This is a genomic window from Streptomyces sp. NPDC033845 (genome assembly GCF_055576225.1).
Genome location: NZ_JBVIRI010000001.1, coordinates 169,552 through 281,495, shown reverse-complemented (window position 1 = coordinate 281,495; position 111,944 = coordinate 169,552). Strand labels below are relative to the sequence as shown.

The 111,944-nt window shown below is 73.6% G+C and carries 106 protein-coding genes and 1 tRNA gene (1 of these 107 running past the window's edge); 66 read left to right on the top strand and 41 right to left on the bottom strand.

Going from position 1 to position 111,944, the window contains the following annotated elements:
* Positions 1–68: 68 nt before the first annotated feature.
* From ACZ50K_RS01310 to ACZ50K_RS01300, 3 genes are all read left to right on the top strand, one after another.
* Complete coding sequence (locus tag ACZ50K_RS01310) at positions 69–1,040, top strand: ABC transporter ATP-binding protein (RefSeq protein ID WP_468897150.1); 972 nt, start codon at positions 69–71, stop codon at positions 1,038–1,040.
* Complete coding sequence (locus ACZ50K_RS01305; protein ID WP_468895897.1) at positions 1,037–1,936, top strand: ABC transporter permease; 900 nt, start codon at positions 1,037–1,039, stop codon at positions 1,934–1,936. The genes ACZ50K_RS01310 and ACZ50K_RS01305 overlap by 4 nt, the downstream gene beginning before the upstream one ends.
* A 100-nt stretch (positions 1,937–2,036) precedes the next feature.
* The gene (locus ACZ50K_RS01300; RefSeq protein WP_468895894.1) at positions 2,037–2,462 is read left to right on the top strand and encodes a hypothetical protein; all 426 of its coding nucleotides are present in this window, start codon (positions 2,037–2,039) and stop codon (positions 2,460–2,462) included.
* Positions 2,463–2,471: 9 nt separating this feature from the next.
* Here ACZ50K_RS01300 and ACZ50K_RS01295 read toward each other — a convergent pair whose 3' ends face one another.
* The 4 genes from ACZ50K_RS01295 to ACZ50K_RS01280 form a co-directional block, all read right to left on the bottom strand.
* Entirely contained in the window at positions 2,472–3,134 is a 663-nt protein-coding gene (locus tag ACZ50K_RS01295; protein WP_468895891.1) for a hypothetical protein, read from the bottom strand.
* A gap of 92 nt (positions 3,135–3,226) precedes the next feature.
* On the bottom strand, positions 3,227–3,724 hold the full coding sequence (gene ybaK, locus ACZ50K_RS01290) for a Cys-tRNA(Pro) deacylase (RefSeq protein WP_468895888.1): 498 nt from the start codon (positions 3,722–3,724) through the stop codon (positions 3,227–3,229).
* Positions 3,725–3,734: 10 nt separating this feature from the next.
* A complete protein-coding gene (locus ACZ50K_RS01285) occupies positions 3,735–4,478 on the bottom strand; it encodes an LON peptidase substrate-binding domain-containing protein (RefSeq protein ID WP_468895886.1) in 744 nt (247 codons plus the stop codon).
* A 34-nt stretch (positions 4,479–4,512) separates the two neighbouring features.
* Entirely contained in the window at positions 4,513–6,099 is a 1,587-nt protein-coding gene (locus ACZ50K_RS01280; RefSeq protein WP_468897148.1) for an oxidoreductase, read from the bottom strand.
* 134 nt (positions 6,100–6,233) lie between these two features.
* Here ACZ50K_RS01280 and hisD point away from each other — a divergent pair, with 134 nt between their 5' ends.
* The 9 genes from hisD to ACZ50K_RS01235 all read left to right on the top strand — a co-directional run bounded on the left by hisD (position 6,234) and on the right by ACZ50K_RS01235 (position 13,305).
* Positions 6,234–7,565, top strand: a complete 1,332-nt coding sequence (gene hisD / locus ACZ50K_RS01275) for a histidinol dehydrogenase (protein ID WP_468895883.1) — start codon at positions 6,234–6,236, stop codon at positions 7,563–7,565.
* Entirely contained in the window at positions 7,562–8,671 is a 1,110-nt protein-coding gene (locus ACZ50K_RS01270; protein ID WP_468895880.1) for a histidinol-phosphate transaminase, read from the top strand. Before hisD ends, ACZ50K_RS01270 begins: the two co-directional genes overlap by 4 nt.
* Entirely contained in the window at positions 8,668–9,261 is a 594-nt protein-coding gene (gene hisB, locus ACZ50K_RS01265) for an imidazoleglycerol-phosphate dehydratase HisB (RefSeq protein ID WP_328298154.1), read from the top strand. Before ACZ50K_RS01270 ends, hisB begins: the two co-directional genes overlap by 4 nt.
* Before the next feature lie 2 nt (positions 9,262–9,263).
* Positions 9,264–9,431: a hypothetical protein gene (locus ACZ50K_RS01260; RefSeq protein ID WP_468895877.1), complete on the top strand. Its 168-nt coding sequence runs from the start codon at positions 9,264–9,266 to the stop codon at positions 9,429–9,431.
* Positions 9,428–10,078 carry an imidazole glycerol phosphate synthase subunit HisH gene (gene hisH / locus ACZ50K_RS01255; RefSeq protein ID WP_468895874.1) on the top strand — a complete coding sequence of 217 codons (651 nt, stop codon included), beginning with the start codon at positions 9,428–9,430 and terminating at the stop codon, positions 10,076–10,078. The genes ACZ50K_RS01260 and hisH overlap by 4 nt, the downstream gene beginning before the upstream one ends.
* Positions 10,075–10,809 (top strand): bifunctional 1-(5-phosphoribosyl)-5-((5-phosphoribosylamino)methylideneamino)imidazole-4-carboxamide isomerase/phosphoribosylanthranilate isomerase PriA, encoded by a 735-nt coding sequence (gene priA, locus ACZ50K_RS01250; protein ID WP_468897147.1) that lies wholly within the window; start codon positions 10,075–10,077, stop codon positions 10,807–10,809. Before hisH ends, priA begins: the two co-directional genes overlap by 4 nt.
* Positions 10,806–11,186 (top strand): RidA family protein, encoded by a 381-nt coding sequence (locus ACZ50K_RS01245; protein WP_468895871.1) that lies wholly within the window; start codon positions 10,806–10,808, stop codon positions 11,184–11,186. Before priA ends, ACZ50K_RS01245 begins: the two co-directional genes overlap by 4 nt.
* A complete protein-coding gene (gene hisF / locus ACZ50K_RS01240; protein WP_468895868.1) occupies positions 11,183–11,938 on the top strand; it encodes an imidazole glycerol phosphate synthase subunit HisF in 756 nt (251 codons plus the stop codon). Before ACZ50K_RS01245 ends, hisF begins: the two co-directional genes overlap by 4 nt.
* Before the next feature lie 104 nt (positions 11,939–12,042).
* Positions 12,043–13,305, top strand: coding sequence for an MFS transporter (locus ACZ50K_RS01235; protein ID WP_468895865.1), 1,263 nt, complete (start codon positions 12,043–12,045; stop codon positions 13,303–13,305).
* An 85-nt stretch (positions 13,306–13,390) separates the two neighbouring features.
* Here ACZ50K_RS01235 and ACZ50K_RS01230 read toward each other — a convergent pair whose 3' ends face one another.
* On the bottom strand, positions 13,391–14,023 hold the full coding sequence (locus ACZ50K_RS01230; RefSeq protein ID WP_468895862.1) for a TIGR03085 family metal-binding protein: 633 nt from the start codon (positions 14,021–14,023) through the stop codon (positions 13,391–13,393).
* A gap of 84 nt (positions 14,024–14,107) precedes the next feature.
* On the opposite strand from ACZ50K_RS01230, the gene hisI reads away from it, so the two are divergent.
* From hisI to lgt, 11 genes are all read left to right on the top strand, one after another.
* Positions 14,108–14,485 (top strand): phosphoribosyl-AMP cyclohydrolase, encoded by a 378-nt coding sequence (hisI, locus tag ACZ50K_RS01225; protein ID WP_468895859.1) that lies wholly within the window; start codon positions 14,108–14,110, stop codon positions 14,483–14,485.
* Positions 14,486–14,496: 11 nt separating this feature from the next.
* Positions 14,497–15,984, top strand: a complete 1,488-nt coding sequence (locus ACZ50K_RS01220; RefSeq protein WP_468895856.1) for an anthranilate synthase component I — start codon at positions 14,497–14,499, stop codon at positions 15,982–15,984.
* A gap of 17 nt (positions 15,985–16,001) precedes the next feature.
* Positions 16,002–16,700, top strand: coding sequence for a TIGR02234 family membrane protein (locus ACZ50K_RS01215; protein WP_468895853.1), 699 nt, complete (start codon positions 16,002–16,004; stop codon positions 16,698–16,700).
* Positions 16,701–16,822: 122 nt separating this feature from the next.
* Entirely contained in the window at positions 16,823–17,062 is a 240-nt protein-coding gene (locus ACZ50K_RS01210; protein ID WP_468895850.1) for an HGxxPAAW family protein, read from the top strand.
* Positions 17,063–17,161: 99 nt separating this feature from the next.
* Positions 17,162–17,593, top strand: coding sequence for a DUF2752 domain-containing protein (locus tag ACZ50K_RS01205; RefSeq protein WP_468895847.1), 432 nt, complete (start codon positions 17,162–17,164; stop codon positions 17,591–17,593).
* A gap of 157 nt (positions 17,594–17,750) precedes the next feature.
* Positions 17,751–18,560 carry an indole-3-glycerol phosphate synthase TrpC gene (trpC, locus tag ACZ50K_RS01200; RefSeq protein WP_468895845.1) on the top strand — a complete coding sequence of 270 codons (810 nt, stop codon included), beginning with the start codon at positions 17,751–17,753 and terminating at the stop codon, positions 18,558–18,560.
* A gap of 7 nt (positions 18,561–18,567) precedes the next feature.
* On the top strand, positions 18,568–18,831 hold the full coding sequence (gene trpM, locus ACZ50K_RS01195; protein ID WP_468895842.1) for a tryptophan biosynthesis modulator TrpM: 264 nt from the start codon (positions 18,568–18,570) through the stop codon (positions 18,829–18,831).
* 188 nt (positions 18,832–19,019) lie between these two features.
* Positions 19,020–20,267, top strand: a complete 1,248-nt coding sequence (gene trpB, locus ACZ50K_RS01190; protein ID WP_468895839.1) for a tryptophan synthase subunit beta — start codon at positions 19,020–19,022, stop codon at positions 20,265–20,267.
* Positions 20,264–21,091, top strand: a complete 828-nt coding sequence (gene trpA, locus ACZ50K_RS01185) for a tryptophan synthase subunit alpha (RefSeq protein WP_468895836.1) — start codon at positions 20,264–20,266, stop codon at positions 21,089–21,091. The genes trpB and trpA overlap by 4 nt, the downstream gene beginning before the upstream one ends.
* 103 nt (positions 21,092–21,194) lie before the next feature.
* Positions 21,195–21,980, top strand: coding sequence for a DsbA family protein (locus ACZ50K_RS01180; RefSeq protein WP_468897145.1), 786 nt, complete (start codon positions 21,195–21,197; stop codon positions 21,978–21,980).
* Between the two features lie 88 nt (positions 21,981–22,068).
* The gene (lgt, locus tag ACZ50K_RS01175) at positions 22,069–23,091 is read left to right on the top strand and encodes a prolipoprotein diacylglyceryl transferase (RefSeq protein WP_468895833.1); all 1,023 of its coding nucleotides are present in this window, start codon (positions 22,069–22,071) and stop codon (positions 23,089–23,091) included.
* Positions 23,092–23,161: 70 nt separating this feature from the next.
* On the opposite strand, the gene ACZ50K_RS01170 is transcribed toward lgt, so the two are convergent.
* From ACZ50K_RS01170 to ACZ50K_RS01140, 7 genes are read right to left on the bottom strand one after another with little or no spacing between them, the layout of a single operon-like run.
* Positions 23,162–23,983 (bottom strand): HpcH/HpaI aldolase/citrate lyase family protein, encoded by an 822-nt coding sequence (locus ACZ50K_RS01170; RefSeq protein ID WP_468895830.1) that lies wholly within the window; start codon positions 23,981–23,983, stop codon positions 23,162–23,164.
* Entirely contained in the window at positions 23,980–25,176 is a 1,197-nt protein-coding gene (locus tag ACZ50K_RS01165) for a CaiB/BaiF CoA transferase family protein (RefSeq protein ID WP_468895827.1), read from the bottom strand. The genes ACZ50K_RS01170 and ACZ50K_RS01165 overlap by 4 nt, the downstream gene beginning before the upstream one ends.
* Positions 25,173–26,135, bottom strand: a complete 963-nt coding sequence (gene rbsK, locus ACZ50K_RS01160; RefSeq protein ID WP_468895824.1) for a ribokinase — start codon at positions 26,133–26,135, stop codon at positions 25,173–25,175. Before rbsK ends, ACZ50K_RS01165 begins: the two co-directional genes overlap by 4 nt.
* Complete coding sequence (locus ACZ50K_RS01155; protein WP_468895821.1) at positions 26,132–27,517, bottom strand: ADP-ribosylglycohydrolase family protein; 1,386 nt, start codon at positions 27,515–27,517, stop codon at positions 26,132–26,134. Before ACZ50K_RS01155 ends, rbsK begins: the two co-directional genes overlap by 4 nt.
* Entirely contained in the window at positions 27,514–28,710 is a 1,197-nt protein-coding gene (locus tag ACZ50K_RS01150; protein WP_468895818.1) for an ADP-ribosylglycohydrolase family protein, read from the bottom strand. Before ACZ50K_RS01150 ends, ACZ50K_RS01155 begins: the two co-directional genes overlap by 4 nt.
* A complete protein-coding gene (locus tag ACZ50K_RS01145; protein ID WP_468895815.1) occupies positions 28,707–30,173 on the bottom strand; it encodes an ADP-ribosylglycohydrolase family protein in 1,467 nt (488 codons plus the stop codon). Before ACZ50K_RS01145 ends, ACZ50K_RS01150 begins: the two co-directional genes overlap by 4 nt.
* Positions 30,170–31,180 (bottom strand): ADP-ribosylglycohydrolase family protein, encoded by a 1,011-nt coding sequence (locus ACZ50K_RS01140; RefSeq protein WP_468897143.1) that lies wholly within the window; start codon positions 31,178–31,180, stop codon positions 30,170–30,172. Before ACZ50K_RS01140 ends, ACZ50K_RS01145 begins: the two co-directional genes overlap by 4 nt.
* Positions 31,181–31,450: 270 nt before the next feature.
* On the opposite strand from ACZ50K_RS01140, the gene ACZ50K_RS01135 reads away from it, so the two are divergent.
* The 3 genes from ACZ50K_RS01135 (at position 31,451) to ACZ50K_RS01125 (ending at position 38,594) form a co-directional block, all read left to right on the top strand.
* The gene (locus ACZ50K_RS01135; RefSeq protein WP_468895813.1) at positions 31,451–32,200 is read left to right on the top strand and encodes a VIT1/CCC1 transporter family protein; all 750 of its coding nucleotides are present in this window, start codon (positions 31,451–31,453) and stop codon (positions 32,198–32,200) included.
* A gap of 402 nt (positions 32,201–32,602) precedes the next feature.
* Positions 32,603–37,141: a glutamate synthase large subunit gene (gene gltB / locus ACZ50K_RS01130; RefSeq protein WP_468897141.1), complete on the top strand. Its 4,539-nt coding sequence runs from the start codon at positions 32,603–32,605 to the stop codon at positions 37,139–37,141.
* Entirely contained in the window at positions 37,134–38,594 is a 1,461-nt protein-coding gene (locus ACZ50K_RS01125) for a glutamate synthase subunit beta (protein ID WP_468895811.1), read from the top strand. Before gltB ends, ACZ50K_RS01125 begins: the two co-directional genes overlap by 8 nt.
* Positions 38,595–38,723: 129 nt before the next feature.
* Here the strand turns inward: ACZ50K_RS01125 and fusA are convergent, their stop codons facing one another.
* Positions 38,724–40,775, bottom strand: coding sequence for an elongation factor G (gene fusA, locus ACZ50K_RS01120; protein ID WP_468895808.1), 2,052 nt, complete (start codon positions 40,773–40,775; stop codon positions 38,724–38,726).
* A 361-nt stretch (positions 40,776–41,136) separates the two neighbouring features.
* Here fusA and ACZ50K_RS01115 point away from each other — a divergent pair, with 361 nt between their 5' ends.
* Both ACZ50K_RS01115 and ACZ50K_RS01110 read left to right on the top strand, forming a co-directional pair.
* A complete protein-coding gene (locus tag ACZ50K_RS01115) occupies positions 41,137–41,853 on the top strand; it encodes a hypothetical protein (RefSeq protein ID WP_468895805.1) in 717 nt (238 codons plus the stop codon).
* Between the two features lie 154 nt (positions 41,854–42,007).
* A complete protein-coding gene (locus tag ACZ50K_RS01110; RefSeq protein WP_468895802.1) occupies positions 42,008–43,333 on the top strand; it encodes a DUF1906 domain-containing protein in 1,326 nt (441 codons plus the stop codon).
* Positions 43,334–43,407: 74 nt separating this feature from the next.
* On the opposite strand, the gene ACZ50K_RS01105 is transcribed toward ACZ50K_RS01110, so the two are convergent.
* From ACZ50K_RS01105 to ACZ50K_RS01095, 3 genes are read right to left on the bottom strand one after another with little or no spacing between them, the layout of a single operon-like run.
* Entirely contained in the window at positions 43,408–43,908 is a 501-nt protein-coding gene (locus ACZ50K_RS01105; RefSeq protein ID WP_468895799.1) for a pyridoxamine 5'-phosphate oxidase family protein, read from the bottom strand.
* Between the two features lie 16 nt (positions 43,909–43,924).
* On the bottom strand, positions 43,925–45,025 hold the full coding sequence (locus ACZ50K_RS01100; RefSeq protein ID WP_468895796.1) for an acyl-CoA dehydrogenase family protein: 1,101 nt from the start codon (positions 45,023–45,025) through the stop codon (positions 43,925–43,927).
* Positions 45,022–46,635 carry a FadD3 family acyl-CoA ligase gene (locus ACZ50K_RS01095; protein ID WP_468895793.1) on the bottom strand — a complete coding sequence of 538 codons (1,614 nt, stop codon included), beginning with the start codon at positions 46,633–46,635 and terminating at the stop codon, positions 45,022–45,024. Before ACZ50K_RS01095 ends, ACZ50K_RS01100 begins: the two co-directional genes overlap by 4 nt.
* 96 nt (positions 46,636–46,731) lie before the next feature.
* On the opposite strand from ACZ50K_RS01095, the gene ACZ50K_RS01090 reads away from it, so the two are divergent.
* Positions 46,732–47,331, top strand: coding sequence for a flavin reductase family protein (locus ACZ50K_RS01090; RefSeq protein ID WP_468895790.1), 600 nt, complete (start codon positions 46,732–46,734; stop codon positions 47,329–47,331).
* Here the strand turns inward: ACZ50K_RS01090 and ACZ50K_RS01085 are convergent.
* Complete coding sequence (locus ACZ50K_RS01085; protein ID WP_468895787.1) at positions 47,262–47,837, bottom strand: PadR family transcriptional regulator; 576 nt, start codon at positions 47,835–47,837, stop codon at positions 47,262–47,264. The genes ACZ50K_RS01090 and ACZ50K_RS01085 overlap by 70 nt on opposite strands.
* 109 nt (positions 47,838–47,946) lie before the next feature.
* Between ACZ50K_RS01085 and ACZ50K_RS01080 the strand changes: the two genes are divergently transcribed.
* The 3 genes from ACZ50K_RS01080 to ACZ50K_RS01070 are packed head-to-tail and all read left to right on the top strand — an operon-like array spanning position 47,947 to position 50,714.
* Entirely contained in the window at positions 47,947–49,077 is a 1,131-nt protein-coding gene (locus ACZ50K_RS01080) for an LLM class flavin-dependent oxidoreductase (RefSeq protein ID WP_468895784.1), read from the top strand.
* 3 nt (positions 49,078–49,080) lie between these two features.
* The gene (locus ACZ50K_RS01075; RefSeq protein ID WP_468895781.1) at positions 49,081–49,821 is read left to right on the top strand and encodes an SDR family NAD(P)-dependent oxidoreductase; all 741 of its coding nucleotides are present in this window, start codon (positions 49,081–49,083) and stop codon (positions 49,819–49,821) included.
* On the top strand, positions 49,818–50,714 hold the full coding sequence (locus tag ACZ50K_RS01070; protein WP_468895778.1) for an alpha/beta hydrolase: 897 nt from the start codon (positions 49,818–49,820) through the stop codon (positions 50,712–50,714). The genes ACZ50K_RS01075 and ACZ50K_RS01070 overlap by 4 nt, the downstream gene beginning before the upstream one ends.
* 148 nt (positions 50,715–50,862) lie before the next feature.
* Here the strand turns inward: ACZ50K_RS01070 and ACZ50K_RS01065 are convergent, their stop codons facing one another.
* The 3 genes from ACZ50K_RS01065 to ACZ50K_RS01055 are packed head-to-tail and all read right to left on the bottom strand — an operon-like array spanning position 50,863 to position 53,857.
* Positions 50,863–51,870, bottom strand: coding sequence for an acyl-CoA dehydrogenase family protein (locus ACZ50K_RS01065; protein ID WP_468895776.1), 1,008 nt, complete (start codon positions 51,868–51,870; stop codon positions 50,863–50,865).
* Positions 51,870–53,015, bottom strand: coding sequence for an acyl-CoA dehydrogenase family protein (locus ACZ50K_RS01060; protein WP_468895773.1), 1,146 nt, complete (start codon positions 53,013–53,015; stop codon positions 51,870–51,872). The genes ACZ50K_RS01065 and ACZ50K_RS01060 overlap by 1 nt, the downstream gene beginning before the upstream one ends.
* Positions 53,015–53,857 carry an enoyl-CoA hydratase gene (locus ACZ50K_RS01055; protein WP_468895770.1) on the bottom strand — a complete coding sequence of 281 codons (843 nt, stop codon included), beginning with the start codon at positions 53,855–53,857 and terminating at the stop codon, positions 53,015–53,017. The genes ACZ50K_RS01060 and ACZ50K_RS01055 overlap by 1 nt, the downstream gene beginning before the upstream one ends.
* A 48-nt stretch (positions 53,858–53,905) precedes the next feature.
* Between ACZ50K_RS01055 and ACZ50K_RS01050 the strand changes: the two genes are divergently transcribed.
* From ACZ50K_RS01050 to ACZ50K_RS01025, 6 genes are all read left to right on the top strand, one after another.
* On the top strand, positions 53,906–55,054 hold the full coding sequence (locus tag ACZ50K_RS01050; RefSeq protein ID WP_468895767.1) for an acyl-CoA dehydrogenase family protein: 1,149 nt from the start codon (positions 53,906–53,908) through the stop codon (positions 55,052–55,054).
* Positions 55,051–55,833, top strand: a complete 783-nt coding sequence (locus ACZ50K_RS01045) for an SDR family oxidoreductase (RefSeq protein ID WP_468895764.1) — start codon at positions 55,051–55,053, stop codon at positions 55,831–55,833. The genes ACZ50K_RS01050 and ACZ50K_RS01045 overlap by 4 nt, the downstream gene beginning before the upstream one ends.
* Before the next feature lie 22 nt (positions 55,834–55,855).
* Entirely contained in the window at positions 55,856–56,470 is a 615-nt protein-coding gene (locus ACZ50K_RS01040) for a TetR/AcrR family transcriptional regulator (RefSeq protein ID WP_468895761.1), read from the top strand.
* Between the two features lie 19 nt (positions 56,471–56,489).
* Positions 56,490–57,647, top strand: a complete 1,158-nt coding sequence (locus tag ACZ50K_RS01035) for an acetyl-CoA C-acetyltransferase (RefSeq protein WP_468895758.1) — start codon at positions 56,490–56,492, stop codon at positions 57,645–57,647.
* A 182-nt stretch (positions 57,648–57,829) separates the two neighbouring features.
* Positions 57,830–58,033 carry a cold-shock protein gene (locus ACZ50K_RS01030; protein WP_150210372.1) on the top strand — a complete coding sequence of 68 codons (204 nt, stop codon included), beginning with the start codon at positions 57,830–57,832 and terminating at the stop codon, positions 58,031–58,033.
* Between the two features lie 101 nt (positions 58,034–58,134).
* A complete protein-coding gene (locus tag ACZ50K_RS01025) occupies positions 58,135–59,808 on the top strand; it encodes a DEAD/DEAH box helicase (RefSeq protein ID WP_468895754.1) in 1,674 nt (557 codons plus the stop codon).
* Between the two features lie 107 nt (positions 59,809–59,915).
* Here the strand turns inward: ACZ50K_RS01025 and ACZ50K_RS01020 are convergent, their stop codons facing one another.
* From ACZ50K_RS01020 to ACZ50K_RS01000, 5 genes are read right to left on the bottom strand one after another with little or no spacing between them, the layout of a single operon-like run.
* Entirely contained in the window at positions 59,916–60,848 is a 933-nt protein-coding gene (locus tag ACZ50K_RS01020) for a tyrosine-protein phosphatase (protein WP_468895751.1), read from the bottom strand.
* 27 nt (positions 60,849–60,875) lie between these two features.
* The gene (locus ACZ50K_RS01015) at positions 60,876–61,934 is read right to left on the bottom strand and encodes an NAD(P)H-dependent flavin oxidoreductase (protein WP_468895748.1); all 1,059 of its coding nucleotides are present in this window, start codon (positions 61,932–61,934) and stop codon (positions 60,876–60,878) included.
* The gene (locus ACZ50K_RS01010; RefSeq protein WP_468895745.1) at positions 61,934–62,677 is read right to left on the bottom strand and encodes a CoA-transferase subunit beta; all 744 of its coding nucleotides are present in this window, start codon (positions 62,675–62,677) and stop codon (positions 61,934–61,936) included. The genes ACZ50K_RS01015 and ACZ50K_RS01010 overlap by 1 nt, the downstream gene beginning before the upstream one ends.
* Positions 62,674–63,537 carry a CoA transferase subunit A gene (locus tag ACZ50K_RS01005; RefSeq protein WP_468895742.1) on the bottom strand — a complete coding sequence of 288 codons (864 nt, stop codon included), beginning with the start codon at positions 63,535–63,537 and terminating at the stop codon, positions 62,674–62,676. Before ACZ50K_RS01005 ends, ACZ50K_RS01010 begins: the two co-directional genes overlap by 4 nt.
* A complete protein-coding gene (locus ACZ50K_RS01000; protein WP_468895739.1) occupies positions 63,534–64,289 on the bottom strand; it encodes an enoyl-CoA hydratase family protein in 756 nt (251 codons plus the stop codon). The genes ACZ50K_RS01005 and ACZ50K_RS01000 overlap by 4 nt, the downstream gene beginning before the upstream one ends.
* Positions 64,290–64,345: 56 nt before the next feature.
* On the opposite strand from ACZ50K_RS01000, the gene ACZ50K_RS00995 reads away from it, so the two are divergent.
* Both ACZ50K_RS00995 and ACZ50K_RS00990 read left to right on the top strand, forming a co-directional pair.
* Positions 64,346–65,137: an SDR family oxidoreductase gene (locus ACZ50K_RS00995; protein WP_468895737.1), complete on the top strand. Its 792-nt coding sequence runs from the start codon at positions 64,346–64,348 to the stop codon at positions 65,135–65,137.
* 1 nt (position 65,138) lies between these two features.
* Positions 65,139–66,068 carry an SDR family oxidoreductase gene (locus ACZ50K_RS00990; RefSeq protein ID WP_468895734.1) on the top strand — a complete coding sequence of 310 codons (930 nt, stop codon included), beginning with the start codon at positions 65,139–65,141 and terminating at the stop codon, positions 66,066–66,068.
* On the opposite strand, the gene ACZ50K_RS00985 is transcribed toward ACZ50K_RS00990, so the two are convergent.
* Positions 66,053–66,460 (bottom strand): hypothetical protein, encoded by a 408-nt coding sequence (locus ACZ50K_RS00985; protein ID WP_468895731.1) that lies wholly within the window; start codon positions 66,458–66,460, stop codon positions 66,053–66,055. The genes ACZ50K_RS00990 and ACZ50K_RS00985 overlap by 16 nt on opposite strands.
* A gap of 118 nt (positions 66,461–66,578) precedes the next feature.
* On the opposite strand from ACZ50K_RS00985, the gene ACZ50K_RS00980 reads away from it, so the two are divergent.
* From ACZ50K_RS00980 to ACZ50K_RS00955, 6 genes are read left to right on the top strand one after another with little or no spacing between them, the layout of a single operon-like run.
* Positions 66,579–67,436: a 2-keto-4-pentenoate hydratase gene (locus ACZ50K_RS00980; RefSeq protein ID WP_468895728.1), complete on the top strand. Its 858-nt coding sequence runs from the start codon at positions 66,579–66,581 to the stop codon at positions 67,434–67,436.
* A 35-nt stretch (positions 67,437–67,471) separates the two neighbouring features.
* Positions 67,472–68,368, top strand: a complete 897-nt coding sequence (locus ACZ50K_RS00975; RefSeq protein ID WP_468895725.1) for an acetaldehyde dehydrogenase (acetylating) — start codon at positions 67,472–67,474, stop codon at positions 68,366–68,368.
* On the top strand, positions 68,365–69,474 hold the full coding sequence (dmpG, locus tag ACZ50K_RS00970) for a 4-hydroxy-2-oxovalerate aldolase (RefSeq protein WP_468895722.1): 1,110 nt from the start codon (positions 68,365–68,367) through the stop codon (positions 69,472–69,474). The genes ACZ50K_RS00975 and dmpG overlap by 4 nt, the downstream gene beginning before the upstream one ends.
* Before the next feature lie 13 nt (positions 69,475–69,487).
* A complete protein-coding gene (locus ACZ50K_RS00965; protein WP_468895719.1) occupies positions 69,488–70,630 on the top strand; it encodes a Rieske 2Fe-2S domain-containing protein in 1,143 nt (380 codons plus the stop codon).
* Complete coding sequence (locus ACZ50K_RS00960) at positions 70,627–70,863, top strand: hypothetical protein (protein ID WP_468895716.1); 237 nt, start codon at positions 70,627–70,629, stop codon at positions 70,861–70,863. The genes ACZ50K_RS00965 and ACZ50K_RS00960 overlap by 4 nt, the downstream gene beginning before the upstream one ends.
* Positions 70,856–71,890 carry a 2Fe-2S iron-sulfur cluster-binding protein gene (locus ACZ50K_RS00955; protein WP_468895713.1) on the top strand — a complete coding sequence of 345 codons (1,035 nt, stop codon included), beginning with the start codon at positions 70,856–70,858 and terminating at the stop codon, positions 71,888–71,890. The genes ACZ50K_RS00960 and ACZ50K_RS00955 overlap by 8 nt, the downstream gene beginning before the upstream one ends.
* Before the next feature lie 136 nt (positions 71,891–72,026).
* Here the strand turns inward: ACZ50K_RS00955 and ACZ50K_RS00950 are convergent, their stop codons facing one another.
* Positions 72,027–72,875, bottom strand: a complete 849-nt coding sequence (locus ACZ50K_RS00950) for an IclR family transcriptional regulator (protein WP_468895710.1) — start codon at positions 72,873–72,875, stop codon at positions 72,027–72,029.
* A 208-nt stretch (positions 72,876–73,083) separates the two neighbouring features.
* On the opposite strand from ACZ50K_RS00950, the gene hsaA reads away from it, so the two are divergent.
* From hsaA to ACZ50K_RS00890, 12 genes are all read left to right on the top strand, one after another.
* The gene (hsaA, locus tag ACZ50K_RS00945; protein ID WP_468895707.1) at positions 73,084–74,253 is read left to right on the top strand and encodes a 3-hydroxy-9,10-secoandrosta-1,3,5(10)-triene-9,17-dione monooxygenase oxygenase subunit; all 1,170 of its coding nucleotides are present in this window, start codon (positions 73,084–73,086) and stop codon (positions 74,251–74,253) included.
* Positions 74,250–75,107, top strand: coding sequence for a 4,5:9,10-diseco-3-hydroxy-5,9,17-trioxoandrosta-1(10),2-diene-4-oate hydrolase (hsaD, locus tag ACZ50K_RS00940; protein WP_468895704.1), 858 nt, complete (start codon positions 74,250–74,252; stop codon positions 75,105–75,107). The genes hsaA and hsaD overlap by 4 nt, the downstream gene beginning before the upstream one ends.
* A 35-nt stretch (positions 75,108–75,142) precedes the next feature.
* Positions 75,143–76,051 carry a VOC family protein gene (locus ACZ50K_RS00935; protein WP_468895701.1) on the top strand — a complete coding sequence of 303 codons (909 nt, stop codon included), beginning with the start codon at positions 75,143–75,145 and terminating at the stop codon, positions 76,049–76,051.
* The gene (locus ACZ50K_RS00930) at positions 76,039–76,650 is read left to right on the top strand and encodes a flavin reductase family protein (protein ID WP_468895698.1); all 612 of its coding nucleotides are present in this window, start codon (positions 76,039–76,041) and stop codon (positions 76,648–76,650) included. Before ACZ50K_RS00935 ends, ACZ50K_RS00930 begins: the two co-directional genes overlap by 13 nt.
* The gene (locus ACZ50K_RS00925) at positions 76,647–78,287 is read left to right on the top strand and encodes an FAD-dependent oxidoreductase (protein WP_468895695.1); all 1,641 of its coding nucleotides are present in this window, start codon (positions 76,647–76,649) and stop codon (positions 78,285–78,287) included. Before ACZ50K_RS00930 ends, ACZ50K_RS00925 begins: the two co-directional genes overlap by 4 nt.
* A 44-nt stretch (positions 78,288–78,331) precedes the next feature.
* Positions 78,332–78,487: a hypothetical protein gene (locus ACZ50K_RS00920; RefSeq protein WP_468895692.1), complete on the top strand. Its 156-nt coding sequence runs from the start codon at positions 78,332–78,334 to the stop codon at positions 78,485–78,487.
* Positions 78,488–78,740: 253 nt separating this feature from the next.
* Positions 78,741–79,523 carry a serine protease gene (locus tag ACZ50K_RS00915; RefSeq protein ID WP_468895689.1) on the top strand — a complete coding sequence of 261 codons (783 nt, stop codon included), beginning with the start codon at positions 78,741–78,743 and terminating at the stop codon, positions 79,521–79,523.
* A gap of 178 nt (positions 79,524–79,701) precedes the next feature.
* Positions 79,702–80,358 carry a response regulator gene (locus ACZ50K_RS00910; RefSeq protein ID WP_468895686.1) on the top strand — a complete coding sequence of 219 codons (657 nt, stop codon included), beginning with the start codon at positions 79,702–79,704 and terminating at the stop codon, positions 80,356–80,358.
* Positions 80,359–80,617: 259 nt separating this feature from the next.
* Complete coding sequence (locus ACZ50K_RS00905) at positions 80,618–81,781, top strand: sensor histidine kinase (protein WP_468895683.1); 1,164 nt, start codon at positions 80,618–80,620, stop codon at positions 81,779–81,781.
* Positions 81,782–81,849: 68 nt separating this feature from the next.
* Positions 81,850–82,209, top strand: coding sequence for a chorismate mutase (locus tag ACZ50K_RS00900; RefSeq protein ID WP_468895680.1), 360 nt, complete (start codon positions 81,850–81,852; stop codon positions 82,207–82,209).
* A 55-nt stretch (positions 82,210–82,264) separates the two neighbouring features.
* Positions 82,265–84,820, top strand: coding sequence for an aminopeptidase N (gene pepN, locus ACZ50K_RS00895; RefSeq protein WP_468895677.1), 2,556 nt, complete (start codon positions 82,265–82,267; stop codon positions 84,818–84,820).
* 841 nt (positions 84,821–85,661) lie between these two features.
* On the top strand, positions 85,662–87,110 hold the full coding sequence (locus ACZ50K_RS00890; RefSeq protein WP_468895674.1) for a lysine N(6)-hydroxylase/L-ornithine N(5)-oxygenase family protein: 1,449 nt from the start codon (positions 85,662–85,664) through the stop codon (positions 87,108–87,110).
* Positions 87,111–87,161: 51 nt separating this feature from the next.
* Here the strand turns inward: ACZ50K_RS00890 and ACZ50K_RS00885 are convergent, their stop codons facing one another.
* A complete protein-coding gene (locus ACZ50K_RS00885) occupies positions 87,162–88,982 on the bottom strand; it encodes a bifunctional metallophosphatase/5'-nucleotidase (protein WP_468895671.1) in 1,821 nt (606 codons plus the stop codon).
* Between the two features lie 85 nt (positions 88,983–89,067).
* Between ACZ50K_RS00885 and ACZ50K_RS00880 the strand changes: the two genes are divergently transcribed.
* The 3 genes from ACZ50K_RS00880 (at position 89,068) to ACZ50K_RS00870 (ending at position 91,783) form a co-directional block, all read left to right on the top strand.
* Positions 89,068–89,775 carry an SIMPL domain-containing protein gene (locus tag ACZ50K_RS00880; RefSeq protein WP_468895668.1) on the top strand — a complete coding sequence of 236 codons (708 nt, stop codon included), beginning with the start codon at positions 89,068–89,070 and terminating at the stop codon, positions 89,773–89,775.
* A gap of 143 nt (positions 89,776–89,918) precedes the next feature.
* Complete coding sequence (gene pyk, locus ACZ50K_RS00875; RefSeq protein WP_468895665.1) at positions 89,919–91,346, top strand: pyruvate kinase; 1,428 nt, start codon at positions 89,919–89,921, stop codon at positions 91,344–91,346.
* A gap of 47 nt (positions 91,347–91,393) precedes the next feature.
* Complete coding sequence (locus ACZ50K_RS00870) at positions 91,394–91,783, top strand: MarR family transcriptional regulator (protein ID WP_468895662.1); 390 nt, start codon at positions 91,394–91,396, stop codon at positions 91,781–91,783.
* Here ACZ50K_RS00870 and ACZ50K_RS00865 read toward each other — a convergent pair.
* Positions 91,780–92,544, bottom strand: coding sequence for a transposase (locus ACZ50K_RS00865; protein WP_468895659.1), 765 nt, complete (start codon positions 92,542–92,544; stop codon positions 91,780–91,782). The two genes, ACZ50K_RS00870 and ACZ50K_RS00865, sit on opposite strands and share 4 nt — an antisense overlap.
* Before the next feature lie 112 nt (positions 92,545–92,656).
* Positions 92,657–92,729: transfer RNA gene (locus ACZ50K_RS00860), tRNA-Leu, on the bottom strand.
* 98 nt (positions 92,730–92,827) lie between these two features.
* Here ACZ50K_RS00860 and ACZ50K_RS00855 point away from each other — a divergent pair.
* The gene (locus ACZ50K_RS00855) at positions 92,828–93,487 is read left to right on the top strand and encodes an ANTAR domain-containing response regulator (RefSeq protein ID WP_468895656.1); all 660 of its coding nucleotides are present in this window, start codon (positions 92,828–92,830) and stop codon (positions 93,485–93,487) included.
* Between the two features lie 91 nt (positions 93,488–93,578).
* Here the strand turns inward: ACZ50K_RS00855 and ACZ50K_RS00850 are convergent, their stop codons facing one another.
* The 9 genes from ACZ50K_RS00850 to ACZ50K_RS00810 all read right to left on the bottom strand — a co-directional run bounded on the left by ACZ50K_RS00850 (position 93,579) and on the right by ACZ50K_RS00810 (position 103,590).
* A complete protein-coding gene (locus ACZ50K_RS00850; protein ID WP_468895653.1) occupies positions 93,579–94,295 on the bottom strand; it encodes an ABC transporter ATP-binding protein in 717 nt (238 codons plus the stop codon).
* Positions 94,292–95,254: an ABC transporter ATP-binding protein gene (locus ACZ50K_RS00845; RefSeq protein ID WP_468895650.1), complete on the bottom strand. Its 963-nt coding sequence runs from the start codon at positions 95,252–95,254 to the stop codon at positions 94,292–94,294. Before ACZ50K_RS00845 ends, ACZ50K_RS00850 begins: the two co-directional genes overlap by 4 nt.
* 3 nt (positions 95,255–95,257) lie before the next feature.
* Positions 95,258–97,072 carry a branched-chain amino acid ABC transporter permease gene (locus ACZ50K_RS00840; RefSeq protein WP_468895648.1) on the bottom strand — a complete coding sequence of 605 codons (1,815 nt, stop codon included), beginning with the start codon at positions 97,070–97,072 and terminating at the stop codon, positions 95,258–95,260.
* Between the two features lie 5 nt (positions 97,073–97,077).
* Positions 97,078–98,007, bottom strand: a complete 930-nt coding sequence (locus ACZ50K_RS00835) for a branched-chain amino acid ABC transporter permease (RefSeq protein WP_468895645.1) — start codon at positions 98,005–98,007, stop codon at positions 97,078–97,080.
* A 114-nt stretch (positions 98,008–98,121) separates the two neighbouring features.
* Positions 98,122–99,357, bottom strand: a complete 1,236-nt coding sequence (locus tag ACZ50K_RS00830) for a branched-chain amino acid ABC transporter substrate-binding protein (protein WP_468895642.1) — start codon at positions 99,355–99,357, stop codon at positions 98,122–98,124.
* Positions 99,358–99,655: 298 nt separating this feature from the next.
* Positions 99,656–100,291 carry a Tat pathway signal sequence domain protein gene (locus tag ACZ50K_RS00825; protein WP_468895639.1) on the bottom strand — a complete coding sequence of 212 codons (636 nt, stop codon included), beginning with the start codon at positions 100,289–100,291 and terminating at the stop codon, positions 99,656–99,658.
* Complete coding sequence (locus tag ACZ50K_RS00820; protein ID WP_468895636.1) at positions 100,282–100,728, bottom strand: hypothetical protein; 447 nt, start codon at positions 100,726–100,728, stop codon at positions 100,282–100,284. Before ACZ50K_RS00820 ends, ACZ50K_RS00825 begins: the two co-directional genes overlap by 10 nt.
* 39 nt (positions 100,729–100,767) lie before the next feature.
* Positions 100,768–101,244, bottom strand: a complete 477-nt coding sequence (locus ACZ50K_RS00815) for a PaaI family thioesterase (protein WP_468895633.1) — start codon at positions 101,242–101,244, stop codon at positions 100,768–100,770.
* A 54-nt stretch (positions 101,245–101,298) separates the two neighbouring features.
* Positions 101,299–103,590, bottom strand: coding sequence for an FdhF/YdeP family oxidoreductase (locus ACZ50K_RS00810; protein ID WP_468895630.1), 2,292 nt, complete (start codon positions 103,588–103,590; stop codon positions 101,299–101,301).
* 118 nt (positions 103,591–103,708) lie between these two features.
* Here ACZ50K_RS00810 and polA point away from each other — a divergent pair, with 118 nt between their 5' ends.
* Positions 103,709–106,444, top strand: coding sequence for a DNA polymerase I (gene polA / locus ACZ50K_RS00805; RefSeq protein ID WP_468895627.1), 2,736 nt, complete (start codon positions 103,709–103,711; stop codon positions 106,442–106,444).
* 65 nt (positions 106,445–106,509) lie between these two features.
* Here the strand turns inward: polA and ACZ50K_RS00800 are convergent, their stop codons facing one another.
* Positions 106,510–107,346 carry a DUF4184 family protein gene (locus ACZ50K_RS00800; RefSeq protein ID WP_468895625.1) on the bottom strand — a complete coding sequence of 279 codons (837 nt, stop codon included), beginning with the start codon at positions 107,344–107,346 and terminating at the stop codon, positions 106,510–106,512.
* A 171-nt stretch (positions 107,347–107,517) separates the two neighbouring features.
* Between ACZ50K_RS00800 and ACZ50K_RS00795 the strand changes: the two genes are divergently transcribed.
* From ACZ50K_RS00795 to pgfA, 3 genes are all read left to right on the top strand, one after another.
* On the top strand, positions 107,518–108,903 hold the full coding sequence (locus tag ACZ50K_RS00795; RefSeq protein ID WP_468895622.1) for a lytic transglycosylase domain-containing protein: 1,386 nt from the start codon (positions 107,518–107,520) through the stop codon (positions 108,901–108,903).
* A 78-nt stretch (positions 108,904–108,981) separates the two neighbouring features.
* Entirely contained in the window at positions 108,982–109,122 is a 141-nt protein-coding gene (locus ACZ50K_RS00790; RefSeq protein ID WP_468895619.1) for an SPW_0924 family protein, read from the top strand.
* A gap of 12 nt (positions 109,123–109,134) precedes the next feature.
* Positions 109,135–110,139, top strand: coding sequence for a cell envelope lipid trafficking protein PgfA (pgfA, locus tag ACZ50K_RS00785; protein WP_468895616.1), 1,005 nt, complete (start codon positions 109,135–109,137; stop codon positions 110,137–110,139).
* 30 nt (positions 110,140–110,169) lie between these two features.
* Here pgfA and ACZ50K_RS00780 read toward each other — a convergent pair whose 3' ends face one another.
* Positions 110,170–111,944 carry the 3' portion of an ATP-dependent RNA helicase gene (locus tag ACZ50K_RS00780; protein ID WP_468895613.1) on the bottom strand. The gene runs 1,015 nt beyond the window's last position, so 1,775 of the gene's 2,790 nt are visible here — the last part of the coding sequence; its start codon lies off the right edge, out of view; it ends in the stop codon at positions 110,170–110,172.

The following is a 111,944-nucleotide window of genomic DNA, read 5'->3' as shown; positions in this document are numbered from 1 at the left end:
AGGCGGAACACGGCACGGCGGACGCCGCCACCACGGACGCCACGACGGACGCCGGAACGGCCGGGGTCGTGTGCACGGTCCGCGGCCTGGTCAAGACCTACCCGGCGGTCCGCGGCCGGCGCGGGGTCCCCGCGCTGCCCGAGACCCGTGCCACCGACGACATCTCGCTGGACATCCGGCGCGGGGAGATCTTCGGTCTGCTCGGCCCCAACGGGGCCGGCAAGTCCACCCTGGTCCGCCAGCTCACCGGACTGCTGCGGCCCGACGCGGGATCGGTGGAGCTGCTCGGCCACGACCTGGTGCGCCACCCCGAGCGGGCCGCCCGGCTGCTGGCCTATCTGGGCCAGGAGTCCACCGCCCTGGACGAGCTCACGGTGGCGCTGGCCGCCGAGACCACCGGGCGGCTGCGCGGGCTGACCGCACCGGCGGCCCGGGCCGCCCGGGACGCGGTCCTGGAGGAACTCGACCTCACCGCGATCGCCGGCCGGCCGCTGAAGAAGCTGTCCGGCGGACAGCGCCGGCTGGCCTGTTTCGCGGCCGCCCTGACCGGGGAGCGGCCGGTGCTGGTCCTCGACGAGCCGACCACCGGAATGGACCCGGTGGCCCGGCGGGCCGTCTGGGCGGCGGTGGACCGGCGGCGGGCCGAGCGCGGCGCCACCGTGGTGCTGGTCACCCACAACGTCATCGAGGCGGAGACCGTCCTGGACCGGGTCGCCGTGGTCGACCAGGGCCGGGTCATCGCCTGCGACACCCCGGCCGGGCTGAAGGCCCGGGTCTCCGACGAGGTCCGGCTGGAGCTCGTCTGGCGGGAGCGGGCACCGCTGGAGGTGCCCGCGGTCGCCGCGCTGGCGGCCTCGGCCGCCGAGTCCGGGCGCAGGTGGGTGCTGCGGCTGGGCCCGGACGAGGCCCGCGCCGCGGTGGCCGCCGTCACCGGCGGCCCGGCCTTCGCGGCGCTGGACGACTTCACGCTGGCGACGCCCAGCCTGGAGGACGTGTACCTGGCCCTGGGGGGCCGTGTGAAGGGCCTGGTGAAGTCATGACCGAAGTGACCGGAGCCGTGACCGGAGCCGTACGCGCCGGAGCGGGCCGGGCCGCCGCGACGGCCGAGGCCCCCGGCCCGGCCGCGGCCGGCCGTCCCGAGGCCGCCGAGGGCGGCCCCCGGGCCGCCGCCCCGGCACCGCCGGCCCCGCTGGCCCCCCGGGCGCGGCTGCTGCCCGCCATGGCCGCCGTGTACCGGGCCCAGCTGTCCCGGGCCCGGGTGGCCCGGATCCCGCTGCTGTTCGTGGCCACCTTCCAGTCCGTCGGGATCATGGTCCTGATGCGCGGGGTGGTCGACGGGGGCAGCGAGGCCCGGGCCGTGGTGGCCGGGTCCTCGGTGCTGGTGGTGGCCTTCGTCGCGCTGAACCTGCTCGCCCAGTACTTCGGGCAGCTGCGGGCCTCCGGCGGCCTCGACCACTACGCCACCCTGCCGGTGCCGCCCGCCTCGGTGGTGCTGGGCGCCGCCGCCGCGTACGCCTCCTTCACCCTGCCGGGCACCCTGGTCACGGCGGTCTTCGGCTGTCTGCTGTTCGGACTGCCGATGGGCGGCCTGTGGATCCTGGCAGCCGTGGTGCCGCTGGCCGGGGCGGCGCTGGCCGGGCTGGGCGCGGCGCTGGGGCTGCTCGCCCCGCGCCAGGAGCTGGCCACCCTGGCGGGGCAGCTGGGGATGTCGGCGGCGCTGCTGCTGGGCGTGCTGCCGCCGGAGCGGATGCCCGAGCCGATCGTCTGGGCCCGGGACCTGCTGCCGTCCACGTACGGGGTGGAGGCCTTCGCGCGGACCTTCGCCCCGCATCCCGACTGGGCGGCCGTGGCCCTGGACCTGGGGGTCTGCGGGGCGGTGGGCGCGCTCTCGCTGGCCGTGGCCACCTGGGCCTACCGTCGGGCGGCCGTGCGCTAGCCGATCGCCGATGTGCGGATGCCCCGGTGGCTGTCGGCCGCCGGGGCATCGTTACATTCCCTATGGGTGATTTTAATGTGGGTTGCGTACCTTTGAGGGCATGTCTGTCACCCCCCACACCCCCCACACCCCCCACACCTCCCGCACCCTCCGCCTGCCCCGTGTCCTGCGCACCGGCGCGGTCCTGGTGACCGCCACCGCCGCGATATCCCTGGGCGCCGCCTCGGGCGCGCTCGCCGCGACCGCACCCGCCCCGCTGCCCGCGCCGGTGGTCCGGACCGTCCAGCTGTCCCACCCCGGCTACACCGCCGAGGTGGTCCGGACCGGCGGGCACGCCTACCGGGCCGACATCCTCTTCCACGGCAAGCGGATCGCCACCCTGGCCGCGCAGGACCGCAGCACCTCGGGCACCAACCTCAACGGGCTCAACGTCCAGCTGACCGCCCAGGGCCGGATCACCTCGTGGACCGAGCAGTTCCGGCCCGCCCCGGTCCGGACCCCGGCCCCGGTCCAGGCGCCGCGCTAGGCCGGAAGGCTAGAAGGTGTCCTGCGGCGGCGGCGTCTTGCCGCCGCCGTGGACGTGCGGGGGCGGGTACGTGCCGGTCCAGGCGGCCGGGGCCGGGTCGCGGGGGGTCCAGACGGCCGTCAGGGCCAGATGGACGATCACGGCCGCCATCGGCCAGGCCAGCAGCGCTCCGTGGGCCAGCAGCTGGAGCGGGGCGTCGAAGGGCACGCCCTTGCCCGCCGCCTTCGCGGCCGCGACCAGGTCCCGGGAGGGGCCCAGCCACAGGCCCAGCCGCCAGCCGATCAGCGAGGCGAACACCGATCCCGCGGTGAGTCCGACGACCAGCGGGACCCCGCCGCGCCGCCGCCACAGGAACACCGCGACCGCGCTGAGCAGGCCAAGGCCCAGGGACAGCAGGAAGAAGGTGCCGTCGGCCCCGATCCGGGCCTCGCTCTCGCTGTCCCGCAGGAACACCGCCTCCCCGTTGGAGACGTACTGCACCCGGGGTGCCAGCCAGACCCAGAGCAGCCCCAGCAGCACGCCGGAGACCCCGACGGCGAGGGCGACGGCCGCACCGTCGCGGACGTCCGCGGCGGTGATGCCCGCCGAGCCGTCGGCGCCGCCCGGGTCCGGGGAGGCGGAGGGCGGCTCGAAGGGGTTCGCGGGGGGCGGCGGGGTCACGGCTTCGGTCACCCCCACATCGTGCCAGGTGACCGCCGTCCCGGCCGTGCGGGGGCGGTCGGCCGGGCTACCGGCGCATCCCGGGCCGGATACCGCGCCGGGTCTCAGGGGCGGGCGATCGGGGCGAGGACGGCCGAGGTCAGGGCCGCCAGGTCGGCCGGGGCCAGCTCGACCTCCAGACCGCGCCGGCCCGCCGACACGCACACCGTGGCGTGCCCGGAGGCCGTGGAGTCCAGCACCGTCCGGAGCCGCTTGCGCTGCCCCAGCGGGGAGATCCCGCCCCGGACGTAGCCGGTGGTCCGCTCCGCCAGCGCCGGATCCGCCATCGCCGCCCGCTTGCCGCCCACCGCCGAGGCCAGTGCCTTCAGGTCCAGCGAGCCGGACACCGGCACCACCGCCACGGTCAGCGTCCCGTCCACCTCGGCCACCAGGGTCTTGAACACCCGGTCGGGGGAGGCCCCCATGGCCTCGGCGGCCTCCTCGCCGTACGAGGGGTGCGCCGGGTCGTGCTCGTAGGAGTGCACGGTGTGCGCCACCCCGGCCGCGGTCACCGCGGTCAGCGCCGGGGTCCCGGCCGCCGGCTGCCTGTCGCGCTTCGCCATCGGGGCCGCCTCAGTTCGGGCTGGTCGGGGCGAAGGTGAGGTCCACCGCCGGCAGCGAGGGCAGATGGCGGATGACCGCCGTCTCGGTCCGCAGCAGCTTCAGCTCCTCGGCCAGCCGGGTCGCCGTGTCCGGGGCCTGCAGCAGCCGCTGCCGTGCCGGCACGTCCAGCACCACGGTGGCCGCGACCAGGTAGGACACCACCGACGGGTCGTCGGGCAGCTCCGTCGCGGTGGTCGACAGGGTCCGCTCCCGGGCCCCCGCGAGCCGCTTCTGGTAGCTGTGGAAGGCCCTCAGCACTCCCTCGGCCAGCGCCCCGGCGCCCTCGCCGAGGTCCTCCGGGAGCTCCTCCAGCTCGGCCTCCAGGAACGGCCCGGAGGCGTCCACGGACAGCAGCCGGACCCGGGTGGTGCCGGTGGCGAGCACCTCGAAGGTGCCGTCCTCCCGCTCCCGGATGGTGGCCGCGTCGGCGATGCAGCCCACCCGGTGGAAGGCCTGGATCGGGTCCGCGCCGAACCCGGCCGACGGGCCCCGGTCCGGCAGGGCCGTCTCGTCCGGCATGCCGGGCGCCGTCGAGGCGACCTCGCGGCCGTCCCGGATCGCCACGACGGCGAACCGGCGCGGCCCCTCGTCCCCCGCCTTCAGCAGTTCGCGCATCATGGCGCGATAACGCTCCTCGAAGACGTTGAGGGGGAGCAGCAGGCCGGGGAACAGCACCGCGTTCAGCGGGAAGAGCGGCAGGCGAACGGTGGTCACGAGCCACAGGGTAGTGCTCCGGGGCCCGGACCCGTCACCCCCGCCTCAGCAGCCGCGACGCGCCCGCCGCGACCGTGGTGGCCAGGATCCACCCCAGCATCACCAGCAGGGCGGCCGTCCACTGCCAGCCGCCCCGCAGGTCCCACTGGCCCTGCTGACCGAGATCGACCACCGGCAGCAGGAGGTCCAGGGCGTAGAGGACGGCGTTCCACTGCGGGTGCTCCTCCCGCTTGATCGGCATCGGATCGTGACCGGCGAACAGCACCGAACCGGCGGCCCACAGCACCAGCATCCACAGGGCGGCCCGCCCCGGCCGGTAGCCGTAGGCCACCGTCCAGTCCTGGAGGTACCCCCAGGCGGTGGCGGCCGGCGGCAGCGTGCTCCGCCGCCTCCGCTGCTTGGCCAGCAGCACCTGCCGGGCGTCCGAGTCCTCGCCGCCGGCCCGCAGCACCGCCGCCAGCCGCTCGTACGGCTCGGGGGAGTACTCGGGGGTGGCCGCCGCCAGCCACTCCAGCCGCCGGACCACCGGGAACGCCCCGCGCGGCGCCAGGTTCTCGTAGACGAACCCCTCCAGCGACAGCCGGCCCGGGCCCGGCCAGGAGGCCGCCGTGTCGACCAGCTTCACCACCTTCGCCCCGGACAGCACCGCCCGGCCGCGGGCCGGCCGCTCCCCGACGAACCGGAGCTCCGGGGTCTGGATCCGGCGCAGCGACAGCTCCTGCTCCTCGGTGAGCCGGAACCGGGCCCCGTAGAAGTCCACCGCGTCCCCGAACCGGCCGTCGTCCATCCGCAGCCCGCCCCGGCACTCGAAGGGCCGGGTCCGGCCGCCGTGCAGCGGGGTCTCGCCCAGCCCGTACGGGGGAGTGGCCGAGGGGTCCCCGGTGCCCTGGTCCAGGGCGGCCGAGGTCATGTACAGGGTCCGCTCCACGGACAGCTGCGGGGCGTTCAGGGCCCGCGGGCCCCACGGGTTGGCCAGCGTCGCCCCGCGCAGGCTCATCGACACCCCGACCTTCGCCCCGCGCAGGCTGACCTCCCCGTAGGTCTCCAGCAGGTCGGCCTGGAAGTCCTGGGCCACCGTCAGCCCGTCGGCGGCGATCGCCCGCCCCTTGGCGTCCCGCTGCACCACGGCCCGGCTGAGCAGCAGGTCCGTGCCGATCTGCGCGTCGGTCAGCCGGATGCCGCGGGCCACCCGGCAGCGCGGCAGGTGCAGGTCCCCGTCGGTGTGCAGCCGGGACGCCTCCAGCCGGGGGACCAGGCAGCGGACCAGCCGCAGCGTGCCGACCCGGGCCTCGGACAGCCGGACCTCGCCGTCGAAGCGGCAGGCCTGGAGTTCCACGTACGGGGAGACGGTGCCGCCGGACAGGTCCAGCCGGCCGGATATCCGCACCCCGCGCAGCTTCAGCGAGGCCACCCGGCCGGGGACCGGGGGCGGGCCGTGGAGCAGCAGCAGCGCCACCACCTCCGCCCGCACGGTCCGCTCCGGGCCCCAGAAGCGGTCCGCGAAGGGGTCGTCGGCCCCGGCATCCCGGGCGCTCAGATCGCAGACCCCGCCGGTCCGGAAGGCCTCCCAGACACGCCGTTCCGACGCGCTCAGATCCTCCGGCCGCAGCTCGTCCGGCATCCCGGTCAACGCGGTCCCCCTCCGCTCGGCACTCCGTGCCCGGGCACGCTACCGACCGGCTGTGACGTCCGTGACGTGTATCAGCCAGTGATACGGGCGAACGGTGGCGGGAGACGGTCTGAGAGAATTGGGGGGTGATCTCTCGTATCGACCTGCGCGGCAAAGCCCTCCCCGAGGGTGGCGCCCTGCGCGATCTGCTGCCCCGTGCCGAGTTCGACGTCGCGGCCGCCCTGGACTCAGTGCGGCCCATCTGTGAGGACGTCCATCATCGGGGTACGGCGGCGCTGATCGAGTACGCGGAGAAGTTCGACGGGGTCGTCCTGGACCGGGTCCGGGTCCCCGCGGAGGCCATCGCCAAGGCCCTCGACGAACTCGACCCGGCCGTCCGCGCCGCCCTGGAGGAGTCCATCCGGCGCGCCCGGACCGTGCACTCCGCCCAGCGCCGCACCGAGCACACCACCCAGGTGGTCCCCGGCGGCACCGTCACCGAGAAGTGGGTCCCGGTGGAGCGGGTCGGCCTGTACGCGCCGGGCGGCCGCTCGGTGTACCCGTCCTCCGTGGTGATGAACGTGGTGCCCGCCCAGGAGGCCGGCGTCGAGTCCATCGCGCTGGCGTCCCCGCCGCAGAAAGAGTTCGGGGGGCTGCCGCACCCGACGATCCTGGCGGCCTGCGCGCTGCTCGGCGTGGACGAGGTCTACGCCGCGGGCGGCGCCGTGGCCGTCGCCATGTTCGCGTACGGCACCGAGGGCCCCGACGGCTGCCCGCCGGTCAACATGGTCACCGGCCCCGGCAACATCTGGGTCGCCGCCGCCAAGCGCTACTTCACCGGGAAGATCGGCATCGACACCGAGGCCGGTCCCACCGAGATCGCGGTCCTCGCGGACTCCACCGCCGACCCGGTGCACGTGGCCGCCGACCTGATCAGCCAGGCCGAGCACGACCCGCTGGCCGCCGCCGTGCTGGTCACCGACTCGGCGGAGCTCGCCGAGGCGGTCGAGCGCGAGCTGGAGCCGCAGGTCGCCGCCTCCAAGCACGTCGAGGACCGGATCAGGCCGGCCCTGGCGGGCAAGCAGTCCGCGATCGTCCTGGTCGACAGCCTGGAGGACGGCCTCAAGGTGGTCGACGCGTACGGCGCCGAGCACCTGGAGATCCAGACCGCCGACGCCGCCGCCTGGGCCGCCCGGGTCCGCAACGCCGGCGCGATCTTCGTCGGCCCGTGGGCCCCGGTCTCGCTCGGCGACTACTGCGCCGGCTCCAACCACGTGCTGCCCACCGGCGGCTGCGCCTGCCACTCCTCGGGCCTGTCCGTGCAGTCCTTCCTGCGCGGCATCCACATCGTCGACTACACCCGGGACGCCTTGGCCGAGGTCACCCACCACGTGGTGACCCTCGCCGAGGCCGAGGACCTGCCCGCGCACGGGGCCGCCCTCAAGGCCCGCTTCGGATGGAAGGTCCCCACCCCGTGAGCATCGGAATCGACGACCTCCCCATCCGGGACGAGCTGCGCGGCAAGACCCCGTACGGCGCCCCCCAGCTCGACGTGCCCGTCCAGCTGAACACCAACGAGAACCCCTACGAGCTGCCCGAGGCCCTGGTCCGGCGGATCGCCGAGCGGGTCGCGGACGCCGCCCGCACCCTGAACCGCTACCCCGACCGGGACGCGGTGGAGCTGCGCACCGAACTGGCCCGCTACCTCACCCGGACGGCCGGGCACCCGGTGGCCCGGGAGAACGTGTGGGCGGCCAACGGCTCCAACGAGGTCCTCCAGCAGCTGCTGCAGACCTTCGGCGGGCCCGGCCGGACCGCGATCGGCTTCGAGCCCTCCTACTCGATGCACGCCCTGATCGCCCGGGGCACCGGCACCGATTGGATCTCCGGCCCGCGGGCCGCAGACTTCACCATCGACACGGACGCGGCCGTCGCGGCCATCACCGAGCACGCCCCGGACGTCGTCTTCATCACCTCCCCCAACAACCCCACCGGCACCGCCGTCGGGGCCGAGACGGTCCTCGCGCTCTACGAGGCCGCCCAGGCGGCGAAGCCCTCCCTGGTGGTCGTGGACGAGGCCTACGTGGAGTTCTCCCACCGGGACTCGCTGCTGCCGCTGATCGAGGGCCGCCCCCACCTGGTGGTCTCCCGGACCATGTCCAAGGCCTTCGGCGCGGCCGGACTCCGGCTGGGCTACCTGGCCGCGCACCCCGCCGTGGTCGACGCCGTCCAGCTGGTGCGGCTGCCGTACCACCTGTCCGCCGTCACCCAGGCGACCGCGCTGGCCGCGCTGGAGCACACCGACACCCTGCTCGGCTACGTCGAGCAGCTCAAGACGGAACGGGACCGCCTGGTCACCGAACTCCGGGCGATCGGCTTCGAGGTCACCGACTCCGACGCCAACTTCGTCCAGTTCGGCACCTTCGAGGACTCCCACACCGCCTGGCAGAAGATCCTCGACCAGGGGGTCCTGGTCCGGGACAACGGGGTACCGGGCCGGCTGCGGGTCACCGCCGGCACCCCGGCCGAGAACGACGCGTTCCTGGAAGCGGTTCGCGCACTGAAGAAGGAGCAGCAGGCATGAGCCGCATCGGACGGGTGGAACGCACCACCAAGGAGACCTCGGTCCTGGTCGAGATAGACCTCGACGGCACCGGCAAGGTGGACGTGTCCACCGGCGTGGGGTTCTACGACCACATGCTCGACCAGCTCGGCCGGCACGGCCTCTTCGACCTCACCGTCAAGACCGAGGGCGACCTGCACATCGACTCCCACCACACCATCGAGGACTCCGCCCTCGCGCTGGGAGCCGCCTTCAAGCAGGCCCTCGGCGACAAGGTCGGCATCTACCGGTTCGGCAACTGCACCGTCCCGCTGGACGAGTCCCTCGCCCAGGTCACCGTCGACCTCTCCGGCCGCCCCTACCTCGTGCACACCGAGCCCGAGAACATGGCGCCGATGATCGGCAGCTACGACACCACGATGACCCGGCACATCTTCGAGTCCTTCGTGGCCCAGGCGCAGATCGCCCTGCACATCCACGTCCCGTACGGCCGAAACGCCCACCACATCGTGGAGTGCCAGTTCAAGGCCCTGGCCCGGGCGCTGCGCTACGCCGCCGAGTTCGACCCGCGCGCGGCCGGCATCCTGCCCTCCACGAAGGGCGCCCTCTAGCCGTGAACGGCCTCAACACCATCCTGATCGTCGTCGGCCTCTTCCTGGCCGGCGGGGTCTACTCCTTCCAGAAGCAGCAGATGCCCCGCTCGGTGGTCGTGCTGCTCGCCATCGGCTCGGCGATGTGCCTGGTCGCCGGTGTCATGCGAATCCAAGGAATCTGGGAATGAGCGCAGCCAGCCCCACCAAGAAGGTCGTGGTCTTCGACTACGGCTTCGGCAACGTCCGCTCCGCCGAACGCGCCCTCGCCCGCGTCGGCGCGGAGGTGGAGATCACCCGGGACTACGACCGGGCGATGGACGCCGACGGCCTCCTGGTCCCCGGTGTCGGCGCCTTCTCCGCCTGCATGCGCGGCCTCAAGGAGGCCCGCGGCGACTGGATCATCGGCCGCCGGCTGTCCGGCGGCCGCCCGGTCATGGGCATCTGCGTCGGCATGCAGATCCTCTTCGAACGCGGCATCGAGCACGGCGTGGAGAGCGAGGGCCTCGACGAGTGGCCCGGCACGGTCGGCCCGCTGAAGGCCCCCGTCGTCCCCCACATGGGCTGGAACACGGTGGACGCCGCCCCCGGCAGCCAGGCCTTCGCCGGCCTCGACGCCGACGCCCGGTTCTACTTCGTGCACTCCTACGCGGCGCACGACTGGAGCCTGGAGACCACCAACCCGGCCATCCGCGCCCCCAAGGTCAGCTGGGCCACCCACGGCAAGCCCTTCGTCGCGGCGGTGGAGAACGGGGCCCTGTGGGCCACCCAGTTCCACCCCGAGAAGTCCGGCGACACCGGCGCCCAGCTCCTCACCAACTGGATCGAGACCCTCTGATGACCCTCGAACTCCTTCCCGCGGTCGACGTCCGCGACGGCCAGGCGGTCCGCCTGGTCCACGGAGTGTCCGGCAGCGAGACCTCCTACGGCTCCCCGCTGGAGGCGGCCCTCGCCTGGCAGCGCTCCGGCGCCGAATGGCTGCACCTGGTCGACCTCGACGCCGCCTTCGGCACCGGTGACAACCGGGCCCTGGTCGCCGAGATCACCCGCGCCATGGACATCAAGGTCGAGCTGTCCGGCGGCATCCGCGACGACGCCTCGCTGGCCGCCGCCCTGGCCACCGGCTGCACCCGGGTCAACCTCGGCACCGCCGCCCTGGAGACCCCCGAGTGGGCCGCCAAGGCCATCGCCGAGCACGGCGAGAAGATCGCCATCGGCCTGGACGTCCGCGGCACCACCCTCAAGGGCCGCGGCTGGACCAGCGAGGGCGGGGACCTCTACGAGACCCTGGCCCGCCTGGACTCCGAGGGCTGCGCCCGCTACGTGGTCACCGACATCGGCAAGGACGGCACCCTCACCGGCCCCAACCTGGAGCTGCTGCGGAACGTCTGCGCCGCCACCGACCGGCCCGTGGTCGCCTCCGGCGGCATCTCCTCCCTGGACGACCTGCGCGCCCTCTCCGCGCTGGTGCCGCTGGGCGTGGAGGGCGCGATCGTCGGCAAGGCCCTGTACGCCAAGGCCTTCACCCTGGAAGAAGCCCTGAACGTCACGAAGGCAGGCCCCGCATGAGCTCCGTACGCCGCATCTCCTCCGGTGGCCCCTACGAGGACGTCATCGCCTACTCCCGTGCCGTGCAGCTCGGCAACGGCCTGGTGCTGGTCTCCGGCTGCACCGCCGCCGACGCGGGCGGCCCGTACGACCAGGCCGTCGCCGCCTTCGGTGTCGCGTTCAAGGCCCTCGCCCAGGCCGGGCTCGGCCCCGAGGACGTGGTCCGCACCCGGATGTACCTCACCCACGCCCGGGACGTGGACGAGGTGGGCCGCGCCCACAAGACCCTCTTCGACAGCGTCCGGCCCGCCGCGACCATGCTGATCGTCTCCGGCTTCGTCGACCCCTCGATGGTCGTCGAGGTGGAGGTCGAGGCGTACCGGGAGCCCTCCGCATGAGCCTCGCCGTACGGGTGATCCCCTGCCTGGACGTGGACAACGGCCGGGTGGTCAAGGGAGTCAACTTCCAGAACCTGCGGGACGCCGGGGACCCGGTCGAGATGGCCAAGCTGTACGACGCCGAGGGCGCCGACGAGCTGACCTTCCTCGACATCACCGCCTCCTCCGGGAACCGGGAGACCACCTACGACGTGGTGCGGCGCACCGCCGAACAGGTGTTCATCCCGCTGACCGTGGGCGGCGGGGTCCGCACCGCCGACGACGTGGACAGGCTGCTGCGGGCCGGCGCCGACAAGGTGGGCGTGAACACCGCCGCCATCGCCCGCCCGGAGCTGATCCGGGAGATCGCCGAACGCTTCGGCCGGCAGGTGCTGGTGCTGTCGGTGGACGCCCGCCGCACCGCCGCCGGGACCTTCGAGGTCACCACGCACGGCGGCCGCAAGGGCACCGGGATCGACGCGGTCGAGTGGGCGCACCGGGCGGCCGAGCTGGGCGCGGGCGAGATCCTGCTCAACTCCATGGACGCCGACGGCACCAAGGACGGCTACGACATCGAGATGATCGCGGCGGTCCGCGCGCACGTGACCGTCCCGGTGATCGCCTCGGGCGGGGCCGGCAAGCTGTCCGACTTCCCGCCGGCCATCGGGGCGGGCGCGGACGCGGTCCTCGCGGCCTCCGTGTTCCACTTCGGGGACCTGCGGATCGGCCAGGTCAAGGACGTCCTGCGGGAGGCCGGCCACCCGGTCCGCTGACCGCCGGACGGCCCGGTCCGGCCCCGTCCGGCCCCGGAAAAATCACCGGCGCGTTCCGCCCGCCCCGCCTACCCTGTGGTCCAGACCATAGGGAGAGGGGTGCGGTGGGCGCGTCGGCTGCTTTCCGGAACCGGAACGTACTGCGCTGGCTCGGTGCCTACGCCGCTTCGCTCGTCGGGGACGGGGTCTACTTCCTCGCCCTCGGCTGGGCGGCGGCCCAGGCGGCCGGCCCGGCCGAGGTGGGCCTGGTGATGGCCGCCGGCGCGGTCCCCCGGGCCCTGCTGATGCTCGGCGGGGGAGTGGTGGCCGACCGGTTCGGCCCCCGGCTGGTGGTGATCTCCTCCGACGCGGTCCGCTGCGCCGTGGTGCTGGCGCTGGCCGCCGCCGTCTGGGCGCTGACCCCGGGCCTGTGGGTGCTGGTCGCGGTGGGTCTGGTCTTCGGGGCCGTGGACGCGCTGTTCATGCCCGCGGTGGGGGCGCTGCCGCCCCGGATCGCCGGACCGGAGCTGCTGGTCCGGGTACAGGGCATGCGCAACCTGGTGGAACGGGTCGGGCACACGGCCGGTCCGCCGGCCGCGGGACTGGCGATGGGCCTGGGCGGTCCCGGTGCGGCCTTCGCCCTGGCGGCCGGGCTGTTCGCGGTGTCCCTGGTGCTGCTCTGGGGGGTGCGCATCGCCCCACTGCCGGAGCCGGAGCCGGCACCGGAGCCGTTGCCGGAGAAGGCGGCCGGGGCGGGGCCGGTGCCGGAGTCCCCGTGGCGGCAGCTGGTCCTCGGCCTCGGCTACATCCGCCGGCACCGGGTGATCGGCCCGCTGGTGCTGTCCGGGGCGCTCAGCCAGCTCGGCATCTCGGCCCCGCTGGGGCTGGGCCTGATCCTGCTGGCCGAGGAACGCGGCTGGGGCCCCTCCGGGGTCGGCTGGATCGTCGGCTGCTTCGGCGCGGGCGCCGCCTCCAGCGCACTGCTGCTCACCCTGGTGCCGCGGGTCCCGAAGGCCGGGGCGGTGCAGAACGCCACCCTGATCCTCGGCTCGGCCGGGATCGGGGCGATCGCACTGGCCCCGGGGCTGTCCGCGGCGGCCGCGCTGGCCCTGGTCACCGGCATGGTGTGCGGGATCTGCGGCGGGCTGGCCGTGGCGCTCATCCAGAGCGGCACCGACCCCCGCTATCTGGGCCGGGTCAGCTCGGTGATGGCCTTCACGGCCGTGGGCCTGGCCCCGATGAGCTATCCGGTGTTCGGCCTGGCCGTGGATCTGTTCGGGATCGCCCCGGTCTATCTGGCCGGGGCGGCCCTCAGCATGACCGGCGCCGTCATCGGCACCTCCGCCCCCGAGGTCCGCCGAGCCGAACTGGCCTTCGCCGCCCCCTAGGACGCCATCGGACCAGCGGGTGCCATCGGGCCAGGGGGTGCCACCGGGACCTGTCCCGCCGACCGGACAGGTCCCGGGGGGCGGTTCAGATGCCGAGCTTCGCCGTGGTCAGCGCGGCCACGGCGGTCTTCTCCCCGTCCAGTTCGATGCGGGCCGCCGCCTGCCGGCCGAAGCAGAACAGGGTCAGTTCGCCCGGGTCCCCGGTCACCGTCACCACCGGCACCCCCTTGCGGGCCACCGCCGTCCGGCCGTCCGGCCGCCGCAGCACCAGGCCCACCGGGGACTTCCGGCCGGTGAGCCGGGCCAGCTTCTCCAGCCGCGACCACAGCGAGTCCGAGAACACCGGGTCCAGCTCGCGCGGGGACCAGTCCGGCTGGGCCCGCCGGACGTCCTCGGCGTGCACGTAGAACTCCACGGCGTTGGCCGCCTCGTCGATCTGCTTCAGCGAGTACACCGACAGCTTGGGCGGCCCGGTCCGGATCAGCTGGAGCAGTTCCTCGTACGGCTTGGCGGTGTACTCGGCCATCGCCCGGTCCAGCCGGTCCTTCAGGACCCCGAGCAGCAGTCCGCCCGCCGCGTCCGGCCGCCGCTCCCGGACCACCACGTGGGCGGCGAGGTCCCGGCAGGTCCAGCCCTCGCACAGCGTGGGCGCCTCCGGACCGGCCGCCTCCAACAGGTCCGCGAGGAGAAGGCGTTCGCGCTTCGCATGGGTCGACATGCGGCCAAGGGTACGGCGGTGACCTGACAGATGCCCGCCCATCAGACGGACAGCCTGCGGTACCCCGCCGCCGGGCGCGGCACAATGGCCCGCATGAGTACCACCCCCCGCCCGAGCGACCTCGACCCCGCCATCGCGGCCCGACTGAAGCGGTCGGCCGACGGCCTGGTGCCCGCCATCGCCCAGCAGTACGACACCGGTGAGGTGCTGATGCTGGGCTGGATGGACGACGAGGCGCTGCACCGCACCCTGACCACCGGCCGCTGCACCTACTGGTCCCGCAGCCGCCGGGAGTACTGGGTCAAGGGCGACACCTCCGGCCACTTCCAGCACGTCAAGTCCGTGGCGCTCGACTGCGACGCCGACACCGTCCTCGTCAAGGTCGACCAGGTCGGCGCGGCCTGCCACACGGGCGCCCGCACCTGCTTCGACGCCGACGTCCTGCCGCTCTCCCACAGGTAAGGTCCCACGCCATGGATCTTGAGACGTTCCGCAATCTCGCGAACGACCGCCGTGTCGTCCCGGTCAGCCGCAGGCTCCTCGCCGACGGGGACACCCCGGTCGGCCTCTACCGGAAGCTGGCCGGCGAACGCCCCGGCACCTTCCTGCTGGAGTCCGCCGAGAACGGCCGCTCGTGGTCCCGCTACTCCTTCGTCGGGGTCCGCTCCGACGCCACCCTCACGGTCCGCGACGGCGGGGCGCACTGGATCGGCACCCCGCCCGTCGGCGTCCCCGTGGACGGGGACCCCCTGGAGGCGCTCCGGCGCACCGTGGAGACCCTCCACACCCCCCGCGACCTGACGGCGGGGATGCCCCCGTTCACCGGCGGGATGGTCGGCTACCTGGGCTACGACATCGTCCGCCGGCTGGAGCGGATCGGCGAGCACGGCACGGACGACCTGGAACTCCCCGAGCTGACCATGCTGCTCACCTCCGACCTGGCGGTCCTGGACCACTGGGACGGCACCGTCCTGCTGATCGCCAACGCCATCAACCACAACGACCTCGACACCGGGGTGGACGAGGCGTACGCGGACGCGGTGGCCCGGCTGGACGCGATGGAGGCCGACCTCGGCCGACCCGCCCCGTACGCCCCGACCCCGCTGCCCGCCTCCGAGCTGCCCGAGTTCGCCGGGCTGTGGGGCGGGGACAAGTACCAGGCCGCGGTGGAGGACATCAAGGAGCGGATCCGGGCCGGCGAGGCCTTCCAGGTGGTGCCCTCGCAGCGGTTCGAGACCCCGTGCGCGGCGAGCGCCCTGGACGTCTACCGGGTGCTGCGGGCCACCAACCCGTCCCCGTACATGTACCTCTTCCGGTTCGAGAACGGCTTCGACGTGGTCGGCTCCAGCCCGGAGGCGCTGGTCAAGGTGGAGGACGGGCGGGCCATGGTCCACCCGATCGCCGGAACCCGGCACCGCGGCGCCACCCCGCAGGAGGACCACGAGCTCGCCGAGGAGCTGCTCGCCGACCCCAAGGAGCGGGCCGAGCACCTGATGCTGGTCGACCTCGGCCGCAACGACCTGGGCCGGGTCTGCGAGCCGGGCTCCGTCGAGGTGGTCGACTTCATGTCCATCGAGCGCTACTCGCACGTGATGCACATCGTGTCCACCGTCACCGGCCGGGTCGGCGCCGACAAGACCGCCTTCGACGTGCTCACCGCCTGCTTCCCGGCCGGCACCCTGTCCGGGGCGCCCAAGCCGCGGGCCATGCAGATCATCGAGGAGCTGGAGCCGGTCCGCCGCGGCCTGTACGGCGGCTGCGTGGGCTATCTGGACTTCGCCGGGGACGCCGACACCGCCATCGCGATCCGCACCGCGCTGCTCCGGGACGGCACCGCCTACGTGCAGGCCGGCGCCGGGGTGGTCGCCGACTCGGTGCCCGAGCTGGAGGACAACGAGTGCCGCAACAAGGCCGCCGCGGTGCTCCGCGCGGTGGGAGCGGCGAACCGCCTCCACGGCTGAGGAGGCGGTAGGGGATAGTGGGGTACGTGAGCGCCGTACCCCAGCCCCGAGACGATGCCGAGCCCCCCGCCGAGCCGGGCGGGCCGGACGGACCCGCCGAACCGGTCCGCGCGGCGGGCCGTGACCTCGGCCGCCGCAGCGTCGCCGTCGCCCTGCTGCTCGGCGCGCTCGGCGCCACCGTGGTCCTGCTGGCCTCCGGCCGGACCTGGGCCCGGGGGGCCGCCGCCGTGGCGGACGGCTCGATGGAGCTGTCCGTGGACGGCCGGTCCGTGACCGGGGTCCCGGCCGCGCTGGCCATCGTCGGGCTGGCCGCCCTGGTGGCCGTGTTCGCGGCCCGCGGCAAGGGCCGGCCGCTGGTGTCCGGACTGCTGGCGCTGAGCGGTCTGGGGGCCGCCGCGGCGGCCCTGGCGGGCGCCTCCGACCGGTCGGCCCTGGACGCCGAGGCGGCCCGGATCACCGCCGACACGGCGGCCCGGGCGACCGAGGTCGCCCACACCCCCTGGCCGTACGTGACCGCCGCCGCCGGACTGCTGATAGCCGCCGCAGGACTGCTCGCGCTGCGCTACGGCCGGAGCTGGCCGGCCATGGGAGGCCGCTACGAACGCGCCGGAGGCCCCCGCCGGCGCCCGGCCGCGACCGCCCCCGGCGGATCCGCCGCCGACCGCCCGGAGGACCTGTGGAAGGCCCTGGACCGGGGTGAGGATCCGACCGGCTGAGCCGGCCGCCGACCCGCAGGGCTGAATCCGGACCCGGCGCACCCCGGTACGGCAGGGTGCGGGAGAATGATGTCCGAGCGTTCGGACACAGCACGTTCGACAGAGCACACGAGGAGCTACTCATGGCGGGCACGAGCCACGGACACACCCCGGCCGCCTGGACCGGTGTCATCATCGCCTTCATCGGTTTCTGCGTCTCCGGCGCCTTCATGGTGCTGGCCAACCCGCTGGGATTCTGGGCCGGCCTGGTGGTCGTCGCGGTCGGCGGTGTCGTCGGCATGGCGATGAAGGCCGCCGGCATGGGTGCGAAGAAGGTCCAGCACAAGGACCTCATGGAGGTCATCAACGCCCGGACCGCCTGAGTCCCCTCCGGGCGGGCCGCCATGGCGCCGCGCCCGGAATCCTCGGAAGGCGCGGCCCGTCGGGCTGCGCCTTTCGTCATGGGCGGCGAGAATCGCCCCATGGTCGCCCCGCCCCCGCTCCGGACCCCGCGCACGCGCATGCGCCGGCTGGCCGCGCCCCTGCTCGCCCTGGGCGGCGCGGTGGCCGCCTTCGGGTACGTCGGGGCCGTCGATCCCAACGAGCCGGGGCATTATCCGGTCTGTCCGCTGCTGCGGCTGACGGGCGTCCTCTGCCCCGGCTGCGGCGGACTGCGCAGCGCGCACGCCTTCGCGCACGGCGACCTGACGGTCGCGCTGGGCGCGAACGCCCTCGCGGTGCTCGGCTACCTGATCTTCGCGGGCTATCTGCTGGCCTGGCTGAATCAGGCCTACCGGGGTCGCCCGACGCCCGTGCTTCGTGTGAAACCGCAGGTCTGGTGGGGTGTCGGCTTGCTGGTGCTGGTCTTTTCCATTGTCCGGAACCTGCCCTTCGGGGCATGGCTCGCACCCTGATCACTGAGCTGAACCTTTCATTCCGCATGTCCGGGTGATGGGATGGCGCCAACCGCAGGTCGGGCACGGGGCCCGCTGCGGATACCATTTGAGTGCTGGCCTTGAACCACCTGAAACGACCTGAATCAGTCGACCTACCCGGAAGGGGGCCGCTCGCGTGAGTGTGCTCGACGAGATCATCGAAGGGGTCCGCGAAGACCTTGCCGAACGGCAGGCTCGCGTCAGCCTCGACGAGCTCAAGGAGCGCGCCGCCAAGGCGCCCCGGGCAAAGGACGGCGTCGCGGCCCTGCGCGGCGACGGCGTCAAGGTGATCTGCGAGGTCAAGCGCTCCAGCCCGTCCAAGGGTGCGCTGGCCGCGATCGCCGACCCGGCGGGGCTCGCCGCGGACTACGAGGCGGGCGGCGCCTCCGTCATCTCCGTCCTCACCGAACAGCGCCGCTTCGGCGGCTCGCTGGCCGACCTGGAGGCCGTCCGGGCCCGGGTGGACATCCCGATCCTCCGCAAGGACTTCATCGTCACGGCGTACCAGCTGTGGGAGGCCCGCGCCTACGGCGCCGACCTCGCCCTGCTGATCGTCGCCGCCCTCGACCAGGAAGCCCTGGTCTCCCTCATCGAGCGGGCCGAGTCCATCGGTCTGACCCCCCTGGTGGAGGTCCACGACGAGGAAGAGGTCGAGCGGGCGGTCGCCGCGGGCGCCCGCATCATCGGGGTCAACGCCCGCAACCTGAAGGACCTGAAGGTCGACCGGGGCACCTTCGAGCGCCTCGCCCCGGAGATCCCGGCGCACATCGTGAAGGTCGCCGAGTCCGGCATCCGCGGACCCCACGACCTGATCGCCTACGCCAACGAGGGCGCCAACGCCGTACTGGTCGGCGAGTCCCTGGTCACCGGACGCGACCCGAAGACCGCCGTCGCCGACCTGGTCGCCGCCGGGGCCCACCCGGCCCTGCGACACGGCCGGAGCTGACCGCACCATGACCATCCGGCCCGCCGTCGCCCGCGCCGCGACCCGCCACCGGCCCGGGGCCCGTCGCCCCGGACCGGCCGGCCGCGCGCCCGGCGCACCGACGGCGGGCCTGCCGGCCCGCGACCCGCACGCCGCCCTGGCCCGCGGCCGCACACCGCGCGGCTGCCGCGCCCCGGCCCGCCGGGTCCTCGGCCGCCGGGTGCGCTACGTGATCGGCTCCGAGCCGGGCCAGGTCAACGGCATGCGATGGCCCGCCGAAGGCGCGCCGTAGCGCGGCCACGGCACGGCACCCCAGGGGTACCGTCCCGCTGACCCACCCCGCCCGCCGCCGGCACCGGACCCCCGGACCGGCCGCAGGCTGCTCCGCCCATGCCCGAACCCGCCCGCCGAGGCGCCGGGGACCCGTGGGCCGACGGCGCACACGCAGTCATCAACCGTTGCTTCCGTAGGAGTTCTGGCATGTCCAGCGAGCAGTTCTTCATTCCCGACCCCGAGGGTCACGTCCCCAACGCCGAGGGCTACTTCGGCGACTTCGGCGGCAAGTTCATCCCCGAGGCGCTGGTCGCCGCCGTGGACGAGGTCGCCGTGGAGTACGAGAAGGCCAAGCAGGACCCGGCCTTCGCCGCCGAGCTCAACGACCTCCTGGTCAACTACACCGGCCGGCCCAGCGCCCTCACCGAGGTGCCCCGGTTCGCCGAGCACGCCGGCGGCGCCCGGATCTTCCTCAAGCGCGAGGACCTCAACCACACCGGCTCACACAAGATCAACAACGTGCTGGGCCAGGCACTGCTCACCAAGCGCATGGGCAAGACCCGCGTCATCGCCGAGACCGGCGCAGGCCAGCACGGCGTGGCCACCGCCACCGCCTGCGCCCTGTTCGGCCTCGACTGCACGATCTACATGGGCGAGATCGACACCCAGCGGCAGGCCCTCAACGTGGCCCGGATGCGGATGCTCGGCGCCGAGGTCATCGCCGTCACCTCCGGCTCCCGCACCCTCAAGGACGCCATCAACGAGGCGTTCCGCGACTGGGTCGCCAACGTCGAGGAGACCCACTACCTCTTCGGCACCGTCGCCGGCCCGCACCCCTTCCCGGCCATGGTCCGCGACTTCCACCGGGTCATCGGGGTCGAGGCCCGCCGCCAGATCCTGGAGCGCGCCGGACGCCTCCCCGACGCCGTCGCGGCCTGCGTCGGCGGCGGATCCAACGCCATCGGCCTCTTCCACGCCTTCGTCCCGGACGCCGCGGTCCGCCTGGTCGGCTTCGAACCGGCCGGCCACGGGGTCGAGACCGGGGAGCACGCGGCCACCCTCACCGCGGGCGAGCCCGGCATCCTGCACGGCTCCCGCTCCTACGTCCTCCAGGACGAGGAGGGCCAGATCACCGAGCCCTACTCGATCTCGGCCGGCCTGGACTACCCCGGCATCGGCCCGGAGCACGCCTACCTCAAGGACAGCGGCCGCGGCGAGTACCGCGCGGTCACCGACGACGCCGCCATGCAGGCGCTGCGCCTCCTGTCCCGCACCGAGGGCATCATCCCGGCCATCGAGTCGGCCCACGCCCTCGCGGGCGCCCTCGACCTCGGCAAGGAGCTCGGCAAGGACGGTCTGCTGATCGTCAACCTGTCCGGCCGCGGCGACAAGGACATGGACACGGCCGCCCGCTACTTCGGCCTGTACGACGGCACCGAAGGGGACACGAAGTGAGCAACGGCCAGCCGAACGGCACCATCCAGCTGCTGAGCGACACCCTCGCCAAGGCCCGGTCCGAGAACCGCGCCGCCCTGGTCGCCTACCTCCCGGCGGGCTTCCCCACCGTGGACGGCGGCATCGCGGCCATCAAGGAGATCCTGGCCGGCGGCGCCGACGTGATCGAGGTCGGCCTCCCGCACTCCGACCCGGTCCTCGACGGCCCCGTCATCCAGACCGCCGACGACATCGCCCTGCGCGGCGGGGTCAAGATCGCCGACGTGCTCCGCACCGTCCGCGAGGTGCACGCCGCCACCGGTGCCCCGGTCCTGGTCATGACCTACTGGAACCCCATCGACCGGTACGGCGTCGAGCGGTTCACCGAGGAGCTCGCGGCGGCCGGCGGCGCCGGCTGCATCCTGCCCGACCTCCCGGTCCAGGAATCCGCCCTGTGGCGCGAGCACGCCGACAGGCACGGTCTGGCCACCGTGTTCGTCGTCGCCCCCTCCAGCCGGGACGAGCGGCTCGCCACCATCACCGCGGCCGGCAGCGGCTTCGTCTACGCCGCCTCCCTGATGGGCGTCACCGGCACCCGCACCTCGGTCGGCAACCAGGCCCAGCTGCTGGTCGAGCGCACCCGCAAGACCACCGACCTGCCGGTCTGCGTGGGCCTGGGCGTCTCCAACCCGGAGCAGGCCCGCGAGGTCGCCGCCTTCGCCGACGGGGTCATCGTCGGCTCCGCCTTCGTGAAGAAGCTGCTGGACGCCCCCGACCTGCCCACCGGGCTGGCAGCGGTCCGCGCCCTCGCGGCCGAGCTTGCGGAAGGCGTACGCAGGAGCTGACGCACTCCTGTTCCCGGTGCGGGTTCTGTAGCCCGATCGGGTGGAAGTGGGAGCGGGGAGGCACTGCGGTGCCTCCCCGCCTCGTTTGGCGGACGTGAGCGAGATGAACGACGGTGCGAACCGCGATGCGAAACGATCGGCCCGCGAGCGGCTCCAGGTGGAGCGGGACCGGCAGAAGACCCGGGACAAGCGCCGGCGGACCCTCCTGGTGGCCGGAGCGGTGGTCGGCGTGCTCGGCCTGGCGGCCGTGGTCGGCGTGATCGCCGCCAACACCGGCAAGGACGGCGGAGCGGCCAAGGCCGGCCCGGTCACGGCTCCCTCCGGAGCCACCGGCAAGGACGCCCTCGCCATCCAGACCGGCAAGAACGAGGCCAAGTCCACCCTCACCGTCTGGGAGGACTTCCGCTGCCCCGCCTGCAAGTCCTTCGAGGACGCCTACCGGAGCACCATCCACGAGCTGGAGGCCAAGGGCCAGCTGAAGGTCCAGTACCACCTGGTCACCCTGATCGACGGCAACATGGGCGGCAGCGGCTCCCTGAAGGCCGCCAACGCCGCCGCCTGCGCCCAGGACGCCGGCAAGTTCGCCCCGTACCACGACTCGCTGTTCGTGAACCAGCCGGAAGAGACCGACGACGCCTACGCCAAGGACGACCGGCTGCTGGAACTGGCCGCCAAGGTCCCCGGCCTGGACACCGCCGCCTTCCGGCAGTGCGTGGCGGACGGCACCCACAACAGCTGGGTCGGGAAGTCCTACGACGCCTTCAAGGCGGGCGGCTTCCGGGGCACCCCGACCATCCTCCTCGACGGCAAGGACATCTTCGCCGACCAGGCCAATCCGCTGACCCCGCAGAAGCTCAAGGAGAAGGTGGAGGCCGCCGCCAAGGGCTGACCCCCGCGGACGCTGTGCGACGTTTTGGTTTCGGCTTGCCGGGCGGGTTGCGGTACCCGCCGCCCGGCAAGGTAGCGTCGGTCCTGCCATGGACCTTGCTTATATCCCCAGCCCGTCGACCGGCGTGATCGATCTCGGACCGATCCCGCTGCGCGGCTACGCGTTCTGCATCATCATCGGCGTCTTCCTCGCCGTCTGGATCGGCAACAAGCGCTGGCTCGCCCGCGGCGGGAAGCCCGGCACGGTGGCCGACATCGCCGTCTGGGCCGTGCCGTTCGGCCTGGTCGGCGGCCGGCTCTACCACGTCATCACCGACTACCAGCTCTACTTCGGCGACGGCCGGAACTGGGTCGACGCCTTCAAGATCTGGGAGGGCGGCCTCGGCATCTGGGGTGCCATCGCGCTCGGCGCGGTCGGCGCCTGGATCGGCTGCCGCCGGCGCGGCATCCCGCTCCCCGCCTGGGCGGACGCCCTCGCCCCCGGAATCGCGCTGGCCCAGGCCTGCGGCCGGTGGGGCAACTGGTTCAACCAGGAGCTCTACGGCCGGGCCACCGACCTCCCGTGGGCCCTGAAGATCACCGAGGGCCCGAACCGGGAAGCCGGCTACTACCACCCGACCTTCCTCTACGAGTCCCTCTGGTGCGTCGGCGTCGCCCTGCTCGTCATCTGGGCCGACCGCCGCTTCAAGCTGGGCCACGGCCGGGCCTTCGCCCTCTACGTCGCCGCCTACTGCGTGGGCCGCGGCTGGATCGAGTACATGCGGGTCGACGAGGCGCACCACGTGCTGGGCCTCCGGCTCAACGTGTGGACCTCCATCGTGGTCTTCCTGCTGGCGGTCACCTACTTCGTCCTCTCCGCGAAGCTGCGGCCGGGGCGGGAGGCGGTGGTCGAGCCGGATCTGCCGGGTGCGGTTTCGGCTCCGGCGGGTGCGGGTGCGGAGGCTGACGCCGAGGCCGGAGCCAAGGCCGACGATGGCGCCAAGGCCGGGGCTGGTGGCAAGGCCGGACCCGACGCCAAGGCCGGAGCCGAGGCCGGGGCCGAGGACGGAGCCGGGGCCGAGGCCGAGGTGAAGCCGGAGGCTGGGGCGGGGCCCGGGGCCAAGAAGCTCTGAGTCCCCTCCCCGCCCCTTCCCGGAACCGGGGGCCCTGCCCCCGGACCCCCGCGCCTCAAACGCCGGCGCTTCAGTGCCCCGGGGCGGGGCGGCGGGTCGAGAGGGCGACGATGCGTTCGGCGCCGGCCAGGACGGCCGGGTCGACGAAGCGGCCGTCCGGCAGGGCCACCGCGCCCGGGGTGCGCCGTGCCGCGCCCACCACCTCCCGGGCGGCGCTCACCTCCGCGGCCGTCGGCAGATAGGACCGCTCGATCACCGGCAGCTGCCGCGGATGGATCGCCGCCCGGCCCAGGAACCCCAGGGCCCGTCCGTGGGCGCAGGAGGCCGCCAGGGCCTCCATGTCGCAGATGTCGGGGAACACGGACTGGGCCGGCGGGGCCAGCCCGGCGGCCCGGGCGGCGACCACCACCCGGGACCGGGACCAGTCCAGGCCCTGGTCGGCGCTCACCCCGAGGTCGGCCCGCAGGTCCGCCTCGCCCAGGGCCAGCCCGTGCAGGGCGGGGTGCGCGCGGGCGATCTCGTAGGCCCGCTCCACCCCGATCGCGGACTCCAGCAGCGCGTACAGCGCCACCCCGCCGGTGCGTTCCGCGACCCGGGCCACCGTCTCCGGGGCGCCGACCTTCGGCAGCCGGATCCCGGACAGGCCGCGCAGTCCGTTCAGCGCGGTCAGGTCGGCTCCCGCCCAGGGCGAGTCGATGGCGTTGACCCGGACGTGGACCGGTACCGGCGGGCGGGCGGTCAGCAGTTCCGCCGTGGCGGCGCGCGCGTACTCCTTCCGGGAGACCGGGACCGCGTCCTCCAGGTCCACGATCACCGCGTCGGCGCCCGCGGCGAGTGCCTTGGCGACCACCGCCGGCCGGTCGCCGGGAACGTACAGCCAGGTGAGGATCACAGCACTCCCTCCGTCCGCAGCCCGGCGATCTCCGCCGGGGACAGTCCCAGTTCGCCGAGGACCGCGTCCGTGTCGGCGCCGTGCGGGCGGCCCGCCCAGCGGATCCCGCCGGGGGTCCCGGACAGCCGGAACAGCACGTTCTGCATGCGCAGCGGCCCCAGTTCCGGATCCTGGACCTCGGTCAGGGTGTCCAGGGCCGCGTACTGCGGATCGGCCATCACGTCCCTGATGTCGTAGACGGGCGCCACCGCGGCCTGCGCCTCCTCGAAGGCGGCGACCACCTCGTCCGCCTTGTGCCGGGCGATCCAGCCGCCGACCGCCTCGTCCAGCAGTTCCGCGTGTGCGGCCCGCTCCGCCCCGGACCCGAACCAGGGCTCCTCGGCCAGCTCGGGGCGCCCCACCAGCCGGACCACCCGTTCGGCCACGGACTGGGCGGAGGTGGAGACGGCCAGCCAGCGGCCGTCGGCGCTGCGGTAGGTGTTGCGGGGGGCGTTGTTGGCGGAGCGGTTGCCGGTGCGCGGCTGGACGTAGCCGAGCTGGTCGTACCAGAGGGGGTGCGGGCCCAGCACCGTCAGGATCGGCTCGATGATGGCCAGGTCCACGACCTGCCCCCGGCCGGTGGCGGCCCGGCCGGCCAGCGCGGTCATCACCGCGTACGCCGTGGTCAGCGCGGCGATCGAGTCGGCCAGCCCGAACGGGGGCAGGGTCGGCGGTCCGTCCGGGTCCCCGGTGATCGCGGCGAACCCGCTCATGGCCTCGGCGAGGGTGCCGAAGCCGGGCCGGTGGGCGTAGGGGCCGTACTGTCCGAAGCCGGTCACCCGGGCCAGCACCAGGCGGGGGTTGGCCGCCGACAGCTCGGGCCAGCCCAGGCCCCACCTCTCCAGGGTGCCGGGCCGGAAGTTCTCGATCACCACGTCGGCGCCGGCGGCGAGCCGGAGGAGGGTGTCCCGGCCGCCGGGGGCGGACAGGTCCAGGGTGATGGTCCGCTTGTTGCGGCCCAGCAGCTTCCACCACAGGCCGATGCCGTCCTTGGCGGGGCCGTGGCCGCGGGAGGGGTCGGGGCGCAGCGGATGCTCCACCTTGACCACCTCGGCGCCGAAGTCCCCGAGCAGGGTGGCGGCGAGCGGGCCGGCGAACAGGGTCGCCAGGTCCAGCACCCGCAGCCCGGTCAGCGGCCCGCCGGCCGGGGTCATGCGGGGCCGCCCTGTTCCGCGGTGCCCGCGCTGCCCGCGGTTCCCGGGTGTGACGTGTGTGCCGTGTGTGCCGTGAACAGTTCCTCGGTCTGGGCGCGGTCCGGCATGGAGTCCTGGGCGCCGGGCCGCTGGACGGACAGCGCGGCCGCCGCCGAGGCCCAGGCCAGCGCGGCCCGCACCGGACGGCCCTCGCCCAGGGCCACGGCCAGCGCCCCGACGAAGGTGTCCCCGGCCGCGGTGCTGTCCACGGCCCGGACCGCCGGGGCCGCCACGGTGACCGGTTCCCGCCCCCGGGCCGCGTGCAGGCAGCCGGCCGCCCCCAGGGTGATCACCACCTCGGGGACCAGCCGCAGCAGGGCCTCGGCGGCCCGCGGCGGATCGGTCAGGCCGGTGAGGGCGGCCGCCTCGTGCTCGTTGGGCACCAGCAGGTCGGTGGCGGCGAGCAGCCGGTCCGGCAGCGGCTGGGCGGGCGCGGGGGTCAGCACGGTCCGCACCCCGTGCGCCCGGGCGGCCTCGGCGCCCGCCAGTACGGCGGACAGGGGCAGTTCCAGCTGGAGCAGCAGGACGTCTGCCGCCGCGATCCGGGCCTCGTCGCCCGTCTCCAGCCCGGTGAGCCGGGCGTTGGCGCCGGGGATCACGATGATGGAGTTGCCGCCCTCGTCGTCCACGGTGATGTGGGCGGTGCCGCTGGCGCCCTCCACGGTGCGCAGCCCCTCGGTGCCGACCCCGGCGGCGCGCAGCGAGGCCCGCAGCCGCAGCCCGAACTCGTCGGCCCCGACCGCGCCGATCATGGTCACCGCCGCTCCGCAGCGGGCGGCGGCCACGGCCTGGTTGGCGCCCTTCCCGCCGGGGACGGTCCGGAAGGCGCGGCCGGTCACCGTCTCGCCGAGCCGGGGGGCTTTGGGGACGTAGGCGACCAGGTCCATATTGGTGCTGCCGAGCACGGCGATGGCCGTCATGAGCGGGCTGCCTCCTGAGCGGTGAGCTGGGCGAGGGTGTCGAAGCCGATGCCGTCGAACCCGGCGACGCTGCTGGCCAGCCGGTTCCTCAGCGGGGCCGTCCAGTGGTCCGGGAGGGCCTGCGGGGAGCCTGCCAGCAGTCCGGCGAGCCCACCCGCGGTGGCCCCGTTGGAGTCGGTGTCCCAGCCGCCGGACACGGCCCGGGTGACGGAGTGGCCGAAGTCCCCGTCGGCATGGGTGAGGGCGGCGGCGATCAGGGCGGTGTTGGGCACCGAGTGCACCCAGTGGTAGTGGCCGTGCCGGCGGTGCAGGTGGTCCACCACCCGGTCGAAGTCGGTGTGCCGGGACGCGGTGTCGATGCCGTCCCGGACGGCCTCGGCCAGCCGGGAGCCGACGGGGACGGCGTCCAGTCCGGCGCGCAGCGCGGTGTGCACGTCGGCCCGGCCGCCGGCCGCCGAGGCGATGGCGGCGGCGGCGAACCGGGCCGCGTGGACCCCGTTGCCGGTGTGGGTGAGCGCGGCGTCCCGCTCGGCCTGCCGGGCGGCCCGGACCGGGTCCCCGGGGTTGGTCCAGCCGTGCACGTCCGCCCGGATCAGGGCGCCGATCCATTCGCGGAACGGGTTGCGGTGGACGGCGGTGCGCGGCGGCTCCACCCCGAGCAGCAGGTTGCGCAGGGCGATCCGCTCGGCGGTGAAGGTCCGGCCGGGCGGCAGCTCGTCCAGCCAGAGGCGGGCCACGTCGGCGGTCCGGAAGTCCTTGCCGTGCCGTTGCAGGAGCAGCAGGTTGAGCAGGGCGTAGTTGAGGTCGTCGTCCTCGGGCATGCCGTCGATGTTCTCGGCGAGGGAGGTGCCGGCGGACCGGCGGTTCCAGGGGTGGGCGGCCAGCAGCTCGGCGGGCACCCCGCGGGCGGTGAACCAGCTCCGCAGCGGCCAGTTGCCGGCGGCCCGGCCCAGCGCCCGGATGGCCTCCAGCGGCAGCTTCTCCACCGGCTTGCCCAGCAGGCATCCGACGGCCCGGCCGGTCCACGCGGCCTCCAGCCGGTCCGTCAGCCCGGCCCCGGCCGCCGCCCCGGTCGGGCCCGCGGCGGCCGGCTGCGGGCCCGAGGCCGACGTACCCGACGGGGCCGGCGCCGCCGGCGGGGCCGGTGGCTCGGGGAGGGCGGCGAGTTCGTCGAGGAGGCGGTCGGCCAGGGCGCGCAGCGCCGGGTCGGCCGGGGTCTGCGAGGCCCCGGCCCGGGTCGGGGCGGGACGTCCGCCCGCGGCCCGCCAGGCCCGCAGCTGCGCCCCCGGGTCCCGGCCGTCCTCGACGGCCTGCCGGAGCTCGTGCCCGACCAGGTCCTCCGGCTGCACCCAGGTCAGCCGGACGCTGTCGGCCGTGGTCATCGGGGGTCCGTGAGGGCGGCGAACGCGGCCTCGTGGGCGCGGCGGCGGGCGGTGTCGCGGGCGAACACCTCGCGGCCGACGGCTGCCAGCGCCGCGGCCGGGGCGTGCAGGTCCAGCCGGCTGGCCCCGGCCACCCGCTCCGCCCAGTCGGCCGGGACGGCCGCCTCGCCGCCGAGCGCGCCGGCCAGCGCGCCGGCCATGGTCGCCGTCGAGTCGCAGTCCCGGCCGTAGTTGACCGCGCCGAGGACCGCCGTCCGGTAGTCCCCGTCGGCCACCAGCAGCATGCCGAGCGCCACCGGGAGTTCCTCGATGGAGTGCAGCCGGGACGGCCGGCGGGCGCCCAGCGACGGGGCCCGGTAGTCCGGCCCGACCGTGTCGTACGGGGCCACCGCGGCCCGCAGCGGGCCCAGCGCCGACTCGAACCCGCGGTGTCCGGCGGCCGCTTCGGCCACCGCCTCGATCGCGGCCCGGGTGCCGTCCTTCGCCAGGGCGAGGGCGGTGTCCACCACCGAGGCGGCGGTGGCCCCCGGCGTGCAGGCGGCGGCGACGGCCGCCGCGAACACCCCGGCGGCCTCCCGTCCGTACGAGGACTGGTGCGCCCCCGCGATGTCCAGGGCCTCCGCGTACGCCCCGGCCGGATGGCCCGCGTTGACGATCCCGACCGGTGCCATGTACATCGCGGCACCGCAGTTGACGATGTTCCCGGAGCCGGCCTCGCGGGGGTCCACATGGCCGTAGTGGAGGCGCGCGACGATCCACTTCTCGGCCAGGAAGATCCGCTGGAGCGGCAGTGCCTCGGCCTCCAGCTCCGGGATCCAGCGCGGGTCGCCCATCAGGTCGGGGACCAGGTGGTCGGCGACCGCGTAGGCGTCCAGGTGGTCGCGGACCCGCTCGTAGACCCGGACCAGGGCATGGGTCATCAGGGTGTCGTCGGTGACGTGCCCGTCGCCCTTGTGGTACGGCGCGATGGGGCGGGCGGTGCGCCAGTCCTCGTACCAGGGGCCGACGATGCCGTGCACCCGGCCGCCGTGCCGTTCCACGATGAGGTCGGGGGACCAGCCCTCGACCGGGCCGCCGAGGGCGTCGCCGACGGCGGCGCCGATCAGGCAGCCGGCCGCCCGGTCCTCCAGCGGGGGAGCGGCCGCGGTGGTGGCCGGGGTCGTGGCCGTCGTCGGGGTCGTCATGGGCGTCATGTCAGGGAGGCTCCTTCGGTGGCTTCGGGGGTGGTGAGCTCGGTGCCGGCGAGCAGCGCGGCCAGCTCCACCAGATCGGTGCCGGCCAGCCGGGGCAGGGCGCAGCCGGACAGGGTCCGGCAGGCCTCCCGCCAGGCGGCCGGGATGGCGGCGGCGCCGCCCAGGGCCCCGGTGAGGGCACCGGCCAGGGCGGGGGCGGAGTCGGCGACCCGGGACAGGCAGGCGGCGGCCGGGACGGCCTCGGCCACCCGGCCGCGGGCGGCGGTGGCCAGGGCGAGGGCGACGGGGACGGTCTCGGCGGCGGCGATGCCGTAGCTGTAGACGTGGTCGACGATCTGGTGTTCGAGGGTGGGGACGAGTCCGAAGGCGCCTTCGGCGGCGGTCCGGGCGAGGGCGACGGCGTGCCGGGCGTTGCGGCCGATCTCCGTGCCCTCGGGGAGTTCCAGGAGGGCCTCCTCCACGGCCCGGTCCACCCCGGCGCCGCCGAGGGCCGCCGCGACGGCCGCGGCGACGGCGCGGGCGCCGTGCACCCCGTCGCCGTCCTGGGTGTAGCGGGCGTCGAACTCGGCGAGGTCGGCGGCGGCGCGCGGGTCGCCGGGGTGCACCACGGCCAGGACGGCGGCCCGGACGCAGGCGGCGTCGTCGAAGTAGTGCGGGTTGTCGTGGCCGGTGGCGGGCGGGCGCAGACCGGCGGCGAGGTTCCCGAGCCCGGCGCGCACGGAGATCCGGGCGCGCATCGGGAGCACCGCGGACTCCACCTCGGGCGCGCGTTCGGCCGCGGCGGCGACCTCGCTGGCGAGGGCGTTCCAGGCCAGGTCGATGGCGGCCCGCATCCGGCGGGACCGGGACAGGTCGCTGAGCAGGGCCCCGGCGGCGGTGAGCACGGACTCGGCCGCGAAGGCGGCCCATTCGGCGTCGTCGGAGGGGCCGAGGCGGAGGGGCTCGGGCGGCTGGTTGAGGGCGATCGGGACCGGGAGGGTGGTGGTGGCGTTCTGCTCGGCGAAGGTGTCGAGCTCGCGGGTCAGCCGGCGGGTCCACTCGGGCATCCGGCTGGCCCGGTGCCGGGCGGCGGGCCAGCCGGCCGCGTCCCCGGCGGCCAGGCCGAGCAGCAGCCCCTCGATCCGTCGCCCGTCCGCCGCCGGGGCGGTGCCCTCGCGGGCCGCCGTCTCCGCCCGGGGTCCGGGCCCGGTCCGGGCCCCGGCCCCGGCGGGCGGCTCCGGCGCGATCGGTACGGCCGCGGCAGCGACGGCCGCGGCCGCTGCGGCGGCGGGGGCGGCCTGCGGCCGGTTGGCGGCCGGGCAGAGCGGGGCCGCCGGGCCGGCCGGCCCCGGCTCCCTACCGTCCGCCGGACCGGTGGCCGGCGCGGGCCCGGGACCGTCCGGCGCGAAGGGCCCGGGCCACGGGGCGGGGCGCGGTGCGGCGGAGCCGGCCGGGAGGCCGGGGGAGGCGGTGGGGGCGGTCATCGGCGGGGCTCGCTTTCCTGGGTTCGGTGGGGCTCGCTCTCCGGGGTGAGGAGGTCCGCGATGTCCAGCACGTGGTAGCCGCGCATCGAGGGCAGACAACTGCCGCGGACCGGCCCGATGGCCGCGGCCCAGTCGGCCGGGATCGCCGAGAGGCCGGACAGGGCTCCGGCCAGGGCCCCGGCCACCGCGGCGGTGGTGTCCGCGTCCCGCCCCATGTTGACCGCGGTCAGCACCGAAGCGGCGAAGGCGCCGCCGGAGGCGGCGAACGCGCCGAAGGCCAGCCCGACGGCCTCCGGGGCCAGGTCCGTCCACGGATAGCCGCCGATGACCACCGCCGAGCGGACCGCCCGCTCCCCGCGCGGGGCGGCGGTCACCGCGCGCCGCAGGGAGCGGGCCGTCCAGGAGTCGGAGGGGATCACCGACAGGGCGGCCGAGACCACGGAGGCGGGGGAGCCGCCGGCCATGGCCGCGGCGACCCCGGCGGCCACCGCCTGTCCGCCGTAGATGCCCTCGCCGTCATGGCTGACGGTGCCGTCGACGGCGACCAGCCGGGCCGCCTCGGCCGGCCGGCCCGCCGCGAACACCCCGAACGGGGCGGCCCGCATGGCGAGCCCGTCCGACCAGGCGTGCCGGTGCTGCGCGGAGATGGGGGCGGCCAGTCCGCGCCGGAGGTTCTCCAGGGTGCCGCGTTCGGAGAACCCGGCCCCGCGGAACGGGCCTTCGTCCAGATCGGCGATCCAGAGGTGCCAGGCCCGTTCGACGTGTGCCACGGTCAGCGCGCTGCCGTGCCGGGCCAGCAGCAGGCCCGAGAAGATCGCGTACTCGGTGTCGTCGGTGCCGGCCGGGTCCTCCGAGACGAAGCCCTCGATCCGGCCCCAACGGGAACGGATCTCCGAGGGCTTCATGTTCTCCGCGGGGGCGCCCAGCGCGTCCCCGACCGCGAGTCCCAGCAGGGCGCCCCTGGCCCGTTCGAGGAGGACCTTCGGATCGCGTGCGGTCAGCTCCATGGCGCGCCTCTCCGACTCGGTGGAACTCATCATGAGCCCATGGGGGATTTGTGCCATGGCATTCGGTTTGTCGGCTGCTGCGAAACACCCCTCGAACCCGCCCGTCACCCGGTCGCCGAACCTCAAAACCCCTGGTAAGTACGGCCTTCCTTGCTGGCGGCGGCTGGAAATCGTGCGTAGTTTCGAGGTGTTCAGGGGGACGGGACGGGCCGGAACGCCCTTCGGGTTCCTGCCTGCCTTCCGTCGTACGCAAAAGGGGAGCGAAGCCACATGTCCATCAGCGCCATCCACGGCATCATCGACACCCGGGCGCCGCTGCACGAGGCGCACCGGGAGAACCACACCCACCGGGACGTCAACGGCGGATGGCTGCGGCCGGCGGTGTTCGGCGCGATGGACGGACTGGTCTCCAACCTGGCGCTGATGACCGGTATGGCGGGCGGTGCGGTGTCCCCGCAGACCGTGGTGATCACCGGTCTGGCGGGTCTGGCCGCCGGTGCCTTCTCGATGGCCGCCGGAGAGTACACCTCGGTGGCCTCGCAGCGGGATCTGGTGCTGGCGGAACTCGACGTGGAGCGCCAGCAGTTGCGCAAGCACCCGGTGGACGAGATGGAGGAGCTGGCCGAGCTCTACGTCTCCCGGGGCGTCGAGCCGGTGCTGGCCCGCGAGGTGGCGGTGCAGCTGTCCCGGGACCCGGAGCGGGCGCTGGAGATCCACGCCCGCGAGGAGCTCGGGATAGACCCGGAGGACCTGCCCTCCCCGCTGGTGGCCGCGGTGTCCTCGTTCGGCTCCTTCGCGCTGGGCGCGCTGCTGCCCCTGCTGCCGTACCTGCTCGGGGCCACCGCGATCTGGCCGGCCGTGCTGCTGGCGCTGGCCGGGCTGTTCCTCTGCGGGGCCGTGGTCTCCAAGGTCACCGCCGCCACCTGGTGGAGCAGCGGGCTGCGGCAGCTGCTGCTGGGTGGCGCGGCGGCGGGTGTGACGTACATCCTGGGAACCTGGATCGGTTCGGCCGTAAGCTGACCCGCGCGAGAGTGAGAGACTATGCAGTAACCGACATATTCAGTGGGTTACCCGGTGGTTTCGATTTCATGTCCACCGGGCATGACACCCCAGCGGTCGGGAGACCTGGGCGCCGCGGGCAATGATGCCCGTCCCGCCCCGGGCCCTCCGGTCCGCCACCCAAGGACTCACGGCCCGGAACAGGGCCGCGAAGGTCCCCACTCTGCCGTGAGCAGTGTCCGCATGCTGAAACGCGATATCCGGTTCGCGGGATTGCCGTCATCATGTAACCTGCACGAAATTTCGCAGAGGGCCAACGTCGTCCCTCGGCTATGCACATATGCCACGACGACGACGGGAGAGCCGATGCGTTCCGCATCCACGCACTCCGCGACCGGCCCCAGCACCACTGCCTGGTCGCCCATGGACGGTCGCCCCGCCCCCCAGGGCATGTACGACCCGCGCAACGAGAAGGACGCCTGCGGCGTCGGCTTCGTGGCGAACCTCACCGGCGAGGCGACCCACACCCTCGTCGAGCAGGCACTGACCGTACTGCGGAACCTCGAACACCGCGGCGCCACCGGATCCGAGCCCGACTCGGGCGACGGCGCCGGCATCCTCTCCCAGGTCCCCGACGCCTTCCTCCGCGAGGTCGCCGGATTCGAGCTCCCCGCGGCCGGCGGCTACGCCGTGGGCATCGCCTTCCTCCCCGCCGACGACACCGCACAGGCCGTCGCCGTGGAGCGCATCGAGGCCATCGCCGCCGAGGAGGACCTCACGGTCCTCGGCTGGCGCGAGGTCCCGGTCACCCCGGACCTGCTCGGCAACGGCGCCCGCGCCACCATGCCGGCCTTCCGCCAGCTGTTCGTCAGCAACGGCAGCACCGGCCTGGAGCTGGACCGCAAGGCGTTCGTGCTGCGCAAGCGCGCCGAACGCGAGGCGGCCACCTACTTCCCGTCGCTCTCCGCCCGCACCATCGTCTACAAGGGCATGCTGACCACCGGCCAGCTTGAGCCCTTCTTCCCGGACCTCTCCGACCGCCGCTTCGCCTCGGCCCTCGCCCTGGTCCACTCGCGCTTCTCCACCAACACCTTCCCGTCCTGGCCGCTGGCCCACCCGTACCGCTTCGTCGCCCACAACGGCGAGATCAACACGGTCAAGGGCAACCGGAACTGGATGAAGGCCCGCGAGTCCCAGCTGGCCTCCGAGCTCTTCGGCGCCGACAAGCTGGAGCGGATCTTCCCGATCTGCACCCCGGACGCCTCCGACTCGGCCTCCTTCGACGAGGTCCTGGAACTCCTCCACCTCGGCGGCCGCTCCCTGCCGCACAGCGTGCTGATGATGATCCCGGAGGCGTGGGAGAACCACACCTCCATGGACCCGGCCCGCCGCGCGTTCTACCAGTACCACGCCACCATGATGGAGCCGTGGGACGGACCGGCCTGCGTCACCTTCACCGACGGCACCCAGGTCGGCGCGGTCCTCGACCGCAACGGCCTGCGCCCCGGCCGCTACTGGGTCACCGACGACGACTTCGTCGTGCTCTCCTCCGAGGTCGGCGTCCTGGACATCGACCCGGCCAAGGTGGTCCGCAAGGGCCGGCTCCAGCCCGGCAAGATGTTCCTCGTCGACACCGCCCAGAAGCGGATCATCGAGGACGACGAGATCAAGGACGCGCTGGCCGCCGAGCAGCCGTACGCGGAATGGCTCGAAGCCGGCGAGATCGAGCTGGAGGACCTCCCGGAGCGCGAGCACGTCGCCTACACCCACGCCTCGGTCACCCGCCGCCAGCAGACCTTCGGCTACACCGAGGAAGAACTCCGCGTCATCCTCGCCCCGATGGCCCGCACCGCCGGCGAGCCCCTCGGCTCGATGGGCACCGACTCGCCGATCGCGGCCCTGTCCGAGCGCCCCCGGCTGCTCTTCGACTACTTCACCCAGCTGTTCGCGCAGGTCACCAACCCGCCGCTGGACGCCATCCGCGAGGAGCTCGTCACCTCGCTGCGCTCCCACATCGGCCCGCAGGCCAACCTGCTGGAGCCGACCGCGGTCTCCTGCCGCAACATCATGCTGCCGTTCCCGGTGATCGACAACGACGAGCTGGCCAAGCTCATCCACATCAACGCCGACGGCGACATGCCCGGCATGAAGGCCGCGACCCTGTCCGGCCTGTACCGGGTCTCCGGCGGCGGCGACGCCCTCGCCGCCCGGATCACCGAGATCCTCGCCGAGGCCGACGCGGCCATCGAGAACGGCGCCCGGCTGATCGTCCTCTCGGACCGCCACTCGGACGCCGAGCACGCGCCGATCCCCTCGCTGCTGCTCACCTCCGCCGTGCACCACCACCTCATCGCCACCAAGCAGCGGACCCAGGTCGGCCTGCTCATCGAGGCCGGCGACGTCCGCGAGGTCCACCACGTCGCGCTGCTCATCGGCTACGGCGCCGCCGCCGTCAACCCGTACCTGGCCATGGAGTCGGTCGAGGACCTGCTGCGCGCCGGCACCTTCCTCGCCGGCCTGGAGCCCGAGCAGGCCATCCGGAACCTGATCTACGCCCTCGGCAAGGGCGTCCTGAAGGTCATGTCCAAGATGGGCATCTCCACCGTCGCCTCCTACCGCGGCGCCCAGGTCTTCGAGGCCGTCGGCCTGAACGAGGAGTTCGTCGGCGCCTACTTCAACGGCACCGCCACCAAGATCGGCGGCGCCGGCCTGGAGGTCATCGCCAAGGAGGTGGCCGCCCGCCACGCCAAGGCCTACCCGGTCTCCGGCATCTCCTCCGCGCACCGCGCCCTGGAGATCGGCGGCGAGTACCAGTGGCGCCGCGAGGGCGAACCGCACCTGTTCGACCCGGAGACGGTCTTCCGCCTCCAGCACGCCACCCGCAACCGCCGGTACGACATCTTCAAGCAGTACACGGACCGGGTGAACGAGCAGTCCGAGCGCCTGATGACGCTCCGCGGCCTGTTCGCGCTGAAGGGCGACCGCCCCGCGATCCCCGTGGACGAGGTCGAGCCGGTCTCCGAGATCGTCAAGCGGTTCTCCACCGGCGCCATGTCCTACGGCTCCATCTCCCGCGAGGCCCACGAGACCCTCGCCATCGCCATGAACCAGCTGGGCGGCAAGTCCAACACCGGTGAGGGCGGCGAGGACCCGGACCGCCTCTACGACCCGGCCCGCCGGTCCTCCATCAAGCAGGTCGCCTCCGGCCGCTTCGGTGTCACCAGCGAGTACCTGGTCAACGCGGACGACATCCAGATCAAGATGGCGCAGGGCGCCAAGCCCGGCGAGGGCGGCCAGCTGCCCGGCCACAAGGTCTACCCGTGGGTCGCCAAGACCCGGCACTCCACCCCGGGCGTCGGCCTGATCTCCCCGCCGCCGCACCACGACATCTACTCCATCGAGGATCTGGCCCAGCTGATCCACGACCTCAAGAACGCCAACCCGGTCGCGCGCATCCACGTGAAGCTCGTCTCCGAGGTCGGCGTCGGCACCGTCGCCGCCGGCGTCTCCAAGGCGCACGCCGACGTGGTCCTGATCTCCGGCCACGACGGCGGCACCGGCGCCTCCCCGCTCACCTCGCTCAAGCACGCGGGCGGCCCCTGGGAGCTCGGCCTGGCCGAGACCCAGCAGACCCTGCTGCTCAACGGGCTGCGCGACCGGATCGTCGTCCAGACCGACGGCCAGCTCAAGACCGGCCGCGACGTGGTCATCGCCGCGCTGCTCGGCGCCGAGGAGTTCGGTTTCGCGACCGCGCCGCTCGTCGTCTCCGGCTGCGTCATGATGCGGGTCTGCCACCTGGACACCTGCCCGGTCGGCATCGCCACCCAGAACCCGGTGCTCCGCGACCGGTTCTCCGGCAAGCCCGAGTTCGTCGTCAACTTCTTCGAGTTCATCGCCGAAGAGGTCCGCGAGCTCCTCGCCGAGCTGGGCTTCCGCACCATCGAGGAGGCCGTCGGCCACGCCGAACTCCTCGACACCAGCGCCGCCGTCACCCACTGGAAGGCCCAGGGCCTGGACCTGGAACCGCTGTTCCACGTGCCGGACCTGCCCGAGGGCGCGGTCCGCCACGCGCTGATCGCCCAGGACCACGGTCTGGAGAAGGCCCTCGACAACGAGCTGATCGAGCTCGCCTCCGAGGCCCTGAACGCCACCACCGCGGAAGCCGCCCAGCCGGTCCGCGCCCAGGTCGCGATCCGCAACATCAACCGGACCGTCGGCACCATGCTCGGCCACGAGGTCACCAAGCGGTTCGGCGGTGCGGGCCTGCCCGACAACACCGTCGACCTGACCTTCACCGGCAGCGCCGGCCAGTCCTTCGGCGCCTTCATCCCGAACGGGGTGACCCTCCGTCTGGAGGGCGACGCCAACGACTACGTCGGCAAGGGCCTCTCCGGCGGCCGGATCGTGGTCCGCCCCGACCGCGGCGCCGACCACCTGGCGGAGTACTCCACCATCGCCGGCAACACCATCGGCTACGGCGCCACCGGCGGCGAGATGTTCCTCCGCGGCCGCACCGGCGAACGCTTCTGCGTCCGCAACTCCGGCGCCCTGGTCGTCTCGGAGGGCGTGGGCGACCACGGCTGCGAGTACATGACCGGCGGCACCGCGGTGGTCCTCGGCGAGACCGGCCGGAACTTCGCGGCCGGCATGTCGGGCGGCGTCGCGTACGTCATCGACCTCGACACCCACAACGTCAACTCCGGCAACCTCGACGCGGTCGAGAACCTGTCGCCGGAGGACGCCCGGTGGCTGCACGACGTGGTGCGCCGCCACGAGGAGGAGACCGGCTCGACCGTGGCCGCGAAGCTCCTCGCTGACTGGTCCGTCTCGGTGGACCGCTTCAGCAAGATCATCCCGACCACGTACAAGGCAGTGCTCGCCGCCAAGGACGCCGCTGAGCGGGCCGGACTCTCGGAGTCCGAGACCACCGAGAAGATGATGGAGGCGGCGACCCATGGCTGACCCGAAGGGCTTCCTCACCACCCCCCGGCAGACCGCCTGCTCCCGTCCCGTCGCGGAGCGCCTCAAGGACTGGAACGAGGTCTACGTTCCCGGTTCGCTGCTGCCGATCGTCAGCGAGCAGGCCGGCCGCTGCATGGACTGCGGCATCCCGTTCTGCCACAACGGCTGCCCGCTCGGGAACCTGATCCCCGAGTGGAACGACTTCGCCTTCCGCGACGACTGGAGCGCCGCCTCCGAGCGGCTGCACGCCACCAACAACTTCCCGGAGTTCACCGGGCGGCTGTGCCCGGCCCCCTGCGAGTCGGCGTGCGTGCTCGGCATCAACCAGCCGGCCGTCACCATCAAGAACGTCGAAGTCTCGATCATCGACAAGGCCTGGGACAACGGGGACGTCGTCCCGCAGGTCCCGGAGCGCCTCTCCGGCAAGACCGTGGCCGTCATCGGCTCCGGCCCGGCCGGTCTGGCCGCCGCCCAGCAGCTGACCCGGGCCGGCCACACCGTGGTCGTGTACGAGCGCGCGGACCGCATCGGCGGCCTGCTCCGCTACGGCATCCCCGAGTTCAAGATGGAGAAGGTGCACATCAACCGCCGCATCGAGCAGATGCGCGCGGAGGGCACCAGGTTCCGCACCGGCATCGAGGTCGGCCGCGACATCACGGCCGGCGACCTGCGCAAGCGGTTCGACGCGGTGGTCGTCGCGGCCGGCGCCACGGTCTCCCGCGACCTGCCCGTCCCGGGCCGCGAGCTGAACGGCGTCCACTTCGCCATGGAGTACCTGCCGCTCGCCAACAAGGTGCAGGAGGGCGACTTCGTGGCCCCGCCGATCACCGCCGAGGGCAAGCACGTGGTGGTCATCGGCGGCGGCGACACCGGCGCGGACTGCGTGGGCACCGCCCACCGCCAGGGCGCGCTGTCGGTCACCCAGCTGGAGATCATGCCCCGCCCGTCGGAGGACCGGCCCACCGGCCAGCCCTGGCCGACCTTCCCGATGCTGTACAAGGTCACCTCCGCGCACGAGGAGGGCGGCGAGCGGATCTACTCCGTCTCCACCACCCACTTCGAGGGCGACGAGGACGGCAACGTCCAGGCGCTCCACCTCGTCGAGGTGGAGTTCGTCGACGGCAAGCTCACCCAGAAGCCCGGCACCGAGCGCGTCCTCCCCGCGCAGCTGGTCACCCTGGCCATGGGCTTCACCGGCACCGACCAGGAGAACGGCCTGGTGCAGCAGTTCGGCGTCGAGCTGGACGCCCGCGGCAACATCGGCCGGGACGCCTCCTACGCGACGAACGTCAACGGCGTGTACGTGGCCGGGGACGCGGGCCGCGGCCAGTCCCTGATCGTCTGGGCCATCGCGGAGGGCCGCTCGGCCGCCCGCGGCGTGGACCGCTACCTCACGGGCACCAGCACCCTGCCCTACCCGGTCAAGCCCACGGACCGTTCCCTGACGGTCTGACGGACCCGCACCACCCCCCTCCCCCCGGGGAGGGACCCCTCATACGGCCCGTACAACGGTGTACGGAATCCCGACACGGCGCCCGCCACGTCCCCGACCAGGGGTGGCGGGCGCCGTGGCGCGTACCGGCTAGCGGGCCGGCGGGAGGCCGGCCGCCACCGACGGGGGAACGGGGGACAGCGCGGCCGGGCGGGTGGTGAAGGTGGCGCGGCCCCGGGTGCGGCCGCGCAGCCGGCCGGCGTAGCCGAACAGCTCGGCCAGCGGCACCGCCGCCGTCACCAGGGTGGTCCCGGCCCGGGTGCTGGTGCCCGAGACCCGCCCGCGGCGGGCCGCGAGGTCGCCGAGGACACCGCCGACCGCCTCCTCCGGGACGGTGACCGTCACCTCGGCCACCGGCTCCAGCAGCTGCATCGCGCAGTCCCGCAGCGCCGCCCGCAGCCCGAACCGGCCCGCGGCCCGGAACGCGAGCTCCGAGGAGTCCTTGGGGTGCGTGGACCCGTCGGTGAGCGTGACCCGCAGCCCGGTCACCGGATGGCCGCCCAGCGGGCCCTCCGCCAGCGCGTCCCGGCAGCCCGCCTGCACCGCGCGGACGAACTCCTGCGGCACCCGGCCGCCGGTCACCGCCGAACCGAACACCAGCCCCTCCTCCCCGTCCCCGCCGAGCGGTTCCACGTCCAGCACGATGTGGGCGAACTGGCCCGCACCGCCGTCCTGTTTGACGTGCCGGTACACGGAACCGGACACCCCGCGCAGCACCGTCTCCCGGTAGGAGACCCGCGGCCGCCCGACCACGACCTCCACCCCGTGGGCGCGGCGCACCTTCTCCACCGCGACCTCCAGATGGAGCTCGCCCATCCCCGACAGCAGCACCTGCCCGGTCTCCGGGTCGGTCCGCACCACCAGCGAGGGGTCCTCCTCCACCAGGCGGGCCAGCGCGCCGGCCAGCCGGCCGGTGTCGGTGGCGCGGCGCGCCTCGACCGCAACCGACACCACCGGTTCGGCGGTGGCCGGCGGCTCCAGGACCAGAGGGTCGGACGGGGCGCACAGGGTGGTGCCGGGCCGGGCCGACCGGGGGCCGACCACGGCGACGATGTCACCGGCCACCGCCTCCTCCCGCTCCTCGTGCCGGTCCGCCTGCACCCGCAGGATCCGGGCGATCCGCTCGGTCCGGCCGGTCACCGGGTCCCGCACGGAGTCGCCCTTGCGGACGGTTCCGGCGTACACCCGCAGATAGGTGAGCCGGCCGGTGGCCGTCGCCGTCACCTTGAAGGCCAGGGCGGTGAACGGCGCCGCCGGGTCGGCCGGCCGGTCCGGGTGGACCGGTGGCGGGTCGGCCGGCGAGGGCAGATAGGCGAGGACCGCGTCCAGCAGCGGCTCGACGCCCCGGTTCCGGTACGCCGACCCGCACAGCACCACCACCCCGGCACCGTCCAGGGTCAGCTCGCGCAGTGCCGAGGCCAGTACGGCCTCGCCGAGGCGGCCGGTGGCGCAGTACTCCTCCAGCGCCGCCGGGTGCAGTTCGGCCACCGCCTCCTCCAGGATCCGCCGGCGGCGGGCCGCCTCCGCGAGCAGCCCGGGCGGGACCGGTCCGGTGACGCACCGGCCGGAGTCCGCCGGCCAGCGCAGCTCCCGCATCCGGAGCAGGTCCACCACACCGGTGAACCCGTCCTCGCGGCCCACCGGCAGCTGCACCACCAGCGGGACGGCGCCCAGCCGGTCCCGGATCGAGGCGACCGCGGAGTCCAGGTCGGCGCCGGCCCGGTCCAGCTTGTTGACGAAGGCGATCCGGGGCACGCCGTGCCGGTCGGCCTGCCGCCACACCGACTCGCTCTGCGGCTCCACCCCGGCGACCGCGTCGAACACGGCGACCGCCCCGTCCAGCACCCGCAGGGAGCGTTCGACCTCGTCGGCGAAGTCCACGTGCCCCGGGGTGTCGATCAGGTTGATCCGGTGCCCGTCCCAGGCGCAGCTGACGGCCGCGGCGAAGATGGTGATGCCGCGGTCGCGCTCCTGCGGGTCGAAGTCGGTGACGGTGGTGCCGTCGTGGACCTCGCCCCGCTTGTGGATGGTTCCGGTGGCGAACAGGACGCGTTCGGTCAGGGTGGTCTTGCCCGCGTCCACATGGGCGAGGATGCCGAGGTTGCGGACGGCGGTGAGGGCGGGGTTCTGGTGGCTGCGCATGGCCGGAGGCCTTTCGAACGGTGAGGTTCAGGGCAGCGCGATTCCCGGACGGACCGGAGGCCGGAGGACGGCCCGGATCACCTCGCGGGCGTGCGGTGGCGGGCGCGCAGCGGACACCGCGCGGCACGGGACACCCGGATCACGTCGTACCGGACCGGGGGAACGACGACTGCGGCGGCCGTGTGGTGACGGTGCGTCATCGCGTTCCCCTCTTCTCGTCGTCGGTGCTCGGCCCGGCGAGTGTACGGAGCGGGAACGGGCGGAGGCACCTGCTTTTCCGGGATGGCCGGGCGGGGTCCGGTGCTGCCACCATGGCGGGCGGGGGACGGTCCGGTCCGTCCACAGGGGAGAGGACGCGCTCGTGCGAGGTTCCAGCAAGGCCGGTGTGGCGGGAGTCGTGGCGGCGGGCTTACTCGCCCTCGCGGGATGCTCGGGGGAGGCGGAGCCCCCGGCGGCCACCGGGCAGCCCTCCGGCCTGGTCGTGTACACCCCGGCACCCTCCCGGGCCACCGCCTCCGGGGCGTCCGGCCCGACGGCCACCCCGTCCGCCCCCGACTGCGTGAAGACGGCCGCCAAGAGCGAGACCGAGCTGCTCACCTATCTGAAGAGGCTGAAGAGCGCCAGCGGTTCCTACGGCAGCAAGGGGCTCACCGTGGACGGCGACGGGGTGCGGTTCCAGCCCGAGGCCACCGACCGGCCCTGCACCCCGCTGAAACTGCGGCTCACCCGGTTCTGGGTGGACTTCGAGGAGGAGCGGCGGCCGCTGCGGCCCAGCGGATCACCGGTCCGCTACAGCTTCCGGTACGTGCCGAACGGCACCAAGGCGCTGTCCGTCGGCCCCGCCGACCAGGAGGTGCCCGGCAGCCGGCCCCCCGAGTCCGCGCCCTGCCGGGGCTCGCTGTCCGTGGTCCACCTCGGCGAGCCGCCGGCCCAGGAGGAGCTGCCGTACAGCCTGGAGTTCCCGACCGTCTTCTCACCCGAGAACCGGGGGGCCATGCCGGTGGAGCTCAAGGTCGACCGGGCCGTGGTCTCGGTCATGGTCCCGCCGAGCGTCCCGACGGGCTGCGAGGCCCCGTGAGCACCGCCGCCGCTCTGCCGGACGCGCGGACACCGGGTTCACTCGTGCGGGTCCGGCACCGGCGCCGCGCGGACTGGAGCGGGTAGGCCGTACGGTCCAACCGGGCGGCCCCGCAGAGCGGTTGGGCGGGCCCCGGTCTGGTACCCACTGGGGCATGCTGTCTCGGATTCTGCTGGGTCCCCTGCTCGGGGCCGTCTCGCTGGCCTCCGTGGCCCTCGCCCCGCCCGCCGCCTCCACCACCCCGGCCGTGCCTGCCGACCAGGCCGAACAGCCCGTGGAGTACCAGGGGATGCGGCTCACCGTCCCCGCACACTGGCGGATCGTCGACCTCGACCGCACCCCCGGCGCCTGCCTCCGGCTGGACCTGCCGACCCTCTACCTCGGGCACGCCGGCGACCAGCGCGAATGCGCCGGCCGGGCCGCCGCCGCCCGCGCCGACACCCTCCACCTGGAGCCGCTGGCCGGGGCCCCGGACCGCGCCGACATCCCCACCGTGGCCGTCCCGCTGGGCACCGCCCCGCCCTCCGCCGCCCCACGCGGCGACAGCAACGAGATCCGCTACGCGCTGGCCCAGGCCGGGGTGATGGCCACCGTCTCCTACGGGGCCACCCCGGCCGCGGTCCGCCGGGTGATGGAAGGCGCCCGGACCGGAGCCGCCCCCCGGCCCGTGGTCCCGCCGGTGACCCCGGTGGCCACCGGCGCGGTCGCCATGCGGACCTCCTACCGGGGCGAGGGCTTCGACACCTGCACCGCCCCCGCCCAGGACGCCATGGACCGCTGGTGGCGCGATTCCCCCTTCAAGGCCGTCGGCATCTACATCGGCGGGCCGGCCCGGGCCTGCGCCCAGCCCCGGCTGACCGCCGAGTGGGTCCGCGAGCAGGCCGGCACCGGCTGGCACCTGATGCCGATCTGGGTGGGCCCGCAGCCCTGGCGGAGCTCCTCCACCGGCCTGTCCACCGACCCGGAGGACGCCTCCGCGCAGGGCCGCACCGCCGCCGACGGCGCGGTGGCGGCCGCCCGCCGGCTGGGCCTGGGCCGGGGCACCGTGCTCTACAACGACCTGGAGAACTACTCCGACCGCACCACCTGGGACGCCCCGGTGGTCTCCTATCTGATCGCCTGGACCGAGCGGCTCCACGAGCTGGGCCACCGCTCCGGGGTGTACGTGTCGGCGAGCTCCGGGGTGAAGGCGCTGAGCCGCTTCCACGACCAGGTGCCCGGCTCCATGCCCGACGTCCTGTGGGCGGCGGCCTGGAACCGGCGGGCCTCGGTGACCGACGCCGACATGGGCCTGCCGGCCGGCACCGCCCAGTGGACCGGCGGCCGCCGGGCCCACCAGTTCCGCGGGGACCACGACGCGAGCTACGGCGGCACCACCCTGAACATCGACCGCAACTGGCTCGACGTGGCCCCCGCCCCGGCCCCGGCCCCGGCACCGGGCCCGGCCCCGGCCCCGGCCCCGGTTCCGGCCGGGGGCTGATCGCCCCGCCCCGGCCCGCCCGCCCTTCCGTCCGTACGCCAGTACGCCAGTACGCCAGTACGCCCATACGGCGGTCAGTCCTGGCGCGGCGGTTCGTCGTCGTTGCCCCGGCGCAGGGTGCGCAGCCCGCGCGCCGGGGTCCAGGACCGGACGACCAGGTCCTCCCCCTCGACCCAGATCCGCACCACCTCGGACAGCTCGGTCCGGAACAGGTGGAAGGGGTGCTCGGTGCCGGTCTCCTCGGCGAACCGGTGCTGCTCCGGCGGGTCGACGACCTCGACGGCCCGCCCGGAGATCCGTACGTCCCCGTCCGGCATGCTGTCGTCCGGGCCCGGGTTGGTGTGCAGCGCGAACCGGGGGTCGTGCCGCAGGTCCTGTGCCTTCCGGGAGCCCGGCATCATCCCGAGCCACAGTTCCCCGCCGCGGAACTCGGTGTTCAACCCGGCCACCCGGGGGGAGCCGTCCTTGCGGAGGGTGGCCAGCACATGGTGCGGGTACTGCGCGAAGCGGGCCCGGACGGTCTCCGCGAACTCCGGTTCCGCCTGCTCGAACGCTGCCCAGTTGTTCGTCGTCATGACGGACATCCAAACATCAGCCCCGGGCCCCGGCCGTGTAGGACAGCTCGGCCGCGAGCCGCGCCCGGTGTCCGGCCGGGGAGCCGAACAGCCGGGCCGTGCCGTGTGCCCGTTTGAAGAACCGGTGGGCCTCGTGCTCCCAGGTGACGCCGATCCCGCCGTGCAGCTGGATCATCTCGCCCGCGACCATGGCGAAGGCCTCGGGGCAGGCCGATCCGGCGGCCGCCGCCAGCCGGGCCGGGGCGTCCGCGGCGGCCGCCGCGAGGGCCAGCGACCGGGCCGACTCCACCGCCGCGTACATGTCGGCGAGCCGGTGCTTGACCGCCTGGAAGGAGCCGATGGGCCGGCCGAACTGCACCCGGTCCCGGGCGTACCGGACGGTCAGCTCCAGGGCCCGGCCGGCCGCCCCGGCCGCTTCCGCGGCGAGCACGGTGAGCGCCGTGTCCCGGACCCGCTCCAGGACGGCCCGGCCGTCGGCGGCGAGCAGCCGGGCGGGCGTCCGGTCCAGCACCAGACCGGCCAGCGGCCGGGTTTCGTCCAGGGTCTGGCGGGCCGTCAGTTCAATTGCGGGTGTGGTGAGTTCGTAGAGGGCGAGCGGGCCGTCCAGTGGGCGGGCCAGCACCAGCAGCACCTCGGGGGCGGCCGGCCCGGAGGGCGCCAGCAGGTACTCCTTCCGGCCGCTGAGCAGCCAGCCGTCGCCGCCCGCCGGATCCGGCTCGGCCCGGGCGCGCAGCGCGGCCGGCTCCCAGCCGTCCCGTTCGGCCCAGGCCAGGGCGCCCACCGCGGTGCCCGCGGCCAGTCCCGGCAGCAGCCGCCGGCAGGCGTCCGGATCGCCCGAGGCCAGCAGGGCCCCCACGGTCAGCACCGCCGAGCCGAGGAACGGTACGGGGCTCAGCGCACGGCCCAGCTCGGCCGCGACCACGGCCGTCTCGGGCAGGCCGGCGCCTGGGCCCCCGTACTCCTCCGGCACCGCCAGGCCCGCCGCGCCGATCTGCCCGGTGAGCGGGACCCAGGCCGCCGGTCCGGGGTGCCGGTCCAGGACCGCCCGTACCGCGACCGCCAACTCCTGCTGCTCCCGGGTGGGTTCCAGCGTGTCCAGGTCGACGTTCCCGGTCATCGGGACTCCTCCCGCGCGGCCCGGCGCAGCCCGGCCTTCAGCAGTTTGCCGCCCGCGTTGCGGGGGAGTTCGGGCAGTTCGGTGAACCGCCGGGGCACCTTGAAGTTGGCCAGCCGCTCCCGGGTCCACTCGGTCAGCTCTGCGCCGGTGACCGGGGCGCGGGTGACCACGAAGGCGGCGCCCACCTCGCCGAGGCGTTCGTCGGGGGCCCCGACCACGGCCGCGTCCACGATCGCCGGATGGGCCAGCAGCACGTTCTCCACCTCGGCCGGATAGGCGTTGAAACCTCCCACCACGTACATGTCCTTCAGCCGGTCGGTGATCGACAGATAGCCGCGGTGGTCGAGCACCCCCACGTCCCCGGTGCGCAGCCAGCCGTCGGGCAGGACGGCCTCGGCGGTGGCGGCCGGGTCGTCGAGGTATCCGCCGGTCACGTGGTAGCCGCGGACCTGGACCTCGCCGGGCTCCCCGGCGGGCAGTACCGCCCCGAGCGGGGAGACGATCCGGACCTCCGTGTCCGGCAGGGGTCGACCCACGGTGTGGGCGACGGTCCAGGCGTCCGCGTCGGTCGGGCAGACCGTCACCACCCCGCCGGACTCGGTCAGTCCGTACGCGGTGAATACCTCGGGTGCGCCCAGGTCCGCGCGGATCCGCTCGACCAGCGAGGTCGGGACGGCGGCGGCGCCGGTGCCGGCCAGCCGCAGCGCGCCCAGGTCGTGGCGGGTCCGGTCCGGGTGCCGGAGCAGGCCGTGGAAGACGGTGGGCGGGCCCATCAGGCAGCTGACCCGTTCGGCGGCCATCCGGGCCAGGATCCGGTCGGTGTCGTAGACCGCCTCCGGCAGCATCACGGCCCCGCGCAGCAGGCAGGCCAGTACTCCGGCTTTGTAGCCAAAGGTGTGGAAGAAGGGGTTGACCAGCAGATAGCGGTCGCCGGTGCGCAGGGTGACCAGGTCCGACCAGGAGTCGTAGAGGCGGAGGGTCTGCGCGTGGGTGGTCGTCACCCCCTTGGGGCGGCCGGTGGTGCCGGAGGTGTAGAGGATGTCGCTGAGGTCCTCGGGGCGTACGGCGGCCTGCCGGGCCAGCCGCTCGCCTTCGGTGGCCCGCTCCCCGGCGGCGAGCCAGTCCTCCCAGCGGTGGATTCCGGGGCCGGGGCCGGAGTCGGGTTGCGCGGCGGGGCCGCGCAGGACCACGGTGGCGGTGAGCGCGCCCAGGTCCTCGCCGGAGCCGTACAGGCCGGCGATGTGGTCGGTGCCGAGGAAGCCGCGTTCGGCGAACAGGGTGCGGGCCCCGCTGCGCCGGATGATGTCGGCGGCCTCGGCGGGTTTGTAGCGGGTGTTGACCGGGACGAGGACGGCTCCGACGGCCACCGCGCCGAGCGCGGCGGTGATCCAGTGGCGGCTGTTGGGGGCCCAGACGGCGACCCGGTCGCCGGGGCGGATGCCGTGGGCGAGGGCCGCGCGGGCGGCGCGGGCGGTTTCGGCGGCCAGTCGGGCGAAGGTCCAGCGGACCTCGCCGTCGGCGAGCGCCTCCAGCTCTCCGTACGCGGCGGCCGCGTGGTCCGGGAGCCGGGCGAGGGTGGTGGGGCGGGGCACCTGCTGCGGGGTGGTCACCGGATCTCTCCCTACTTGACGGCCGGGCGTGGGCGGTATCCAATCACAGGTGTTTCGGTTAGGCATATACCTAGTAGGAATATTCAGGGAGGTCCCATGTCGACCGCGCCAACCGCCCCGTCCACGCCGCCCGCACCGCCCGCCCCGCTCGCACCGCCCGCGGCCACCCCGTCGGTGTCCGCCGATGCGCTGAAGGCGGCCCTGTCCAGCTTCTGCACCGGGGTCGCCGTGATCACGGCATGCCGGGAGGACGGCCGTCCCGTGGGAATGGCCGTGCAGTCCTTCTCCTCGGTGTCCCTGGATCCGCCGCTGGTCTGCTTCTGCCCCGGGCACACCTCGACCAGCTGGCCGCTGATCCGGGCGGCCGGCTCCTTCGCCGTCAACGTCCTGGCGGCCGAACAGGTGGAGCTGTGCCGGCGGTTCGCCGTCACCGGCGGGGACAAGTTCCGCGGGGTCTCCTGGCGGCCCGGCGCCGCCGGGGCGCCGCTGCTGGACGGGGCCCTGGCCGTGGTCGAGTGCGCGCCGGCGGGGGTCCTGGACGGGGGCGACCACGCCATCGTGCTGGGCCGGGTCACCGCCCTGGCCGTGCGGGGCGGGGGCCGCCCGCTGCTCTACTACCGGCGCTCCTACGGGAGTCTGCCGAGCTCCTCGATGTCGGCGAGCATGGCGGCCGCCAGGTCCCGCTCGGAGGCGTAGTAGCGCTCGGCCCACTTCAGGGTGAGCGAGGGGTAGGCCCAGGAGGCCTCCTCCCGGGCGCCCTCCGCGTCGGCCACCGCCCGGAGGCGCATCTTCTCGGCGAACTCCTGGTGCTGGAGCAGGACTTCGCGCATCTGGCCGGGTTCCAGCAGATGGCCCAGCCAGAGCCGGAGCATCGGCCCGTGCTTGAGGACCGGCGGGTCCACGGGGGCCTCGCGGGCCCAGGTGCGGACGGCTTCCAGGCCCTCGGGGGTGATCCGGTAGACCCGCTTGTCGCGGGTGCCGGTCTCCTGGGCGACCATCCGGGAGGAGGCGTAGCCGGCCTTCTCCAGGCGCTTGAGCTCGCTGTAGATCTGGCTGAAGGACGGGCTCCAGTAGAAGAACCGCAGGGACCAGTCCGACCACTTCTTGAGGTCGTAGCCGGAGAGCTCCTCGCCGAAGGAGAGCAGCCCGAGCACCGCCCAGCTGGTCGCGGGGAGCGCGCGCTTGTTCGTCTCTTCTGCCACGGCGGCAGTCTACGGCCGGAGTCCCGGGTGCCCCTTCCCCCGACTGACTATGACTGCTAGAAGTATTCCTATTCGAAATAACTCAGCCCTCACCAGCCCGGAGGTTCCCGTGAAGTTCTCGATGATCTTCGAGGCGCAGCTGGCCGACCCGACCCCCGAACGGGAGCGCCAGGTCATCCACGACTGCGTCGAACAGGCCGTCTACGCCGAGGAGATGGGATTCGACCGGATCTGGGCGGTGGAACACCACGCGCTCACCCGGTACGCCCACATGTCCGCCTCGGAGGTCTTCCTGACCTGGGTGGCCGCCCGCACCCGCAGGATCCGCATCGGCCACGGCGTGGTCACCATGCCCTTCGGCTACCAGCACCCCGTCCGGGTCGCCGAACGCGCCGCCATGCTCGACGTGCTCTCCGGCGGCCGGGTGGACATCGGCGCCGGCCGGGGCGCCACCCGCCAGGAGATGTCCATGTACGGGGTCCGCCCCGAGGACACCTATCCGCAGATGGAGGAGGCCCTGCGGATCTTCTCCGCCGCCTGGCGGGAGGAGCGCCTGGAGTGGCACGGCAGCATCGACATCGGCCCCGGCGCCGTCCTGCCCCGCCCGGTCCAGGACCCGCACCCGCCGCTGTTCATGGCCTGCTCCAGGCACGAGACCCTGAAACTGGCCGCCGAACTCGGCATCGGCGCCCTGGTGATGGGCTTCGCCGGCGCCGACGACGTCCGCGCCATGCGCAAGGTGTACGACGAGGCCATCGCCACCCGCACCGGCGACCGGCTGGTCTCCACCGAGGTCAACGACCACCTCTCGGCCCTCTGCCCCACCATCGTGCTCGACGACGCCGACCGCGCCCTCCGCCTCGGCACCCGGGGCCAGCGCTTCTTCGCCGAGTCCATCGCCCACTGGTACGGCAACGGGCCCGAACCCACGGGCCACTCCGAGGAGGAGGGGGCCGAGGACCACATCGCCGCCCTCGCCAGGGGCCGCGAGGAACTCGTCGCCCGGCTCCACGAGGCCAGCGTCCCCGCCCGCCCCGTGGACACCGGCACCTACAACGCCGACCATGCCTACGGCAGCGCCGAGACCGCCATCGCCTATGTGCAACAGCTCCGCGAGATCGGTGTCGACGAGGTGATGTGCCTGATCCAGATGGGCACCGTTCCGCAGGAGGCCTGTATGGAGACCATCCGCCAGTGGGGCGAGAAGGTCATCCCGCACTTCCGCGCCCTGGAGGGCTGAACCGTGACCGCACCCGAGGGCGGGCTCGACGGCAAGGTGGCCCTGATCACCGGCGGCGGCCGGGGCCAGGGGGCGGCCGAGGCCCGGCTCTGCGCCGCGGCCGGGGCCCGGGTCGTGATCACCGACGTACGGGAGGAGGAGGGGCGGGCGCTGGCCGCGGAGCTCGCCGGCCAGGGGCTGTTCGTCCGCCACGACGTCACCGACGAGCAGGGCTGGACGGAGGTGGTGCGGGCCGCCGTGGACGCCTTCGGGACCATCTCCGCCCTGGTCAACAACGCGGCGCTGTGGCGCACCGCGCACGTGGAGGAGCAGTCCAGGGAGGGCTTCGAGGCCCTGCTCCAGGTCAATCTGGTCGGGCCGTTCCTCGGCATCCGGGCGGTGGCCCCGGTGCTGCGCGCGGGCGGCGGCGGCTCGGTCGTCAACATCTCCTCCACCGCCGGACTGGTCGGCATCCGGGGCCACGCGGCCTACGGGGCCAGCAAGTTCGGGCTGCGCGGGCTGACCCGGTCGGCCGCCCTGGACCTCGGCCGGGACCGGATCCGGGTCAACTCGGTGCACCCGGGGGCCATCGACACCCCGATGGTGGCGGGAGCGGTGACCGGCCGGGACTGGTCGCACCTGCCGCTGTCCCGGATGGGCCGGCCCGAGGAGGTCGGCGAACTGGTCCTCTTCCTCTGCTCGGACGCCTCCTCCTACATCACCGGCGCGGAGTTCACCGTCGACGGCGGGATGACCACGGCATGAGCGGCCACCGCCCCGACCCGCTGTCCCCGGCGGCCCGCGCCGTCTGCGAGGCGATGGCGGCCGGGTTCCCGCCGCCCGGGGACCCGGCCGCCCTGCGGGCCGCCGCCGACGCCGGGACCGCCGCCCGCCGGCCCGGCCCGCACGTGGCCTCCGTACGCGAGGAGTCCGCCGACGGGGTCCCGGTCCGGGTCTACGACCCGGCCCCCGACCGCCCCGCCGACCGGCTCACCGTGCTGTACTTCCACGGCGGCGGCTGGGTGATGTGCGGCCCCGACACCCACGACACCACCTGCCGCGAACTGGCCTCCCGCACCGGGGCGGTGGTGGTCTCCGCGGACTACCGGCTGGCCCCCGAGCACCCCTGGCCGGCCGCCGCCGACGACGCCCTGACCGTCCTGCTGTGGGCCCGCGCCCGGACCCGCTCGGTGGTGGTCGCCGGGGACTCCAGCGGCGGCAACCTGGCGGCCGTCACCGCCCTGCGCGCCCCCGGACTCCTCACCGGGCAGCTGCTGTTCTACCCGGCCCTGGACGCCGCCCTGGACACCCCCTCGGCCGCCGAGTTCGCCGAGGGGTACTTCCACACCGCCGCGCACATGCGCTGGTACTGGGAGCAGTACGGCGGCGACCCCGGCCACCCGCACGTCTCCCCGCTGCGCGCCCCCGACCCGGCCGGGCAGCCGCCCGCCCTGATCGTCCTCGCCGACTGCGACGTGCTGCGCGACGAGGGCCTGGCACACGGCCGCCGGCTGGCCGCCGCCGGGGTCGACTGCCGGATCTCCCTGCACCCCGGGGTCTTCCACGGCTTCCTCGGCACCCCGCTGCCGGCCGCCCGCGCCGCCCTGGCCACCGCGGCCGACTGGCTCCTCGGCCTCCCGGGCCCGGCCCCCTCCTGACCGTACGGACCCCCGCGACGGGACCCCCGCTGCGGGGTCCCCGCTGCGGGGTCCCCGTACGGCATTCCCGCACACCCCCGCATATTCCCGCACATCCCGGCATCCCCGCGCCCCCCTCAAGGCCCCGCCCCGAGGGGGGCGTCCGCGGTCAGCCCGCCAGGACGGCCGCCCGGCAGTCCGCGGGGGAGCCCCAGGCCTCCCGGAGCGGGCGGGCCTTGCGCAGCCACAGCGACAGGTCGAGCTCCTCCGTGTAGCCGACCGCCCCGTGCAGCTGGAGCGCGGTCGCCGCCGCCCGGTGCACGGCCTGCCCGGCGGCCAGCTTGGCCGCCGCCACGTCCGCCGGAGCCAGCCCGAGCGCCCCCGCCCAGACCAGCGGCTTGGCGAACTCCAGGGCCAGCAGGGTGTCCGCCAGCCGGTGCTTGACCGCCTGGAAGGCGCCGATCGGGGTGCCGAACTGGGTGCGCTGCCGGGCGTACTCCACGGTCCGGGCCAGCAGCGCCTCGCCCACCCCCGCGCACTGCGCCGCGGTCAGCAGCCGGGCCCAGCGCAGCGCCCCGTCCGCCGCGGCGAGGACGGCCGGACCGTCGGCCAGCGGCTCCCCGGCGGCGAGGAGGTCGGCGTCCGCCGGCCGGGCGGTCAGCCGGCGGGCCGGATCGATGGACGGCAGGACCTCCCCGGGGGCCGGGGCGGGCAGCAGCCACAGCCCGCCCGTGCCGGTGACCGCGAACCGGTGCCCGGCGATGTCCGCGTCCAGCGCGTACGGGCCGCCGCCCGGCAGGGTCAGGGTGGCCGCGGCCTCGCCCGAGGTCAGCCCCGGCAGGAAGCGGGCGGCCAGCGAGTCGTCGCCGAGTCCGGCCAGCAGCACGGCCGCGGCGGCCGTCTCCACCACCGGCCCGGGCATCCCGGCCCGGCCCAGTTCCAGGAAGCCCAGGGCGGCCTCCACCGGGAGCGGGCCCAGGCCCCCGTACCGTTCGTGGGACTCGGGGACGGGCAGGGCGAACAGTCCGGTGCCGGCCAGTTTGCGCCAGACGGCCCGTGCGGGCGCCGGGTCGCCGGCCGACCAGGCCCGGACGGTGCCGGGCAGGTCCGCGGAGCCGAGCAGCCGGTGCAGGGTGCGGGCGAACTCCCGCTGTTCCCCGGTGGGCAGGAAGCGCATCAGCGGCGGCCCTTCGGAAGGCCGAGCAGCCGCTCGGCGATGATGTCGCGCTGGATCTCGTTGGTGCCCGCGTAGATGGGCCCGGCCAGGGAGAACAGCCAGGGCTCGGCCCACTCCCCGTCGGCCCGTTCGCCGTCCGGGCCCAGCAGGTCCAGGGCGGTCTCGTGCAGGGCGATGTCGTACTCGGACCAGAACACCTTGTTCAGGCTGGACTCGGCGCCGATGCTCGACCCCGCGGCGAAGCGGGAGGCGTTCGCCCAGGTGTAGAGGGCGTAGGCGCGGGCCCCGACCACGGCGTCGGCGACCCGGTCGCGCAGCGCGGTGTCGGCCGGGTCCGCGGTGGCCCGCCACAGTTCGGTCAGCCGGCCGGCCGCGGCCAGGAACCGGCCGGGGGAGCGGAGGGTGAGCCCGCGCTCGTTCCCGGTGGTGGACATGGCGATGCGCCAGCCCTGGCCGGGCTCCCCGATCACGTCCCGGTCGGGGACGAAGACCCCGTCCAGGAACAGCTCCGCGAAGGCGGGCTTGCCGTCTAGCCGGCCGATCGGCCGGACCGTCACCCCGGGGGCCCGCAGGTCGAACATCAGATAGGTGAGGCCGTGGTGCGGGCGGGTCGCCGCCGGATCGGTGCGGAAGATCCCGAAGGCCCGGTCGGCGAAGGCGGCCCGCGAGGACCAGGTCTTCTGCCCGTGCAGCAGCCAGCCGCCGTCCGTGCGGACCGCCCGCGAGGTGAGCGAGGCCAGGTCGGAGCCGGCCTCCGGCTCGGACCAGGCCTGGGCCCACACCACCTCCCCGGCCGCCATGGACGGCAGCACCCGGTCCCGCTGTTCGGCGGTGCCGTGGCCGAAGAGGGTGGGGGCCAGCAGGCTGATGCCGTTCTGCGAGACCCGGCCGGGGGCGCCGGCCGCCCAGTACTCCTCCTCGAACACCAGCCAGTGCTCCAGGTCCACGCCCCGGCCGCCGTACTCCTCGGGCCAGGACACCACCGCCCAGCGGTCGGCGTGCAGCCGCGCCTCCCACTCCCGGTGGGCGGCGAAGCCCCCGGCGGTCTCCAGGGAGGGCAGCGGGCGGGCGGGGACGTGGGCGCGCAGCCAGTCCCGGGCCTCGGCCCGGAAGGCCTCGGTCTCCGCGCCGTGGGTGAGGTCCATCAGCCGTTCGCCTCCTTCATGGCGGCGATGTCCATGCCGCCCAGCGAGTCCGCCGCCGTCTCGGCGTTGTGCGCGTGCGCCAGGTGGTGCAGGCCGAACACCGAGTCCATGCCGGTGTGCAGCCCCTGGAGGTCCTCGGCCTGGTTGACGGCCCGCTTGGTCAGGGAGAGCCCGAAGGCGGGCATCCCGGCGACCCGCAGGGCCAGCCGGGAGGTCTCCGCCGCCAGCTCCTCCCGGGGCACCACCCGGTTGACCATGCCCAGTTCGTAGGCCCGGCGGGCCGGCATCCGGTCCCCGGTGTAGAGGAACTCCTTGGCGATCCGCGGGGGCATCACCCACGGGTGGGCGAAGTACTCGACCCCGGGGATGCCCATCCGCACCACCGGGTCGGCGAAGAAGGCGTCCTCGGCGGCCACGATCAGGTCGCAGATCCAGGCGAGCATCAGCCCGCCGGCCACACAGGCCCCCTGGACGGAGGCGATGACCGGCTTGGGCAGCTCGCGCCAGCGCCGGCACATTCCGAGGTAGACCTCCGACTCCCGGGCGAAGCGGGCCTCGGCGCCGGTCCGGCCGGTGTGGTCCCACCAGAGTCCGGCCCGCCGTTCGAAGGGCAGGTGGGCGTCGCGGTCCGGGGTGCCGATGTCGTGGCCCGCGGAGAAGTGGTCCCCGGCCCCGGCCAGGACGACGGCCTTCACCTCCCGGTCGTCGGCGGCCCGGTAGAAGGCCGAGTCCAGGGCGTAGGTCATGGCGCTGTTCTGCGCGTTGCGGTAGCGGGGGCGGTCCATCGTCACGTACGCGACGGGGCCGCGCCGCTCGTACCGCACCACGGGGGCGTCCGGCATGGAGGAACATCCTTCCCTAACAAGTGTTTGGTAGGTTAACGTACGGCCATGAGCACCGTCGAGGAGTTCCGCAGCGAGGTCCGGGGATGGCTGAAGGCCCACCTCACCGGCGAGTTCGCGGACCTCAGGGGCCGGGGCGGACCCGGCCGGGAACACGAGTCCTTCGCCGAACGCCTCGCCTGGGAACGGCACATGGCCGACCACGGCTGGACCTGCGTCGGCTGGCCCGAGGAACACGGCGGCCGCGGCGCCACCGTCGAGCAGCAGATCGCCTTCCACGAGGAGTACGCCCTCGCCGACGCCCCCGCCCGCGTCAACCACATCGGCGAACAGCTCCTCGGCCCCACCCTGATCGCCCACGGCACCGAGGAACAGCGCCGCCGCTTCCTCCCGCCCATCCGCGCGGTCACCGAACTCTGGTGCCAGGGGTACAGCGAACCCGGCGCCGGCTCCGACCTGGCCGCCGTCCGCACCCGCGCCGAACCCCACCCGGACGGCTGGACGGTGCACGGCCAGAAGACCTGGACCTCCCTCGCCCACGAAGCCCAGTGGTGCTTCGTCCTCGCCCGCACCACCCCCGGCTCCCGGCGCCACGACGGGCTCTCCTGCCTGCTGGTCCCGATGGACCAGCCCGGGGTCGAGGTCCGCCCGATCGTCCAGCTCACCGGCACCAGCGAGTTCAACGAGGTGTTCTTCGACGGCGCCCGCACCGGAGCGGACCACCTGGTCGGCGCCCCCGGCGACGGCTGGCGGACCGCCATGGCCACCCTCGGCTTCGAACGCGGGGTCTCCACCCTCGGCCAGCAGGTCGGCTTCCGCCGCGAGCTCGAATCCCTCGCCGCACTCGCCCGTGCCAACGGGGCCCTCGCCGACCCCCTGGTCCGCGACCGGCTGGTCCGCGCCTGGATCGGCCTGGAGACCATGCGCGCCGCCGCCCTGCGCCCCGGCACCGAACCCCCCGCCGCCAAGCTGTACTGGGCCAACTGGCACCGGAGCCTCGGCGAACTCGCCATGGAGGTCCGCGGACCCGCCTCGCTGCTCACCCCCGGCGACCCGGACGGACCGTACGAGCCCGACGACTGGCAGCGGCTGTTCCTCTTCTCCCGCGCCGACACCATCTACGCCGGATCCGACGAGATCCAGCGGAACCTGATCGCCGAGCGGATCCTCGGTCTTCCCAAGGAGGCACGGACGTGACCACCCCGCAGTACACCCCCGCCCACGGCCTGCTGCGCGACCGCACCGCCGTGATCACCGCCGCCGCCGGCACCGGCATCGGCGGGGCCACCGCCCGCCGCTTCCTGGAAGAGGGCGCCCGGATCGTCATCGGCGACGCCCACGCCCGCCGGCTCAAGGAGACCGAGGAGGCCCTCGCCGCCGAGTTCGGCCCCGACCGGGTCACCGCCCTGCCCTGCGACGTCACCTCCGAGGATCAGGTCCGCGCCCTGATCGCCCACGCCGAGCGGCAGCACGGCGGACTCGACATCGTGGTCAACAACGCCGGCCTCGGCGGCACCGCCGCCCTCGTCGACATGACCGACGACCAGTGGTCCAAGGTCCTCGACGTCACCCTCAACGGCACCTTCCGCTGCACCCGCGCCGCCCTCCGCTCCTTCCGCGACTCCGGCCGCGGCGGGGTGATCGTCAACAACGCCTCGGTGGTCGGCTGGCGCGCCCAGGCCGGCCAGGCCCACTACGCCGCCGCCAAGGCCGGGGTCATGGCCCTCACCCGCTGCGCCGCCCTGGAGGCCGCCGGCCTCGGGGTCCGCGTCAACGCGGTCGCCCCCAGCCTGGCCATGCACCCCCACCTGGTGAAGGTGACCAGCGCCGAGGTCCTGGAGGAGCTCACCGCCCGCGAGGCCTTCGGCCGCTACGCCGAGCCCTGGGAGATCGCCAACGTGATGGTCTTCCTGGCCAGCGGCTACTCCTCCTACATGACCGGGGAGACCGTCTCCGTCAGCAGCCAGCACCCCTAGTCACGGGCAGCAGAATGACCCCGTGCCAACGAACAAGAAGAAGCAGCCGGTGACGGCCTCCCCCGAGCGCCGTCGCGAACTCCTCGACACCGCCGCCGAGGTGTTCGCCGCCCAGGGCTACAACGCCACCACCGTCCGCAAGATCGCCGACGCCGCCGGGATGCTCGCCGGCAGCCTCTACTACCACTTCGATTCCAAGGAATCGATGCTCGACGAGATCCTCTCCGCCTTCCTGAACGAACTCTGGGAGGGCTACGACACCGTCCTCGCCGCCGGCCTCGGCCCACGGGAGACGATCGAGGCCCTCGTCACCGAGTCCTTCCGGGAGATCGACCGGCACCGCGCCGCCGTCGCCATCTACCAGAAGGAGTCCCGCACCCTCTCCGCCCAGCCCCGCTTCCACTACCTCTCCGACTCCCAGGCCAAGTTCGAGAAGGCCTGGCTGGGGACCCTGGAGCGGGGGGTCGCCGCCCGGGCCTTCCGGGCCGACCTGGACATCCGCCTCACCTACCGCTTCGTCCGCGACACGGTCTGGGTGGCCGCCTCCTGGTACCGGCCGGGCGGACAGCACAGCCCCGAGGAGATCGCCCGCCAGTACCTGTCGATGGTGCTGGACGGGATCGCCGTACGCACCTGACACCCGAGGAGACGCGAACATGCCCGAGGCCTACATAGTCGACGCGGTCCGCACCCCCGTGGGCCGGCGGAACGGCGGCCTGGCCGCCGTCCACCCCGCCGACCTCGGCGCACACGTCCTGAAAGCCCTCGTGGACCGCACCGGGATCGACCCGGCCGCCGTGGAGGACGTGGTCTTCGGCTGCCTGGACACCGTCGGCCCGCAGGCCGGGGACATCGCGCGGACGGCCTGGCTGGCCGCCGGACTGCCCGAGGAGGTGCCGGGCGTCACCGTCGACCGGCAGTGCGGCTCCTCCCAGCAGGCCGTCCACTTCGCCGCCCAGGGCGTGCTCTCCGGCACCCAGGACCTGGTGGTGGCCGGCGGCACCCAGAACATGTCGATGATCCCCATCGCCTTCGCCTCCCGGCAGGCCGCCGAACCCCTCGGCCTCACCGAGGGCCCCTACCTGGGCTCCCGGGGCTGGCGCGCCCGCTACGGGGACGCGCCGGTCAACCAGTTCCACGGCGCCCAGCTGATCGCCGAGAAGTGGGGGATCTCCCGCTCCGACATGGAGGAGTTCGCGCTCCGCTCCCACCAGCGGGCCCTGCGGGCCGTGGACGAGGGCCGCTTCGACCGGGAGACCGTCGCCTGGGGCGAGGTCCGCACCGACGAGGGCCCCCGCCGGGACACCAGCCTGGAGAAGATGGCCGCCCTCAGGCCGGTGGTCGAGGGCGGCACCCTCACCGCCGCCGTGTCCTCCCAGGTCTCCGACGGGGCCGCCGCCATGCTGCTCGCCTCCGAACGGGCCGTACGGGAGCACGGGCTCACCCCCAGGGCCCGGATCCACCACCTGTCGGTGCGCGGGGAGGACCCCATCCGGATGCTCTCGGCGCCGATCCCGGCGACCGCGTACGCCCTGAAGAAGACCGGGCTGACCATCGGGGACATCGACCTCGTCGAGATCAACGAGGCCTTCGCCCCGGTGGTGCTGGCCTGGCTGAAGGAGACCGGCGCCGATCCGGAGCGGGTCAACCCGAACGGCGGAGCGATCGCCCTCGGACATCCGCTCGGGGCCACCGGCGTCAAGCTGATGACCACCCTGCTCCACGAACTGGAACGGACCGGCGGCCGCTACGGCCTGCAGACCATGTGCGAGGGCGGCGGCCAGGCCAACGTGACGATCATCGAGCGCCTCTGACCACCACCGGACCACCCTCGCCGGGCCGGTGCGCACCTCCGGCCCGGCGAGGTGTGCTAGCTTGGAGGCGTTGCAGTTGTGGTACCCATGAACGTTATGTGCGCCTGACGGAATGATCCTCAGGCGCATTATTGTTTTCCGGCATCTCCGGATGGGACCCTACCTACATTCAGGAGATCGCTATGGCGAACGGCACCGTGAAGTGGTTCAACTCGGAAAAGGGCTTCGGCTTCATCGAGCAGGAGGGTGGCGGCCCGGACGTGTTCGCCCACTACTCCAACATCGCCACCCAGGGCTTCCGTGAGCTCCAGGAAGGCCAGAAGGTCACCTTCGACGTCACCCAGGGCCAGAAGGGCCCGCAGGCCGAGAACATCCTGCCTGCCTGACGCTCGTCGCACGCCGGGGTCCGCATCGCCAAGGTGCGGGCCCCGGCTTGTGTGCTCTCTCCACCCAGATTCACCTGCCGGTTTCAGAAGGGCTCTCCCGCATGACCAGCTCCAGCTCCAGCTCCGCACGTTCCGGCCGCCGTCCCGTCCGGGGCCGTGGCGCTGACCAGGGACGTCCGAAGGCCGGCGCGGGCCGGTCGAAGGGCGGCTCCGCGCCCGCCCCGCGGCCGCAGGAGTTCACCATGCCGGAACCGCTGACCCCGGCCCTGCCGCCGGTGGCGGCGTTCGAGGACCTCGACATGCCCGAGGCCCTGCTGAAGACCCTCGCCGAGCAGGGGGTGACCGCGCCCTTCCCGATCCAGGCCGCGACCCTGCCCAACTCCCTGGCCGGCCGTGACCTGCTCGGCCGCGGCCGCACCGGCTCCGGCAAGACCCTGGCCTTCGGGCTGGCCCTGCTGGCCCGCACCGCCGGCCGCCGCGCCGAACCCAAGACCCCGCTCGCGCTGGTCCTGGTCCCGACCCGCGAGCTCGCGCAGCAGGTCACCGACGCCCTCACCCCCTACGCCGACGGGCTGCGGCTGCGGATCACCACGGTGGTCGGCGGGATGTCGCTGAACCGGCAGGCCGGCGCCCTCAAGCGCGGCGCCGAGGTGCTGGTCGCCACCCCCGGACGGCTGGCCGACCTGATCGACCGCGGCGACGTCACCCTGGAGCAGGTGGACATCACCGTCCTCGACGAGGCCGACCAGATGACCGACATGGGCTTCCTGCCGCAGGTCACCCGGCTGCTCAAGCAGGTGCGGGAGGGCGGCCAGAAGATGCTGTTCTCCGCGACCCTCGACAAGAACATCGACAAGCTCGTCAAGATGTTCCTGAACGACCCGGTCAGCCACTCCGTGGACCCGTCGGCCGGCGCGGTCACCACCATGGAGCACCACGTCCTGTACGTGATGGACGAGACCGACAAGAAGGCCGTGGCGACGAAGATAGCCGCCCGCGACGGTCGGGTGATCCTCTTCCTCGACACCAAGCGGGCCGTGGACCGCATGGTCAAGAAGCTGCTGGCCAGCGGGGTCCGCGCCTCCGGCCTGCACGGCGGCCGCTCGCAGCCGCAGCGCAACCGGACCCTGGACTGGTTCAAGACCGGTGAGGTCACCGCCCTGGTCGCCACCAACGTGGCCGCCCGCGGCATCCACATCGACGACCTGGACCTGGTCGTCAACGTGGACCCGCCCACCGACCACAAGGACTACCTGCACCGCGGCGGCCGGACCGCCCGGGCCGGCGAGTCCGGCAGCGTGGTCACCCTGGTCCTGCCCGAGCAGAAGCGGGAGATGACCCGGCTGATGTCCGACGCCGGGATCCGCCCGCGGACCGCCCAGATCAAGTCCTCCGACGAGGAGCTGACCCGGCTGACCGGCGCCCGCGAGCCCTCCGGCGTCCCGGTGGTCCTGGAGGTCCCGCAGGCCACCCCGCCGAAGGCGCGCGGCGGTGCCGCGAAGACCGGCTCCCGCCCGGCCCGCCGCCGCGGCGAGGCCGGCGGCGGCAACCGCACCCGCTCCGAGCAGTCCGCCGGCTCCGGCTCCCGTGCCCGTACGCAGGGCGGCGGCGGCCAGGGCGGCCGCGGCACCGGCCAGGCCGCCGGCTCGGCCGCCGGCACCCGCTCCGGGCAGCCCCGCCGCTCCGGCGGCGCGGGCACCGGCGGCGGCGCGGCCGCGGCATCCGCCCGCAGCCGGGTCGGCACCGGCCGGCAGGCCCCCCGCCGGTCCTCCTGACCCGCGACGCACACCGGTGCCCCCCACCCGTCTCCCGGGTGGGGGGCACCGGCGTTTCCGGGCCCGGCGTCCCCGGCCCGGCGGCTGCCGGTCGGCCGGCGGCCGGCCTACCGGACGAGCTTCTTCTGGAGCTTCACCAGCTCGGCCAGGCTCAGCCCCAGGCCCTCGGTCAGATAGCCGTAGAAGCTGCCGTAGTCGGCCTCCATCCGGGCGGTGGCGGCGTCCAGGTAGTCCTGCCGGACCTCCTGGAGCGGGATGAGCAGGGCGGGGTTCTGCATCCGCCCGGACTGCTTGAGACCGTCGCGGAGCCTGGCGTCGTAGGCGGCCCGGAAGGTGTTCGAGGCCAGGTAGTCGCGCTCCGCGGCGTCCTGTGGGACGCCCAGGGCGCGCAGCAGGACGTAGCTGGTCCAGCCCGTCCGGTCCTTGCCCGAGGTGCAGTGGTAGAGCGTGGCGCCCGGCGCGCCGCCGGCCAGGTCGCGGAGGGTGGCCGCGAACTGGGCGCGGTTCTCCGCGCTGGTCACGAAGGTGCGGTAGATGTCGCGCATGTACGCCTCGGCGCGCCCGCCGCCCAGGATCTGCTCCTGCCGGACCGGGTCGCCGGTGGCGATGGCGCCGACCAGGGTGCCGTAGAGGCCCAGGTCGCTGACCGGGCGGGCGGTGACGGCGAGCCCGGGCGGCAGCCGGTCGGCGCCGTCGTACTGGAGCTCCATCGGGATGCGGAAGTCCACGACCTTCGTGAGGCCGAGACCGGCGACCCTGGTGAGGTCGGCGTCGGTCAGCTTGCTCAGCGCGTCGGCGCGGTAGACCAGCCCCTGACGGACCTGCCCGCCCGTGTACGTGCGGTAGCCGCCCAGGTCGCGGACGTTCACCGCGCCCTGGAGGGGGATCTGGCGGATCGTTTCCGCCGCCCGCACCGGCCCGTGCTGGTGCCGGACGGCGGCCGGTGCGGCCGGTGCGGCGGACGCGGTGACGGGCAGTGCGGTGACGACGAGCGCGGCGAGGACCGCCGCGCTCGTCGGGCGGAATCGGACACGGCTCATGGGGAACGACTCCTCGCGGAGAGGGGATCACCCTGGTGGAGGCAGGGTGCGGAGCGTGTGCAGCACTGCGTGTGCCTCGGCCATCACGCGGTCGACGAGCTCCGCGCAGGACGGGAGGTCGTCGATCACTCCCGCGACCTGGCCGGATGCCATGACTCCGAGGTCCGTACGGCCCTCGACCATGGACGCCTTGAGGAGCATCGGGGTGTTCGCGGCGAGCAGCACCTGGCTCCAGGACAGGTCCTTGCCGTGTTTCATCGCCAGACCGTCCCGGACCATCCGGCCCCAGGACAGCCCGGACAGCTTCCGGAACCCGGCCGCGTGCCGGACCGCCCGGGCCAGCGCCCTGGTGCGGCCCGCCCGCTCCAGGGACTCGACCAGTTCGGTGCGCAGCATCCGGTGCGGCAGCCCGTCCACGGCGGTGGTGACGGTGACGTCCTTGACGGTGGCCGCCAGATAGCGGGCCTTGACCGGGTCCGGGACGGTGGAGTCGGAGGTCAGCAGGAAGCGGGTGCCCATGGCGATCCCGGCCGCCCCGTAGGCGAGGGCCGCGACCAGGCCGCGGCCGTCGTGGAACCCGCCGGCGGCGATCACCGGGATGTCCACGGCGTCCACCACCTGGGGGAGCAGCACGCTGGTGGCCACCTCCCCGGTGTGGCCGCCGCCCTCCCCGCCCTGCACGATCACCGCGTCGGCGCCCCAGGCCGCGACCTTCTCGGCGTGCCGGCGGGCCCCGACGGACGGGATCACCACCACCCCGGCCTCCTTGAGGAGGGCGATCAGCTGCTGGGAGGGGGCGAGGGCGAAGGAGGCGACCCGGACGCCCTCGTCGATGATCAGCCGGGCGCGTTCGGGGGCGTCCCCGGCGTCCGCCCGCAGGTTGACCCCGAAGGGCTCCCCGGTACGGGACTTGACCTCGCGGACCGCCGAACGCAGCTGGTCCAGGGTCATCGTCGCGGAGGCCAGGATGCCCAGGGCCCCGGCGTTCGCGGCGGCCGACACCAGCCGGGGGCCGGCCACCCAGCCCATCCCGGTCTGCACCAGGGGGTGGCGGACGCCGGTCAGCCTGGTCAGGGCGGTGTCCATCACACGGCCCGGACTTCGCGGTCCCGCAGCCCCTTGGGGTCGATCACCTCGCGGATCAGCCGGAGTTCCGCGCCGGTGGGCTCGCGGGTGTACGGGAGGTCCTCGGGGACGGCGAGTTCGAAGGCGGTGGCCGCCCGGACCTCCTCGACGCTCACCCCGGGGTGCAGCGAGGCGAGCCGCATCCGCCGGTCGGGGGTGGCGAAGTCGAACACCCCGAGGTTCGAGACCACCCGGGGCAGCCGGTGGTACCGGGTGGCGGAGGGACCGGCCGCGGCGGCCCGGTCGTGGCCGACCCCGCTGACCATGTCGACCCGCTCGACGAACACCCGGGCGGAGTGCTTGGGGACCCAGTAGCTCACCGGGTTGTTCAGGGTGTTGGCGGGCGCCCCGCGGACCCCGAGGAGCTGGCGGGCGGGCCGCTCCCAGTCGCCGATGCAGGAGATGTTCTGGTTGCCGTACCGGTCGATCTGGCTGGCGCCCATCATCACGTGCCGGCGGCCGCCGGTGACCATGGTGAGGTGGCGGCGGTAGGGCAGCCAGCCCTCCACGGTGCCGTCCGGGCCGACCAGCATGGCCTCGCCGTCGGTGAGGAGGAGGTCGGGGGAGAAGGTGCGTTTGGCGAGGCGGGCGCCGAAGCCGGGGATCAGGCCCATCGGGCTGGCGAGGACCTCTCCGTTGTCGCGCCAGGCCTCGGCGCAGGCGATCACGCAGTACTCGGCGCGGGTGGCGGTCGCGGTGGTCACTGCTGCTCCTCGTGCCAGGTGCGGACGGCGGTCTGGTGGTCGTGCTCGCTGCTGCCGGACAGGAAGCGGGCGGCGAACTCCGGCCAGGGGGTGGTGGCGTAGAGCTTCTGGAAGGGTTCGTCGCGGTCGTGGTCGGGGGCGCAGGAGGTGGGGTGCGCGCCGCCGGGGGCCTCGACGACCCCGGTGACGGAGTGCCGGCTGACCAGGAGGGACTGCGGGGGGCCGGCCTTGGCCAGCTCGGCGGTCTCCACCAGCTGCTCGCAGGAGATGTAGGCGGTGTCGGCGGCCTCGCAGAACAGGTCGTCGAAGTACGGGTCGGGGCCCAGGTACTGGGCGTTGCCGAGCCGGTCGGCGCGGTTGAGGTGGACCAGGGCGGCGTCCATCCGCAGGGCGGGGGCGGCGACGAACTCCTCGTGCTCCCCGTCCTCGCCGGGGTAGGGGGAGGTGACGGTGCGCAGGTCGGGGTTGACCCGCATCAGGTCGGAGCCGAGGCCGGCCCGGACGGGCATGAAGGGGAGCCGGTTGGCGGCGGCGTGCAGGCCCCACATGAACATGCCCTCGTCGAGTTCGGTGAGGGCGAGGGTGCCCTGTTCGCGGGCGGTGCGGTAGTGGGGTTCCAGGGGGATGGAGTCGAGGGTGACGAAGGGGGCGACCAGCCGGCGGATCCGGCCGGCGGCGGCCAGCATGCCGACGTCGGGGCCGCCGTAGGAGACCACGGTCAGATCGGTGATCTCGGACCGGAGCAGTGCTCTCACCAGGGCCATGGGCTTGCGCCGGGCCCCCCAGCCGCCGATCCCGATGGTCATTCCGCTGCTCAGCCGCCCGACCACCTCGTCGGGGGTCATGCTCTTGTCCGTCATGAGGTCTCTCCCTGTCCCTTCCCGAAGGTGTCGCGGATCCGGTCGGCGACCCCGCTGAGATTGGCCTCGAAGGTGAAGCCCTGCTCGAAGCGGTAGCTGCGCCGGACGTCCACCGGGTCGATGCCGTTGATGGCGGCCTTGGCCAGCCGGATCAGCAGGCCGTCCTTGCGGGCGATCTCCCGGGCCAGCTCCAGGGCGGCCGTCCGCAGCTCCGGGCCGGGCACCACCTTCCACACCGAGCCGTGGGCGTGCAGTTCGGCGGCGGTCGCGGTCCGCGAGGTGTAGTACAGGGCCCGCATCAGGTGCTGCGGCACCAGCCGGGCCAGATGGGTGGCGGCGCCCAGCGCGCCCCGGTCCAGTTCCGGCAGTCCGAAGACGGCGTCCTCGTCCGCCACGACGACGTCGGCGTTGCCGACGAGTCCGATGCCGCCGCCCAGGCAGAACCCGTTCACCGCGGCCACCACCGGGACCTCGCAGTCGTAGACGGCCGCGAAGGCCTCGTAGCAGCCCCGGTTGGCGCCGATCAGGGCCTCGTGGCCGGGGTCGCGCTGCATCTCCTTGATGTCGACGCCGGCGTTGAAGCCGCGCCCCTCGGCGGCCAGCACCACGCACCGGACCTCGGGGTCGCGGCCGGCGGCGCGCAGGGCGTCGGCGAGCTCGTACCAGGCCCGCACCGGGAGGGCGTTGACCGGTGGGAAGTCGACCGTGACCAGTGCGATGCCCTTGTCGGGGCTTGAGGTGGAGACACCCATGAGCGGATCAGCTACCTTTCCACCAAACATTTGTTAGGTGAGGAAGGTAGCAGCCCATGGAGCTCGACGGGAGGGTCATCGTCGTCACCGGCGGAACCCGCGGGGTCGGCGCCGGGATCGCCCGGTCGTTCCTGGCGGCCGGCGCACGGGTCGTCGTCTGCGCGCGCCGGCCACCGGAGGAACCACTGACCGCCACGGCCGCCGACGGCCCGCGGACCGCCGACTACACCGCCCTCGACCTGCGCGACCCCGCGGCGGTCCAGGGCTTCTTCCGGACCGTCGCCGACCGGTACGGACGCCTCGACTGCCTGGTCAACAACGCCGGCGGCACCCCCTACCGGCTGCTCGGCGAAGGCGAGGCGGAACGCCACGCACGGGTGCTGGAACTCAACCTGACCGCCCCCATGACCGCCTCGCTGGCCGCCCACCCGCACCTGCGGGAGACCCGCGGCTCGGTGCTGATGATCGGCAGCGTCAGCGGCACCCGGCCCTCACCGGGCACCGCCGCCTACGGGGCCGCCAAGGCCGGCCTGGAGAACCTGGCCCGCTCGATGGCCGTGGAATGGGCCCCCGAAGTGCGGGTGAACACGCTGGTGCTGGGCATGGTGCGCACCGAACTCTCCCATCTGCACTACGGGGACGAGTCCGGCATCGCGGCCGTCGGCGCCACCGTCCCGCTGGGCCGGCTCGCCGAACCGGCCGACGTGGGCGCGGCGGCCGTGTTCCTGGCCTCCGACCGGGCCGCGTACGTGAGCGGCGCCGCCCTGCTGGTCCACGGCGGCGGCGAACGCCCGGCCTTCCTGGACGCGGCGACCGTCAACAAGGAGAACCGAGATGAGGAGAACTGAGATGACCGAGACGGTGCGCACCCCCGGACTGTGCGAGGGACGGGTCGTGATCGTGACCGGCGCCGGACGGGGCCTGGGCCGGGCCCACGCCCTGGCCTTCGCCGCCGAGGGTGCCCGGGTGGTGGTCAACGACCTGGGCGTCGGTCTCGACGGACAGCCCGGCGCCGACAGCCCGGCCGCCCGCGTGGTCGAGGAGATCCGGGCGGCCGGCGGCAGCGCGGTGGCGCACGGCGGGGACATCGCCGAAGCGGCCGGGGCGGCCTCGCTGATCGCCTGCGCCGTGGACACGTACGGGCGGCTGGACACCCTGGTCAACAACGCCGGGTTCCTCCGGGACCGGATGCTGGTGAACCTGGACGAGGACGACTGGGACGCGGTGATGCGGGTCCACCTCAAGGGACACTTCCTGCCGCTGCGGGCCGCCGCCGGCTGGTGGCGGGCCGAGGCCAAGGCCGGCCGGCAGGCCGCCGCCCGGGTGGTCAACACCTCCTCCGGGGCGGGCCTGCTCGGCTCGGTCGGCCAGGGCAACTACAGCGCCGCCAAGGCCGGGATCCTCGGCCTCACCGCCGTCGCGGCCGCCGAGATGGGCCGCTACGGGGTCCAGGTCAACGCGATCGCCCCGGCCGCCCGCACCCGGATGACGGAGCGGACCTTCGCCGAGACGATGGCCGCCCCCGAGACGGGCGGCTTCGACGCCATGGCACCCGAGAACGTCTCCCCGCTGGTGGTCTGGCTCGGCTCGACGGCCTCGGCCGGGGTGACCGGCCGTGTCTTCGAGACCGAGGGCGGCCGGATCACCGTGATGGAGGGCTGGCGCCCGGGCCCGACCGCCGAACAGGACTCCCGCCGCACCCCCGCCCAAGCCGGCGAGACCGCCCTGAAACTCCTCACCACCGCCGAACCCCCCCTCCCGGCCTACGGCTCCCGCTGACCGGGGGGCACGGGCCGGCCGGGGCCGGCCGGTACGGGCCTGGCCGCCCGGGCCGTGCCCGTGCCCGTGCCCGTGCCCGGACCCGGGGCCGGGGGCGGGCCGACCAGACCCCGGGCGAGGGCACCCTGGCCGGGCGCCGCCGGGGCCGCCGCCCGGGGCCTCCGGGCCCGGGGCGAACTGCGCCTCGATGCGACCCGGGTGGGAGCGGTCAGCAGGAGCAGCTCCCCGAGGACCCGCTCCACCGCCGTCCCCGGCGTACCCGTCGCGGGGGCGGAATGCCGGATCGCCTCGATCGGCCCGCCCCCGTCCGCGGTGGCGTATCCCGAGTACGTCCCGCGCTCCGCGTTCCAGCCCCGCAGGCGGTAGCGCCCGCCCAGCACCAGATCCCCCATGCGCCCAACCTGGCACGCGCGGCCCTTTCCCGGTCAGCGGGAAAACGGCCTCCCGGTGTCCGCGGTGGCCGACTTAGCCTCGCCGGACCGAACCCACCCCCGACGAGGAGCCGCCGACATGCTCTCGGACCGCCAGCGGACCCGGGCCGCCGAACTGCTGCGCGCCGCCGAGCTGGGGCGGCGACCGGTCGCCCCGCTCGTGGAGGCCTTCCCCGGCATCGGCGCCGAGGACGCGTACGAGATCCAGCTGCTCAACATCCGGCGGCGCACGGCACCCGGACCGGCCGGCCCCGACGGAACGGGCGGACCCGGCGGCGGTGCCCGGATCACCGGCCACAAGGTCGGCCTCTCGTCCCCCGTGATGCAGGCCATGATGGGAGTGGACGAGCCCGACTACGGCCATCTCCTCGACACCATGGAGCTCCACCCCGGCCGCCCGGTGGACACCGCCCGCTACTGCGCGCCCCGGATCGAGGTGGAGATCGGTTTCGTGCTCGGGGCCGACCTGCCCGGCGAGGGCTGCACCCCGGCCGATGTGCTCGCGGCCACCGAACAGGTCGTCCCGGCACTGGAACTGATCGACAGCCGGATCGCCGACTGGCGGATCGCGCTCGCCGACACCATCGCCGACAACGCCTCCTCCGCCGGCTACGCGATCGGCCCGGGCCGCGACCCCCGCGAGCTCGACCTCAAGGCGGTCGAGGCCGTCCTCACCCGTCACGAGGACCGGGACGGGACCGCCGGCGCGCCCGTGGAGCTCGCCGCCGGCCGCGGGGACGCCGTCCTCGGCGACCCGGCCCGCTCGGTGGCCTGGCTGGCCCGGACCGTGGCCCGCTTCGGGGTCCGGCTGGAGAGGGGACACCTGATCCTGCCCGGCTCCTGCACCCGGGCCGTCGAGGTGACCCCCGGCCACACCTACACGGCCGCCTTCACCGGGCTGGGCTCGGTCTCCCTCACCTTCCGCCGACCCGAGTGACCCGAGTGACCCGAGTGAACGAGGTACAGGTACGCATGAACTCCAAGGCCACCGCCGCGATCGTCGGCTCCGGCAACATCGGCACCGACCTGATGTACAAACTGCTGCGCTCCCCGCACATCGAGCCCCGCTGGATGGTCGGCGTGGACCCGGACAGCGAGGGGCTGGCCCGGGCCCGCCGGGCCGGGCTCGAAGCCTCCCACCAGGGCGTGGACCGGCTGCTGGCGGGCCCCGAACTGCCCGACCTGGTCTTCGAGGCCACCTCCGCCCGGGTGCACCGGGCCAACGCGCCCCGCTACGAGGCCCTCGGGATCCGGGTGGTCGACCTGACCCCGGCCGCCGTCGGGCCGGCCGTGGTCCCGCCCGCGAACCTCACCGCCCATCTGGACCGGCCCAACGTCAACATGATCACGTGTGGCGGGCAGGCCACCATCCCCATGGTGTACGCGGTCTCCCGGGTGGTCCCGGTGGCCTACGCCGAGATCGTGGCCTCGGTGGCCTCGGTCTCCGCCGGCCCCGGCACCCGCGCCAACATCGACGAGTTCACCCGCACCACCGCCCGCGGGATCGAGGAGATCGGCGGGGCCGCGCGGGGCAAGGCCGTCATCATCCTCAACCCCGCCGAACCGCCCGTGATCATGCGGGACACCGTCTTCTGCGGGATCCCCGCGGACGCCGACCGGGAGGCCGTGGCCGCCTCCGTCAAGCGGATCGCGGCGGAGGTGGCCGGCTACGTGCCCGGCTACCGGCTGCGCACCGAGCCGCAGTTCGACGACCCCTCGCCGCTGAACGGCGGGATGGCCCGGGTCGCGGTCTTCCTGGAGGTGGAGGGCGCGGGGGACTTCCTGCCGCCCTACGCCGGGAACCTCGACATCATGACCGCCGCCGCCACCAGGGTCGGCGAGGAGTTCGCGAAGGACCTGCTGCGATGACCGACCGCGCCCCCGCCGCCCCGACCGCCCCGACCGCCCCGACCGGCCCCGCGCCGACCGCCCCCGTCACGCCCGCCGCCCCCCGTACGTACTCGGACGAGCTGGACGTCCGGGTCACCGACTCCTCCCTCCGGGACGGTTCGCACGCCGTCCGCCACCGCTTCACCGCCGACCAGGTCCGCTCCGTGGTGGCCGCCCTCGACGGTGCCGGGGTCCCCGTCATCGAGGTGGCCCACGGCGACGGCCTCGGCGGCTCCTCCTTCACCTACGGGTTCTCCGCCACCCCCGAGCAGGAGCTGATCCGGGCCGCCGCCGACACCGCCCGGCAGGCGAAGATCGCCTTCCTGATGCTTCCGGGCCTCGGGGTGATGGACGACATCCGGGCCGCGCACGCGAACGGGGGCTCGGTCTGCCGGATCGCCACCCACTGCACCGAGGCGGACATCTCCGTCCAGCACTTCGGACTGGCCCGCGACACCGGTCTGGAGACCGTCGGGTTCCTGATGATGGCCCACTCCACCACCCCGGAGGAGCTGGCCCGGCAGGCCCGGATCATGGCCGACGCCGGCTGCCAGTGCGTGTACGTGGTGGACTCGGCCGGGGCGATGACCATGGACCAGGTCACCGACCGGGTGTCCGCCCTGGTCGCCGAACTGGGCACGGACGCCCAGGTCGGCTTCCACGGCCACGAGAACCTCGGCCTGGGGGTGGGCAATTCGGTGGCCGCGGTCCGGGCCGGGGCCCTCCAGATCGACGGCTCCACCCGCCGGCTGGGCGCCGGGGCCGGCAACACGCCCGTCGAGGCCTTCGCCGCCGTCTGCCGGAAGATGGGCATCCGCACCGGCATCGACGTACTGAAGATCATCGACGCGGCCGAGGACGTGGTCCGGCCCGTGATGGGCGAGGAGTGCCGGCTCGACCGGATGGCCCTGCTGATGGGGCACGCCGGGGTCTACTCCAGCTTCCTCGGGCACGCCTGGCGGCAGGCCGAGCGGTACGGGGTGTCCGGCGCCGAGATCCTGCTCCGGGCCGGTGAACGCCGGCTGGTCGGCGGCCAGGAGGACCAGCTCATCGACATCGCCGTCGAACTGTCGGCGCGGAACTGAGGGAGGACCACCGATGACCGCACACGAGGAGGAGCCCCGGGTCATCCGGGCCGAGGCCGTACCGGCCCGGTTCGCCAGGGGCTGGCACTGCCTGGGCCTCGCCGAACCCTTCCGGGACGGCGCCCCGCACGAGGTGGAGGCCTTCGGCACCCGTCTCGTGGTGTTCCGGGCCGGGACGGACGGCGCCCTGCGCGTCCTGAACGCCTACTGCCCGCACATGGGCGGCAATCTGGCCCACGGGACCGTCAAGGGCGACACCGTCGCCTGCCCCTTCCACGACTGGCGCTGGTCCGGCGACGGCCGCTGTTCCGCCGTCCCGTACGCCCGCCGGGTCCCGCCCCGGGCCAGGACCCGGGCCTGGACCACCCTGGAGCGCAACGGCCAGCTGTACGTGTGGCACGACCCGGAGGGCGGGCAGCCGCCGCCCGGGGTGACCATCCCGCAGATCGAGGGCTTCGGCGATCCCGGGTGGAGCGACTGGAGCTGGAACTCCCTGCGGGTGGAGGGCTCCAACTGCCGGGAGATCGTCGACAACGTGGTCGACATGGCGCACTTCTACTACGTGCACTACGCGTTCCCGCACTACTTCAAGAACGTCTTCGACGGACACGTGGCCACCCAGTACCTGGAGTCCACCCCGCGCGGCGACGTGGACCTGGGCACCCTGTCCACCGGGGGAGGGCTCCGCTCGGACGCCTCCTACCACGGCCCCTCGTACATGATCGACAAGCTGTGGAGCGAGGTCGGCGGCGGGCTGGAGATGGAGTCGGTCCTGATCAACTGCCACTACCCGGTCGACGGGAACAGCTTCGTGCTGATGTACGGGGCGATGGTGAAGAAGCTGCCGGGCATGACCGACGAGCAGGCCGCCGAGGCGGCCCGGCTCACCTCGGAAGGGCTGAAGGTCGGCTTCGAGCAGGACGTGGAGATCTGGCGGAACAAGACCCGGATCGACAATCCGCTGCTGACCGAGGAGGACGGCCCGGTCTACCAACTGCGCCGCTGGTACCAGCAGTTCTACGTGGACGTGGCCGAGGTCACGGAGGAGATGGTCCGCCGCTTCGAGTTCGAGATCGACACCGCCCGCGCCAACGAGGCGTGGCGGGCGGAGGTCGCGGAGAACCTGGCCGCCCGGCGCGCGGACGGCCCCGCGTGATGCGGGCGGTGGACTGCGCCGAGTGCGGGACCCGGGTGCTGTGCGAGAAGTTCAGCCCCGCGCACGTCCAGGTCCAGTGGACGGGGGAGACGGCGGCGGTCTGCCCGCGGATCGGTTCCGCGGCGGTCGCCGCCGGTGTGCCGAGCGGCCGGGTCCGGTCCTGTGCCGCGCTGCGGCTCAGCATCGAGGCGGCGGTGGCGGACGGGCGGCTGGAGGTGCCGGCCGATGCCTGAGCCGTACGCCGGCCCGGCCCCCGGCGGGTCCGCGCCCGCCGGGGTGCGGCGGGTGCGGGTGGTGGAGCGGGTGCAGGAGACGGCCGAGGCCGTGTCGCTGGTGCTGGACGCCCGACTGCCCTACCGGCCCGGCCAGTTCCTCACCCTCCGGGTGCCCGGCGGCGCGGCCCGCTGCTACTCCCTGGCGAGCTCCCCGCACACCGGGGAGCCGATGCGGATCACGGTCAAACGGGTGCCCGGCGGCCTCGGGTCGGAATGGGTCTGCCGGCGGGTGGCCGTCGGCGACGAGCTGGAGGTGCTGCCGCCGGCCGGCACCTTCACCCCGCCCGATCTGGACCGGGACCTGTTCCTGCTGGCCGGGGGCAGCGGGATCACCCCGGTGCTCTCCATCCTCGGCTCGGTGCTGGCGGCCGGCAGCGGCCGGATCGCCCTGCTGTACGCCAACCGGGACCCGGGGTCGGTGGTCTTCGGGGAGCGGCTGCGCGAGTTGGCCGCGACCCATCCCGAGCGGCTCACGGTCATCCACTGGCTGGAGTCCCTCCAGGGGATCCCCGGCCGGGGGCAGCTGGCCGCGCTGGCCGCCCCGTACGCGGACCGGCCGGCGTACCTGTGCGGGCCCGGCCCGCTGATGGACGCGGCCGAGTCGGCGCTGCGTTCGGCGGGGGCGCCCGGCCGGAACATCCACCGGGAGCGGTACTTCTCGCTGGGCGCCGACGTGTTCGGCGCCGCCCGGGCCGCGGACCCCGCCGGAGCCGCGCACACGGCGGAGGCGGAACTGGACGGGAGGACCTCCGAGGTGCCCTGGCCGGCCGGCACCCCGCTGCTGGACGCGCTGCTCGCGGCGGGGGTGGAGGCCCCCTTCTCCTGCCGGGAGGGCGCCTGCAGCGCCTGCTGCTGCCGGGTGACCGGCGGGGAGGTGAAGATGCTCCGCAACGAGGTGCTGGACCCCGAGGACCTGGCCGAGGGCTATGTGCTGGCCTGCCAGACGGTGGCGCTCACCGAACGGGTCCGGGTCACCTGGGACTGAACGCCGCCCGGCGGCCGGGGGCGCCCGGCCGCCGGGGCACTCGTGGCCGGGGACATGCGGAAAAGACTCAAGGCCCGGCCCCCTGGCGAGGGGTCGGGACCGGAGCCGTCGTGGTGCGATGCGGGACTTCTACCCACTACATCCACGCGCTGAACCGCAGCCAGCCCATCATGTTGTCCATCGTCTGCGCGGACACCCCCGGCTCCGGCTCGGGCGCCGCCGGGGCGGTCCGCGCGGCCCGTCCCGGACCGTGCAGCTCCCGCCACACCGACCGGGCGCAGTCCCGTACCAGCGGTGCCAGCCGGGCCAGTTCGCGTTCGCCGCGGCCGGTGGAGACGGACACCGCGGCGACCGCCCGGCCCGCCCCGCGCAGGGGCGCGGCCACGCAGCAGATCCCCCGGAAGCTCTCCTCCCGGTCGTAGGCCAGGCCGCGTTCACGGGTGGCCGCCAGTTCGGCGCGCAGGGCGAGCGGCCGGATCAGGGTGCGGGGGGTGCGCGGGCGCAGCCCCTGGCCCAGGATCCGCTCCACCGCGGCGGGATCGTCGAAGGCGAGGATCGCCCGGCCGGCCGCCGTGCAGTGCGCGGGCATCCGGCCGCCGGCCCGGGAGGGCGGGCCGGCCGCCTCCGGGCCGCCGATCCGTTCCAGGCACACCACCTCGGCCCCGTCCGGCACCGACAGGTGCACCACCTGGCCGGTCCGCTCGTGCAGGGCGTGCAGCAGGGGCAGGGCGGCCCGGCGCAGCCGGTTGTGGTGGGCGGCGAGCGCGCCGAGTTCCAGCATCCGTACGCCCAGCCGGTAGTCCCGGCCCTCCCGGTCCAGCCAGCGCAGCCGGACGAGCTGGTCCAGGATCCGGTGAGCGGAGGACCGGGGGATCCCGGAGCGGCGGACCACTTCGGTCAGGGAGAGGCGGGGTTCGGGGCCGTCGAAGGCGCCGAGCACCTTCGACGCCTTCTCCAGCAGTGACAGCGAGACCTGGTCGAGCAAGGGAGGACCTCCTGCTTGAGGCGTTGCGCAGACCTTGTCACGGGCCTTCGGGCGCGGGGAAGCACCCGGAGTCATGTATTTCAATCAGTAATACTTCAACTCGTCATGTGGCCGGATCCCACTCAGCGGGAACACCGCGTTCCGTGCCGCCCCCGGGCGGGCGTACGTTCACCGCACCCCGAGCCGAAGACCCCGAGAAAGGCACCCCATGAGCGACGAAGAGGTCCTCGACGCAGTCCGTGCCCTCACCCCCGCCCTGCGCGAGCGCGCCGCCGAGGCCGAGGCCCTCCGCAAGGTCCCCGAGGCGAGCGTCAAGGACCTGGCGGCCACCGGCTTCTTCCGCCTCCTCCAGCCGAAGGCCCACGGCGGCCGGGCCGCGAACCCCGCCCTGTTCTACGAGGCCGTCAAGGAGATCGCCAAGGCCTGCGGCTCCACCGGCTGGGTCGCCTCCGTGGTCGGGGTGCACCCCTGGCACGTGGCACTGTTCGACCCGATCGCCCAGGAGGAGGTCTGGGGCCCGGACCGGGACGCCCGGATCTGCTCCTCCTACGCCCCCACCGGCCGCGTCGACCCGGTGGACGGGGGCTTCACGGTCAGCGGCCGCTGGCACTTCTCCTCCGGCTGCGACCACACCGACTGGGCGCTGCTCGGCGGTCTGGTCAACGACGCCGAGGGCCGGCCGGTCGACATGCGGACCTTCCTGGTGCCCCGGCACGAGTACCGGGTGGACGAGGTCTGGGACACCGTCGGGCTGCGCGGCTCCGGCTCCAACGACATCGTCCTGGACAAGGTGTTCGTGCCCGAGCACCGGGCCCTCGGCTTCGGCCCGGTCACCGCCCTGACGGTGCCCGGCCACCGGCTCAACCCGGAACCGGTCTACCGCCTCCCGTACGCCTCGGTGTTCACCACCGCCATCTCCACCCCGATCGTCGGCATCGCCGAGGGCGCCTACGAGTCCTATGTCGCCGCCACCCGCGAACGGTTCCGCGTCTCCTACGGCCAGCGGGTCGCCGAGGACCCCTTCGCCCAGGTCAGGATCGCCCGCGCGGCCGGCGACATCGACGCCTCCTGGCTCCAGCTGCGCCGCAACACCGAGGAGCTGTACGCACTCGCCGAACGCGGCGCGGAACTCCCGACGGAGCTGCGCGCCCGCACCCGCCGCGACCAGGTCCTCGCCACCGAACGCTGTGTGGCCGCGGTGGACCTGCTGATGGAGAACGCCGGCGGCGGCGCCCTGCGCACCGGCCCCCACCCCGTCCAGCGGGCCTGGCGCGACGTGCACACCGGCCGCGGCCACGCGGCCAACGACCCGGAACGGGCCCTGGTCCTCTTCGGCCAGAGCGCCCTCGGCCTCGACATCCAGGACACGATGCTGTGACCCCCACCCACCGGAGCACCTCGCGCACCGCCGAGGCCGCCGGACTGACCCTGCAATACCACGAGGCGGGCCCGGAGGACCCGGGGGCACCCGTGCTGATCATGCTGCACGGCGGCGGCCCCGGCGCCTCCGGCTGGTCCAACTTCGGCGGCAACCTGCCCGCCTTCGCCCCGCACTTCCGCACCCTGCTGATCGACCAGCCCTGCTACGGGGCCTCCGACAGCCCCGAACCCGACCGGGACTACTTCAGCTTCGCGGCCGGCGCGGTCGCCGCGCTGATGGACGTACTGGGCATCCGGCGCGCCCACTTCGTCGGGAACTCGCTGGGCGGCGGCACCGCCACCCGGATGGCACTGGACCACCCGGAGAAGGTCGGCAAGCTGCTGCTGATGGGCCCCGGCGGCATCTCCCTCAACCTGTTCTCCGCCGACCCCACCGAGGGCATCCGCCGGCTCTTCGAGTTCTCCGCCGACCCCGAGCCCGACCGCGAGCGGATGCGGGCCTTCCTGACCGTCCTCGCCCACGACCCGGCGATCGTCACCGAGGAACTCGTCGAGGAGCGCTTCCGGCAGGCCACCGACCCGGCGGCCCGGCTCGGCAACGCCCGGATGGCCGCCTCCTTCGCCAAGTGGCCCCAGGACACCATGCTCTGGCGCGAGGCCCACCGGATCACCGCCCCGGTGCTGCTGACCTGGGGCCGCGAGGACCGGGTCAACCCGCTGGACGGCGCGCTGCTGGCCCTGAAGGCGATCCCGGACGCCCGCCTGCACGTCTTCCCGAACTGCGGCCACTGGGCCCAGACCGAGAAGGCCGACGAGTTCAACCGCCTGGCCCTCGACTTCTTCCGCCACTGAACGCCGCCGAACCACCCCACAGGGAGCCCCCTTTCATGGACATCCGCGCACTCGGCTACCTCCGCATCGAGACCGCCGACCTCCCCGCCTGGCGGACCTACGCGCTCGACGTCCTCGGCATGGCCGAGGCCGAGGGCAGCACGGACGGCCGGCTGAACCTCCGGATCGACGACCGGGCACACCGCTTCCAGCTGGTCGCCGGAGCCCGGGACCGGCTGCTCGCCGCCGGCTTCGAACTCCCCGGCCCCCGGGCCCTGGAGGAGGCCGCGGCGGAACTCGAAGCCGCCGGGACCGCCGTCAAGGAGGGCGACGCGGGGGCCCTGGCCGAACGCCGGGTCCGGGGCCTGATCCGCTTCGACGACCCGAGCGGCAACCCCCTGGAGCTGTACTGGGGCCAGGCCCAGGACCACACCCCGCTCGGCACCCCCTACGGCAACCGCTTCGTCACCGCCACCCCCTCCGGCGAGGGCCTGGGGCTGGGGCACGTGGTGCTGCCCGCCCCCGACACCGAGGCCACCCTGGACTTCTACGAGAACCTGCTCGGCTTCCAGCTGCGCGACTCGATGCGGCTGCCCCCGGCCGCCGTGCCGACCGGCGCGCCCGGCCGGGAGTCCCACTGGATGCACTTCCTCAGCCCCAACCGCCGCCACCACAGCCTGGGCCTCTACCCGGGCGCGCTGCCGCCCGGGATCGTGCACTTCATGGTGGAGCTGGCCGCCCTGGACGACGTGGGCTACTGCCTGGACCGGATGCACCGGGCCGGGATACCCATCGCCTCCACCCTGGGCCGGCACTCCAACGACCACATGGTCTCCTTCTACGCGCAGGCCCCCGGCGGCTTCCAGGTGGAGTACGGCTGGGACGGGCTGGTCGTGGACCCGGCCGTCTGGACGGCCAAGGAGATCACCGCGGACAGCTTCTGGGGCCACCGGTGGAACGGCTGACCGCGGCTGCGGACCGGGCGCCGGACCGGGTGGCGGACCCGGCGGCGGAACGGGCGCCGGACCCGACGGCCGGTCCGGCGCCGGACCCGGTGGCGTGGCGCCCGGTGGACCCGCGGTCGTTCCGGGAGGTGCTGGGGTCGTTCGCCTCGGGCATCACCGTGGTCGCCGCCCTGGACCCGGCCGCGGCCGGCGGTCCGGACGCCCGGCCGGTCGGCCTGGTCTGCCAGTCCTTCGCCTCGCTGTCCCTGGACCCGCCGCTGGTCCTGCTCTGCGTCGGGAAGGGCTCCACCAGCTGGCCGAAGGTGGCGGCGGCGGGCCGGTTCGGGGTGAGCATCCTCGCCGAGGACCAGCGGGCGGTCTCCGAGGCCCTGGCCCGGCCGGGCCCCGACAAGTTCGCCGGCGTCCCCTGGGAGCGCTCGGCGCACGGGGCGGTCCGGCTCACCGGCGCCCTCGCCACCGTCGACTGCGAGACCGCCGGCATCCACGAGGCCGGGGACCACTGGCTGGTCACCGCCCGGGTGCTGGAACTCACCGCCCGGGAGGGCGGCTCGCCGCTCCTCTACTTCCGCAGCGACTACGCCACCGGAGCCTTCGGATGACCCTCGAATACGACGTGGTGGTGGTGGGCTCCGGCGCCGCCGGGATGGCCGCCGCCCTCACCGCCCGGCTGCGCGGTCTGACCGCCCTGGTGGTGGAGAAGACGGACCGGTACGGCGGCTCCACCGCCCTCTCCGGCGGGGCGGTCTGGGTGCCGGGCAACCTCCATCTGGACCGGGCGGGTCTGGCCGATACCCCGGCCAGGGCCCGCGCCTATCTGGACGCCACCGTCGGCGACCGGGTCCCGGCCGCCCGCCGCGAGGCCTATCTCCGGCACGGCCCGCGCATGGTCGAGGAGTTCCACGAGCGCACCGAGGTCCGCTTCGTGTACACCCCCGGCTATTCGGACTACTTCCCCGAGGAGCCCGGCGGCATGGCCCAGGGGCGCTCCATCGAGCCGCAGATCATGGACCTCCGCGAGCTCGGGGAGCTCCGGCACGGCATGCGGCGGGCGGGCCTGCCCACGTACGGGCTGACGATGACCTCCCACGACTTCCGGTTCCTGAACATGGCGGGCCGCACCTGGGCGGGCCGGCGGCGGGCGGTCCGGGTCGCCGGGCGGGCCCTGCTGGCCCGGCTCACCGGCCGCCGGCCGGTCTCGCTGGGGGAGGCGCTGGTCGCCAGGATGCGGCTGTCGCTGCACCGGCTGGGCGGGGATCTGTGGCTGTCGGCCCCGCTGACCGGCCTGCTGACCGAGGAGGGCCGGGTGACCGGTGTCCGGGTGGTCCGGGACGGCCGGGAGACGGCCGTCCGGGCCCGCGGCGGGGTGGTGCTGGCGGCCGGCGGGTTCTCCCACGACCGGGCACTGCGCGAGAAGCACCTGCCGCAGCCGACCTCGGCCGAGTGGTCGCACGCCTCCGAGGGGCAGACCGGCGACGCGCTGCGGCTGGGCGAGGAACTCGGCGCGGCCACCGACCTGCTGGACAAGGTGTGGGGGGCGCCCTCGGTGTGCCCGCCGGGGGAGCGGCCGTTCTTCCTGGTCGCCGACCGGGGCATCCCCGGCATGGTGATCGTGGACGCCTCGGGGGAGCGGTACGCCAACGAGGCCGCGCCCTACCACGCGTTCGTGGACCGGATGTACGCGGCGGACCGGCCCGGGGCCGGCACGGTGCCCTCCTGGCTGGTCCTCGACGCCCGCTCCAAGGCCCGTTACGTCTTCGCCGGACTCCTCCCCGGGCAGCCGTTCCCCAAGCGGTGGCTGGAATCGGGCTTCGTGCGCCGGGCGGACTCGGTGGCGGGACTGGCGGAGCTGATCGGGGCACCCCGGCTGGTGGACGCGGTGGCCCGGTTCAACGGGTTCGCGGCGGCCGGCCGGGACGAGGACTTCGGGCGCGGCGACAGCGTCTACGACCGCTACTATGGGGACCCCACCCTCCCGCACCCCAATCTGGCGCCGCTGGAGAAGGGTCCGTTTTACGCGGTGCCGGTGCACCCCGGGGACATCGGCACCAAGGGCGGCCTGGTCACCGACGGGGACGGGCGGGTGCTGCGCGAGGACGGGTCGGCGATCGCCGGGCTGTACGCGGCCGGGAACTGCTCGGCGGCGGTGATGGGGGAGACCTACCCGGGGCCCGGGGCCACGATCGGCCCGGCCATGGCCTTCGGCTGGGCCGCCGCCGACCACATCGCGCGGCACTGACGGAGGCGGGTGTTCCGGTCGGCCGGGCCGGGCACACCGCCGGTATGAGCGGTACCCAGGTCACGTTGGTCACCTTGGGCGCGATGGTCCTCGCGGCCCTGCTCACCGCGCTGTTCTCGGCCCCCGGCGACGGGGACGGCCGCGACGGGGACGGGGACGGGGACGGCGGCGGCTGCGGTTGCGGGGGCTGCGAGGCCTGACCGGCCGGGAGGCGGCGGGGCCCGGCCGCGGGGCCCGACCGGGTGGCGGACCGGGTGGCCGAACGGGGCCGGTTCGGGCGGTTCTGCGCCGGTGGGGCCGTCGGGCCGGAAACCTTGCCGCCCGGGCCGGTGATTGGCCGAAAACGCGCTCTTGTTCCCGCCCGCCCCACGGGTGTGACATGGACCCGTCACATCCGTCATTCACCCGATGACGCGCACGGCCCAACCCCCCACGAAAGGCAGTGTGTTCACCGTGTCCTCGATCTTCTCCTCGCGGTCCGTCAAGCGCTTCCTCGCCGCCGCCGCGGTCACCCTCGCCGCCGTCAGCCTCCAGCCCGCCGGCGCCAGCGCCGCCCCCGCCCCCGTCGTCGGCGGCACCCGCGCCGCCCAGGGCGAGTTCCCCTTCATGGTCCGCCTCTCCATGGGCTGCGGCGGCGCCCTCTACACCCAGCAGATCGTCCTCACCGCCGCCCACTGCGTCGGCGCCAGCGGCAACAACACCTCCATCACCGCCACCGCCGGAGTCGTCGACCTCCAGAGCTCCAGCGCCATCAAGGTCAAGTCCACCAAGGTGCTCCGCGCCCCCGGCTACAACGGCTCCGGCAAGGACTGGGCCCTGATCAAGCTGGCCCAGCCCATCAACCTGCCCACCCTGAAGATCGCCACCACCACCGCCTACAACAGCGGCACCTTCACGGTCGCCGGCTGGGGAGCGGCCCGCGAGGGCGGCGCCCAGCAGCGCTACCTCCTCAAGGCCAACGTGCCCTTCGTCTCCGACGCCACCTGTCAGTCCGCCTACGGCGGCGACATCATCCCCGGCGAGGAGATCTGCGCCGGCCTGATGGGCCAGGGCGGAGTCGACACCTGCCAGGGCGACTCCGGCGGCCCCATGTTCCGCCGCGACAACGCCGGAGCCTGGATCCAGGTCGGCATCGTCAGCTGGGGCCAGGGCTGCGCCCGGCCGAACTACCCCGGCGTCTACACCGAGGTGTCCACCTTCGCCACCGCGATAGCGAACGCCGCCGCCACCCTGTAGCACCGGCACCCCCGCCTCGTCCCTCCGGCCGGCCCGGTCCGGCCGGACGGACGAGGCACCCCGCCCCCGACGTGCGTAACCTCGGCGCCGGGCCCGCCGTGCGGTTGCGGGCCACCGTCCGGCCCGGTCCCATGGGAAGGACCCATCGGCAGCGGGCGACAGTGGGGCAGGGCAGCGCATGACGATCAGCGTGGTCATCGCGGACGACCAGGAGATGGTCAGGACCGGGTTCCGCATGATCCTGGAGAGCCAGCCCGACATCGAGGTGCTGGCCGACGTCGTCGACGGACAGGCCGCCCTGGAAGCCGTCGAGGCCCACCACCCCGACGTGCTGCTCCTCGACATCCGGATGCCCCGGCTCGACGGCCTGGAGGTCACCCGCCGGCTCTCCGGCCGGCCCTCCCCCCGCATCGTCATCGTCACCACCTTCGACCTCGACGAATACGTCCACGCCGCCCTCCACGGCGGCGCCTCCGGATTCCTCCTCAAGGACGCCAGCCCCGCCATGCTCGTCGAAGCGGTCCGCGCCGCCGCCGTCGGCGACTCCCTGGTCTCCCCGGCGATCACCGTCCGGCTGCTCCGCGAGATGGCCGACCGGGCCCCCGCCGCCCTGGCCGCCCGCCGCCCCGCCGAACCCCTCACCGAACGGGAACGGGAGGTCGTGCGCTGCCTCGCCCGCGGCCTGACCAACGCCGAGATCGCCGCCGAGCTCTACGTCTCGCTGTCCACGGTGAAGACCCACCTGGCCAACGTCCAGGCCAAGCTGGACGCCCGCAACCGGGTGGAGATCGCCGCCTGGGCCTGGGAAAGCGGCCTCGCCACGAGCCCCGCATGACCCCACCCCAGCCCCCGGCCGAGCTACAGCCGCTGACCGCGGCCCCGGCCCAGGCCCCGCCCCGGCCCGCGGCCCTGCCATGGAGCTCGGCGCCCGCCTGGCCCCCGGCCGCACACCGGCCCGCGCCCCAGGCCCGGGTGCCCGCCGTGTGCCAGGCGCCCGCCTGGAGCCCGGCCCCGCCCCGGCCCCCGGCGCCCGCCCTAAGCGCGGCCGCGCCCCCGGCCCCGGGGCCCGCCGCGCCCCCCGGGACGGGGCCGGCGTGAGCCCGCTCGCCGCGTGGTCACGGCGCCATCCGCGGGGTGCCCGGCTGGCCCTGGTGACCGTCACCCTGGCCCTGATCGGCCTGGTCACCGCGGAAGGCCTCGCCCTCGCCCGCCAGCCCACCCTCCCGCACGCCGCCGTCTGGACCTCCGGCCTCCTGGTCTGCCTCAGCGCCGCGCCCTGGCCCCGCCTGCCGCTCGTCCGCCGCGCGGCCTTCGCCGCCGCCGTCACCTGGACCACCACCCTCACCCTGATCCTCACCAGCCCGCCCCTCGCGGTCTGGGGCATCGGCGAGGCCGCCGCCCTCCTCGTCCTCCTCAGCCAGATCCTGCTCCGCGCCCCCGCCCGCACCGCCACCGTCCTCGGCCCCCTCCTCGGCCTCGGCTGCACGGCCGTCCCCGTCCGGGACGCCGACCCCGGCCGCTTCACCCTCCTCTTCTCCGTCCTCACCGTCGTGGTGGCCGCCTACTCCCTCCTCCTGCGCCTCCAGACCGTCCAGCGCGCCCGCGAGCTCCGCGACGCCCGCAGCGCCGAGCGCCTGGAGCTGGCCCGCGAGCTCCACGACCTGGTCGCCCACCACGTCACCGGCATCGTCGTCGAAGCCCGCGCCGCCCGCTTCACCCATGTCGCCGCCGACCCCGACCCGGCCCGCGCCGACGCGATCCTCGCCCGGATCGAGACCGCCGGCGACGAAGCCCTCGGCTCCATGCGCCGCCTGGTCAAAGTGCTCCGCGAGGACCAGGACGGAACCGCCGGCACCACCCCCGTCGCCGGCCTCCCCGAGATCCGGGAACTCGTCGCCCGCGCCTCCGTCACCGGCCCGCCCGCCGTCCTCTACGTCGAGGACGGCCTCGCCGACCGCCTCCCCGGCGACGTGGCCGCCACCGCCCACCGGATCATCCGCGAGGCCCTCACCAACATCGGCAAGCACGCCGCCGGCGCCACCTCCGTACGCGTCGGCCTGCGGACCGTCCCCACCGGCCTCGAAGTCCGCGTCGCCGACGACGGAGGCACCCCCGCCCGGCTCTCCGACCAGGCCCGCGGCGGCGGCTACGGCCTCGCCGGAATGGCCGAACGCGCCGAGGCCATGGGCGGCTCCCTCACCGCCGGACCGGTCCCCGGCGGCGGCTGGCGGGTCACCGCCGTCCTCCCCCTCCGCTGACCCCCCGGCCGTCTCACCGACCGACCGGCCGAGGTGGGCCCCGCCCCCGCCACGTAAGCTGGGGAACCATGGATCACCGCGACACCGCCGCCGCCGAAGACGTCATCGCCGAGGCCCTCACCGCCGAGGACCTGACCGCCCCGGAAGTCGCCGCCGAGCTGGTCCGGCTCCGCGACAGCATCGACAACATCGACGCCGCCGTGGTCTACATGCTCGCCGAACGCTTCAAATGCACCCAGCAGGTCGGCCACCTCAAGGCCCGCCACCAGCTGCCCCCGGCCGACCCGGGCCGCGAAGCCCGCCAGATCGCCCGCCTCCGCCAGCTCGCCGAGAGCGCCAAACTCGACCCGGCCTTCGCCGAAAAGCTCCTGAACTTCATCATCGCCGAGGTCATCCGGCACCACGAGACGATCGCTGCGGGCGAATAAGCACACCGACCGGCGCCCCTTCGCCCGGCGCGCCCCGTGCGGCAGCATGGGCCCCATGCCCGTACTGACGCGCAACGAAGCGCAGACCCGTGCCCAGCTCCTCGACGTCCACCGCTACACGGTCGCCCTCGACCTCACCGGCGGCGACGAGACGTTCGACTCCACCACCGTCATCCGCTTCACCACACGCGCCGCGGGCGACACCTTCGTCGAACTGAGACCCGAAGAGCTGCGGTCCGCCACCCTCGACGGCGACCCCCTCGACCTGGCGGGCCCGGCGGCCCTCGCCGACAACCGGCTCCCCCTCACCGGCCTCACCGAAGGCCCCCACGAGCTGCGGATCGACACCCGGATGCGCTACTCGCACACCGGCGAGGGCATGCACCGCTTCACCGACCCCGCCGACGGGCTCACCTACGTCTACTCCCAGATGTTCATGGACGACGTCCAGCGCGTCTTCGCCGCCTTCGACCAGCCCGACCTGAAGGCCGTCTTCGAGTTCACCGTCACCGCCCCCGCCGACTGGACGGTCCTCGCCAACGGCATCGCCGAACGCACCGGCACCCGCGACACGGACGGCGCCGCCACCTGGCGCACCGCCCCCACACCCGTCATCTCCACCTACCTGGCCGCCGTCGCCGCCGGCCCCTGGCACTCGGTCACCACCGAACACGCCGGCCTGCCCTTCGGCATCCACTGCCGGCAGTCCCTCGCCCCCCACCTCGACGCCGACGCCGACGAGATCCTCTCCGTCACCACCGCCTGCTTCGACCGCTACCAGCAGAAGTTCACCGAGCCCTACCCCTTCGACTCCTACGACCAGGCCTTCGTCCCCGAGTTCAACGCCGGCGCCATGGAGAACCCCGGCCTCGTCACCTTCCGCGACGAGTTCGTCTACCGCTCCGCCGTCACCGACACCGAACGCCAGACCCGCGCCATGGTCATCTCCCACGAGATGGCCCACATGTGGTTCGGCGACCTCGTCACCCTCCGCTGGTGGGACGACATCTGGCTGAACGAGTCCTTCGCCGAGTACATGGGCTACCAGACCGCCGCCGAAGCCACCCGCTTCACCGACACCTGGACCGAATTCGGCATCAGCCGCAAGGCCTGGGGATACGACGCCGACCAGCGCCCCTCCACCCACCCCGTCGCCCCCGACCCCGACGGCGTCCCCGACACCGCCTCCGCCCTCCTCAACTTCGACGGCATCTCCTACGCCAAGGGCGCCTCCGCCCTCCGCCAGCTCGTCGCCTGGCTCGGCGAGGACGACTTCCTGGCCGGCATCAACACCCACTTCGCCCGCCACAAGTTCGCCAACGCCTCCCTCGCCGACTTCGTCGACTCCCTCGCCGCCCACACCGACCGCGACGTCCACGCCTGGGCCGAGACCTGGCTGCGCACCAGCGGAGTCGACACCCTCACCCCCGAGATCCAGGAGAGCACCGGCGGCTGGACCCTCACCGTCCGCCGCGACGGCAGCCGCCCCCACCACATCACCGCCGGCCTCTACGACCGCACCCCCGACGGCCGCCTCGAACTCCGCGACCTCATCGGCCTCGACGTCCCCTCCGACGAGATCGTCTCCGTCGCCGGCCCCCGCCCCGCCCTCCTCGTCCTCAACGACGGCGACCTCGGCTACACCAAGATCCGCCTCGACGCGACCTCCCTGGAAACCGCCCTCCGAGGCCTCTCCGCCATCCCCTCCGCCCTCACCCGGGCCGTGGTCTGGAACTCGCTCCGCGACATGGTCCGCGACGGAGAACTCGAACCCGCCGCCTACCTGGAGACCGCCCACGCCCACCTCCCCGAGGAGAGCGACCTCGCCATCGTCCAGGGCGTCCTCGGCTTCGCCCGCCACCAGATCGCCGACCGCTACCTCCCCGCCGCCGACCGCCCCGCCGCCCTCACCCTCATCACCTCCATCACCCGCGCCCTGATCCGGCACACCGAGGGCCTCACCTCAGAGGACTGGAACGGCCACCGCGGCGGCACCGCCCCCGGCCTCCGGCTCGCCGCCGTACGCACCTTCATCGACAGCGCCACCCAACCCGACGCCATCGCCGCCTGGCTCGCCGACGGCACCGTCTCCGGCGGCCCCGAACTCGACCCCGAACTCCGCTGGCGGATCCTCGCCCGCCTCGCCGTCCTCGGCGCCATCGGCGAAACCGAGATCGCCGAAGCCCTCGCCGCCGACCCCAGCGCCACCGGCCAGGAAGGCGCCGCCCGCTGCCGGGCCGCCCTCCCCGACGCCACCGCCAAGGCCGCCGCCTGGGAGAGCCTCTTCCACGAAGACACCCTCTCCAACTACCTCTTCAGCGCCACCGCCCAAGGCTTCTGGCAGCCCGAACAGACCGACCTCACCACCCCCTACGTCCACCGCTTCTACACCGACGCCCCCGCCCTGGCCACCCGCCGGGGCCCGGCCATCGCCGAAGCCGCCGGCCGCCACGCCTTCCCGGCGTACGCCGTCGACGCCGACAACCTCCAGACGGGCCACACCTGTCTGAAGTCCGAGGACCTCCTCCCGCTCCTGCACCGCAAACTCACCGACCAGCTCGACGACCTCGCCCGAGCCCTCCACACCCGCACCGCCGCCGACACGCCCTGACCGGATGTCCGGAAAGCGCGGTTACCAACCGGCCCGCGCACTCGTTGGGCTGAACGGGGGCATCAGCGCCCCCGTTCAGGCCGACGAGGAACCCCATGCCCGCCCCCGCCCCGGACCGCCCCGGCCCCCGCAGGCCACCCGCCGCCCCCGGCCCCCGCAGGCCGCCTGCCGCCACGGCCACCCCCGGCCCCCGCACGCCGCCTGCCGCCCAGGCCAAGGCCGACTCTGGCCCCCGTACGCGGCCCACCGATCAGGTCATGGCCGCCCCCGGGCGCCGCAGGCCGCCTGCCGCCCAGGCCGCCCCCGGGCCCCGCAGGCCCCTGGCCGATCAGGCCCCGGCCGACTCCGGCCCCCGTACGCGGCCCGCCGCCCAGGCCCTGGCCGCCCCCGGGCCCCGTACGCGGCCCACCGATCGGGTCATGGCCGACCTCGGGCGCCGCAGGCCGCCTGCCGCCCAGGCCAAGGCCGCCCCCGGGCCCCGTACGCAACCCGCTGATCGAGTCCCGGTCGACCTCGGGCCCCGTGCGCGGGCCACCGCCCAGGCCACGGCCGCCCCCGGCACCTGTAAGCCGCCCGCCGATCGGGTCATGGCCGACCCCGGGCACCGTAGGCCGCCGGCCGCCCAGGCCATGGCCGATCCCGGCCCCCGTACGCGGCCCGCCGCCCAGCCCCCGGCCGGTCAGGCCATGGCCACGGGTCCGGACCGCCCCGGGAACCCCCCGCCGCCCGCAGGCCGCCCCCCGCACTCCACCTGCCGCGCCGACGCCCCGCAGACCGGTACCACCACCCGCGCGGACGCCCTCGTGCGCCTCCCCGCGACCTCCCCGGAAGGCACCCACCGATGACCGCCGCCCCCGCCCCCGCCCCCCACGAGCCCGCCGCCCCGCACGACCTCATCGGCATCGGCATCGGCCCCTCCAACCTCTCCCTCGCCGCCCTCGCCCACGGCCTCCCCCCACAGGAACGTTCGGGCAGCGACCCCGCCCGCCCCCTCCGCACCGCCTTCTACGACCAGCGCCGCGACTTCCGCTGGCACCCCGGCCTCCTCATCGAAGGCACCACCCTCCAAGTCCCCTTCCTCGCCGACCTCGTCACCCTCGCCGACCCCACCAGCCCCTGGACCTTCCTCAACTACCTCAAGCGCAAGGAACGCCTCTTCCCCTTCTACTTCGCCGAGACCTTCCACATCCAACGCGCCGAATACGACGCCTACTGCCGCTGGGTCGCCGACGAACTGCCCGGCCTCCACTTCGGCCACCAGGTCGACGCCGTCCGCTGGAACCACGAACGCGACCTCTTCGAGATCGACTTCACCCAACTCGACCCCGACGGCGAAGCCCAGGCCCTCGGCCGCGCCCACGCCCACCACCTCGCCCTCGGCATCGGCACCGCCCCCTACATCCCCGAACCCCTGCGCCCCCTCGCCGAAGCCCCCACCGTCCCCGTCATCCACTCCGCCGACTACCTCGACAACCGAACCCGGATCCTCGGCGCCGAGCACATCACCGTCATCGGCTCCGGCCAGTCCGGCGCGGAGGTCTTCCTCGACCTCCTCCGCTCCCGCCCGCCCGGCCGCGAACGCCTCACCTGGCTCGCCCGCACCCCCTCCTTCGCCCCCATGGAGTACTCCAAACTCGGCCTCGAACACTTCACCCCCGACTACACCCGCTACTTCCACGCCCTCCCCGAACCCGTCCGCGACCACCTCGTCCCCGCCCAATGGCAGCTCCACAAGGGCATCGACACCGACACCATCGCCGCCATCCACGAGGAGCTCTACCGCCGCACCCTGCACGGCGGCTGGCCCGACACCGTCCTCACCCCCGGGGTGACCGTCCGCACCGCCGGCCGGGTCGCCACCACCAAGGTCGAACTCCACCTCGAACACACCGAACAGGGCAGCCGCTCCCGCCTCACCACCGACGCCGTCGTCCTCGCCACCGGCTACCGCGAACGCCCCCTCGGACGCCTCCTCGCCGGACTCGACCCCTACATCCGCAAGGACTCCCACGGCCGCCCCCGCATCGACCCCCGGCACCGCATGGTCCTCGACCCGGCCATCACCGGATCCGTCTACGTCCAGAACGGCGAACGCCACACCCACGGAGTCGGCGCCCCCGACCTCGGCCTGCTCGCCTGGCGCAGCGCCGGCATCCTCAACACCCTCACCGGCGGCACCCCCTACCCCGAACCGCCCCGCACCGCCTTCACCACCTTCGGCCTCGACCGGCAGGAACAGCCCCGGCCCCCCCTCGCCGGGGAACTGCTCCCACTCGTCGACCAGATCTGACCCGACCGGATCCGACCCGACCGGATCCGACCGGCCCGACGACCCCGGCCGTCAGTCCTGGAACACCGGCACACCCTCCCGCGTCAACCGCCAGTCCACCGAAGCGAACCGCGCCGGATCCACCGTCCCCTCCGCCTTCACCCACTGGATGATCGTGTTGCGGATCTCATCCGAATCCGCCCACAGCTGCCGCGCCCCGGGCACGTGCGGGAACGCCCCACCGCCCGAGGCCCGGTAGTTGTTCACCGCCAGCACGAACTGCCCCGCCGGATCCAACGGCCGCCCCTCGAACGACAACCCGGTGATCCGCGACCCCGCCGGCCGCGCGATGTCGATCCCGTACGACAGCCCCGACACCGCGTCGTAGTTGTAGTCCGGAATGCCCCCCGCGTTCGTCAGCTTCGCCGGATCCACCGGAGCGTCCACCGCCGTCTGCACGAAATACCGCGCCGAGTACTCCAGATAGTCCTTCAGCTGCGCACCGGTCAGCAGCCGCGCCTCCAGCGTGTTCTCGAACGGATACAGACCCGCCGCGTCCCGGATCGTCACCCGGCCCGCCGGAATCGCCGCCGTACGCGAGAAACAGGAAGCCTGCGACAGCACCGGCAGCGCCGCCCACTCCGACCCCGCCAGCGCCTTCCGCACCGTCTCCGCCTGCACATGGTTGATCAGATCGATGATCGGGACGTCCTTCACCGGACCCTCCGCGGACACCATCGCCGCCGTCGAGGTCCCGATCACCTGGTTGACGTACGCCACCACCTTCCGGTGCTCGTCCGACAACAACCGGGTGATCTTCGGATCCTCCGGCACCTCGTTCGAGTTCAGCACCCGCGCCGACACCTTCGCCACCGACCACCGGCCCCGCTCCCAGGCCAGCTCGAAGTCGAACAGGGTCAGCCGCTGCCCCCACTTCAGCGGCTCCGACAGCACCACCTCCTTGCCGGTGGCCGCGTTCCGCACCCGGTACTCCGGGATCTCGGTGTGCGCGTGACCCACCAGGATCGCATCGATCCCCGGCACCTGCTCCGCCACCAGCCCCGCCGCGTTCTCCACGTACGGCAGCTGGTCACCGTAGGAGGAGGTCCCGCTCGACCCCGAATGCGCCGACACGATCACCACGTCCGCACCCATCGACCGCAACCGCGGCACGTACTTCGCCGCCTGCTCCTCCAGCCCCGGGAACGTCATCCTCCCCTGCACGTTCGCCTTGTCCCAGATCGCGATCCCCGGATTCGTCAGCCCCAGCACCGCCACCTTCACGTCCCGACCGCGCGGGGTCCGCAACCGGTGCATGCTGTACGGCGGAAAAGCCGGCCGCAATGTCCTCGCATCCAGCGCGTTCGCCCCCAGCAACGGGAAATCGCACTGCTCCTCGAACTTCCGCAGCACCGGTATCCCGTAGTTGAACTCGTGGTTCCCCAGCGCCGCCGCGTCATAGCCGATCGCGTTCATCGCCTGCGCCATCGGATGCACCGGACCCCGCCGGGCCGTGATCGGATCCACCTTCGCGTAGTAGTACGAAAGCTGCGTCCCCTGGATCGTGTCACCCGCGTCGATCAGCAGCGTGTTGCACCGCCCCTTCTCTGCCCGCACCCGCTCCACCAGCGTGGAGATCTTCGCCAGACCCACGTCGTTGTGCGCCTTGTCGTCGAACTCCCGGTCCGTGAAGTAGTCCCAGTTGAAGACGTTCCCGTGCAGATCGGTCGTCCCCATCACCGTGAACGCGTACGTCCGCGACGGCCGGTGACCGCGCCCGCCACCCGACCCCTCCACCGCGGCCGCCGCCGGCACGGCCGAAGCCCCCACCAGCGCGACCGCGGCACCCGCCGCGGTCGACGTACCCAGAAACGCCCTACGGTCCAACGTCATGCCATCTCCCTTGTGAGGCCTGTGCGGCGTGAACAACGCGCGTAGATTCTCCACCCGGACGGCCCCCGGTGCGAGAGTGATGTGCATGACCCAGGACGCCAGCGCAGCCCAGCCCTACGGAACCCCCCAGGCACCCCGCCTCGCCGTCCGCGGCGAAGCACAACTCGAAGTCGACCCCGAGATCGCCCGCATCGGCATCGGAGTCAGCGCCCGCGGCACCGACCGCCGCACCGCCCTCGAAGACCTCACCCGCCGCAACAACACCGTCCTCGACCTCATCAAAAGCTACGGCGACCCCGTCGAGAAACTCGAAACCGGCGCCTTCTCCATCACCCCCGAACTCACCCGCCACGGCCGCGGCGAACGCATCCGCGCCTACCACGGACGCGTCCAGATCACCGCCGAACTCAACGACTTCACCACCCTGGGCGAACTCACCACCCGCATCGCCGACCTCGAACTCACCCGCGTCGACGGACCCTGGTGGTCCCTGCGCCCCGACTCCCCGGCCCACGCCCGGGCCCGCCGCGAAGCCGTCCTCGACGCCGTCCAGCGCGCCCGCGAATACGCCGGCGCCCTCGGCGCCGAACTCGCCGCCCTGATCGAACTCGCCGACCTCGGCGCCGAGGACCCCACCCCCTACTACGCCGCACCCGCCGGCGGCGCCATGCGCTCCATGGCCTTCGCCGGAGCCCAGGACACCACCGCACCCCCGCTCGACCTCGAACCCCAGCGCCAGACCGTCCACGCCCAGGTCAACGCACGCTTCACCATGACCCCGCCCCGACTCTGACCACCCCGGGGGCCCGCCGCGGGGGTGCTCATCAGAGCACCCCCGCGCCCATTCAATAGATGTCAACAAGCTTTTCCCCAAAGGTTGTTGAGCAGACACCCACGGCAGGTTTCCTACCGCTCGGTAGGGCATACGCTCGCCTTATGCGCCGAGCGAAAATCGTATGTACCCTGGGCCCCGCCACCGACTCATACGACCAGATCAAAGCCCTGGTCGAAGCCGGAATGGACATCGCCCGCCTCAACCTCAGCCACGGCACCTACGCCGAACACGAGGAGCGTTACCAGCGCGTACGCAAGGCCTCCGACGAGACCGGCCGCAGCGTCGGAATCCTCGCCGACCTTCAAGGCCCGAAGATCCGCCTCGGCCGCTTCCGCGAAGGACCCGTACTCCTTGAACGCGGTGACGAATTCACCATCACCGTCGAGGACATCGAAGGCGACCGCCACATCTGCGGCACCACCTACGACGGCCTCCACACCGACGTCACCACCGGCGAACGCATCCTCGTCGACGACGGCCGCGTCACCCTCGAAGTGACCGCCGTGAACGGCCCCCGCGTCCGCACCACCGTCATCGAAGGCGGCATGGTCTCCGACCACAAGGGCCTCAACCTCCCCGGAGTCGCCGTCTCCGTCCCCGCACTCTCCGTCAAGGACATCGAAGACCTCCGCTGGGCCCTCCGCACCGGCGCCGACGTCATCGCCCTCTCCTTTGTGCGCAGCGCCAACGACATCAAGGACGTCCACAAGATCATGGCCGAGGAAGGCCGCCGCCTCCCCGTCATCGCCAAGATCGAAAAGCCCCAGGCCGTCGAGAACATCGACGAGATCGTCGCCGCCTTCGACGGAATCATGGTCGCCCGCGGCGACCTCGGCGTCGAAATGCCCCTGGAACTCGTCCCCATCGTCCAGAAACGCGCCATCAAGCTCGCCAAGCGCAACGCCAAACCCGTCATCGTCGCCACCCAGATGCTCGACTCGATGATCGACAACTCCCGACCCACCCGCGCCGAAGCATCCGACGTCGCCAACGCCATCATCGACGGCACCGACGCCGTCATGCTTTCGGGTGAAACCAGCGTCGGCAAATACCCCGTCGAAACCGTCCGCACCATGTCCCGCATCGTCGAGGCCGCCGAAGAGGACATCCTCGCCAAGGGCCTCCCCCCGCTCACCGAACGCAACAAGCCCCGCACCCAAGGCGGCGCCGTCGCCCGCGCCGCCGCCGAAATGGGCGACTTCCTCGGCGCCAAGTTCCTCGTCGCCTTCACCCAGAGCGGCGACACCGTCCGCCGCCTCTCCCGCTACCGCTCACCCATCCCCCTCCTCGCCTTCACCCCCGAACCCGCCACCCGCTCCCAGCTCAACCTCACCTGGGGCGTCGAAACCTTCCTCGGCCCCCACGTCGACTCCACCGACGCCATGGTCGCCCAGGTGGACGAAGAACTCCTCCGCATCGGCCGCTGCGAACCCGGCGACACCGTCGTCATCACCGCCGGCTCCCCGCCCGGAGTCTCCGGCTCCACCAACCTGGTCCGCGTCCACCACATCGGCGACCGCGTCCGCTGACCACCACCCTTGACCCCAACCCGACGTGAGCTCCTACCGTCACCACCATGACGATCAAGCACCACCCCCAGGAGCAGCTCGCCGCCCAGCCCACCGGCTACCGGAGCGGCCAAACCCAGCGCCTCGTCGTCGGCGGCCTCCGGGCCGCCCTCGCCGAGGAGGGCCTCACCCAGCCCCACTGGTGGACCCTCAACCACGTGGCCGGCCACCCCGGCCACTGGACCCGGCCCGCCCTCACCGCGAAACTCACCCGCTTCGACGACCAGCGCACCGACTTCGAAGCGGTCTACGCCGACCTGGCCGCCCGCACCTGGACCACCGAGGCCCCCGACGGCACCCTCACCCCCGAGGGCGAATCCCCCGCCGACTACGCGGCCGCCATCGACGTCCTCCGCCGCATGATCGCCAACCTCGGCGGCAACAGCGACCTCCCCTAGTACTTGGCCCCCACGTGCAGGTCCATCAAGGCCACGTCGGCCTTCCGGGCCACGCTCACGTTGAACGGGTCGCTGCCCCGGGCCAGCACCGTCCATCGGACGCCGACCAGGCCGAGCGCGTCGGTGCAGAGCTTCCGGATGTCGTCGGACTTGTTGGTGAAGAGGTACCGCGGGTACTCGTACCTCTTGCCGTTCCGCACGGTCCAGTTGGTGACCCGGCACCCGTCGGAATGGATCAGCCCCCGGAGGAACTCCCAGGGGTGCGCCTCGACGATCTCCCGCTGCCACTCTTCCAGCGCGATCCGCCGCTCGTGCTTCTTCCCCGGCCCGTGCTGCGGAAAGAGGCACGGCCAGTGGGAGGAGTACGACTTGACCTCCACGCACCCCGCACGGCGCCGGCGGCTCACGCTCGGCAGCTCCATGACGCGGCGCATGGAGTGCTCGGCGGCATCGATCAGGCCGCCCCAGGCGGCGTCGCAGAACACGGAGAGGTGGTGCTGCCTCGGCTTCGAGATGATGTGGCCGTCGCCGAGGTAGAGGCCGAGCAGATGGGCGTAGGCGGGACGGTCCACGTCCCGGGCGGTGCACCGGGGACAGTCCGTGGGTGCGGTGTACTCCTCGCCCCGGTTCCTGCGGTCCTGGTGCCGCCACCAGCCGACCGTGCCGCGGGGAATGCCGAGCTGTTCGGCCACCGCTCGATTGGTCGCGCCCCGGCGCAACAGCAGCACCGCTTCTTCGCGTATTCCGGGATTGTGCTCCACGACACAGAAGCTTCGCCGGAATTAGTCCGTTTGGCCGGGCTTCGAAGGGCCGTTCACTGTGATGAGTGAAGATCGCAGAATTATCCTCGCGACCTTGGAAATGAAGGAGAAGTGCCCCGGGTCGGATTCGAACCGACGCTGAATGGGTTTTGAATCCATGGCCTCTGCCGCTGGGCTACCGGGGCCCCTTCGAAACGAAGGATACCGAATACCCTCCGTGTCACAAACATACAGGAGCTAGGTAGGCTCGGGGGAGCTGAATCGCCTTGCACAAGGAGCCCCCGTGACCGCCGAGCACGAGTCGTCGCCCACGCCCGTCGACGCCGACCAGTCGCATGTTCCCCCGCTGACGACCCGCGTCGTCATCGCCGAGGACGAGGCGCTCATCCGGCTCGACCTCAAGGAGATGCTGGAGGAGGAGGGCTACTCCGTCGTCGGTGAGGCCGGGGACGGGCAGCGGGCCGTGGAGCTGGCCCGGGAGCACCGGCCGGACCTGGTGATCCTGGATGTGAAGATGCCGGTGCTCGACGGGATCTCGGCGGCGGAGAAGATCGCCGAGGAGTCGATCGCCCCGGTGCTGATGCTGACGGCGTTCTCGCAGCGCGACCTGGTCGAGCGGGCCCGGGACGCGGGTGCGATGGCGTATCTGGTGAAGCCGTTCAGCAAGAGCGATGTGGTGCCGGCGATCGAGATGGCGGTGTCGCGGTTCTCGGAGCTGAAGGCGCTGGAGCGTGAGGTCGCGGACCTGTCGCAGCGGCTGGAGACGCGGAAGCTGGTGGACCGGGCGAAGAGCGTGCTGCAGACGCAGTACGGGCTGACGGAGCCGGCGGCGTTCCGGTGGATCCAGAAGACCTCGATGGACCGGCGGATGTCGATGCAGCAGGTGGCGGAGGCGGTCATCGAGGACGCCGAGGAGAAGAAGAACGCGGCGAAGCAGCAGTAGCGGCGTCGGTCGACGGTATGGCGAAGGCCCGCCTCCCCCCGAGGGGAGGCGGGCCTTCGGCCTGGGTGGCCCGGGGGCCGGGGCGGGGAGGTCAGTCCTCGCCGAGGTAGGCCTTGCGGACGTCCTCGTTGACCAGGAGCTCGCGGCCCGGGCCGGACAGGACGATCTTGCCGATCTCCATCACGTGTCCCTGGTCGGCCAGGGAGAGTGCGGCCTGGGCGTTCTGCTCGACGAGCAGGATGGTGGTGCCGCCGGCCTTGAGTTCGGAGATGGTGGCCATGATCTTCTGCATCATGAGGGGGGAGAGGCCCATGGAGGGCTCGTCCAGCATGAGCAGTTTGGGCTGGGACATCAGGGCGCGCCCCATGGCGAGCATCTGCTGTTCGCCGCCGGAGAGGGTGCCGGCGGCCTGCTTGCGGCGTTCTCCGAGGATCGGGAAGAGGTCGTAGGCGCGCTGGACGTCCCGGGTGATGCCTTCTTTGTCCTTGCGGAGGAAGGCGCCGAGGAGCAGGTTGTCCTCGATGGTCATGCGGGGGAAGATGTGCCGGCCTTCGGGGGAGTGGGCGAGGCCGAGGGCGACGATGTCGTGCGCCTGGACCTTCTTGAGTGACTTGCCCTGGAACTTGATCTGGCCGCCGCGCGGTTTGATCAGGCCGGAGAGGGTGCGCAGGGTGGTGGTCTTGCCGGCGCCGTTGGTGCCGATGAGGGTGACGACCTGGCCTGCTTCGACGGAGAAGGAGATGCCCTTGACGGCTTCGATCTTGCCGTAGGCGACGCGGAGGTCCTCGACCTCCAGGAGTGCGGTCACTTGGTTTCTCCGTCCGTGCTGGTGGTGCTGTCGCCGGGGGTGTCCGTGGCCGGGGCCGGGTCCGTTGCCGGGGCCGCGTCGGTGGCGGTTTCGGCGTGGGTTTCGGCTTCGGCGTGGGCTTCGGCGGCTTCGACTTCGGCGACTTCTTCGGCGCCGGGGGCGCCTTCGAAGGGTTCGCCGAGGTAGGCGGCGATGACGCGTTCGTCGCTCTGGACTTCGGTGGCGGTGCCTTCGATGAGCTTTTCGCCCTGGACGAGGCAGGCGACGCGGTCGCAGAGGTTGAAGATGAAGCGCATGTCGTGCTCGATGACGAGGACGGCGATGCCCTGGTCCCGGATGGCGAAGATGAGTTCTTCGGTGGCCCGGGTCTCCTGCGGGTTCATGCCGGCGGTGGGCTCGTCCAGGAGGATGAGGCCGGGGTCGCTGGCGAGGGCGCGGGCGATTTCGAGCTTGCGCTGTTCGCCGTAGGGGAGGTTGCGGGCGAGGTGGTCGGCCTTGTCGGCGAGGCCGATGAACTCCAGGAGTTCCATGGCCCGGTCGCGGCTGGCGGCTTCCTCCTTGTGGAAGCCGGGCAGTCGGAGGAGGGCGGACCAGAGGCCTTCGCGGGTGCGGGTGTGGCGGCCGACGAGGACGTTTTCCAGGACCGTCATGTTGTTGAAGAGACGGATGTTCTGGAAGGTGCGGGCGATGCCGGCCGCGGTGACCTTGAAGGATTTGGGGGGCAGGATCGTGCCCTTGTACCGGACTTCGCCCTCGGTGGGGATGTAGAGGCCGGTGAGGCAGTTGAAGAAGGTGGTCTTGCCGGCGCCGTTGGGGCCGATGAGTCCGACGATCTCGCCGCTGTTGACGGTGAGGTCGACGTTCTTGACGGCGGTGAGGCCGCCGAACCGCATGGTGACGCCGCGGGCGTCCAGGACGGTCTGGGTGGCCGTCTCGGTCGTGGTGGTCGTGGTCGTCATGGTTCAGGCCCCTGTCTTGCCGAGGGACGTGGGCGCTTCGAGGTCCTTGTGGAGTTCGAGTTGGTTGCGCCGGTTGGGGATGAGGCCTTCGGGGCGCAGTCGCATGAGGACGACGAGGGCGATGCCGAAGACGAGGAGCTGGTATTCGCCGAGGGACTGGAGCTTGTTGGGGAGCAGGAAGAGGAGTGCTCCGCCGACGAGGGGTCCGGAGATGGTGCCCATGCCGCCGAGGACGACCGCGGCGAGGAGGAAGGCGGAGTTCGGGGGGACGGCGTTGGCGAACACGTACTGGTCGGGGGTGACCGTGTAGTTGACGTGTGCCTGGACGGCTCCGGCGAATCCGGCGAGGGTGGCGCCGAGGGCGAAGGCGATGAGTTTGACGCGGAAGCCGTTGATGCCCATGGCTTCGGCGGCGGTTTCGTCTTCGCGGATGGCGACCCAGGCGCGGCCGATGCGGGATTCGGCGCTCCGGCGGAAGACCAGGACCACCAGGAGGGTGATCAGGAGCATCAGCAGGAAGTAGTTGGCGAATCGGCCGATGGTGAATCCGGCGATGGTGTGGGGGGCGCCGAAGTCGAATCCGAAGAGGTCGATGTTGGGGATGCCGGCGATGCCGTTGGGGCCGTTGGTGACGTCGGGGCCGGAGACTCCGTCGAGGTTGTTCATCGAGATGCGGAAGATCTCTCCGAAGCCGAGGGTGACGATGGCGAGGTAGTCGCCGCGGAGTCGGAGGGTGGGGGCGCCGATGAGGACGCCGAAGACCATGGAGGCGACGGCTCCGGCGAGGAGGGCTGCCCAGAAGGGGAAGTGTCCGCCGAAGGGGGAGTTGGGGGAGCCGGAGACCAGGGCGGCGGTGTAGGCGCCGACGCCGAGGAAGGCGACGTATCCGAGGTCGAGGAGGCCGGTGAGGCCGACGACGATGTTCAGACCGAGGGCGACGGTGGCGAAGATGAGGATGTTGACGCCGAGGGTGGCGTACTGGTCGTCGGTCTGGGTGAGGGGGAAGGCGGCCGCGGCGGCGAAGGCGCCGACGAGGGCGACGTTGCGGTGCTTGGTGGTGAGTGCGGTGAAGCGGGCCACCAGGCCGGCTTTGTTGATGGCGGTGAAGCCGAAGCCGGCGGTGATCAGGAAGCCGATGAAGAGTTCCTGGTAGGGGGTGGTGATGCCGTAGGTGAAGACGCCGAGGGCGAGGGCCAGGACGGCGGTGATGATCAGGATCTCGGCGTAGGCCGGGAGGGCGCGGGCCGGGGTGATCGGGCCGGTGGCGAAGGCTGCCTTGACGGTGGTCCAGGTGTTGCCGGCGTTGTGCTTGAACTGGTCCCAGGCGGTGTCGTCGGGGTCGGGTCCTTCGAGCGCGGGGCGCTTGAAGGGGAGGGCGAGGGCTCCGGCGAGGGTGGCGAGGGTGATGACGGCGATGATGAAGCCGCCGGGTTCCAGGTCGACGAGGGCGCCGAGCTTGGAGATGATCGCGATGACGGTGTACCAGGCGGTGGCGAACGCGGCGAGGGCGGAGAGCTTGATCGCTGCGTCGGCGCCGGCGGGGGTGAGCCAGCCGAGGCCCTTGACTCCGTAGGAGGAGAGGCCGAAGAGGGTGGTGAGGAGGCCTGCGACGAGGACGAGCCACTGGAGGCCGCCGGGGTATCCGTAGACGGTGAGGTCGCCGGGGAAGGCGGAGGTCCACGTCCAGGAGAGGAAGCAGGAGGCGACGGTGAGGGCGCCGCCTGCGGTGGCGAGGGCTCGTGCGGTCTTCTCGGGGATGCCGATGAAGCCCTTCTCGGCCGCTTCGGTCTTCGCGGTGTCCGCGGTGATGGTCGTCATGGTTCTCACGCCCTGTCCGCCACGCGCTCACCCAGCAGGCCCTGTGGCCGGAAGAGGAGCACGAGGATGAGGAGGACGAACGCCCAGGTGTTGCCCCAGGACTGTCCGCCGAGCTGCTGCATTCCGGGGATCTCGTCGATGTAGACGGTGGTGAGGGTCTCGGCGAGGCCGAGGACCAGTCCGCCGATCATGGCGCCGTAGATGTTCCCGATGCCGCCGAGGACTGCGGCGGTGAAGGCCTTGAGGCCGAGGATGAAGCCCATGCGGTAGTTGACTTCGCCGTATTTGAGGCCGTATGCGACGGCTCCGACGGCGGCGAAGGCGGCGCCGAGGGCGAACGCGACCGTGATGATGCGGTCGGTGTTGATGCCCATGAGCTTGGCGGTGTCCGGGTCCTGGGCGGTGGCCTGCATGCCGCGGCCGGTGCGGGTCTTCTTGACGAAGAAGCCGAGGAAGGCCATGGAGAGGGGGGCGGCGAGGAGGAGGAAGACGTCACCGGTCTGGATGGTGATGCTGCCGATGTGGAAGGGGCCGCCGGGGATTTCGGGGAAGACGAGGGAGGACCGCGCGTCGGGGTACCAGGCCCATACCGCCTGCTGGAGGACGATGGAGAGGCCGATGGCGGTGATGAGCGGGGCCAACCGGGGTGCACTGCGCAGCGGTCGGTAGGCGAAGCGTTCCGCGCCGACGGCTATGAGGGTGGCGACGATGATGGCGCCTATGAGCATGAGGGGGAGTGCGACCCACATGGTGGTGCCGCCGGGGAGCATCAGCCAGACCGTGAGGGCTCCGAACCCGCCGGTCATGAAGATCTCGCCGTGGGCGAAGTTGATGAGCTGGACGATGCCATAGACCATCGTGTAGCCGATGGCGACGAGCCCGTACATGGATCCCAGTAGCAGGCCGTTGACCAGCTGTTGCGGCAGTTCGTGCACCGCAGTCCTCCGAGTCTTTCGACGGATGTGACACCGCGCGGGGCGCTTGTGTGCGCGCCCCGCGCGGCAGGTGAGGGGTGAGGGCTAGCTGTTTGCGGAGCTAGCGGGGGTGGGTCAGCCGCCGTAGGTGCCGGACTCGACGGACTTCCACTCGGTGCCCTCGACCTTGTAGACCGTGAGCTGCTTGTTGGTGGCGTCGCCGAACTCGTCGAAGGAGACCTTGCCGGTCACGCCTTCGAAGGAGACGCCCTGGACGGCTTCCAGGACCTTGGCGCGGGCGCCGTCGGGGAGCTTGCCGCCGTTGTCGGCGACGACCTTCTTGACGGCCTCGATGACGGCCCAGGCGGAGTCGTAGGAGTAGCCGCCGTAGGCCGCGAACGGGTCCTTGAAGCCGGCCTTCTCGTAGTTGGCGATGAACTCCTTGGCCGAGGGGAGGGTCTCGACCGGGGCGCCGACGGAGGTGGCGAGGTCGCCGGCGGATTCGGCTCCGGCCAGCTCGATGTACTTCTTGTCGTAGATGCCGTCGCCGCCGACGACGGGGATCTTGGCGCCGGAGGCCTTGATCTGCTTGCTGAGGGGGCCGGCCGCGGGGTACTCGCCGCCGTAGTAGACGACGTCGGCGCCGGAGTTCTTGACCTGGGTGACGATCGCGGAGAAGTCCTTGCTCTCCGGGTCGATGTGGCCCTCGCCGGCGACGGCGCCGCCGAGCTTGGTGAACTCGCCCTTGAAGGTGCCCGCGAGGCCGGCGCCGTAGGTCTTCTTGTCGTCGATGACGAAGACCTTCTTCTTGCCGGCCTTGTTGAAGAGGTACTGCGCGGCGAACGGGCCCTGGATGGCGTCCGTGGTGGCGGTGCGGAAGTAGCTCTTGTAGGAGCGGACCTTCTGGCCCTCGGCCCACTTGGGGCCCTGGGTCAGGGAGGGGCTGGTGTTGGCCGGGGAGATCTGGGCCAGCTTGGCGTCGTCGAAGACCTTCTGCATCGACTCGGAGACCGAGGAGTTCAGGGGGCCGACGACGCCGAGGACGTCCTTGTTGGCGACGAGCTTGGTGGCGTTCTGCTGGCCGGAGGAGGCCTGTGCCTGGTCGTCGAGGGCTTCGATCTTGAAGGTGACGCCCGGGACGTACTTCTTCTCGTTGGCGGTGCGGGCCGCGAGGTCGGCGGAGTTCTTGATGCCGAGGCCGAGGGCCGAGAGGTCACCGGTCAGAGGGGCGTCGACGCCGATGACGACCGTGACGTCCCCGGAGGAGTTCTCGCCGGCCTTGTTGCCTTCGTCGCGCGAACCACAGGCGGTGAGCGACAGGGCTCCCGCGGCGAGCGCTGCGGTGATGGCAATGAGCTTACGGTTACGCACGATCAGTCCTTTCCAGGCACGGCGTCCCCCCTGGGACGCGCCGAGTCGAACGCGGGAAACCGGTCTGAAGGGAATCCGTGTCGCGGTGACTGGCCGTGACTCTAGGCGGCGTACCGGGGGATATGGAGGGCTCAGGCCAATGATGTGACGCTCTTGTTATGCCACGGCGTAATACATAGCGGAACGCTGGGGGTGGAACGGGGGAATTCCGGACGGTTCGTCGTGTTCGCATGCTGAGACGCGGCAGGACTGTCAGCGGGTTTGAGTGCTGACATCCCAGGACTCTCAAGGGTTTTGCTCATGACCCGCCGGGGTGGGCCTGGTCTCGATCTTCGGGACACGCCCTGGTCAGAGCGGCCGAAAGATCCACGGCATATCGGTCACCGAGGATGTAACTGTGGCGCTCTTTTCGGCCTTCATTACCAAGAGTTACCTCCAGAAATGGGAGGCCCGCTTTCCGTGCTACATGCACGCAATCGACCGCGCGAATCTCCACCACCACCGACCGGGCCTCCCCGGGGTGCACCGTGACCGGCGCGGGGGGCCGGACGGTCACCGCGAGTGCCCGGGAGGGCTGCCCGATGCCCTCCACCGTCACCGGTGACCGGCCGGTCACGCGGATACGGACGGTGAACGCGAACGCCGTCCCGGGCTCCCGGGCGGGGGCCGGGCGGACATAGGCGAAGGACACCAGCTGGGAGGCGGCGGGCGGGGGCGGCGGCGGTGGGGCGGGCTCCGGCCGGGCCGCGTACAGGGCCCCGGCCGCCGATCCTGCCAGCGCCAGCGCGGTGGCCGTCCACAGCGGGCGGCGGTGCCGCAGGGCGGCGGCGCGCAGCCGCCGGAGGGCCGTCGGTGTCCGGTCGGGCCCGGGCGGGCGTTCCTCGGTGCCCTCGCCGGCCTCCAGGGGGCCGATCCCGCCGCCGCTCATGTCCACGGCCCGCCGGTCGGGGTGCCGGAGCGGTGCCGTTCGGTGCAGCGGCGGGCGGCCTCGTGGGCGGCGAACTCCCGGGCGGCCGTGCGGCCCTGCCGGGACTCCAGGGTGCGGGCGGTGCCGACGATCTCGCGGAGCAGGTCGTTCTGGTCCCCGGAGAGGCCCATGGCCTGGTAGTCGAGGCCGGACTGGGGTCCGCCGTCGAGGACCACCGTGGACCAGTGGGTGAGCAGGTGGGTGCAGAGTTCCGCGGCGGAGGTGGTGCGGGGGGCCGGGGTGTCCGGGGCGGCGGGCCGGCCGGGGGTGTCCGTACGGGCCGAGCAGCCGGCGGCGGTGAGCGCGGCGAGCGCGGCGAGCGTGGCGACGGCGGCGGCCGCGCGGGCCGGGCGGGCCGCGCGGGTGGTCGTCGCGGTGCGCCGCGGCGCCGGTCCCGTACCCATGCGGGGCACGCTAGACCGGCGCCGGGGGAGTTACAACGGTCAGTTGTCGCCAGGGTGTTGCGGGTTCGTGTCGCGCAGCAGGCAGGTGATCCGGGCGGTGCAGACGCGCCGGTCCTGCTCGTCGGTGATCACGATCTCGTAGGTGGCGGTGGAGCGGCCCCGGTGGACGGGGGTGGCGGTGCCGGTGACCAGGCCGGACCGGGCGCCGCGGTGGTGGGTGCAGTTGAGGTCCACGCCGACGGCGACCTTGCCGATGCCGCCGTGCATCATGGCGCCGACGGAGCCGAGGGTCTCGGCGAGCACGGCGGAGGCGCCGCCGTGCAGCAGCCCGTAGGGCTGGGTGTTGCCCTCGACGGGCATGGTGCCGACCACGCGCTCGGCGGAGGCCTCCAGGATGCGGATGTCCATCCGCTCGCCGAGGTGTCCGGCCGAGAACAGCGCGGGCAGGTCGATGCCCAGGGCCGCGTACTCGTCGAGGACCTCCTGCGGGAACTTCACCGTGTGCTGCTCGCCCATGGGCCTTCTCCGTTCGGGTGTGTCAACGTCCGTTAACACGCATGTCCTATCAGCTTAGTGAGCGAGCGCTTGCTCGGGGGTGGGTTCCAGGCGGACGACCACCGACTTGCTCGCCGGGGTGTTGCTGATGTCCGCGGTGGAACCGAGCGGAATCAGTACGTTCGTCTCCGGGTAGTAGGCCGCCGCGCAGCCGCGCGCGGTCGGGTAGTGCACCACCCGGAAGCCGGGCGCCCGCCGCTCCACCCCGTCCGTCCACTCGCTGACCAGGTCCACGTACTCCCCGTCGGCGTGCCCGAGCTCCGCCGCGTCCGCCGGGTGCACCAGCACCACCCGGCGCCCGCCGGTGATCCCCCGGTAGCGGTCGTCCAGCCCGTAGATCGTGGTGTTGTACTGGTCGTGGCTGCGCAGGGTCTGGAGCAGCAGCCGGCCGGCCGGGACCTCGGGGTGCTCCACCGGGGCCGCGGTGAAGTTGGCCTTGCCGGTCCTGGTCGGGAAGCGCCGCTCGTCCCGGGGGGCGTGCGGCAGGGTGAAACCGCCGGGGCGGGCGATCCTGGTGTTGAAGTCCTCGAAGCCGGGCACCACCCGGGAGATCCGGTCCCGGACGGTGCCGTAGTCCCGTTCGAACTCCTCCCAGGGGGTCCGCGACCCGGGGCCCAGGACGGCGCGCGCCAGACGGGCCACGATGGCCGGCTCGGACAGCAGGTGCGGGGAGGCCGGGGCCAGGTTGCCGCGGGAGGCGTGCACCATGCCCATCGAGTCCTCGACGGTGACGAACTGCTTGCCGGAGGCCTGGACGTCCTTGTCGGTGCGGCCCAGCGTGGGCAGGATCAGCGCCCGCCGGCCGGTCACCGCGTGCGAGCGGTTCAGCTTGGTGGACACGTGCACGGTGAGGGAGGCCCGCCGGATCGCCGCCTCGGTGACCTCGGTGTCGGGGGTGGCGCCGACGAAGTTGCCGCCCATGGCGAAGAGCACCTTGGCCCGGCCGTCCCGCAGCGCCTGGATGGAGCGGACCACGTCGAAGCCGTGGGCGCGCGGCGAGGTGATGCCGAACTCCTTGTCGAGGGCGTCCAGGAAGGCGGGCGCGGGCCGCTCGAAGATCCCCATGGTGCGGTCGCCCTGCACGTTGGAGTGTCCGCGGACCGGGCAGACCCCGGCGCCCGGCCGGCCGATGGCGCCGCGGAGCAGCAGCAGGTTGACCACCTCGCGGATGGTGGCGACCCCGTGCTTGTGCTGGGTGAGTCCCATGGCCCAGCAGACGATGGTGCGCTTCGAGGCCAGGACCATGTCCAGGGCCTGCTCGATCTCGGCGCGCTCCAGGCCGGTGGCGGTCAGCGTCGCGTCCCAGTCGGCCTCCTTCGCGGCGGCCGCGAACTCCTGGAACCCGTGGGTGTGCTCCCGGACGAACAGTTCGTCCACGGCGCCCTCGGTCTCCAGGACCAGCTTGTTCAGCAGCCGGAAGAGGGCCTGGTCCCCGCCGATCCGGATCTGCAGGAACAGGTCGTTGAGCGGGGTGCCCTTGAGCATGCCCAGCGGGGTCTGCGGGTTCTTGAACCGCTCCATCCCGGCCTCGGGCAGCGGATTCACCGAGATGATCTTCGCGCCGGACTGCTTGGCGCGTTCCAGGGCGGACAGCATCCGGGGATGGTTGGTGCCCGGGTTCTGCCCGGCGACGATGATCAGGTCGGCCTGGTGGAGGTCCTCCAGCAGCACGCTGCCCTTGCCCACGCCGATGGTCTCGGTCAGCGCCGAGCCCGAGGACTCGTGGCACATGTTGGAGCAGTCCGGCAGGTTGTTGGTGCCGAACTCGCGGGCGAACAGCTGGAACAGGAACGCGGCCTCGTTGCTGGTCCGGCCGGAGGTGTAGAACAGGGCCTCGTCGGGGGAGGCGAGGGCGGTCAGCTCCTCCGCGATGATCTCGAAGGCCCGCTCCCAGCTGACCCGCTGGTAGCGGTCCCCGCCCTCCGGCAGGTACACCGGCTCGGTGATCCGGCCCTGCTGGCCCAGCCAGTACCCGGAGCGTTCCGCCAGGTCGGACAGCGGGTGGGCGGCGAAGAACTCCGGGGTGACCCGGCGCAGGGTGGCCTCCTCGGCCACCGCCTTCGCGCCGTTCTCGCAGAACTCGGCGGTGTGCCGCTTCTCGCCCTCCGGCCAGGCGCAGCCGGGGCAGTCGAAGCCGTCCTTCTGGTTGACCTTGAGGAGGGTCCGCGCGGTCCGGCCGAGCCCCATCTGCTGCTGGGCGATCCGCAGGGTGTGGCCGATCGCGGGCAGACCGGCCGCCGCGTGCTGCGGTGGCGCGACCTGCGGGGCGTCCTGGACCGGATCACCTGTGGGCGGCTTGGCGGCCATGTGCGGCTCCCCTTCGAACCTGCGCCGGTGGCGCGTCTACCTGTACCCACGATCCTGTCACGTACCGCCCACGACGCCGACGCCGGAATTGTCGGCGGGGCCGCCTAGGATCGGGGGCGTGGCAGAGACAGCAGCGAAGAAGACCGACCCGAAGAACGCCCCGACGACCGCGGCGGACCGTCCGCGCCTGATGCTCATGGACGGGCACTCCCTGGCGTACCGGGCGTTCTTCGCGCTGCCCGCGGAGAACTTCACCACCGCGGGCGGGCAGCCGACCAACGCCATCTACGGCTTCGCGTCGATGCTGGCGAACACGCTCCGCGACGAGGCGCCCACGCATTTCGCGGTGGCCTTCGACGTATCGCGCAAGACCTGGCGGTCGACGGAGTTCCCCGAGTACAAGGCGAACCGCTCGAAGACCCCGGACGAGTTCAAGGGGCAGGTCGAGCTGATCGGGGAGCTGCTCGACGCGATGGCCGTGCCCCGGTTCGCGGTGGACGGCTTCGAGGCCGACGACGTGATCGCCACCCTGGCCACCCAGGCCGAGGCCCTCGGTTTCGACGTGCTGATCGTCACCGGTGACCGGGACTCCTTCCAGCTGGTCTCCGAGCACGTCACCGTGCTCTACCCGACCAAGGGGGTCTCCGAGCTCACCCGCTTCACCCCGGAGAAGGTCGAGGAGAAGTACGGCCTCACCCCGCAGCAGTACCCGGACTTCGCGGCCCTGCGCGGGGACCCGTCCGACAATCTGCCCGGCATCCCGGGCGTCGGCGAGAAGACCGCCGCGAAGTGGATCAACCAGTTCGGTTCCTTCGCCGAGCTCGTGGAGCGGGCCGAGGAGGTCAAGGGCAAGGCCGGGCAGAACTTCCGCGACCACCTGGACGCCGTCAAGCTCAACCGGGTGCTGACCGAGATGGTCAAGGACGTGGAGCTCGGCAAGGGCCCCGTCGACCTGGTCCGCCAGCCGTACGACCGGACCGCCGTCACCGGCGTCTTGGAGGTCCTGGAGATCCGCAACGCCTCGCTGCGCGAGCGGCTGCTGGCCGTGGACCCCGGCGCCGAGCAGGAGGAGGCCCCGGCCCCGGCCGCCGGAGTGGAGCTCGACGGCTCGGTCCTCGCCGCCGGCGAGCTGGCCCCCTGGCTGGCCGCCCACGCGGGCGCCGCCCTCGGCGTCTCCACCGTCGACAGCTGGTCCCTGGGCACCGGCAGCGTCACCGAGGTCGCGCTGGCCGCCGCCGACGGAAAGGCCGCCTGGTTCCAGCCCTCCGAGCTGGACGAGGCCGACGAGAAGGCCTTCACCGGCTGGCTCGCCGACAGCGCCCGCCCCAAGGTGGTCCACAACGCCAAGAACCTGTGGCGGGTCTTCCCCGAACACGGCTGGACCGGCCTCGCCGGGGTCACCATGGACACCGCGCTGGCTGCCTACCTGGTCAAGCCCGGCCGCCGCTCCTTCGCCCTGGACGTGCTCGCCGTCGAGTACCTGGGCCGCGAGCTGGCCCCGCCGGCCGCCGACGGCCAGCTGGCCTTCGGCGCCGACGACACCGCCGAGGCCGAGGCCCTGATGGCCCAGGCCCGCGCCGTCCTCGACCTGGCCGCGGCCTTCGCCGGCCGACTGGAGGAGGTCGGCGCCACCGCCCTGCTGCACGACATGGAACTCCCCACCTCCGAGCTGCTGGCCCGGATGGAACGGGCCGGCATCGCCGCCGACCACGACCACCTCCAGGCCATGGAGCAGCAGTTCGCGGGCGCCGTCCAGCAGGCCGTGAAGGAGGCCCACGCGGCCGTCGGCCACGAGTTCAACCTGGGCTCGCCCAAGCAGCTCCAGGAAGTGTTCTTCGGCGAGCTGGACCTGCCCAAGACCAAGAAGACCAAGACCGGCTACACCACCGACGCCGACGCGCTGGCCTGGCTGGCCGGCCAGACCGACCACGAACTCCCCGTGATCATGCTGCGGCACCGGGAGCAGGCCAAGCTGCGCGTCACCGTCGAGGGCCTGGTGAAGACCATCGCCGCCGACGGCCGCGTCCACACCAGCTTCAGCCAGACCGTGGCCGCCACCGGACGGCTGTCCTCCACCGACCCCAACCTGCAGAACGTGCCGGTCCGCACCGACGAGGGCCGGGCCATCCGCCGCGGCTTCGTGGTCGGCGAGGGCTTCGAGTCGCTGATGACGGCCGACTACAGCCAGATCGAACTCCGGGTGATGGCCCACCTCTCCGAGGACGCCGGCCTGATCGAGGCCTTCCTCAGCGGCGAGGACCTGCACACCACCGTCGCCTCCCAGGTCTTCGGCGTGGAACGCTCCGCGGTGGACGCCGAGATGCGCCGCAAGATCAAGGCCATGTCCTACGGCCTGGCCTACGGGCTGTCCGCCTTCGGCCTCGCCCAGCAGCTCGGCATCGAACCGGCCGAGGCCCGCGGACTGATGGACACCTTCTTCGAACGGTTCGGCGGGGTCCGCGAATACCTCCAGCGGGTCGTCGACGAAGCCCGCGCCACCGGGTACACCGCCACCGTCTTCGGCCGCCGCCGCTATCTGCCCGACCTCAACAGCGACAACCGGCAGCGCCGCGAGGCCGCCGAGCGGATGGCCCTCAACGCCCCCATCCAGGGCACCGCCGCCGATATCGTCAAGGTCGCCATGCTCCGCGTGGACAAGGCCCTCACCGAGGCCGGACTGACCTCCCGGATGCTGCTCCAGGTGCACGACGAAATCGTGCTGGAGATCGCCCCCGGCGAGCGGGACCGGGTCGAGGAACTGGTCCGCCGGGAGATGGCCGCCGCCGTGGACCTCCGCGCCCCGCTCGACGTGTCGGTGGGCGTCGGCCCCGACTGGGAGTCCGCCGCCCACTGACCGCCCGCCCGGACCGCCCGCGCCCGGCCGCCCGGGCGGCCCCGGTGCCCTACGAGCGCCCGCCGCTACCGCCGCCCGGCGGTGCCGGCGGGCGTCCGCGCGCTCCGACGGCCCGCCCGGACCAGCACCGCGTACAGCAGCAGCCCCGCGGCCAGCCCGCTGCCCGCCCCGAAACAGACGGTGGGCACGATGTCCAGCGGATGCTCGATCCGCTCGAAGACACCCAGCCAGCGCAGCACCCGCTGCACCGCCCCCGCCACCGCACAGCCGGCCAGCAGCGCCAGCGCCCCGGCCCGCTCCGGACCCGACAGCACCGGCACCGCCCCCGGCGGCGGACCACCGGCCGGCAGCCGGCGCACCGCCGTCCACAGGAACCAGCCGATCGCGGCCAGCGCCAGCGCCGAACCGCCGTACTGCACCCCCAGGTACAGCGGGAACCCGCCGACCACCGTGTTCAGCACCGGCAGCGCCTCGGTCCCCCACCGGCCGGGATGGGTGAAGCTGTCCCACACCACATGGGTGAGCGAACCCAGCACCGCCGACAGGTAGAACGCCACCGCCAGCCGCACCGGCACCCGGCGCGGCCACCGCTCCCCGCGCACCAGCCCGTACGCCCGGCCCTGCCGCCGCGCCGGCAGCAGCGCGACCAGCGGCTCCCGCAGCAGCAGCCACACCCCGACCAGCACCGCCGTGATCAGCGCGTCCACGGTCAGCACCCCGGCCGGGGAATGGGTGAACGCCCCGAACTCCATACCGCCCGGGACCACGCTCGCGGCGAAGTACGTCAGGTCCGGGGCGAAGGACCCCATCACCAACGCCGAGGCGAGCAACGGCCCCCGGCCCCGCCCGTCCCGCCGGATCCCCGGCAGCACCGCCGCCGCATGGCTGAGAGTGAACGGCATCGATCCTCTTTCGTACGTGACTGTCCGGCCGGCTGTCCGAATCAGTATGCGCGGCGGTGTGCAAGCCGTGTCGAATCGGTGAATACGCAGGCCAGACGGTTTCTCCCGCAGCCGAGTTGACATAAGGTCACGCGGACGTCCAGGGGGAGTCGAGGGGGAGGGACCCGTCTCATGGCAGCTCGTATCGGTGGGCAGGGCCGACAGGCCCGCAAGGGCCGTCACGCCCGGCAGGGCCGGCAGGCCCGCGGCCGCGCCATCCGCCGCGCCGGCCTGGCCGCACTGGCCTCGGCCCTGGTGGTCGCCGCCGTCACCGGCTCCCAGGCACCCTCCGGCACGCCCGACCGGATACGCGCGGCCGGCGCCCCGGTCCCCGCCGCCCCGCCCGTACGCACCGACACCGGAGCCGGCGGCGACTCGGAGTACTACACCGAACTCCCGCCCCTGGTCAGCCCGGAGCCGCCGGCCGTCGCCCTCGACGACACCGCGCCCACCCCCGCCCCCACGCCCCCGGCCACCCCGCTCCCCGCACCGGCCGCGACCCCCGGCATCCGCGCCGTCCCGCTCAAGGGCGGCACCGCGGCGGCCCGCGGCATACCGACCACCGTCCTCACCGCCTACCTCCGCGCCGAACGCGCCGTCGCCACCGACGACCCCGGCTGCGGACTGCGCTGGCAACTCCTCGCGGCGATCGGCAAGGTCGAGTCCGGACAGGCCCGCGGCGGCCGGGTGGACTCCACCGGCACCACCCTGACCCCGATCCTGGGCCCCGTCCTCAACGGCGTCGGCTTCGCGAACATCCCCGACACCGACGGCGGCACCTACGACGGGGACACCGTCCACGACCGGGCGGTCGGCCCCATGCAGTTCATCCCCTCGACCTGGGCGGCCTGGGGCCAGGACGCCAACGGCGACGGCCGCCGCAGCCCGCACAACGTCCACGACGCGGCCCTCGCCGCCGCCCGCTACCTGTGCGCCGGAAACCGCGACCTGAACCGCTCGGCCGACCTGGACCGGGCCGTCCTCTCGTACAACCGCTCCACCGAGTACCTGCGCACGGTCCGGTCCTGGTTCGCCTACTACGACCTGGGCACCCGCGAGATACCCGACAACCCCGCCCCCGCGCCCTCGGACCCCCCGGGCACCGCCCCCCGGCCCGAACCGAAGCCCACGAAGCCGACGCCGAAGCCGAAGCCCGAGCCGAGCCCGAAGCCGAGCCCGAAGCCGAAGCCGACCCCCACGCCCACCCCGGAGCCGAAGCCCACCCCGACCGTGCCCCCCAAGCCCACCCTCCCGCGGCCCACCCCGACGCCGACACCGACCCCCACCCCGACGCCCACGCCCACTCCGACGCCGACCCCGACGCCCACGCCGACCCCCGAGCCGACCCCCACGCCGACCCCGTCACCGACGGCGTCCCCCACGGCCGCACCCACGGCGAAGCCGAAGCCGGAACCGAAGCCGGAAGAGACGCCCGAACCGAAGCCGGAACCGAAGCCGGAACCGAAGCCGGCCCGGACGTCGGATCCCAAGCCGTCCCCCTCCCCGGAAACCCGGTAGCCGAACGGTTCTCATCTCGTCCGGGCGTTGCTACGGTGCCCCATCCCTGACGCCGTATCAGATCTCGGAGGCTCCGGCATGCGCGCACTCGTCGCCGCCGCCATAGGGCTGGCCGCCGCGCTGGCCATCGTCTTCGCCGTCACGGCGCTGGGCGTGCCGGAAGGCAAGACCTCGCCGAAGCCCCTGCTCACCACCGCGCCCCCCGCGCCCGGAAAGTAGAGGAGGCCGACCGTGCGACGCCGAGCCAGCCTGGTCCTGCTCGCCCTCGCGGTGTTCTGCACCGCCCTCGCCCCGCTGCTGCGCTGGTACGCGTATCCGCGGCTGGCCAAGATCCCGCCCAACCAGTACCAGGAGGTGGTGCTGGAGGCGCGGGACGCGACCCTCCTCGACTACCTCGGCGGGATGAAGCCCAAGAAGGTCGACAAGGTCACCATCGTCCAGACCCTCAAGGGCAACGTGGAGGCCTCCCGGGAGATCGAGGCGAGCGCCGGCAAGGACGTGGTCGTCTGGGACGCGCTCTCCTACGTGTCCGGGCCGGACGGGAAGATGGTGTCCCAGATCCCCGAGCGGTACATCTTCGACGCGCACACCCAGGACCCGGTGCACGCCACCGGCGAGATGGTCGACGGGGACCCGGTCAAACGCGAGGGCATCGAGTTCAAGTTCCCCTTCTTCACCGAACCCCGCGACTACCTCTACTTCGACGCCCAGACCCGCACCTCCGCGCCGATCCACTACGTCGGCCCGCGCACCTTCCGCGGCATGGACGTCTACTACTTCGAGCAGACGGTGCCGTGGACCAAGGTGCCGATGCCGAAGAAGATGCCCATCGAGGGCATCGACCCCAGCACCATCGAGGCCACCACCGGAACCACCCTCTGGTACACGGCCAAGCGGATGTTCTGGGTCGACCCGGTCACCGGGGCGCCGGTCAACGGCGAGCAGATCATGGAGCAGGAGATGCGCGGCGGGATCGCGGCCGGCGGGGAGGGCGGCAAGCTCACCGCGTTCGCCGGGCACGTGAAGATGCGCGAGGACTACATCCGGCACACCGTGGACCTGGTCTCCGCCAACCGCACCAAGGTGCTCGCCCTGCACACCTACGGGCCGATCGGGTTCGGCACCGCGGGGCTGCTGCTCCTCGGACTGGCCCTGTGGCTGGAGGCCCGCACCCGCCGCACCCGCCCCGCCCCCGACCCGCGCCCCGCCCCCCGCACCACCGAACCCGCCGTCTAGCCCGTACGCCCGTCTAGCCCGTACGCCCGTCTAGCCCCGGCCGCGCTGCTGGCGGGCGGTCGTGTGGCGGGTGGGCTCGGCGGTGGCCGGGTCCTCCGGCCACGGGTGCTTCGGATAGCGGCCCCGCAGCTCGGCCCGGACCGCCCGGTAGCCGCCCTGCCAGAAGGAGGCCAGGTCCGCCGTGACGGCCGCCGGGCGGCCGGCCGGGGACAGCAGGTGCACCAGCACCGGGACCCCGGGCGAGCCGCCCACCCGGGGCGTCTGGGCCAGTCCGAAGAGCTCCTGGAGCTTCACCGCCAGCACCGGCTGGTCGGCCGAGTAGTCCACCCGGATCCGGGACCCGGACGGCACCTCGATCCGCTCCGGCGCCAGCTCCTCCAGCCGGGCGGCCTCCCCGGTCGCCCAGGGCAGCAGCCGGTTCAGCGCCTGACCGGCCTCGATCCGCCCCAGGTCGGCCCGCCGCCGGGCACGCGACAGCTCGGGCTCCAGCCAGTCCGCGGCCCGCTCCAGCAGGGCCGCGTCCGATACGTCGGGCCAGCCGCCGCCCAGGGTCCGGTGCAGGAAACCGAGGCGGGACCGGAGCCCCTCCGCGTCCCGGGTCCAGCGCAGCAGCCCCGGCCCCTCCGCGCGCAGCCCGTCGAGCAGCGCCTCACGGATCCGGGCGGGGGCCGGGTCGCGCAGCGGGCGGACCGCCAGTTCGATGGCGCCGAGGCGGCGGACGGTACGGGCCACCACCTCGCCGTCCTCCCAGCGGACCTCCTCGCCGCCGGTCAGCAGGTGCCCGGCCGCGGCCCGCGCGGTCTCCTCGTCGATCACCGCGGCCAACCGGATCCGGGCGGAGGCCGACTGGGAGGGCCGGTCGGCCACCGCCACCGCCAGCCAGGAGGCCCCGCGCAGCCCCGAGCCCTCGGCGGGCTCGGCGGCCGTCCCGCCCGCCATCAGGAACCCGCCGCCCCCCTTCCCCCGAGCCACCCGCTCCGGAAACGCCAACGCCACAACCACCCCCGCAACAAGATCCTCCCGAGCCCCCGCGCCGAGCGCGCCGACACCACCCGCGCCGACCGTGCCCGCGCCGGGCGCCCCCGTGCCGCCCATGCCGGCCGCCGGGCCCGGCCCGCCCGCGCCTCCGGCACCAGCCGGGCCCGCGCTGCCCGGGCCCGCCCCTCCGGCCGGGGTGCCCGCCCCCGAGCCACCGGCCGGGCTGAACCCGCCCGTGCCCGCGCCGCCCGAGCGGCCGGGGTCGGCCGTGCTCGCGCTGCCCGGACCGAACGAGCCCGCGCCGGGCGCGCCCGCGCGGCCCGGGCCGTCGGCGCCGGCCGGCGCGTGGCGTACGGCGCCGGCCAGGCGCTTCGCCTCCGCGCGCCAGCGGGCCGCGTAGGCGTCGCCGCCGCGGCGGGCCGTGCGCCAGGCCGCGGCCAGGTCGTCCCCGTACTCCCTCGGCGGTTCCTCGCTCAGCAGCGCCACCACCTCGGCCGCCCCCGGCGGGCCGTCCAGCAGGGCCCGGGCCAGCCGGGGGTGCAGGCCCGCCCGGGCCATCAGCAGCCCGCGGCCGGTGGCCCGGCCGGTCTCCGGGTCGACGGCGCCCACCGCCACCAGCACCTCCCGGGCCGCCGCCATGGCCCCGGCCGGCGGCTGGTCCAGCAGTTCCAGCTCGGCCTCGACCGAACTCCAGCAGGCCTTCTGGAGGGCGAACCCGGCCAGATCGGCGATCCGGATCTCCGGGGTCGGGAACCCGGCCAGCCGGTCGTGCTCGGCCTCCGCCCAGCACCGGTACACGGCGCCCGGCGCCTCCCGCCCGGCCCGCC

What these genes read in the sequence shown, in the direction of transcription:
- ACZ50K_RS01305 (WP_468895897.1), top strand. Translation starts at nt 1,037, where the DNA reads ATGACCGAAGTGACCGGAGCCGTGACCGGAGCCGTACGCGCCGGAGCG.
- ACZ50K_RS01300 (WP_468895894.1), top strand. Translation starts at nt 2,037, where the DNA reads ATGTCTGTCACCCCCCACACCCCCCACACCCCCCACACCTCCCGCACC.
- ybaK (WP_468895888.1), bottom strand. Translation starts at nt 3,724, where the DNA reads ATGGCGAAGCGCGACAGGCAGCCGGCGGCCGGGACCCCGGCGCTGACC.
- ACZ50K_RS01280 (WP_468897148.1), bottom strand. Translation starts at nt 6,099, where the DNA reads ATGCCGGACGAGCTGCGGCCGGAGGATCTGAGCGCGTCGGAACGGCGT.
- hisB (WP_328298154.1), top strand. Translation starts at nt 8,668, where the DNA reads ATGAGCCGCATCGGACGGGTGGAACGCACCACCAAGGAGACCTCGGTC.
- hisH (WP_468895874.1), top strand. Translation starts at nt 9,428, where the DNA reads ATGAGCGCAGCCAGCCCCACCAAGAAGGTCGTGGTCTTCGACTACGGC.
- ACZ50K_RS01245 (WP_468895871.1), top strand. Translation starts at nt 10,806, where the DNA reads ATGAGCTCCGTACGCCGCATCTCCTCCGGTGGCCCCTACGAGGACGTC.
- hisF (WP_468895868.1), top strand. Translation starts at nt 11,183, where the DNA reads ATGAGCCTCGCCGTACGGGTGATCCCCTGCCTGGACGTGGACAACGGC.
- ACZ50K_RS01230 (WP_468895862.1), bottom strand. Translation starts at nt 14,023, where the DNA reads ATGTCGACCCATGCGAAGCGCGAACGCCTTCTCCTCGCGGACCTGTTG.
- hisI (WP_468895859.1), top strand. Translation starts at nt 14,108, where the DNA reads ATGGCCCGCATGAGTACCACCCCCCGCCCGAGCGACCTCGACCCCGCC.
- ACZ50K_RS01220 (WP_468895856.1), top strand. Translation starts at nt 14,497, where the DNA reads ATGGATCTTGAGACGTTCCGCAATCTCGCGAACGACCGCCGTGTCGTC.
- ACZ50K_RS01210 (WP_468895850.1), top strand. Translation starts at nt 16,823, where the DNA reads ATGGCGGGCACGAGCCACGGACACACCCCGGCCGCCTGGACCGGTGTC.
- ACZ50K_RS01205 (WP_468895847.1), top strand. Translation starts at nt 17,162, where the DNA reads ATGGTCGCCCCGCCCCCGCTCCGGACCCCGCGCACGCGCATGCGCCGG.
- trpM (WP_468895842.1), top strand. Translation starts at nt 18,568, where the DNA reads ATGACCATCCGGCCCGCCGTCGCCCGCGCCGCGACCCGCCACCGGCCC.
- trpB (WP_468895839.1), top strand. Translation starts at nt 19,020, where the DNA reads ATGTCCAGCGAGCAGTTCTTCATTCCCGACCCCGAGGGTCACGTCCCC.
- ACZ50K_RS01180 (WP_468897145.1), top strand. Translation starts at nt 21,195, where the DNA reads ATGAACGACGGTGCGAACCGCGATGCGAAACGATCGGCCCGCGAGCGG.
- lgt (WP_468895833.1), top strand. Translation starts at nt 22,069, where the DNA reads ATGGACCTTGCTTATATCCCCAGCCCGTCGACCGGCGTGATCGATCTC.
- ACZ50K_RS01165 (WP_468895827.1), bottom strand. Translation starts at nt 25,176, where the DNA reads ATGACCCCGGCCGGCGGGCCGCTGACCGGGCTGCGGGTGCTGGACCTG.
- rbsK (WP_468895824.1), bottom strand. Translation starts at nt 26,135, where the DNA reads ATGACGGCCATCGCCGTGCTCGGCAGCACCAATATGGACCTGGTCGCC.
- ACZ50K_RS01155 (WP_468895821.1), bottom strand. Translation starts at nt 27,517, where the DNA reads ATGACCACGGCCGACAGCGTCCGGCTGACCTGGGTGCAGCCGGAGGAC.
- ACZ50K_RS01150 (WP_468895818.1), bottom strand. Translation starts at nt 28,710, where the DNA reads ATGACGCCCATGACGACCCCGACGACGGCCACGACCCCGGCCACCACC.
- ACZ50K_RS01145 (WP_468895815.1), bottom strand. Translation starts at nt 30,173, where the DNA reads ATGACCGCCCCCACCGCCTCCCCCGGCCTCCCGGCCGGCTCCGCCGCA.
- ACZ50K_RS01140 (WP_468897143.1), bottom strand. Translation starts at nt 31,180, where the DNA reads ATGGAGCTGACCGCACGCGATCCGAAGGTCCTCCTCGAACGGGCCAGG.
- ACZ50K_RS01135 (WP_468895813.1), top strand. Translation starts at nt 31,451, where the DNA reads ATGTCCATCAGCGCCATCCACGGCATCATCGACACCCGGGCGCCGCTG.
- gltB (WP_468897141.1), top strand. Translation starts at nt 32,603, where the DNA reads ATGGACGGTCGCCCCGCCCCCCAGGGCATGTACGACCCGCGCAACGAG.
- ACZ50K_RS01125 (WP_468895811.1), top strand. Translation starts at nt 37,134, where the DNA reads ATGGCTGACCCGAAGGGCTTCCTCACCACCCCCCGGCAGACCGCCTGC.
- fusA (WP_468895808.1), bottom strand. Translation starts at nt 40,775, where the DNA reads ATGCGCAGCCACCAGAACCCCGCCCTCACCGCCGTCCGCAACCTCGGC.
- ACZ50K_RS01110 (WP_468895802.1), top strand. Translation starts at nt 42,008, where the DNA reads ATGCTGTCTCGGATTCTGCTGGGTCCCCTGCTCGGGGCCGTCTCGCTG.
- ACZ50K_RS01105 (WP_468895799.1), bottom strand. Translation starts at nt 43,908, where the DNA reads ATGACGACGAACAACTGGGCAGCGTTCGAGCAGGCGGAACCGGAGTTC.
- ACZ50K_RS01100 (WP_468895796.1), bottom strand. Translation starts at nt 45,025, where the DNA reads ATGACCGGGAACGTCGACCTGGACACGCTGGAACCCACCCGGGAGCAG.
- ACZ50K_RS01090 (WP_468895790.1), top strand. Translation starts at nt 46,732, where the DNA reads ATGTCGACCGCGCCAACCGCCCCGTCCACGCCGCCCGCACCGCCCGCC.
- ACZ50K_RS01070 (WP_468895778.1), top strand. Translation starts at nt 49,818, where the DNA reads ATGAGCGGCCACCGCCCCGACCCGCTGTCCCCGGCGGCCCGCGCCGTC.
- ACZ50K_RS01065 (WP_468895776.1), bottom strand. Translation starts at nt 51,870, where the DNA reads ATGCGCTTCCTGCCCACCGGGGAACAGCGGGAGTTCGCCCGCACCCTG.
- ACZ50K_RS01060 (WP_468895773.1), bottom strand. Translation starts at nt 53,015, where the DNA reads ATGGACCTCACCCACGGCGCGGAGACCGAGGCCTTCCGGGCCGAGGCC.
- ACZ50K_RS01055 (WP_468895770.1), bottom strand. Translation starts at nt 53,857, where the DNA reads ATGCCGGACGCCCCCGTGGTGCGGTACGAGCGGCGCGGCCCCGTCGCG.
- ACZ50K_RS01050 (WP_468895767.1), top strand. Translation starts at nt 53,906, where the DNA reads ATGAGCACCGTCGAGGAGTTCCGCAGCGAGGTCCGGGGATGGCTGAAG.
- ACZ50K_RS01035 (WP_468895758.1), top strand. Translation starts at nt 56,490, where the DNA reads ATGCCCGAGGCCTACATAGTCGACGCGGTCCGCACCCCCGTGGGCCGG.
- ACZ50K_RS01030 (WP_150210372.1), top strand. Translation starts at nt 57,830, where the DNA reads ATGGCGAACGGCACCGTGAAGTGGTTCAACTCGGAAAAGGGCTTCGGC.
- ACZ50K_RS01025 (WP_468895754.1), top strand. Translation starts at nt 58,135, where the DNA reads ATGACCAGCTCCAGCTCCAGCTCCGCACGTTCCGGCCGCCGTCCCGTC.
- ACZ50K_RS01020 (WP_468895751.1), bottom strand. Translation starts at nt 60,848, where the DNA reads ATGAGCCGTGTCCGATTCCGCCCGACGAGCGCGGCGGTCCTCGCCGCG.
- ACZ50K_RS01015 (WP_468895748.1), bottom strand. Translation starts at nt 61,934, where the DNA reads ATGGACACCGCCCTGACCAGGCTGACCGGCGTCCGCCACCCCCTGGTG.
- ACZ50K_RS01005 (WP_468895742.1), bottom strand. Translation starts at nt 63,537, where the DNA reads ATGACGGACAAGAGCATGACCCCCGACGAGGTGGTCGGGCGGCTGAGC.
- ACZ50K_RS01000 (WP_468895739.1), bottom strand. Translation starts at nt 64,289, where the DNA reads ATGGGTGTCTCCACCTCAAGCCCCGACAAGGGCATCGCACTGGTCACG.
- ACZ50K_RS00995 (WP_468895737.1), top strand. Translation starts at nt 64,346, where the DNA reads ATGGAGCTCGACGGGAGGGTCATCGTCGTCACCGGCGGAACCCGCGGG.
- ACZ50K_RS00990 (WP_468895734.1), top strand. Translation starts at nt 65,139, where the DNA reads ATGACCGAGACGGTGCGCACCCCCGGACTGTGCGAGGGACGGGTCGTG.
- ACZ50K_RS00985 (WP_468895731.1), bottom strand. Translation starts at nt 66,460, where the DNA reads ATGGGGGATCTGGTGCTGGGCGGGCGCTACCGCCTGCGGGGCTGGAAC.
- ACZ50K_RS00980 (WP_468895728.1), top strand. Translation starts at nt 66,579, where the DNA reads ATGCTCTCGGACCGCCAGCGGACCCGGGCCGCCGAACTGCTGCGCGCC.
- ACZ50K_RS00975 (WP_468895725.1), top strand. Translation starts at nt 67,472, where the DNA reads ATGAACTCCAAGGCCACCGCCGCGATCGTCGGCTCCGGCAACATCGGC.
- dmpG (WP_468895722.1), top strand. Translation starts at nt 68,365, where the DNA reads ATGACCGACCGCGCCCCCGCCGCCCCGACCGCCCCGACCGCCCCGACC.
- ACZ50K_RS00965 (WP_468895719.1), top strand. Translation starts at nt 69,488, where the DNA reads ATGACCGCACACGAGGAGGAGCCCCGGGTCATCCGGGCCGAGGCCGTA.
- ACZ50K_RS00955 (WP_468895713.1), top strand. Translation starts at nt 70,856, where the DNA reads ATGCCTGAGCCGTACGCCGGCCCGGCCCCCGGCGGGTCCGCGCCCGCC.
- hsaA (WP_468895707.1), top strand. Translation starts at nt 73,084, where the DNA reads ATGAGCGACGAAGAGGTCCTCGACGCAGTCCGTGCCCTCACCCCCGCC.
- ACZ50K_RS00935 (WP_468895701.1), top strand. Translation starts at nt 75,143, where the DNA reads ATGGACATCCGCGCACTCGGCTACCTCCGCATCGAGACCGCCGACCTC.
- ACZ50K_RS00925 (WP_468895695.1), top strand. Translation starts at nt 76,647, where the DNA reads ATGACCCTCGAATACGACGTGGTGGTGGTGGGCTCCGGCGCCGCCGGG.
- ACZ50K_RS00920 (WP_468895692.1), top strand. Translation starts at nt 78,332, where the DNA reads ATGAGCGGTACCCAGGTCACGTTGGTCACCTTGGGCGCGATGGTCCTC.
- ACZ50K_RS00910 (WP_468895686.1), top strand. Translation starts at nt 79,702, where the DNA reads ATGACGATCAGCGTGGTCATCGCGGACGACCAGGAGATGGTCAGGACC.
- ACZ50K_RS00900 (WP_468895680.1), top strand. Translation starts at nt 81,850, where the DNA reads ATGGATCACCGCGACACCGCCGCCGCCGAAGACGTCATCGCCGAGGCC.
- pepN (WP_468895677.1), top strand. Translation starts at nt 82,265, where the DNA reads ATGCCCGTACTGACGCGCAACGAAGCGCAGACCCGTGCCCAGCTCCTC.
- ACZ50K_RS00890 (WP_468895674.1), top strand. Translation starts at nt 85,662, where the DNA reads ATGACCGCCGCCCCCGCCCCCGCCCCCCACGAGCCCGCCGCCCCGCAC.
- ACZ50K_RS00885 (WP_468895671.1), bottom strand. Translation starts at nt 88,982, where the DNA reads ATGACGTTGGACCGTAGGGCGTTTCTGGGTACGTCGACCGCGGCGGGT.
- ACZ50K_RS00880 (WP_468895668.1), top strand. Translation starts at nt 89,068, where the DNA reads ATGACCCAGGACGCCAGCGCAGCCCAGCCCTACGGAACCCCCCAGGCA.
- pyk (WP_468895665.1), top strand. Translation starts at nt 89,919, where the DNA reads ATGCGCCGAGCGAAAATCGTATGTACCCTGGGCCCCGCCACCGACTCA.
- ACZ50K_RS00870 (WP_468895662.1), top strand. Translation starts at nt 91,394, where the DNA reads ATGACGATCAAGCACCACCCCCAGGAGCAGCTCGCCGCCCAGCCCACC.
- ACZ50K_RS00845 (WP_468895650.1), bottom strand. Translation starts at nt 95,254, where the DNA reads ATGACGACCACGACCACCACGACCGAGACGGCCACCCAGACCGTCCTG.
- ACZ50K_RS00840 (WP_468895648.1), bottom strand. Translation starts at nt 97,072, where the DNA reads ATGACGACCATCACCGCGGACACCGCGAAGACCGAAGCGGCCGAGAAG.
- ACZ50K_RS00820 (WP_468895636.1), bottom strand. Translation starts at nt 100,728, where the DNA reads ATGGGTACGGGACCGGCGCCGCGGCGCACCGCGACGACCACCCGCGCG.
- ACZ50K_RS00815 (WP_468895633.1), bottom strand. Translation starts at nt 101,244, where the DNA reads ATGGGCGAGCAGCACACGGTGAAGTTCCCGCAGGAGGTCCTCGACGAG.
- ACZ50K_RS00810 (WP_468895630.1), bottom strand. Translation starts at nt 103,590, where the DNA reads ATGGCCGCCAAGCCGCCCACAGGTGATCCGGTCCAGGACGCCCCGCAG.
- ACZ50K_RS00800 (WP_468895625.1), bottom strand. Translation starts at nt 107,346, where the DNA reads ATGCCGTTCACTCTCAGCCATGCGGCGGCGGTGCTGCCGGGGATCCGG.
- ACZ50K_RS00795 (WP_468895622.1), top strand. Translation starts at nt 107,518, where the DNA reads ATGGCAGCTCGTATCGGTGGGCAGGGCCGACAGGCCCGCAAGGGCCGT.
- ACZ50K_RS00790 (WP_468895619.1), top strand. Translation starts at nt 108,982, where the DNA reads ATGCGCGCACTCGTCGCCGCCGCCATAGGGCTGGCCGCCGCGCTGGCC.